The organism is Thermodesulfobium narugense DSM 14796 (assembly GCF_000212395.1).
GTDB lineage: Bacteria > Thermodesulfobiota > Thermodesulfobiia > Thermodesulfobiales > Thermodesulfobiaceae > Thermodesulfobium > Thermodesulfobium narugense.
This window is the reverse complement of sequence record NC_015499.1, coordinates 57,672-173,014: the sequence shown is the minus strand read 5'-3', so window position 1 is coordinate 173,014 and position 115,343 is coordinate 57,672. Positions and strand designations below refer to the sequence as shown.

The following is a 115,343-nucleotide window of genomic DNA, read 5'->3' as shown; positions in this document are numbered from 1 at the left end:
AGTATGAGAAAGCTCAAATATATCCGCAACAACGCTATTTCCAAGAACATCTTTGCCAAGTGCTACCAAGAGCTTTGATGGATTGTCTCTCACGCTTTTGTCTGTCAAAATTTCAGACAACCTTACAGAAGTCCTCTTGCTTTTAGGAATCTCTATTCCAAGAGTGCCCCTACCTGGAATTGGACCGTCAATTCTAACAGAGCTTGTAGCCAAACCTAATGCAACCTCATCAGCAAGGGATATTACCTTTTGAAGTTTTGTGCCAGGAGGAAGAGAAATCTCGTAAAAGAGAAGAGTTGGACCTTCATAAAAGCTTGTTACTTTAATCTCTATGCCAAAATCAAAAAAAACTTTTATTAATTTCTCTTTCACTTTTGAGTGATCAAGACTTGATTTGGTTAAAACAGGGGGTTTAAATAGAGATAAATCTGGCAAATCATAAGTCTCCTTGGTAATTTCAAAAACCTTTTTGCTATTTTTCTCTTGTTGAGAACTTAAATCATAATATTTTTTTTCTGTTCTTAACGATCTCAACGACCGATTTTTAATCTCAGTTTGAGGGACAGTATCCATTTTTGTTTCAAGAATCTCTTTGTTTAAATCTTTTTTTTTATCTATTTGATAATTTTTTTTTAAAAAACTTGGCAAAGATGGCTTTAAAGTAGGCCATCTTTTGTTATAGTAGTAAAGCTTTAGCAGAATGAAAAAGAACAAAAAGAGCACTAAAAAGGTTGTAGCTCCTTGTAGCCCAAAAAAGAATTTTAAAAATGGAACAAACTTATAAGAGATTTTTGGGATTGGAGTTGTATTTGTAGGCCACAAGGTAAATGGTATTTCATACAGACCTAATAAAAAAACAACACATAAGGATATTAGTGCAGAAAGGCTAATCTCAGAAAAAAAGGTCTTTATACTTCGGCTAAGCTTTAAATCAACTAAAAATAGCGTCAGAAATAGAAGAAAGGCAATGCCAAATTGACCTGACAAATTTTTAAGATATTTTCCAAACTGACCGCTATCGGGTAATAAGCCAAAAATAATGACAATAATGTATAAAAAGAGTACAGATATCTGAAAATATCTAACATTAAACTTAATAGTCTTGCTCATCCACCGCCTCTGAATATTTTATAAAAAAATCACTACACTCTTTAAACACCATATCCCTTTCGTTGTCAAGTGTTACCATGTGATATGAATCGTGCAATTCGACAAACTTTTTGTCTTTCGATGACAACTTATTATACAAGTCTTTAGCGTTCTTTATATTACAAAGATCGTCTTGAGTGGAGTGAATAACAAGAGTTGGGGTTTTAATCTCTTTTAGATAAAGCTTTACACTTTTTGAAAATCTTAAAAGTTCTCTAATTGCAATTGCGCTGTAACTCTCATATACGCCTGATGATTTATTTTGCATAATCCTTAAGACCTGGCGCCTAACAGATTCATTTTTTATTCCGTATGGCTCAGATTCTTTGTAAGAATAAAGCCAAATAAAGGGAGGAATGAAAGCAAGGGGAAGCAAAAATTTGTACCATGGGATATTCCATCCATCTATAGCAAGGGTAGGAGAGAGCAAGGCCTGTGCCCTAACTGGAAATCTTCTACTAATTTCAAGACAAAGTAGCGCTCCAAGACATATTCCGCTTATAAACACTTCATTGTACTTTTTTGATATCATTTTGTACTTATCTTGCGCAAAATAAGACCAATCCTGCCATACCACGCGATCGAGTGCAGAAGGTTTAGCACAATGACCGGGCAAACATGGGACAAATACATCAAACTTTAAAGAGAAAAGATACTTTGCAAACCTTGAAAGTTCAAATGGCGTCCCTGTTAAGCCATGAAACAAAATTACAGCTCTTTTATTCCCAGATTTTAATTCTATATCTTTAATCAATTTTTTAAACCGATACTTTAGAAAAAAGCTTATTTAAAAGTTCTATGGCAAGATTAATTTCTTCATCGGTAATATACAATGAAGGTGCTAGCGTAAAAACATTTTTGTAATATCCTCCAACATCCAATATAAGACCGTATTTTTTGCCCTTAATCTCTATTTCACCCTTCAAGCCTTCTTCAAGAATTGTATCCGTAAGTGCTTTATTTGGCGTGAAGGAATCCTCTTCGCAGATTTCTATTCTCAGTGCAAGACCAAGCCCCTCTACATGTCCTATTGTTTTATATTTCTTTTTTAAATACTCTAATCCATCAAGAAAGAGCCTACCCTTCCTATTTACCTCCTTTTCAAAATTTTCTTCCTTTATAAGATTCATAACTTCGAGCCCAGCCCTTGCTCCCAATATATTTGAAGCAAAAGTAGAGTGAGTAGAACCTGGCGGAAAGGCTTCAGGACTAATAAGCTCTTCTCTTGCCCATAGTCCAGAAAGAGGGTTCATCCCGTTTGTTAAGGATTTTCCAAAAGTTATTATATCAGGAGAGATTCCAAAATGCTCTGCAGCCCACATCTTGCCTGTTCTATAAAATCCCATTTGTATTTCGTCGTCAACTAATAATATCTTTCTCTCTCTCAAAATTTTGGAGAGCCTTTCAAAGTAGCCTTTTGGAGGTATAACGTATCCACCTGTCCCCTGGATCGGTTCAATGAAGAAAGCTGCATACTCGCACTCTGAAACCTTTGGGTCCCAGACACTATTGTATTCGGTTTCAAAAAGCCTTTCAAACATCTTAAGGCAATAAAAATCGCAGTTATCTAGAGTCTTCTTATAAAAACATCTAAAGCAGTAGGGATAAGGATGAAAATAGGCTCTATCAGAAAAGTGTCCAAACCTTCTTCTGTATCTATAACTAGAAGTAATAGCAGAAGCTCCCAGAGTTCTTCCATGATAACCGCCCATAAAGGCAAACATCAAGCTTTTACCAGTATAATTTCTCACAAGTTTAAGCGCATCTTCAATGGCCTGGGACCCTCCAACATTGAAGTGAACCCTCCCTTTCTTATTAAACCTTTTTTGCACAGCCAAAGATAACTCTTTTGCCAGAAGAATTTTTGGTTCACTAAGATATTGAGAAGTAAGTTGTGGAAGAGTATTCATCTGGTCTATCAAGGCATCATTAATCTTTTTGTTCTTATATCCAAAATTGCACGCACTATACCACATTTGAAGATCCAAAAAAGGGGTATTTGAAGAATCAAACATAAACGAACCCTCAGCGCTGCGAAATATTTTAGGTTCTTTTACGTAATGAACTGTATCCCCAAAGGAACAAAAATCCCTTTCTAATCTATAAAGTTCCTGATCTGTCATCAATTTTCCTCCTAAAAATTAATTGCCTAAAGCAAATTCAAAATAGACTTAAAATTTTTATAATTCTTGTAAAAAAACTTATTATCTAATATATGATAAGAAATTAAGTCCTTAATCTCTGAAAAGCTATCAAAATTATAAAAATTATAACCCTTTTCAAAAGAAAATCTAGTAAGTTCATTCTTTGAAAATATAAAATCAGCCAACTTTACAGGACAAAAATCAGATCTGCCATTGCCTATATAATATATAAATTGTTCATTCGAATATTTCTCGATAATTTTGCACTTACACATTCCAGACGAAACCTGACACAAATTGTCCCTGTAAGGAAAATCTATACTCAATCTCCCTTGTTTATAGGTTAAAGAGTTTGAAAAAAATCTTATATCTAACTCTAACCTTTTAAATATATATTCAATAAACAAATCAAATCCATCACTCAAAACAATTAGATCGATATCTTTATCTCTTATAAAATAATAAAAATCTACAAAGCTGTTATCTATTTCTACAAGATCAAGGAAATTGTATATCTCTTCCAAAGTAATATGTTCTACACAATCAATTTGTCTTTTGAGACATTCATCTGAACCAATAGCGCCTTTTTGCCAGAGAAGTTCTATTTTTTCCCACTCTGGCAACGCAAATTCCCTCAGGAATTCGTCTACAGTGTCCTTTTTAGTTATTGTTCCGTCAAAATCACAAAATATAATCTTTTTCATATTATTAGCTTATGTAAAATTGATTAAAATATAATTAAAAAACAATATCTTAGTTGTATAATTAGAATTTTAAACAAATTTAGCATTTTTTATACCTCGCTTTATTATGTTTTTATTGTAATACTTGACAGGCCACTGCAAACAATTATTTCGTTAAAGGACACTTATTATTTTTGTCTAAATTTTTTTTCAACATACACATTTCGTTATATCTCTTGCAATTTTTATTACAATCAGAACCATTTTCTACACATGCATCTAATCTAAAAACTATATCAAGATTTTCGAATCTCCTTTTCAGACAGGACACCAATTTCTCCGCGCACTTGTTTGCTTGATAAAGCGTAAAACATGCAGGGAAAACTAAGTGTAGATCAAGATATACTCCATTTCCAGACTTTCTCGTTCTTATTGCATGAACTGATAGTAATCCCGGTATATTCGTACACTGAGATTTTAAGTACGATTCTACCTCTACAACTCTTGTTTCCATTATTGAGGATATCGATCTAAAGCCCAGTGACAATGAAGTTTTAAGTATCCACAGAGCAATTAAAATAGACATGAAAGCGTCCAAAAAATGCAAAGAAAAAACTTCTTCTACCAAGAGGCCTATTAAAACTGCAAAACCAACGAATACATCTGCCATTAGATGAATAGAATCAGCTCTTAAAACGTTTGAATCAAAAATTTTTGCACCATATTTTTCAAACAAGGATCCTAATAAAACTAAAATAAGAGTAAAAGCATAAAAAGCCATTGAAATGGGATCCATCTTAAATGTTGGCTTATTAATTCGTGTAATTGCTTCAAAAAGAATAAAACCAGCAAGAGTCAGGAGAACAAGAGCCTCTAATAATACAAAAAGATCCTCTATTCTTCCATGACCATAGGGATGAGTCCTATCGGCAGGCTTTCTCGCCCCAATGCAAGCAATTGCTGCTACAAAACTTAAAACAACATCAGTAAGTGCATGAAATCCTTCCGCAGTGATAGCAAGAGATGAAGTTAAATAACCTGCATATACTCTAATTAAAGCGCTAACAAAGGTTAAAAATGCTGCTATATATGCAAAGTGTTCTTCTTTTTTTAATTTTAAAAGCAAAAAGCACTTGTCCTTCTCTATTTGGATTTTTCTTTCATCTTTTTTCTGAAATTCGTCCAATCTACTACTAGAGCCGTAGCGTTAAATATTGAAGAATAAGTTCCGCTAATAATGCCTATCAACAAGGCTACTATAAACCACTTTATGACAGGGCTACCAAATATAAGTAGAGACAGTAAAACCAGCACAACAGTAAACGAGGTATTAATTGACCTTGAAATTGTTTGTAGCGTGCTAAAGTTGGCAATTTCCTCAAAACTGTGCTTTTTTATAAATTTCATATTTTCCCTTATCCTGTCAAAAATAATTATTGAGTCATGCATAGAATAACCTATAGTGCTCAAAACGGCCGTAACAAACAAGGAATCAACTTCAGCATGGAAAAGAACGCCAAAGATTGAAAAAAGCCCAGTTATGACTAGTACGTCATGCAATAGGGCTATTACACCACATATAGCAAAAACAGGTTTATACCTAAAAGACAAATACACTATTATTAGAAATGCTGCTACAAACACCAAGATAATTGCCTGTCTAACAAGCTCAGCAGAAACTGTAGGCCCTATCATATCAATTTTGTCAAAACTAATCTTTCCTAACTTTGATTCAAGGCTTGAAACAAGAGCCTTTTGCTCCTCAATGCTTAAAGGTTTTGTCCTGATTATAAAAGAATTACCAGATTGTTGGATCATTGTGTCTTTAAGGTTGTTTGATTCTAATACAGATCTTAGAATACTTATGCTAACTGGATTTTCTGGTCTCATCTGTATCATAGTTCCGCCAGTAAAGTCAATTGATGGCTTGAGACCAAATAATATAAGAGAAACTACACCCGGTAAAATTATTAATAGAGACAAACCGTAAAACCACTTTCTAAGTCCAATTATATTCATTATTTCCTCCTCCTTTTAGCTCTTCTGTCCTTCCTGGAGGTCAAAACTTTTTCCTGTTTTTTCTCCTTTTCTCCAGAAGAAAAAACTTCAGCAGAGCCCCTTTCTCCTTCATCCTCTTTAACTTCTTGTACTAAAGAACTAGACATTTTCGCTTTTGACTTTGAAACTTCAGAAGAGAATACGCCAGGTTCATCAGGAACTTCATCAGTAATTGAAGCGTTAATACCAACTCTTGCACCGTAAAAGCCTAACTTTTTGAAAAACTCAATGTGAACCACAAGATCCATCAAAGCCCTAGATATTATAACAGCAGTAAAGAAGCTTACAATTACACCAATAGCAAGAGTAACAGCAAAACCCTTTATTATACTAGATCCCCACGTAAACAAAACTGCTGTAGTAATGAGCGTGCTGGCATTGGAATCAATAATGGCAGGCAAGGCCCTTTTAAAGCCTAAATCCATTGCCGAGATCAAGGGAATGCCCTTTCTGAGCTCTTCCTTTAGTCTCTCAAATATCAATATATTTGCATCTACTGCCATACCAATAGACAATATAAAACCTGCAATACCGGGTAAGGTCAAGGTAACCGGTATAAACTTGAATATAGCAAGCACAATAACCCCATACAAAACTAGTGCAAGATCGGCAATTAAACCAGGCAGTCTATAGTACAAAACCATAAATATGGCAACAAGTAAAAGCCCTATAAAGCCAGCCTTCCAGCCAGAATCAACTGCGTCTTTCCCGATAGTAGGGCCTACCACCCTTTGTTCAACCAGCTTCACAGGAACAGGCAAGGCACCAGCCTTTATTTGAATCGCAAGTTCCTTTGCACTTTGAAGGGTGAAGTTGCCCGATATCTGAGCCTTTCCACCTGTTATAGCTTCTTTTACTATTGGAGCGGATATTTCCTTATTGTCAAGAAAGATTGCTAGAGGTTTATCAATATTGTTTGCTGTAACTTCAGCAAACTTTTTTGCGCCTTCAGAATTAAACGTTATATCTACCACAGGTCTATTATTTGAGTCATACCCAACTTTTGCATCTTGCAGATCAGCTCCTGTCAAGACCGTCTTCCACCCTGTAATTTGACCTGTTGCCGTATCATAAATTGGTTCCTTAAACTCAAGAAAAGCAGTCTTTCCTATAACGTTCAAAGCATTTTGATAATCCTTGATACCAGGCAACTGAACTAGAACAGAGTTGTTTCCTTTTAGCTGTATAAGAGGTTCTGAGACACCAAGTCCGTTCACCCTATTTTCAATAACCGCCTTGACTCCTTGCATCACTTCTTTGTTTACAGTGATGTTTTTTGTATTCTGAGCCTCAAGGACCACTTCCATTCCGCCCTGCAAATCTAGGCCTTCCTTGAGAGGCATTAGATAATTTATAGCAATTGCAACCGCAAGCACTATAAATATGATGCCCCACCTCAATCCTTTAAATTTCAAATCCTTCCAACTCCTTTCAAACTAATTTTCACGATCAAAAAGTCACTTCAGGAATTCAAGGCCCTCACAGTCTTGTATAAGACAGTCAAATTATGAATACTAAGCAAAGTTTTGCCAAGTAATTCCCCACATACAAATAAATGCCTTAGATATGCTCTTGAGAAATTCCTACAGGTATAACAATCACAATCCTCATCTAAAGGTGATTCGTCCTCTTTAAATCTCTTATTAGATATGTTTATCCTCCCTTTATTATACAAAATAGCGCTGCCATGCCTTGCAATTCTGGTAGGAAAAACTGAATCAAACATGTCAACGCCCATTTTTATATATTCTAATATGTCCGATCCAACGCCCATTAAATATCTTGGCTTATCCGGGGGAATCACTTCAAGCGTAGCAAGAAGGACCTCCTTGGTTAGAGATGGTTCTTCGCCAACTGAAAGACCTCCAATAGCAAGGCCGTCTACACCAAGGGATAACAAAGCATGGACACATTCTTGCCTTAGTTTAAAGTTCATACCACCCTGTACTACACCAAAAAAGAGCTGCCCGGGATTTTTCTCTACTTTAATAGAACTCTGGGCAAACTTTAGTGTCCTTATTAGAGATTCTTCTTCTCTTTTTGCACTGCAAGGATATTCTGGACATTCGTCTAAAAATATTGCAATATCAGAATTTAGCTTTTTTTGGATTTCTAAGACCTTTTCGGGAGTAAGAAAGATCTCTTTGCCATCCAAAACCGATCTAAATACTACACCCTCATCAGTAACCTTTCTATAATTTGAAAGGCTAAAAACCTGATAACCACCAGAATCTGTAAGTATTAGGCCGTCCCAATTCATAAATCTGTGAAGCCCCCCTAGTTTACTTATAACCTCTTCACCAGGCCTTTCGTGAAGGTGATATGTATTAGCAAGTATCATTTCAAAACCAATCTCTTTAAGCTGAGAGGGGCTAACTCCTCTTACCGTTCCCCTTGTAGCAACTGGCATAAATAAAGGAGTTTTAGCGACCTTTCCTCTTATGTTGAATTGGCCTTGCCTTATACCTTTATTAGAAATAAGTTGAAAAAAAGAACTACAATTCTTACTTTGAGAACTAAATTTTTCCATATTTTCTTGAACAAAATTTTCTCTAATCATTATCAAGAAGTTCTCCCTCAAAAGCGGCTTCTTCTGGGTAAAAGACTCTTTCAATAGACCTTGCTCTACCACTTTCGTCTATATCAATAGAAACGGCTTGAAGTTGAGGATTTTCAACCTCAACCTCAAACTTTTTTGGTATATAAGTTAAAAATTTTTGTATTATAGGGTCTTTCTTAAAGCCTATTACCCCAGCAGTTGAACCCGTCATGCCAACATCTGTAAGGTAAGCAGTTTTGTTTGGAAGGATCTTTAGATCTGCTGTAGGCACGTGGGTATGTGTCCCAATAACAGCGCTAGCCCTTCCATCTAAATAATGTCCTAAAGCAACCTTTTCAGAGGTAGCTTCAGCATGAAAATCAACAACAATGATGTTCGTTTCTTTCTTAATCTCTGAATACAAGAGATCAAAAGTTCTAAAAGGACAGTCAACCGGCTGCATAAATATTCTTCCAAGAAGGTTCACCACAGCCACCTTTCCTGCCCTCGAATTAAAAATGCCGTAACCAGAACCCACTACGTTTGGTGGCAAATTGGCAGGTCTTATCACTTTGTTGTGCAATAAAACCTGCTCGCCTTCTTTTTTGTCAAATGTATGGTTACCCATTGTAAGACAGTCAATATCTAACTGAAGCAATTCATCCAATACCTTATTCGTAATACCAAAACCACCAGCGGCATTCTCTGCATTTGCAATTATAAAGTCATACGTCGATCTAAGATCAAGGTATTTAAAAGCATCTTTGAGTATCTGCCTTCCAGCCCTACCTACAATATCACCAATAAAGAATATCTTCATTTAGCATATTCAACCGATCTGATTTCTCTTACCACACAAACCTTAATTTCTCCAGGATAATCTAATGACTCTTCTATCCGTTTTGCTATATCCCTTGCAAGCTTTTGAGTCATAATATCATCAATTTGATCTGGTTTTACTATAACTCTTATCTCTCTACCGGCTTGTATAGCAAAACACTTATCTATTCCTTCAAATGAGAGTGCAATCTTTTCAAGATTCTCTAATCTTTTAATATAGGTCTCAAGAGACTCTCTTCTCGCACCTGGTCTTGAAGCTGAAACAGCATCGGCAGCCTGAACAAGAATAGCCTCAAGGCTCATTGGTTCCACTTCACCGTGATGTGCTGCAATCATATTTACTACTACAGGACTTTCTTTATATCTTTTTGCAAGGTCTGCGCCAATAAGGGCATGAGATCCTTCCATTTCAAAATCTACTGCCTTACCAATATCGTGAAGCAACCCACCTCTTTTTGCTAAAGCTGCATCAAGTCCAAGCTCAGATGCCATTATCCCAGCAAGATGAGCGACTTCTATAGAGTGCTGATATATGTTTTGACCATAACTGGTTCTAAACTTCAGTCTTCCTATAAGCCTTACTATTTCAGGATGAAAGTTCGCTATGCCCATCTCAAGACAAACAGCCTCACCGTATTCTTTTATCTCCTGTTCCAGTTCTTTTCTTGACTTTTCAACAGTCTCCTCAATTCTGCCAGGATGTATTCTACCGTCTAATATTAGTTTCTCTAGAGATCTTCTTGCAATCTCCCTCCTGATAGGATCGAAGCTAGAAATTGTAACTGCTTCAGGCGTATCGTCAATTATCAGTTCTACCCCTGTTTCAGCCTCAAAAGAGCGTATGTTTCTGCCCTCTCTTCCTATAATTCTGCCTTTCATATCGTCGTTTGGCAGCGTTATCACAGATACAGTCGACTCCATAGTGTGATCAACAGCACATCTCTGAATAGCAAGAGATAGTATCTCTCTTGACTTTTTTTCAGATTCCTCTTTGATTTTCATCTGGGCTTCCCTAACCTTGTTTGCTATCTCTACATCAAGCTCCTTTTCTACTTCAGCAAGTAAAATATTTCGTGCTTCTTCAGAAGTAAGTCCTGATATTCTTTCAATTTCAATCATCTTTTCTTGTATGAGGCTCTCAAGCTTTGCCTTCAGTTCATCTATCTGAAGTTTTTTTTGATTTATTTGCTCCTCTTTCTTTTCAAGGTTTTCAAGCTTTCTCTCAAGATTTTCCTCTTTTCGCAAAAGCCTTTGTTCAAGCCTATTTATTTCAATTCTTCTTTCCTTTATCTCTCTTTCCGCCTCAGACTTTAACCTTATAGCCTCGTCTTTCGCCTCAAGGAGTATTTCCCTCTTTTTGTTTTCAGCTTCCTTAATGTTATTTTGAAGAACTTCTTTAGCTTCCTTGCTAAGCTTTTCTGCTTCTAACCTTAATTCCTTAGTCTTCTTATATAAATAAAATATAACAGTAACGCCAATTATTATAAGTATCAGTAAAATAATCGTTAAAAGACCATGTTCCATTTAAGGTATCACCCCTTTCACTTTATCATCAAAGAATTTTGATAGATATTAGCCGCTAATTTTTTTCATCTGTCGCTGCTTTTGTATCAGGCTCAAAATAGGTTCTGACAGCAAGCATAAGCTCATTTCTCAGATCTGCATTTTCATCCAACAATGCTCTTGAAGCGTCCTTGCCTTGCCCGAGTCTTAGATCCTTAAAGTAGTAAAAGCTACCAGATCTAGTTATAAATCCAAGATTAAGCGCCGTCTCAAACAGATCGGTCGTTTTGTCTATACCTTGACCGTAGATTAATATCAGCTCTGTTTCCTTAAAAGGAGGGGCAAGTTTGTTCTTTACGATCTTTATTTTCATCTTAGCGCCAATAATTTCGCCTACCGAACTCTTTATGGCTTCTCCTCTTCTAACTTCTATTCTCATAGAGGCATAAAACTTTAGAGCCCTTCCGCCAGGCGTAACCTCTATTGGACCAGAAGTATATCCTGTGCTAACTTTTTCTCTTAGTTGATTTATAAAGACGCACGCAGTCTTTGATTTGTTAACCGTACCAGTTAACTTTCTCAAGGCCTGTGACATCAACCTCGCCTGCAAGGCAATTGTCACGTCTCCCATTTCTCCTTCAAGCTCAGACTTTGGTATAAGAGCTGCAACCGAATCTATCACAACAATGGCAATGGCATTGCTTCTTACAAGCGTGTCCGCTATTTCTAGGGCTTCTTCTCCCGTAGTAGGCTGTGATATAAGAAGATTTTTAAGATTTACGCCAATTCTTTCAGCGTAATAAACGTCCAAAGCGTGTTCAGCGTCTATAAATGCTGCTACTCCACCAGCTTTTTGAGCTTCCGCTATAGCGTGCAAAGCTACTGTAGTCTTACCAGAACCTTCAGGACCATAAATTTCTATAATTCTTCCTCTAGGAAGTCCGCCAATTCCAGAAATAATATCAATAGCCATAGAACCAGAACTAATAACATCTACTTTTGGTGGCTCAGCCTCACCAAGTCTCATTATTGAGCCTTTACCAAATCGACGCTCTATTTGAGATATTGCAGAATCAATGCTTCTTTCCTGATCTGTCTTATCTGACATCTTTTAATTTCCTCCTAAATAATTTTTACCTAAAAGCCACTTAACTAAAACTCCTGTTTATTGGCTGACAGTTTTAAATTCTCTTTTCCCAATCATATTACAGATGTCCGAACAGGCAAGCTCTGCCTCTTCTAAACTCTTAGACTCTACCATAACCCTTACAAGAGGTTCAGTCCCAGAAGGTCTCACTACTATCCTGCCATCAAAGTTCTTCTGGAATTCCTCTATTTCCTCGACTACTTCTTGACTAAGCGAAGAAATTCTTGACTCTAATCTTATACTCTTCATAATTTGATAATACTTTTTAAAAAGATTGAGTTTTTTAAGTCCAAGCTCATGAACACCTCTTAATAGGTATATCGCAGCCAACATTCCATCGCCACATAACTCACCATCTATAATTACATGTCCACTGGTCTCTGCTCCGAGAAGCGCACCCTTTTCTTTCATCATGCTGTGTACATTTTTGTCCCCTACTTTAGATCGGTAGAAAAGAATATTTTCTTTTTTCAAAAATTCTTCAAGCCCTCTATTCGTCATAACAGTTCCCACTACAGAAAATTTTCTCTTACCCATTACTACCTTTAGCCACAAAGAAAGCACTGCAAGAAAATCATCGCCGTCAACTACTATTCCCCTATCATCACAGGCTATAACCCTGTCGCCATCACCATCAAAAGCAAATCCAATTGTCGAAGTCTTGTTTAAACCTCTTACGAGATCGCAAATAACATCAGGATGAGTGCTCCCACAATTAAGGTTTATATTGTATCCATCAGGATAACAGCCTGCAGTATACAAAAAATCTGGGTGAAGGTGGTTGAAAATCCCAGGTGCAAAGCGAACGGTAGAACCATTGGCACAATCTAAAACAATGCCCTTTACAATAATACCTCTTGACCTCTCCTTTAAATAATTAAGATAGACTTCAGCAAACTTGCCCTCTTCATAAATTCTTGCTGGAGGCTCTTCTTTAAAATCGCTATTCATAAAACCTTCAACATAAGACTCTTCCTCAGGACTAAGTTTGAGACCACCTTTGGAAAAGAGCTTTATGCCATTATCAGATGCTAAGTTGTGAGATGCCGTTATCATTATGCCTGCGCACTCTCTATAGGAACATAAATATTGAAGTCCTGGAGTAGTTATTATACCCAATTTTATTACCTCAACTCCTTGAGAACTAAGCCCTGCAGAAATAGCTGACTCAATCATATCTGAAGAAAACCTAGTATCTTTTCCGAGCAGAACTGGTAAGCCAGGCAAGTTTTTTCTTAAATAATATCCAAACGCCCTACTAACATCAAAACAAAGCTTAGCGTTCAAATCTGAGCCAATTTTTCCTCTTATACCATCCGTACCAAAAAGAGCCAAATCAAATCCTCCTAAAAATTTTCATAAACTTCCAAAGCTATAACCTTTTGATTTCATAATAGGCAAAACTACTTCAAGAGCTTGAATAGTCTTTAAAAGACCCTGATGCCCAAGGAAAACGTTTCCATCCTTAAGTCCAGAAAGATAAGAGTTTGCAATCTGTTCTCTGCTGGTTTCTTTTATATAATCTGCCGTGTTTACATTCCACCAGGCTACTTTTAACCCTAAATCTTTCACGAGTTCTTCCTTCTGGCTGTCAAGGTCCCCACCGGGTGGCCTAAACCATTTGATTTTGGACAAATCTAAGTCTGCAGCCTTAAAGGTAGCGGTTTCAAGAGTAATTTCATCCTTTGCCATAGCATTATCTAATTTGTTGAAGTTGTAGTGATCTTCTGAGTGGTATCCAATTTCAATGCCCCAATCCTGCAAGATCTTTCCTATATAAGGCCTTACTTCAAGCATCTTGCCAACCAAGAAAAAAGTAGCATGGCCATAATGTCTTATCAAATCGGCAAGCAAAAGCGAATATAGGGGAAATGGACCATCGTCAAACGTCAAATAAACCCTTTTCTCGCCCTGTTTTAAAGAAGCAGTTTCTTTTACCTTGCCAAACGGATCCTTGCCCTTGTAATAAGGCTTACCATTATTCCATGACCAAAAGTAACCGCAATCTTCAAGAGGCTCATTGTCCTTAAATGCACTTTTAGTGGAAAGTGCAGTAAATAATTCACCGTAGCCGTATTTATGCGGAGCAGGCCTCTCTATGAAGCTTATCTCTACAAAATCAAGGCCTGAAATTGAAAACAAAGATGAAAATATATTTTTTGCTTGTAACTCAAACGATTTATCGCTTTGAGGGTTTACCTTCAGCGCAACCCATGCTCCAGTCACAAAACCATCAGATGCAGACTTAATATCAAGAACATCGCCAGTTAGTTTTGACCTTATTTGATCCGTAATGTTATCGGTATTTAGTTTGTCAACTTGGGCAAAGGATACGTGTTCAACTCTATGTGAAAAATGCCATAATAAAGCGCCTGCGATAACAAGAATCAAAATAACAGGCACAATAAACTTTATATTTAAAAATCTCATATAAGCTCCTTTCTAATTCACTAATTACACTAATAAAAGTGCTCACAAAGTCTTCGCAAGACATATTAAGCATCTCAAAATTACATATCGAGAGAGACGATGTCATCGTAAGTTTCTCTTCTCACAAGAAGAGTATCCTTTCCGTCTTCCACCATCACCATGGCAGGACGACCAAATCTATTATAATTGCTTGCCATCGAATAATTGTATGCGCCAGTTGCAAAAACTATCAGTAAGTCTCCTGTACTAATTTCAGGCAACATTATTCTTTCAATGAGCATATCCCCAGATTCGCAAAATCTGCCAACTATCTTTACTTCCTGAAACGCTTCAGTCTTTTCGTCAAGTTCTGCGTGATATTTTGCCCTGTACAAAGCATATCTTGGATTATCTGCCATACCGCCATCAACTGCCACATATGGTAAAAATCCTTCGATCTTTTTAATCGAGCCAACCCTGTAAACGGTTATCCCCGAAGGTCCTGCTATAGATCTCCCTGGCTCTACGGTAAAGGATATATCTTTCATATTATATTTTTTCATATTTTTATTTATTTCAAAGGATATATCTTTAATAAACTCTTCAATAGAGAGAGGATGGTCCTCTTTCGTATATACTATCCCAAATCCTCCACCAAAATTTATATTTTCTAAACTAAAACCCTCATCACTTAATTTATTTGCAAAATCAAACATCACGTTAACTAACTCGATGTACGGATTTGAATCAAATATTTGAGAACCAATATGAGCATGAATTCCTTTAAAGCTTACACTATCAATTAGTGATAGTTCTTTTACAGCTTTTATGGCATCTTCTCCTATGGGAAAGCCAAACTTGGAGTCTATCTTGCCAGTTTTTATAAACTCATGAGTGTGAGCTTCTATTCCAGGAGAGACTCTAATCATACAGGGAATATAACTATATTTTTTAGACAACTCTCTAATCTTTTCTATTTCAGAAAAGCCATCAACCACTATGTAACCTACATTTGACCTTATTGCAAATTCTAATTCTTCAAAGGATTTGTTGTTCCCGTGAAAATATATTCTTTTTGTATCAAAACCTGCCTTAATTGCAGTGTATAACTCTCCTCCAGAAACCACGTCAAGCCACATATCAAGTTCCTTAAGCTTTTTTAAAAAGCCAGTAACACAAAGCGATTTCCCTGCAAAGGCTATTCTTGATTCAAAAGGAAGGTACTTTTTGAAACTTTCCTTAAAGCTCTCGACTCTCGACTTTACAGTCTGAGCGCACATTATATATAAAGGGGTTGAATACTTTTCTACCAGAACCTTTATGCTAATGCCACCAATATAGCAAAGTTTTTCTCTTCTCTCAAACGTTTGAGGGTAATACTTCAAACAGCGGCCTCCCCTCTTTCCTCAGTTCTTATTCTAATAACCTCATCCACTGAGCTTATAAATATCTTGCCGTCTCCAACCTCGCCTGTTCTTGCGGAATCTATAATGGTCTGAACTACGCCTTCTACCTCGTCTTCTGGAATTACTACTTCAATCTTTATCTTTGACAAAAGGTCAACTACGTATTCAGAACCCCTATATCTTTCAGTATGACCTCTCTGGCGTCCGTAGCCCTTTACCTCTGTGATCGTCATTCCCATCACGCCCATTTCAGTAAGAGCAGCCTTTACTTCATCAAGTTTATAGGGTCTAATAATTGCTTCTATTTTTTTCATTTTATGGCCCAGCCGGGCTCACCTCCTTTAAAATAATTAGAGATCTTAACATTCTACTATATTATATAGAATACTGTGAATAATCAAAAACGAAAAACAAAAGCTACTAACAGTTACAATAAATCTATTTAATTAATCGTTAAATAATCTTATTTCTTCTTTTGGCTTTTTAGTATTTTGTATTATGATATAATTGTGTGTTTAGTATCACTGAGTTTTCAAAATTTATAGGTTCTGCAGTCCAGACGCAGGGTAAAACTGAGCACATTAATTGTAGAATAAATGTAGAATATATAAAAGTAAGTTCAGAACATCAAAAAGGATCTTAACAAGGAAGACTAAATTGTTTAAATTATTTTTGGTAAAGCAGGAGAAGAAATTTAAAATAATATCGTATGTAGCCCAGAAGTAAAATGAAGGTTGTATTAGTTGAACCTGAAATTCCACAAAATACAGGTAACATAGGAAGACTCTGTGTAGCTACCGGAGTCTCGTTAATTATAGTAGGACCTACCGGCTTTATATTAAACGACAAAAAATTAAAAAGAGCTGGGATGGACTACTGGAAACATCTTGACTTCACATTTTATCCCACTTTCGAGGAGGCAAGAGCTGTTTTTGACCAAAATGATATCTTTCTTTTTAGCCCATCTGGCAAAAATATCTATACAAAAGGACGCTATTCTAAAGAAAGCATCTTAATATTCGGAAAGGAAAGCATGGGTCTTGATAAAAACATACTTCAAGAGTTTGAAGAAAAAACATACTTTATTCCAATGAAAAAGGAGGCAAGATCTTTAAATCTTGCTAATAGCGTAGCAATAGTTTTGTACGAAGCGCTAAGACAGATAGAAAATTGGTAATTAAGAAAGATACTTTTTAGGTATATATTTTATCCATTCATGATATTGGCTTTTTGCAAATCTAACGATATCAAGGAGATTTGACGGAATTTTTGGCTTTCTTGGGAGCCTAAGAAGTTTCATGTTGGCCTCTTCCGGAGTTCTATTGCCCTTTTTCAGGTTACAAGCCTGACAGGCAGCTACTACGTTTTCCCAGGAAAGCTCTCCTCCTCTGGATTTAGGAATTATATGATCAACCGTAAGGTTCGAGGATTTTTTGCCACAGTATTGGCATGTATTTTGATCCCTTGCAATTATATTTTTCCTCGTTAGTGCAACGTCTTTGTGTGGCAAAAAGATATTTCTATCAAGCCGTATTACACAGGGAAGCCTTAAGTCATCCCTCAAAAAATGACCATTATATTCAATTACCTCTGCCTTTTTCTTCCAAACAAGCAAAACTCCCTTTCTCCAGGAACTAACTCCTAGAGGATAAAACGAAGAGTTTAATACCAACACCTTTTCATCAGAAAGCCCCTTTTTTGTAAGGAAAACTGTTCACCCCTCAAAGTTATTTGAAAGTCTAATCTAACTCTAATACAGCTTTAATGATTATAGCACAGCACAATGTTAATATTAAGTTAACGGTTGAGTTGTTTTTTCGATCCTTGAGAAGACATAATAATATATAGAAAAAAAAGAGCCAACAAGATACGAAATAGATTTGAAGCAACTTTTATGGAATTCAAAGCTTTTACCCTATAGTCTTTAAACATGGATTAATTATATCAATTAAACACTAAATTTACATTAAAATTTTAACCCAGATAAGTTGAGATAAAATTTGCAAAGTTCTTTGTAGTTTAATGCTATTATAATATTAGATTAGTTGATCAAGAATTGACAAAGGTGTATAATATCTAGCAATTGAAATGTTTTTGCCAACTTTGACAACTAAATATAGTTTTGCTTCTCCCAAAGCTTTGAAAGGCTTTTTAAAGCCTTCAAAGAGCCTTTTACAGACGATCTCAATCTGCAAAAAAAGGAGGTGAAATCCCCCGAGTGCAAGAAGTGATTCTGTAAAGAGGCTAATATACGAAACAAAAAAAATTAAACTTTCCTAAAGGGGGAAATGCAAAGATGAGAAAATTTGCTATGTTTTTTGTAGTCGCATCTCTTCTCGTCGCCCTTGCAGTTCCCGCTATGGCAGGACCATTCTCTGATGTGCCAGCTAATTCTTGGGCATACAAAGCAGTGCAAGATTTAGCAGCAAAGGGATTGGTCATTGGTTATGGCGACGGAACATTTAGAGGCGACAGACTTGCCACCCGTTATGAGATGGCAATGGTAGTTGCAAGAATGCTTGATATGTATGAAAAAGGTCAAAATGCACAGGATCAAAAGATCCAGCTTAACGCTAACGACATCGCAACTCTTATGAAACTCGCTGAAGAGTTTAAGTCAGAACTCGCATCACTAAACGTTAGAGTTGCAGCGCTTGAGAAGAAGGCAGCTCTTGACACTGTGAATTTCACAGGAGATGCAAGATTTAGACTTGGCAGCGAAAAGAAAACATTTTATGCACTACCAAGTAGTTCAACACCTAATGTTGTGTCACCAGACTTAGGTACAGGGGACACCTTAGGCTCAACAGCAGGCGGCATAGTAGGCAATCTTTCTTATCCAAATGGTGGCGCTAACCTTTCAGCAGCACCAGCAGATGCAAAGAACGATACATTTATGCGTTATAGAATCAGACTAAACGTTGCAGCGCCAGTTGCTGACAACATCAGCTTCAACGCAAGACTTACAATGGAGAAGAATGCTGGCGTAAATAGTAACGGTTCTTCTAACAGTAGCCCATTGTATGCATCACTTACCGGTTACAACGACGACAACAACACTCTTTATGTAGAGAGATCTTACATCACATGGACTTTGAATCCATATCCTGTAACATTCGTCCTTGGTAGACTTCCTACTATGGATGCAGGAGCTTATTACAGCAACCTGTTTATGGACACAGGCACAGAAGGTGGCATGGTAGTATTTGATATGTCAAACTTCCTTCCATCCACATCAGTTTCAGCTGCATGGGTAAAGCTCTTTGATGCAGGCTCGGTTACTTCTCAACAAGAAGCAAATGGTTACAAGGACAAAGATGTATTTGTATTAAACCTCAAGACAAAGCTCTTCAACACCTTTGGCTTAGAGGCAGATTACGGCTATGTAGACAAGCTAACATATTTTGCTTCGGCCTATCAACCTATGAGTTCAACAACAGCATCAAATGGAGTTTATGGCAAGTATGATTGGTGGGCAATAATAGGTAACTGGAATATCTACAACGTAGATATGTGGGCAGGCTACAATGGCACATCTACCGATATGCCATCAGCTACTTCAAACGGTCCAAATCTTAGCGCCACAAGCACTGTAAACGGCGGAGCATTCAGAGTAGGAGCTACCATTCCTCTACCAGTCGGTGCACTTACAGGCGACTTTTGGTTTGGCAACAACAAGTGGTTTAACCCATTCATACTTAACACAATGGGCACCACAGAATACAAGGACTATTACAACGTATACTACACTCTTCCAGTCGCAAAGAATGCATCTCTTACTCTTAACTACGACTACTGGAAGGGCAAAAAGCCTTATAACACCGATGGTACTTATTACTACACCTTCAACCCAGATCAGATCGATAAGGATCAAAGATACTACATCCAGATGGACGTAAAGTTCTAAAAACTTTTTTAGCCCTCCCGAGAAATCGGGAGGGCTTTTTTTGTTTTTATTTAATAAAAATTAATTTAATTAAATTTTGGAACACCAATAATATTAAAGTATTATTGATATCTTTAAAAAATAATCGCTATAGAAAAATAAAAAAAATTATATATAAATTAATTTTTTGGATCTTATTAACTTTTAATCCTCCTAAAAAACCTCAAGCATTAAATAAAAATAAATTGTATTTAATACAAAATATTTTTGACAAAGTTGTATAAACATAATATTATTTGTCTGGTGTTAGTAGTAAAGGACTTTGATAACTAAATATTCACCACTATTTAATGCTTTGAATGGCATTAGCCTTCAAAGAGCCTTTTACAGATGATCTCAATCTGCAAAAAAAGGAGGTGAAATCCCCCGAGTGCAAGAAGTGATTCTGTAAAGAGGCTAATATACGAAACAAAAAAAATTAAACTTTCCTAAAGGGGGATTTTAAAAGTTGAGAAAATTAGCTTTCTTTTTTGTAGTCGCATCTCTAATCGCCTTTCTTGCAGTTCCCGCTATGGCAGGACCATTCTCTGATGTGCCAGCTAATTCTTGGGCATACAAAGCAGTGCAAGATTTAGCAGCAAAGGGATTGGTCATTGGTTATGGGGACTCAACATTTAGAGGCGAAAGAACAGCCACCCGTTATGAGATGGCAATGGTAGTTGCAAGAATGCTTGATATGTATGAAAAAGGTCAAAATGCACAGGATCAAAAGATCCAGCTTAACGCTAACGACATCGCAACTCTTATGAAACTCGCTGAAGAGTTTAAGTCAGAACTCGCCTCTCTAAACGTCAGAGTTGCAGCGCTTGAGAAGAAGGCAGCTCTTGACACTGTAAACTTCACAGGAGATGCACAGTTTAGACTAAATACTGCAAGTCAGGACTACTATGCTCTTAGTCCTTTAAAAGCCAACACATACACAGTGACGCAAGATATTTATGACTATAATACCAGTACAAACGGAGCAATAATAGGCACGGTATCGCCAAGCATGACCAATGCAGGCAATCCAGGGCTGCAGGACACAAAGAACGATACCTACATGAAGTATAGGATCAGGCTAAACATCGCAGCGCCAGTCGCAGACAACATCAGCTTCAACGGCAGGCTTGTAGTTGAAAAGAATGCAGGCCACAATACCGCAGGAGGATCCAATAATCCCGTAATAGCAGCTACTTCTGGTTACATGGATAATTCAAACACGCTCTTCGTTGACAGATCATATATTACATGGACTCTCAATCCGTATCCCATAACGTTCGTACTCGGCAGGCTGCCAACTATGGATCAGGGTCAATATTACAACAACATGTTTTTAGACGAAGGCATTGAGGGTGGTCAAGTAATATTTGATATGTCAAACTTCTTGCCATCCACAACCGTTTCAGCTACCTGGGCAAAATTTTTTGACGACGGTTCTATTACTTCTACTCAAGAAGCAAATGGATATAAGGATAAAGACGTATACATATTAAATCTTAAGACAAAGTTATTTAATGCCTTTAACTTAGAAGCAGATTACGGCTATGTAGACAAGTTCGCCTATTATGGCAGTTTGTACTCAGGTGCTAATCAAACTGGTACACCCGGTCTTCCTGTTGCAGGTGCTACTGCTCTTACAACGGGAAACAACGGTCAATATGGAAAGTATGACTGGTGGTTGGTGCTTGGAAGTTGGAACATATATGGAGTAGACATGTATTTAGGTTATGAAGGGACATCAACTGATATGCCAGTTCTTGACGGCAGCGGAAATATTAGCGGCATAAGTAGCGTAAACGGCGGCGCATGGGGAATTGGTGGAGATATGCCATTCCTCGTCGGCACACTTGGAACTGATTTGTGGTTTGGAAACAACAAGTGGTACAATCCATTTATCAACAACACAGTAAGCACAGGATATAAAGATTATTTAGACTTCTACTATCTAATACCAGTTGCAAAGAACGCACACCTTTCTCTTGTCTACATATACCAAAAGGGTCAAAAACCTTATAACACTGACACAACAAACGGATATTACTATACCTTCAACCCATCTCAAGCAAACAATTACAACGAATTCGAATTTGAGCTAAACGTAAACTTCTAAAGAAAACTCCCACAAGCCCTCCTGAGAAATTGGGAGGGCTTTTTTATTAGCTGGAAAATGCCCATATAATAGTAGCTCAAGTGTTTTTTATTGTATAATAAATATAACTTATACATAAGGGGGTAAATATTTATGAACAGCGTAGTATTTCATATTGACACTGACGACAGCGTTAGGCTTTCTAAGGCATTTTTCAGCGCGAAAAATTTACTAGAGGCTTATAAGGATGATGGGATACAAATTGTATTTATTGCAAACGGCGATGGAGTAAAACTCTTTACAAAGGATAGAGAAAATTCTTTAAAAGATGAGATGGTTAACCTGCACAAAAAAGGAGTAAAATTTATGGTTTCACAAAACGCCCTGAGAGAAACCCACACTGCTTTAGATAACGTACTAGAGTTCGTAAAAATAGTCCCTTCGGGCATTGTAGAAATGGTAAATCTTTCTAAAGCTGGGTATCAATACATAAAAGCTTAATCAATTAGGTAAATTTGCTATATTATTTGCTATACTATATTAATAAAATCATTTAGGGAGGCATATTATGTGTTCGAATAACGAATCGTACATGACGGTAATGAAGATTGAAACCAAACACCTGATAAATAGAATTCAACTTCTTAGAGAAGAGATAGCTCGCTGGCAGATGATGGGAAGTATGCTTGGTTTCGATGGCATGGAAAAGAGTCTGGAGGAAGCAGTTGAACATCTAAAACTTACAACCGCAGCACTAGAAAGAGCCCAGGAAAGCTTGTATCAAGAAGACACCTTTACTGTAGAAAACATGCACTCTCATGAACACGTTCATAGCGATGGAAGCGTTCACACCCATCCACACACTCATCCACACGATCACGTACACGAATAAAACAATGTATAAAAAAATTCTTGCTGCAATTGACGGTTCTGTTCACACTCAAAAGGTTCTTGACACCGCAATTTCCCTTGCAAAAGCCTTTGACAGTTCAGTTGAAATCTGCCATGCCATATGTATGCCACCAATGCTACCTGATCTAATGGGAGCAGAAGTAGCTTTTATGCCGCAAATGATCGAAGACCTTGAAAAAAACGGAAAAAAAATAATTGAAGATGCCAAAAAATATTTAGAAGATAACGGAGTAAAGAACGTTTCTACGTTTATGGACATAGCAAATGCTGCAAATATGATCCTTGAAAGGGTAAAAAGTGAAAATTTCGATCTCGTGGTCTTGGGAAGCAGAGGGTTAAATGAATTTGAAGGATTTCTGATGGGGAGCGTATCGGATAAGATAAGTCATCATGCAAAGTGCTCAGTATTTATCGTTAGATAAACTGCTGGGCATTTTTTTCTTAATAATATTGATCGCATGCCCTTACCTTAACACAGGTAAAATTCCAAAAGCTTTGATATTTTGCGATCAGAAGAGAATCTGGTATTCGAGTGTAGATCAGATGCAATCCAGATGGATTGAAAACATATTAGGCGTAAAAAACATCAAAGCAGAAAGATTTAGTATAGATTCACCTTATGTAGCAAAAGATCCAGAAATGCTCTTTTATGAAGGCACAAGAGCAATGCAATTCATACCAGAGCCACTCGTCTGGAGAGCAAAGTCAGGGAAAAAAATTACGTGGTGGATTGGCTCAAACGAAGAGACACTGCTCGAAGGTTATGGAAAAAACAAAGTAGGTTTTCGATATTCTAAAAAGGAGCTCAGCTTTGATAAAGTCTTATATAAAGGTTTTAAATTTGACACACAACCATTTTACGTAACGCCCATAAATCCAGAAAAATCTGAAGTTCTGATTAAAGCAGAAAATAATCAAGGCTCAGTAGCGCCCATACTTTTAAGATCAAAAAATCTATTTTTTATGGCTTCCCATCCTTTTTTAGGGCCTGACAGAAAAAGATACATGGCGCTTTGTGACGTGTTGGCGAGATTTCTTGGAGTGTCAGAAGAGCCAAGGCCTTTAGGGCTCATCAGATTAGAAGACGTACATCCAATGTATGACATTAAAAAACTAGAAGGAGTAATAGATCTTCTTGAAAAGAGGAGGATTCATTTTTCTATTGGTGTAATACCAATATTTGTAAACCCAGCAAAAAAGGTTAAAGTAAAATTAACAGACGATCCAAAATTGATAGCAATTTTAAAGAATGCTCAATCTCACGGTGCCCAAATATTTATTCATGGCCTTACACACCAATTTTCTGGAGTAACAGCTATAGGATACGAATTTTGGGACAACAAAACCCAAGAACCGTTTCCAGGTAGAATTACTCTTGAACAACTTGAAAACAGAGTTAGGGAAGCTGAAAACATAATAAAGGAAGCTGGCCTTAAGGTTGATGGATGGGAGACTCCTCACTATATGGCTACACCTATTCTCTACAAAGCACTCAAAAATGAGGGCATAAAGACGATTTATGAAAGGGTTCTTCTGGTAGACGAAGTTCAATTCGATAACCCCTTAATAGTTCACCAAATGTTAACATATCCATCAACTTATAGGGGGCTTTACTGGATACCTGAAGATTTTGGTTATGACGGGTATAACTTCACCCAAAAAACAGTTTACAACGAACTTGAGAAACATAGAGCCTTTTCAAGAGGTGTAGTTTCATTTTTCTTTCATCCATATTTAGGAAAAAATCAATTAGAAGCCCTATTAAATAGTGCCCAAAAGGACAACGTATTGTTCGTTAACACAAACGAACTTTTGAAAATATACAAAATTAAAAATAACTAACACAGTGAGGAGAGAAAAATTGAACGAAAGAGAAATTGAAATACTAAAGTTAAGAATTCAAGAGCTAGAAGACCTGGTTACAAGACTTATAAAGAAATTGGGACTTGAAAAGGATCTATTTGAAAACTATCAAATTTCAAAGGACCATGGCAAGGTACTTGAAGTTTTAGGGTTTTCAGGATACACCATAGAAAAAGAAAGAGCCGAAATAAGTAACTTTGTAGTTGAAAATGAACTCCTTGAGATGCTTCAAACTGTAGGAAGGAGGATATGGAAGATCTTTGCTAGTAGCGTTCAAGGGATCGAAATACTAAATAACAAAGAAAACTTGATAATAGCAATAAACCTTTCCAAAAAAGATAAAGAAAGGGAAAACAAATTAGAATCTATTTGGCAAGACATTTCAAAGGAAAAATCTAATTTGGTAAAATTTGTTTATCTAATCCATTAGAGCATTTTTTTAAGACTTTTGCTACAATTTGTTATAATAATATTAATTATCACTTAGGAGGTGTAATTAATGGCCACAGAAGTATTGCAAATTTACAAGTGTGAGACATGCGGTAATATAGTAATGGTTCTGCACTCTGGTGTTGGACAGCTCGTCTGCTGTGGGAGTCCAATGAAGCTTATGGAGGAAAATACCGTAGATGCTGTAGTTGAAAAACACGTTCCTGTTATAGAGAGAAACGGAAAGGAAGTACTGGTAAAGGTAGGCTCTACTCCTCACCCAATGACCAGCACCCACTGGATTGAGTGGATAGAACTTCACGTTGATGATTCATATGTTCTGATAAAAAGACTTAACTTTAACGATAAGCCAGAAGCCACCTTCTCGCTTCCTACAGAACCCAAAAACCTTATGGCAAGAGAGTATTGCAACCTTCACGGTCTCTGGAAGAGCAAAGAATAAAAAAAGCTTTATAATACTAAAAAGCCGCGGCTTTGTGTCGCGGCTTTTTAATGTCCTCCAAGATAGGCCGCTCTCACATGTTCAGAATTCAAGAGTTCTTCAGAGGTCCCGGATATGGTAATGTTTCCTGTCTCTATCACGTATCCTCTATCTGCTAGCTTTAACGCTTTCACCGCATTTTGCTCAACAATTAAAAGACTTGTTCCTGATTCGTTAATTTCCTTTATAATCTTAAATATCTCGTCAACCAAAACTGGAGCAAGTCCTAAAGATGGCTCATCCAAAAATAGATACTTTGGCCTTGACATCATTCCTCTTGCAATTGCAAGCATTTGTTGTTCTCCTCCTGACAGAGTCCCAGCCTTTTGATTCAGTCTTTCCTTTAATCTGGGGAAAAGCGTCAAAACCTTTTCTATGTCGTCTTGAATGCCCTTTTTGTCCTTCCTAAGAAAGGCCCCCATTAAAAGGTTTTCATGAACGCTCATCCTAGTAAAAATCCTTCTGCCCTCAGGAACCAGACACAGCCCCATGCTTACTATCCTGTCAGTAGAAAGTCCTGTCAGAAGAACGTTGTCCAGATACACCTCGCCGCTTGAAACCCTTTCAACTGCCATAATAGCTTTTAAAACAGAAGTCTTCCCTGCCCCATTAGCACCTATTAGAGCCACTATCTCCCCCTTGTTTACTTCAAGAGACACCCCTTTCAAAGCTAATATGCCGCCATATCTTAAGACTATATTGTTTACTTTAAGCAATTTCTGCTTCCTCTTTCCCTAAATATGCTTCTATTACCCTTGGGTTGTTTCTAATCTCTACAGGACTTCCTTCAGCAATCTTTTGTCCGAAGTCCAATACAATTATCTTTTCTGAGAGCTTCATAACAAGAGACATATCGTGCTCTATTAAAATTATTGTTACCCCCATTTCTCTAATCTTTTTAATAAGCCTTATAAGCTCTTCAGTCTCAGATGGATTCATTCCTGCGGCAGGTTCATCAAGCAAAAGTATTTTCGGTTCAGATGCCAAAGCCCTTGCTATCTCAAGCTTTCTTTGAAGCCCGTACGGCAAATTTACCGAGATCTCCGATTCTCTATTTAACAGACCCACAAAATCTAACAGATTTCTTGCCAATCTTACGCTTTCCTTTTCCTCTTTTATAAAAGCCGGTAGGGTCAAAAGTATCTCCCATACTTTAGATTTTAATTTTGAATGTCTACCAACAAGGACGTTTTCAAGAACTGTCATATTTTTAAAAAGCCTGATGTTCTGAAAGGTCCTTGATATGCCCAGATATGCAATTTTGTGTGCAGGAACCCCTACAATGTCTCTTACTACTCCATCTTTTTTATAAAGGATCTTTCCCCTTTCAGGGGTATACACGCCTGTAACACAGTTAAAGAGCGTTGTTTTTCCTGCACCGTTAGGTCCTATAACAGAAACTATCTCCCCCTCGTTCACCTCCATAGAAACGTCATTTACAGCGATAAGCCCTCCAAATTGTTTGGTAACATTAGAAATCTCTAGTAACAAAAGAATTCTCCTCCTCTGCAACCTTTAGGATTCTCCTTGGTTTTATCCACCCCATAAAGCCCTTTGGCATTACAATCATCATAAATACCATAAGAGCGCCAAATATAAGCATCCTGTAATCAGAAAGGCTTCTTAGAGCCTCAGGCAAAAAGACAAGAATGAGAGCGCCTATTACTGGACCCTCTATAGTGCCCATCCCTCCGATCACAACCATTGCAAGAACCATAACCGATTCCATAAAGCTAAAGCTCTCAGGCGAAACAAAGGTAGCATAGCTTGCGAAAAAGACTCCTATAGAGCCACCAAGCATTGCACCTATTATAAATGAGATTAATTTGAAATTCTTAAGGTTTACTCCCATAGAAACAGCTGCAATTTCGTCCTCCCTTATAGCTTCAAGAGCCCTCCCTATTCTTGATGCTTGAAACCTGTAAGTTAAGAATATCGAAATAGTCACAAAGGAAAGCGCGAGAAAGTAATACTGAAATGGGTCCTCAAATTTGAATCCAAAGATAGTCGGTCTTGGGATACCCGCTATTCCTATGGGACCATTGGTTAAAAAGGTAAGGTTATTTGCAAGGATTCTAATTATCTCGCCATATCCCATAGTAACGATTGCAAAGTAGTCACCCCTTAATCTAAAAGCAGCAGAGCCAACCAAAAGTCCAAAAAGAGCCGTTGCAAAACAGGCAATCGGCAATATTTCCCAAAAGCTAAGGCCCAGTTTAATTGATAAAATTGCATAGGTGTAAGCTCCTACAGCATAAAAGGCTATAAATCCCAGATCTAAAAGTCCTGCCAAACCGCATACAATGTTTAACCCTAAAGATAGGACCACATAGATAAAAGCAAGGTTCATAATGTGTACGTAATATTGAGAGGAAGCAAGAAACGGATAGACAAGCGCAACTACAAAGAGTATACCCCACTTGAGGCGCATATCAAGATTGTTCCAATTTCTTGCAAGAGATCTAAGGGTTCTTCTAAATCTGAAGTTCATCATACTTTATCCGGTACCTGCTGGCCTAGTAAACCCGATGGTCTAAGCAGAAGAATAAACAAAAGCATAAGAAAAGCGAACATATCTTTGTATTCAGAAGATATGTATCCGGCACCAAAGCTTTCTATAATACCAAGACAAAAACCTCCGAGCATGGCGCCAGGAATGTTACCTATGCCTCCAAGAACAGCAGCAGTAAATGCCTTCAAACCTGCAAGATATCCCATATCAAATTTTGCCACACCATAATACATCCCATACATCACTCCTGCAGCAGCAGCAAGAGATGAACCTATCATAAAGGTGATCGTAATAATTCTATTAACCCTTATGCCCATTAAGCTTGCTGTAACGTAGTCTTGTGCCACAGCTCTCATTGAACGACCTAATTTGGTTTTGTTTACAAGAACGGTCAATCCCGCCATCATTAAAATACACGTAATAAAAATAAATACCTGAATCAGACTTATCCTTGCGTGAAATAAATCCCAACCAACATCTGGAAATATCGCAGGATATACCCTATTTGTAGAGCCAAACGTTAGCATAGCAAAGTTTTGCAAAAAAATCGATGCTCCAAGTGCGCTGATCAGTGGAATGAGTCTATTAGTCACGCTCCTTAGCGGGCGATATGCGATAAATTCCAGAAGGGCTCCCAAAAAGGCTGTGGCTACCATAGAAAATATAAACATCAGAAATATAATAAGAGGAATCGGGATAATCCTTGAGAACCCTGTCATCTCAAGAATCCACCAAAAAAGGAGCCCAAAAAAGGAGCCCATCATAAAGATCTCTCCGTGTGCAAAGTTGATAAGCTCAAGTATGCCGTAGACCATAGTATAGCCTAACGCGATCAGGGCATATACCGCCCCCAAAGTTACTCCATTTACCAATTGTTGTAAAAAAATTGTAAAATCACTCCCCTCATATTAGTTGAAACTTATCCAGTTACCGTTCTTTACTACATACACGTTAACAAGATTATTAGTAGTATTGCCTTCTTTATCAAAAGAAGTACTACCTAATATACCATCATATTTCAAATTGTGCATTGCATTTGCAAGGATACTCCTGTCCGGTTTACCCGCTAATTTAATAGCGTCTATTATAGATAAAGTTGCATCGTATGAAAAGACCGAGTAGTCAGTGGGATCTTTTTTAAAAGTTTCTTTATATCTTTGAATAAAATTAGTGCCCTTTAAAAACTTGTCCAATGGAAAGCCCACCGACGTAGCCATTGTGCCCTCTGATGCTATCCCTGCAATCTTTACAAATTCGATATCTCTTATGCCATTAGCACCAAAGAATATGGACTTTATTCCCATTTCTTTTGCCTCTTTTACGATCTGTGCGCACTCAGGATACATCCCTGCAAAATAAATTACCTCAGGATTAAGAACCTTTATCTTTTCAAGAGGAACCTTGAAGTCCTTGTCTCCCTGGACTATCTTTTCCTCTGTAAGAATTGCTCCCCCAAGTTTTAAAAATTCACTTTTAAACGAGTTTGTTAGTTCTCTTGCATAGGCGCTGCTGTCTTCTATTATTGCAACTCTCTTTAATTTCAGATTATTTATTATAAAGTTAGCAGCATATGGTCCCTCTAAAGTGTCACTGGCACAGATTCTAAAGACGCTGTAATAACCTTTAGCGGTAAGTTCTGCGGCTGTAGTAGAAGGAGTTACCATTACTACGTTGTTCTTCGCATAGATTTCAGCGGGCAAAATTGTGTCCCCTGCGTTCGCCCCTCCAACAACGCCAAGAATAGAGGAATCAGCAGAAATCTTTTGGGCAATGATAGCGGATTCTACTGGATCGCCCTTATCGTCCATCTGGACAAGCTCAAATTTCCTGCTCAGCGCTCCTCCTGCAGCATTGGCATCCTCTATTGCAAGAAGGGCTCCATTTCTCTCCTCTTCTCCAATCTGAGAAAACTCCCCCGAAAGAGGGACTACAATAGCAATTTTTAGCGCAGGGCTTGTTATGCCTATTTGGACGCATCCAGAAATAAATAGGCTTAATGCGAATATGAACAACAACGAAAAAATAAGAATTATCCTGCGATTATTCAATAAAGAGCCCCTCACTTTTAGATAAGCTTACTTATGTTATCACAAAAAGAGTAGTTTAGTGAAGGAAGAGAGACTATAAGAAAATCTTAAGATAAAAATACTTTTGCTTATCAATAAAAAAGCCCCCGATTGCTCGGGGGCTAAAAAAGTTCTTTAGAACTTTACGTCCATCTGAATGTAGTATCTTGTATCGTCTTTGATCTGATCTGGGTTGAAAGTATAGTAGTAGCCATTAACTGAATCTGTGTTATAAGGTCTCTTACCCTTCCAATAGTCGTAGTTAAGAGTCAAGGTTGCGTTCTTTGCGACTGGAAGTTGATAGTATACATTGTAGTAATCCTTATACTTTCCAGCATCCCATGTGTTAAAAAGGAATGGGTTATAGTACTTGTTGTCGCCAAAGAAGAAGTCACCAGTTAGAGCGCCGACTGGAAGAGGAATAGTTGCTCCTACTCTCCATGCTCCGCCGTTTACAGAGTGTGTTCCACTAAGATCTGGACCCGTTGCTCCCTCTCTTGGCATGTCGGTGGATGTGCCGCTATATCCTGCCCACATGTTTACGTTGTACATAGTCCAGTTACCTATTACTGCCCACCAGTCATACTTGCCATAGATGCCGTTTGCACCAGATGTTACGCCAGGAACTCCTGAAAGAGCACCAAAATACGTAAACTTGTCTATATAACCGTAGTCTGCTTCTAAACCAAAGGTGTCAAAGAGCTTTGTCTTGAGGTTTAATATATATACGTCCTTATCTTTAAGACCACTAGCTTCTTGAGCTGACGTAACGTTGCCTGCGTCAAAGAGCTTTACCCATGCAGCTGAAACTGAAGTTGATGGAAGGAAGTTTGACATGTCGAATACTACCAAACCGCCTTCTACTGAGGCATCAAGGAAGAGCGCATTGTAATATCTGCCTGTATCCATAGTAGGAAGTCTGCCAAGGACGAATGTAACAGGATATGGGTTCAGAGTCCATGTGATGTAAGATCTCTCTACGAATAGAGTATTCTGATCTAACATGTAACCTGAATTTGCAGCGGTCACAGGGTTAGCGTAATTATTTGTCCCGTTTACACCTGCGTTCTTCTGCATTGTAAGCCTTGCGTTGAAGCTGATGTTGTCAGCAACTGGTGCTGCAACGTTTAACCTGATTCTATAGCGCATAAATGAATCGTTCTTTTTATCTGGTGGTGTAGTTGTCTGTGCTGCTAGCGCTTGACCACCAATCCATCCATTTATACTACTACTTACTACTGGTGCAACTATTGTTCCTGCTGGTAGTGCATAATAAGTTAGCTTTTCGCTTGCAAGTCTAAACCTTGCATCTCCTGTGAAGTTTACAGTGTCAAGAGCTGCCTTCTTCTCAAGTGCTGCAACTCTGACGTTTAGAGAGGCGAGTTCTGACTTAAACTCTTCAGCGAGCTTCATAAGTGTTGCGATGTCGTTAGCGTTAAGCTGGATTTTTTGATCCTGTGCATTTTGACCTTTTTCATACATATCAAGCATTCTTGCAACTACCATTGCCATCTCATAACGGGTGGCAAGTCTGTCGCCTCTAAATGTTCCGTCGCCATAACCAATGACCAATCCCTTTGCTGCTAAATCTTGCACTGCTTTGTATGCCCAAGAATTAGCTGGCACATCAGAGAATGGTCCTGCCATAGCGGGAACTGCAAGGGCGACGAGAAGAGATGCGACTACAAAAAACATAGCGAATTTTCTCATCTTTGCATTTCCCCCTTTAGGAAAGTTTAATTTTTTTTGTTTCGTATATTAGCCTCTTTACAGAATCACTTCTTGCACTCGGGGGATTTCACCTCCTTTTTTTGCAGATTGAGATCATCTGTAAAAGGCTCTTTGAAGGCTTTAAAAAGCCTTTCAAAGCTTTGGGAGAAGCAAAACTATATTTAGTTGTCAAAGTTAAACTGAAATGAGCTTATATTAGTTTACTTTAGATTAGAAAATTCTGTCAAGTAGATAAAAATCCTTTTAACCTTATATTAACGTTATTTTAATTTTAATATCAAAATCCTAAAAGATCTATCGTAGCATCGACTATCTCATCAGGCGTTATCAGATTCATACACTCTCCGCCTTTGTCACATCTTTGATAAAGACACTTTCTGCAAATCTCTTTGTGCATCAACAACCTATACTTTTTGCCCCAAGGCCTATATCTTCTCTCATCAGACGGCCCAAAGAGCGCAACTGTGGGGATATTCAAAAGAGATGCTATGTGCATAGGTCCCGAGTCATTGGTAACAAGAACTGAGAGATTTTTTATGATGTAGAACAATTCAACAAGATTAGTCTTTCCGCACAGATTAAGTGAATCTACTTCCTTTGAGATCTTGTCACAAAGATCTCTCTCCTCGCTTGATCCGAGTAAAACTAGATTCAAGTCATTACTTTTCAGCATTTTTGCGACCTTGACGAATCCCTCAATGCCGTACGCCTTAGGCTGCCAAGTGGCACCTGGCACGATGCCAACTGAACCTAATATCTTGTCAAAAACGTCGCCAAACTTGATAATAGTCTTCTTGTCAATTATAATCTTATCAGAGTAGTCGAACATAAAATTTTCAGCACCTTTGTTGAAAACATTTCTGAGGTGCTCTTCGGTTGCGTGAATGCCAGGGATTTTTGGCTTAAAGGTCGTAAATATTTTTTGTCTGGAACGCACAAATATTGGCAGAATGGAGTGTCTAAGGTCTATGACAAGGTCGTATCTTTTTTTTGAAATAGCCTTTATCAAAGGGATTTTCCCCTTTATTCCCCTGTTTTCAGAGGTGTACAAGAAGACTTCACCCACGTTTGGCAGAGCTGAAAACATTTCCTTTGATCTTTCTCCCACCAGGATGTCAAATTGAGCTTTTGGGAAGAGCTTCCCGATCTCAAAAAATACGGGCAAGGTCATTATGGTGTCACCTAAAGAAGAAAGCGTTATAAAAAGGATCCTTTCAAAATCATCCCTTTCTCGAAGAGATTTCCTAAAGATACTTATGATATCACCTCTAATAAATAATATATACTTCAGTGATTTTAGCATAGCTTCACAAAGAGTTGCATGTTATGTGCCATTGGACAACAGACCGCCAAATTTTATCTACCCAAAGAGATTAGCAGATATCCTGGGAATAAAGCTGCTAGTTCCTCCGGTGGAGATACTTTCTGAGAGAAGGAAAAAGGCTGCAAGTCAGGAAATACTGGCCTTTTTAGTGGAAAGTTGGGCAGATTGTGCTATAGTTAGCGCTGACTCAATGATATTTGGAGGGCTTGTTCCTTCGAGAGAGACACAGATGTCAAAGGAAGATGCCATGTGGTACACAAAGAGACTTCTTGGTCTTAAGAGCTCACACTTATTTGACAGCGTTTATCTATTCAAATCCCTTATGAGACTCATGCCCACAGTTTTGGATGAAAAGGAGCTTTTTTATGCTACAAAAATAGAAGAGATAATGAAGTTTTCAGATGAAGACATCAAGAATCCTGTAAACTTCTATGAAAGAGAGCTTCTTTTGACATACGTTCCTCCAGACTTGCTAAGAGACTATATAGAATCAAGAAAGATCAATTATTTTGTAGATAGAACGCTAATAAAAAATTCTGATAAAGTAGATCTCTTAGTTCTTGCTCAAGACGACTCAACTGACAGGGGCGTAGCATATGAAGAGAAGAAGAGGCTTAGTATGATTGCCACAAAAAATACCAAAATAGTACAAGGCTCAGATGAAATAGGCATGATTTTGGTAACGAGATTTGGCAAAGATAAAGATATAAGCTTAAAGACTATTTTTATTCCAGAAGAAGTCGAAGAAGAAATAATGCCTCTTGAGACAGTGCCTCTTGGGAAAAATCTTTTGTCTCAGATAAACCTACTAAACCTTAAGTTGAAAAATAGTGAACCAGACTTTTATATGATAATCTTTGGCAAAGACGGATATGAGCAAGCAGCTTTTGAAAAAGTAAGATCCCTTGTTAAGGAGGGGAAAAACGTTGCCTTTGCAGACGTTTCAAACATGAACATGACAGATGAAAGGATGTTCAAGCTTTTGCTTGCAAGCGGCCTAATATTTAGGCTAATAGCATATGCAGGATGGAATACAGCTGCAAATACCACAGGGTGTGCTCTTTCTCAGGCAGTTAGTTACCTTTCTAGCAGAAACTTTAAAAAAAATTTCAGATTTCTGATAGAGAGAATAATTTATGATTACTATTATCAAAACGTTATAAGGAAACAAATAAACAATATATTGATAGAAAACAACCAATCAAATTTCAAGATGACACAAGACAGCATAAACATAGCAAAAAATATATTCTTTCAATACTTTCCTGGAATTTCAGAAGAGCTTATGATGTGTAGCCCGATAAAATTTGACATTACAGATGTAAGATTTTCTCTTCCATGGGACAGAACCTTTGAAGCAAACATAGAGATAGACATAAAGCTAAGAAGTTAAAGTTAATTTAGTAAAATTTACTTCTTAAACACGCTAAGAGAAGATACTAAACCCACAGCTAAGCCTATTATCAGAGCAACTATCAAAAACAAAGCATACGTCGTAGCCATAGAGTTCTTTTTCACTCTCAACTTTTTTGTAGAATCTTGGAGGAGGGCATCTCTTGTTAAAGGCGCGCCACAGTTCCTGCAAAAAAACGCATCAGGAGGATTTTTGGTATTGCACCTATAGCAAATTTTTTCTTCTTTCCCTTTAAAGATAGTCATATTCATGAATAATAACAAAAGGAATAATTTTGTGCAATAAAGACAACACAATTTAAAAAGGAAAAGGAAAGAATCTCCTCCCCTTTTCCCTTTTTTAAATATCTATTATTTTTTCTTTGCGCCCTTAACAGGCTTTTTCTCAGCTTTTTTTGGTTGGACCGCCTCCTTCAAAGCCTTTCCGGCCTTAAAGCCTGGAGTCTTCATGGCAGGTATAACTATCTCTTCCTTGCTTCTTGGGTTCCTGCCCTTTCGCTCCTTTCTCTCTCTAACCTCAAAGGTACCAAAACCAATTAGCTGAACCTTCTCGTTTCTTTTAAGGGCATCCTTAATAGAATCAAAAACGGCTTCCACTACAACTGTGCAATCCTTTTTGGTCATACCCTTACACTTTTCAGCAACTGCATTAATAAGATCTGTCTTTCTCAAAAAATTCACCTCCTTTCAAATTTAGTAGAATTCTTTTAGTGGCTTTCGAGAAGTAAGTGAATCAATTGCATCTCTAATAGAAGCCTTTTTATTTACGATTGCAAAGACTTGTTGAGTGATCGGCATATCAACGCCTAATTTTTTAGATAACTTAAGAGCTGCTTCAGACGTATAAATGCCCTCTATAACGCTGCCCAACTTTTTCTTTATATCCTCTAAAGAGTAGCCCTCAGCAAGAAGAGCACCAGCCCTAAAATTTCTGCTTTGAAAAGAGGTGCAACTCAACAAGAGGTCGCCTACTCCAGAAAGTCCAAAGAAGGTTTCCTGTCTTGCCCCCAATTTCAAACCAAATCTTGTAATCTCAGCTAATCCCCTCGTTATGAGAGCAGCTTTCGAATTGTCGCCGTATTTTAAACCTTTAACAACTCCCGCAGCTATAGCAATCACGTTTTTCAGTCCTCCCGAAATCTCAACTCCCACCACATCATCTGTAGTATACACTCTAAAGTATGGAAAGATCAATAGTTTTTGCCAATATTCACTCTCTTCTTCAAGCTCTGATGCAATCACAGTTGCACAATACTCCTTTAGAGCCACTTCTCTTGCGAAATTTGGGCCTGAAAGGACTGAATATCTTGAGTTAGGCAAGAGCTCTTTAAATATTTCAGACACCCTTTTTAAAGTACTTATCTCTATCCCCTTGCCAAGATTTAGGATTCTAACCGATTCTTTGAAAAAGGGCTTAAAATCTTCTATTACCTGTCTTATAGATTGAACGGGAACAGAGAAGACAACATCATCTATATCAGAAAGTAATCTCCTATCACTAGTTGCAAAGACATTTAAGGGTAGCTTGATGCCTTTTAGATACCTTACGTTTTCGTGAAGAGAGTTTATATTATTTACGACTTCCTCATCTCTTGCAAATAGCAAAACGTCACTTCTATTTGCAATCACCGTAGAAAAGGACGTTCCCCATGTTCCCGCACCTATAACAGCTATCACTTCAGCCTTAACTCCTCACCTCTTAGCAATCTTTTGATATTATCCCTGTGTCTATATAATATTATTAAAAAAGCAATTAAAGATACGACTTTTAGATATATAGAACCTATCAATATCTCATATATTAACACACTTGATGCTCCAAATATAGATGCAAGAGACATTATTTTTGTTCCCTTGAGGGTCATAAACCACACAATAAACCCAACAGTTAAGGCTCCTGGATCAAGCCCCAAAAAAGCGCCTGCACCAGTTGCTACGCCTTTTCCTCCCTTAAAGTTCATAAAGGGTGAGCTTATGTGCCCAAACATCGCAGCAAATCCAACCAAAATAGCAAATATCTCAGAATTTGGAAAAAAAATAAATCTTGCAGAGAAAACAGGCAAAAACCCCTTCATAGCATCAAGAAGCCCTGCAAACACAGCATATCTTAAACCAAGCACCCTATATACGTTGGTAGCCCCTACATTGCCGCTTCCCACTTTTCTTAAATCACATCCCTTTGAAAGCGCTATCCATTGCGAAAATGGCAAACTACCTATCAGATAAGATAGAGTTAAAAAAATTAAATAAGAAAAAAGGCTCTGAAGGCTCATATTTAATCTTTGAACTCCATTCTCAAGTTTATGCCTTTCATGTCAAGATCCTTTTTTACTGTATTTATTAGATATCTTAAATAGGATTTTGGAACAAGATCTGAACGAACGTTTGATTTGATATCAATTTCCAGAGGAAATTTTGACTCAAATCTAATATTTCTTATTATAAGAGTTTTGTTTTCTACTGTTATAGGCCTTAGTGACACCGCTTTTCTTATTGCCTCTAAAATGTCCTTCTTGTTGTAAGAAGTCATGGCCTTTTCCCAAAGGTCTTTAAGATTTTCTAATACAAGGTGAACGCTTTCTCCTGTTAAGGCAGAACCAAAAATTAGAGGAGAATCCATAAACTTTAGATCGCTTTTTACGTTATTATATACAACTCCAAGAGAAGAGTGAGGGATAAGGTCCTTTTTGTTTAGAAATATTATTGAAGCGCCAGTTCTCTCAATCATCAAACTGGCTATTCTTTTGTCTTGGTGAGTGACCAAACGACTTGCATCTATAACAAGAATCCCCATAGGAGCCTTCATAGCAGATATGCTTCTTGAGACACTCAAGCCGTCAAGCTCTTTATCATAAGACTTTCTTCTCTTTATGCCCGCGCTATCTAGTAAAAGCCAACTTTTCCCAAGTCTTCTGAAAGACTTTGCCACCACTTCTCTTGTTGTCCCAGCAAAGTCTGAAACGATAAATCTCTCTTCCTCAAGAATTGCATTGGCAAGAGATGACTTTCCTACATTCGGAGCGCCAAATATGCCAAATACAATAGGAGTTGGCTCTTCGAACTTTTGTCCTGTTATCTTGCTAAATATTAAGTCTTCAAGTTGATATACGTTTAGACCGTGATAGGCGCTTATCTCTACAATATCTCCAATTCCAAGAGAATAAAAATCTGATAAGTCAACTCTCCCCTCGCATTTGTTTACCACAAGGATCATGGGTTTGTTAAACTTTCTCAGATACAAAGCTATTTCTTCGTCTGTACTGGTAAGTCCCCTTGCCTCTACAACCTGAACGATTAGATCAGACTTTTCAATAATTTTTTTAGACTTTTCAAAAGCAAGCTCAGAAAGGTAATCTCCCTCAAGAACGCCTGGTAAGTCTACTAAAGTTATGGCTGTCGAATCGGTATATCTGAAGATTCCTTCGTGAAAATCTCTCGTAGTTCCGGGCACAGATGATACCATTGAATAACTTTGTTTGAGCAATCTGTTAAAAAGCGTAGACTTTCCAACATTTGCCCTGCCTGCAAGAACTACAATAGGGAGTTTTCTCATAAGCTTTTTAACCTACTTTCTACCTCTTCAATAATCCACTCGGGCGTAGATGCTCCTGCAGTTATCCCAATTTTTTTATATTTTGACACGTTTTCAGGCAAATCAGCAGCTCCCTCAACCTGATAGACGTCAATATCGTATGAACTCAGAGCCAAAAATAGCTTTTTTGTGTTTGAACTAGCTCTTCCACCTATTACAATCATAGCTTCAACTTCATCTGCTAGCTCCTTTGCCGCCTCCTGCCTTTTTCTGGTAGCAAAGCACACCGTATTTGCTACTACAAGCTCCTGTGATAGCTCCACCATCCTTGATGCAATTAACTTTAATTTTTCAATTGGTTGCGTTGTTTGGGATAGTAATCCTACCCTTTCTACAACCTTTTTGTCAAAGCTAAACTTCTCAAGGTTTTCGTTTACTACAGTTGCATTTGGCGCATAGCTCAAAATTGACTGCACTTCAGGATGTTCAACTTCTCCTAATATTACTACGCGAAAGCCTTCATTATAAAACTTTTGGGCGATGCTTTGTGCTTTTGCTACGTGAGGACACGTTGCGTCTATTACCTCTATACCAAGCTTTTTTACTCTTTCAAGAACGTCTCGCCTTACTCCATGGGTTCTTAACACTATTGCAGGAGCACTGACTTCGTCAAGAGAATTTATAGCAATTGCTCCGAGTTGAGAAAGTCTCTTCACTTCGCGCTCGTTGTGAATCAGCGGTCCAAGCGTGTTAACTTTTTGATATTTCTTTAGTGCATCAAGGACTTTCTGATGAGCAAGTCTAACTCCGTAACAAAAGCCTAAAGAAGATGCCCTTTTTATTGTCATAGAATTACACTATTTAGTTATCTTTTCTAAAAATAGCCTATAGCCAGCAAGTAGATCGCCCAAATCAAATCTAAATCTGTCTTTGTCAAAGGGTTCAAGGGTATCTTTGTCCCATAGCCTCATCGAATCAGGAGTAATCTCGTCAGCTAACAATATTGAATCCTTAAATTTACCAAACTCAAGTTTAAAGTCAGCTAATATAATTCCTTTTTCCAAGAGAAAACTTGAAAGAACCTCGTTGACTTTGAGAGCACTATTGTATAATACGTCAAGTTCATCAAAGGTAACAAACCCAAGCGCAACTGCCCTATCGTCGTTTAGCATAGGATCGTGAAGCTCATCGCTTTTATAAAAGAGATCTTTGATAGGAAATGGAAACTTTATACCTTTCTTAAGGCCAAGATTCTTTGCAATTGAACCAGCAGAATAGTTGCGAACTACTACTTCTATGGGTAGCATAAAGCACCTTTTGACTAACATTTCGTTGTTAGAAAGCCTCTTTACAAAGTGTGTCCTTACGCCATTTTTTTCAAGAAGATTCATTAAGATTTCTGTAATAGTTGCACACATTTCTCCTTTGCCGCCAAAAGATTCCTTTTTTACCCCGTCAAAAGCAGTAGCTTCATCCTTGAATCTAAAGACAACCAGATCGGGATCATCTGTCAAAAAGACTTGTTTTCCTTTTCCCTCATACAAAAGCTCCACGAAATCATCTCCTTTAAGAGTTTTAGTTATATTACTCTTGAAACTATTTCGTCTACATAACGGACAAAATATTTGTAGTCAAATACCTCGTTTAACTCTTCTTCACTTAGGTATGACTTTATTTCCGGATCGCTTCTAACTATTTGTTCAAAATTCATCTTTTCGTTAAAGGCCTTCATCGCAAGCGTCTGAACTATTTTATATGCTTGTTCTCTTAACATATTCTTTCTTACAAGCTCTAAAAGAAGTCTTTGAGAACATATAAGCTTGCCTCTGAAGTTAAGATTTTCCATCATATTGTCTGGATATATCTTACAATCAGTTAAGATTCTAATCATAGTCTTAATCATATAATGAGTCAATATAGCGCTTTCTGGTATGATCATCCTTTCCACAGAGGAATGGGATATATCCCTCTCATGCCAAAGCGCGGTATTTTCAAGGGATACTATAAGGTTGCCTCTAAGTATCCTTGACATCCCGTCAAGCCTCTCACAAAGTATTGGATTTCTCTTGTGCGGCATAGCAGAAGAACCCTTTTGACCTTCATAAAACGGCTCTTCCATCTCTAATACCTCAGTCTTCTGCAGATGTCTAATTTCAAGAGCAAGTCTTTCTATAAAGGATCCTATTAATGCCCATGCAGAAAATACGTTTGCAAATATATCCCTTGGTATAATCTGAGTGGATACCTCCAGAGGTTTAAGTCCCAGTTGTTCAAGGGTTAGGCGCTCTATATTTGGGTTAAGGTGCGCATAGGTTCCTACTGCACCAGAAATCTTTCCTACTGCAGCTTCTTTTGACACGTTTTGAAGCCTTTCTTTATTTCTTTTTAGCTCAAGTAAATATCCAGCAAGCTTGAACCCAAAGGTAATGGGCTCAGCGTGAACCCCATGAGTTCTGCCCACACACAAAATATCCTTAGTCCTTATAACCAGATCTTTCAAGACGGATTCGAGCTTTTCTAATTCTTGATAGATAAGGTTGTTTGCCTCCTTTATCTGCAAGCTAGTTGCAGTGTCAAGAATATCAGAGGATGTGAGTCCAAGGTGAATAAATCTGCTTCTTTCGCCAACGTTTTCTGCAAGAGCAGTAAGAAATGCAATAATTTCGTGATGGACTACGCTTTCTATCTCTTTTATTCTCTTAATATCTACTTTTGCATTTGAGCGAACAGCTTTATACGTCCCCTCAGGGACAGCCCCTTCTGTCTCCCATGCTTTTAAAACCGCCATTTCAATGTCTAGCCAAAGGTTAATCTTGTTTTCTTCAGAAAATATTGCCTTCATCTCGCTTTGGGCATACCTGTCAAGTTCCATAAAAGCCTCCTTTACCAGTCTAGCCTTACCGGTATTTTTTCTTTTTGCATAGCAATCTTTATGTCTTTAATTCTAATCTCGCCAAAGTGGAGAACGCTAGCAAGAAGCGCAGCTGTAGCTCTGGTCTTTTTAAAAACTTCTATCACGTGTTCAATTGTACCCGCTCCGCCAGAAGCTATAACAGGAATGTTTACAGCTTCAGAGATCCTTTTGGTAAGCTCAATATCATAACCAGTTTTTCTACCATCCTGATCCATGCTGGTTAGCAGTATTTCTCCAGCACCCCTATCTTCTACTTCTCTTGCCCACTCAACGGCATCAAGGTCTGTGGGTCTTGAGCCACCGTGTGTAAAAACTCTAAACGAGTCGTTCTCCCTTTTTGCATCTATTGCCACCACCATAAACTGCCTTCCAAACGTAGTAGCGCCCTTTGTAATAAGTTCAGGGTCATAGACTGCTGAAGTATTTATCGAAACCTTATCGGCACCAGCCATAAGTAGATCTTCCATATCCTTAAGAGACTTTATGCCACCACCAACGGTAAAGGGAATAAAGACTTCTTTTGCAACATCCTGAACAACCTTTAGCATTATATCCCTTTTTTCTTTTGAAGCTGTAATATCTAAGAAAACCAACTCATCAGCCCCTTCTCTATCGTAGGTTCTCGCAAGTAGCACAGGGTCACCAGCATCCCTTAGGTTTATAAAGCTTATTCCCTTTACGACTCTTCCATCCTTTACATCAAGACAGGGTATAATTCTCTTTGAGAGCATAAAGTCCTCCTCATAAACTTATTGTAAATCACAAAAGAGTTAAATAGAAGTTTAAGTTATAATTTAAGATTTGCTAATGTTTGCTACTTTAGACAGTACAGCGTTTACGAACTTATATGATTTCTCAGTTCCGTAAAGTTTTGAGAGCTCTACTGCCTCGTTAATGGCAATTGAAGGAGATAATTTTAAATAATTCATTTCAAAAACTGCAATTTCCATAATAAGTCTATCGGTAACAACCATCCTTTCAGTTGGCCAATCAATAGACAATTCGTCTAATAATTTGTCAATAGCATCTTTATTTTCAATTATGCCCTCAGCTCTTACCCTTATAAATTCAAAGTCTTCTGGCTGGATGTGTTCGGCATATCTTTGCATAAGGACATTAATCGTGCTCTGACTGTTTATCTCAAGTTCATACAAAATTTTTAAAACCATCTCTCTTAAATATCTTAAGGATTTTTTCACTTTATGCCCATTCTTCTTTGAACGAAATTCGTATAATAATCCCCTTTTCTAAAGAATGCGTTCTTTAAAACCTCTCTGTGAAAGTCTATGGTAGTTGAAATTCCATCTATTACCATCTCATACAAAGCCCTTTCCATCCTGTTTATGGCTTTTTCTCTGGTAGGAGCGTATGCGATAACCTTTGCGATAAGCGAATCATAGTAAGGAACAATATCAAATCCTGAATAAAGATGAGTATCACACCTTATACCAGGACCACCTGGAGGAATAAATTGGGTAACCTTTCCCGGAGACGGACGAAAGTTATTGCGAGAATCCTCAGCATTAATTCTACACTCTATAGCATGTCCCATAATCTTTATATCATCCTGAGAAAATGGAATTGGTCTGTCTTCAGCAATCAATAGCTGTAACTCTACCAGATCAATTCCTGTTACCATCTCTGTTACAGGATGCTCAACTTGAATTCTTGCGTTAATTTCAATAAAATAAAACATCTCTTCAGGAGTGACAAGGAATTCTGCAGTACCAACTCCCACATATCCTACTTGGTTGGCTATAGCAAGAGCTGCCTCGCTTAAATCTTTTCTCAGCTTTGGACTAATAATACAAGAAGGGCTCTCTTCAAGAAGCTTTTGGTGTTTTCTTTGGATTGAACACTCTCTCTCAAAAAGAGATATACAGTTTCCAAATTTGTCCCTTGCAAATTGAATCTCTATATGTCTTGGCTCTGAAACATATTTTTCAAGGTATAAATTACTGTTTCCAAATGCTGTTTTGGCTTCATTTGAGGCAGTTTCAAAGGAGTCTTCAAGTTCTTTGAAACTCTGTACTATTCTCATACCCTTTCCGCCGCCTCCTGCCGCAGCCTTTAATATTAACGGAAAACCTATCTCTTTTGCAAGCCTAAAAAGGTCTTCTTTTGAATTGACAAAACCCGTTGAACCAGGAACCACTGGGACTCCTGCGCTCATAGCCACAGATCTCGCTACAGATTTGTCTCCAACCTTTTCCATAGCTTCGGGTGATGGCCCTATAAAGGTAATTCCAGCATCTTTGCAAACCCTTGCAAATTGAGGAGATTCGGCAAGAAAGCCGTAACCTGGATGAACAGCGTCACATCCGGTAACCTCAACAGCAGAAATTATAGCAGGAATGTTTAAGTAGCTTCCCTTTGCGCTAGCAGGTCCTATACATATGCTTGCATCAGCTTGTTTCACTGGGAGGCTCGTTTTATCTGCCTCTGAATAAGCTAAGACAGAAAAGTACCCATATTCTCTAAGTGCTCTAATAATTCTTAGAGCAATTTCACCCCTGTTTGCAATCAATATCCTTTTCATAAGGCAAAGTAACTAAAATCAATAGATTTAACAAATAACAGTCTTAGTTCAGACATTAATTCACCTCTAAAAGTATCGTAATATAAGGATTAAGTAATATTTTGCGGTTCAACAACCATCAAAGGCTGACCAAACTCGACAGGCATAGCGTTTTCTACTAGTATTTCCTTTATAGTTCCCTCTACTTCGGACTCTATTTCGTTCATAAGTTTCATTGCTTCAATAATACATACAACTTGACCTTTTTTTACGTAGTCTCCAACCTCTACAAAGGGCGGAGAGTTAGGCGAAGGAGATCTATAAAATGTGCCAACCATCGGAGATTTTATAAAAACTCCCTCTGATTTAGACTGTGAAATACCTTCTAAACTATTCTTTTTAATTTCTTCAGAAGTAGGCAAACTAAAGCCACCAATATCAACTACACCCTTTCGGTCACTTTCTCTCTTAAGATTTAGTTTTATTCCTTCGGATTCTAAACAAAGCTCAGTAATAGAGTTTTCCTGCATAGCCCTTATTAACTCTTTTATTTCTTCAAGATCAAAATTAATCATGACTTTACCCTTTCAATATAAAGATTTGTTCGGGTATCCACTCTTACCACATCTCCCACATTTATAAATAAAGGCACACTTATAACAGCTCCAGTCTCAAGGGTAGCAGGCTTTGAGCCGCCCTGTGCAGTATCGCCTCTTACGCCAGGATCGGTCTCAACCACCTCTAGATCAACAGTAGTCGGAAGTTCAATATTTAAAAGCGTACCATTATAAACTATTGCATCAACGCTTTGCTCTTCTTTAAGATAATTTACAGCATCTCCTAAAACGTCTTTATTCAACTCCCACTGTTCGTAGTTATTTAAGTCCATAAAGTGATAGGTATCCCCTGATTTGTACAAAAATTGAAATGGCCTTCTCTCAACATCTGCCTCTATTATCTTGTCTTCAGACCTAAAGGTCTTTTCAAGGACAGCGCCAGTTTTTAGATTTTTTAGCTTTGTTCTGACATATGCAGCGCCCTGTGCTTTTCTTGCGTGTTGAAAGTAAACAACCTGATATACAGCTCCATCAATTAAAATGTTTGTAGCATTTTTTAAGTCATTCATAGAAATTTCAGCCATATCTACACTCCCTAATCAAAGTTATTAGTGATAATAATATATTAAACTATATTATTTAAAATTTAACAAAAATTTACAAAAAAGCCAATTATTTTATTTTGTTATCAAAAATTCGTTTACGCTCTTTGCAACGCCTCTTCCTTCTGCTATTGCCCAAACGACAAGGCTTTGTCCTCTTCTCATATCTCCTGCTGCAAAAACCTTTTCTACGTTTGTTTTAAAATCTCCAAACTGTGCTTTGACGTTAGATCTGTGGTCTTGCTCAATGGAAAGTTCCTTTATAACTTTATCCTCTGGTCCCAAAAATCCCATAGCGATCAATACCATATCAGCTTTTAACTTTTCTTCGCTACAGGGAACGTGCTTTGGTATAAAATTACCTCTATCGTCTCTTTCCCATTTTACCTTAATAGTATTAACCCATCCAAGACTAACGCCGTCTTCTTTAGGTTCAAAACTCGTAACAGTGGTAAGATAAATTCTCGGATCCTTTCCAAAAAGAGCTATTCTTTCTTCTTGTCCATAGTCAACCTTTAAAACCTTTGGCCACTCAGGCCATGGATTATTTTGAGATCTAACTTTTGGTGGTTCAGGAAGTATTTCTATTTGTATAACGTCTTTACATCCATGTCTGATAGCTGTAGCAACACAATCAGTACCTGTATCTCCCCCTCCTATTATAATTACGTTTTTGTTCTTTGCTGATATCAAGTTTGAATAGTCGCTGTCCAAAAGGCATTTGGTATTTGACTTCAAAAAATCTACAGCAAAATAGATCCCCTTTAACTCTCTTCCAGGAACTTTTAGATCTCTGGGCTTGGTTGCGCCACAACAAAGGACTACAGCATCAAATTCCTTTACAAGATCTTTTAAATATATATCTACTCCAATTTCTTTATTCGTAAAAAACCTTACGCCCTCTTCTTGCATCAAGTCAATTCTTCTCATTACAACTTTTTTGTCAAGTTTCATGTTTGGTATGCCATACATTAGAAGGCCACCAACTCTATCTGCTCTTTCAAAAACTGAGACCTCGTGTCCATAAGAGTTTAATGTATCAGCACAAGCTAGACCCGATGGGCCTGATCCAACGACAGCTACTCTTTTACCACTTCTCTTAACAACCCTTTTCTCAACAAAGCCTTCTGAAAAAGCCTTTTCTATAATAGCAAGTTCATTGTTCTTTATAGTTACGCTCTCCCAATTCAAGCCTTCTGTACAAGAGCCTTCACATGGAGCAGGACAAACTCTTCCTGTAAACTCTGGAAAGTTGTTGGTAAAAATTAGCCTTTTATATGCCTCTTTCCATGCTCTCCTGTAAATTAGATCATTAAACTCTGGAATAAGGTTGTGAAGGGGACACCCTGCAGTCATTCCTCCAAGAAGAACCCCTGAGTGGCAAAAGGGTATTCCACAATCCATACACCTTGATGCCTGAAGGATTATATCTTCTTCGCTCATAGGTATTTTAAACTCGTTGAAGTCTTTAATCCTTTCAAGAGGAGCTCTCTCAGAAGGAGTTATTCTTTTTTGTTCAAGAAAGGCGCCAATCTTTCCCATAAATACCTCCTAAGTTGTGTTTAGTTACCAGAAATCCTTGACATATCTTTGATATTTTCATAGAAAGCTTCCATTAAAGCTTCATCTCCACTAAAACCAGCGGCATAAGCTTTTTCGATTGCAAGAAGCATTCTCTTGTAGTCTTTTGGTATTATCTTTACAAACCTCTTTTTCTCCTCTCTCCAATCTGACAAAACTTGTCTGGCAAGTGAAGAGTCTGTATACATTAAGTGTTTTTCGATCATTGAACGGACTTTCTCTTCTTCAGAAGAATTCTCTATAGACTCTACATATACAGTATTAACGTTTATTCTTGTTTTAAAGCTTTTGTCTATGTCATACACGTAAGCTATTCCACCAGTCATTCCAGCAGCAAAGTTTCTTCCTGTTTTCCCTAAACAAACAACTATGCCGCCCGTCATATACTCACAACCGTGATCGCCTACACCTTCAACCACGACCTTTGCTCCTGAATTTCTTACACAAAACCTTTCACCTGCAACTCCTCTAATATATCCCTCTCCTGAAGTAGCTCCATAAAACGCTACGTTTCCTATAATTATATTTTCATGCGCTACAAATTTTGAATTCTTTGGCGGATACACTATTATCTTGCCGCCACTTAGGCCTTTTGCTATGTAGTCGTTTGAATCACCCTCAAGAATAAGAGTTATTCCTTTCGGCAAAAATGCGCCAAAACTTTGGCCTGCAGAACCTACAAAATTTATTTTTATAGTATCTTCAGGCAAACCTTCAAGAGCATATCTTGAAGTTATTTCGCTGCCTAAAATTGTCCCAACTACTCTATTGGTATTTCTAATAGGCAAAGAGATCTCGACAGGCTCTCTGCTTTCTATTGCACCTTTACACTTTTTTAGTAATACTCTATAGTCCAAAGACTTTTCAATTGAATGATCCTGTTTTCTAGTGCAATATCTTCCAACTGACGAGTCTACTGGCGGTTTTGCGAGAATTGAATCAAGACAAAGCGTTTTGGCTTTCCAGTGATCTGTTTCTACAATCTCAAGGCAATCAGTTCTGCCAACCATCTCGTTTACAGTCCTAAATCCCATCTGGGCCATAATCTCTCTTAATTCTGTTGCTAAGAAATACATCAAATTTATTACATATTCAGGCTTTCCCTTAAAGTACTTCCTCAACTCTGGATTTTGGGTTGCAATGCCCACAGGACAGGTATCAAGGTTACAAACTCTCATCATCACACAACCTAACGCTACAAGCGGCAAGGTAGCAAATCCAAATTCTTCAGCCCCAAGCATCGCTGCAATTGCAATATCTCTGCCAGACATAAGCTTCCCATCTACCTCAATAGTTATTCTATCCCTTAAATTATTTAAAACAAGCGTCTGATGAGTTTCAGACAACCCCAACTCCCAGGGAAGCCCTGCATGTCGTATACTGGATCGTGGAGAGGCACCCGTTCCACCATCGTATCCAGATATCAATACTACATCTGCTTTCCCCTTAGAAACCCCTGCGGCGATAGTACCAACCCCAACCTCAGAAACGAGCTTTACGTTAATCCTTGCGTTTCGATTAGCGTTCTTGAGATCGTGAATGAGCTCAGCTAAATCTTCAATAGAGTATATATCGTGGTGTGGGGGTGGCGAAATAAGCCCTACTCCAGGAGTTGAGTATCTTGTTTTCGCTACCCACGGATAAACCTTCTGGCCAGGGAGTTGCCCTCCCTCGCCAGGCTTTGCTCCCTGAGCCATTTTTATCTGAATTTCGGATGCATTTACAAGATAAAGACTGTCTACGCCAAATCTTGCTGATGCAACTTGCTTAATAGCGCTATTTCTTGAGTCGCCGTTTTCATCTGGAATATATCTGGACGGATCTTCACCGCCTTCACCCGTATTTGACTTGCCGCCTATCCTATTCATAGCAATAGCAAGGGTCTCATGCGCCTCTTTCGAGATTGAACCATAGCTCATAGCACCAGTTTTAAATCTCTTTACAATAGATTCCACGCTCTCAACTTCATCAATTGGTATTGGGTTATTCTGTTTTTTAAATCTAAAAAGTCCTCTTAAGTTCTGAAGAGCGTCACACCCTTCGTGTAAAGAAGCAGTAAACGCCTTAAATTTTTTATAATCGCCCTCCATAACAGCTCTTTGTAAAAGATATATTGTTTCTGGCCTATAAGCGTGGTATTCGCCATCATCCCTAAACTGATAAATGCCTCCTGAAGGTAGCACTTGATTGTTTGGCAAAAAAGCCCTGTTGTATCTTAATAGAGTTTCTTGTTTAATTATATCCAAATTTATTCCGCCTATTCTTGACGGCGTTCCTGTAAAATATCTATCAATCACTTCCTTGCCGATTCCTACACACTCGAATATCTGAGCGCCCATATAGCTCTGAAGAGTTGAAATGCCCATTTTGGAGGCTACTTTCATCACGCCCTTTAAAGCTGCTTTTACGTAATTTTTTACTGCCAAATCGTAGTCTATTTCTAAAAGAGATTTTTCGCACATATCCTTTAGCGTATCAAAAACAAGATAAGGATTTATTGCACTAGCTCCGTAGCCAATTAAACATGCAAAGTGATGTACTTCTCTTGGCTCTGCCGACTCCAGGACTATGCTAACCTTTGTTCTAGTACCCTTTCTGATAAGGTGATGATTTAAGCCAGAGAGCGCAAGAAGAGCAGGAATTGGAACCAGATCGAAACTTGCACTTCTATCAGAGAGTACAATTACGTTTGTTCCACTTTCAACTAACTCATCTGCCCTTTCAAAAAGTTTGTCAAGAGCTATCTTTAGATCTGAGTCTCGATTAAATAATATAGAAACTGTTTCAGACTTAAATTTTTCTTGATCAAGAGATTTTATCTTCTGTATATCTACATTTGTAAGTATTGGATTTTTTAACAAAAGACGCCTGCAATCTTCTGGTCTTGGCTCAATAAGATTTCCTTCACTTCCAAGTAGCATCTCAGAAGCTGTTATTATTTCCTCTCTAATTCCGTCCAACGGCGGATTTGTAACCTGGGCAAAGAGTTGCTTGAAATAGTTATATAGCAATTGTTCTTGGTTAGAAAGCACTGCAAGTGGTGAGTCATAACCCATTGATCCAACGGGTTCAACCCCTTGAAGCGCCATAGGTTCAATTATCTTTCTTATATCCTCATATGTATATCCAAAAGCAAGCTGCAATTGAATTAGTGACAAATTTGAATTATTCTTTGAAAGATGCTTATTTTTAACCTCCAAGTCATTAAGAGTAATCATATACTTATCAAGCCATGAAGAATATGGCTTCTCTTCGGAGATTTTCCTTTTTAGCTCTTCATCAGAGACTATCCTTCCCTCAACGGTATCAACCAAAAGCATTCTTCCGGGTCTGAGTCTATCCTTGATAACAATTTTTTCAGGATCTATATCACATACTCCAACTTCTGAAGAAAGTACTATTGTGTCGTCATCCATTACATAATATCTCGATGGTCTAAGACCATTCCTATCTAAAACAGCTCCTACAATTAGACCATCTGTAAAAACTATTGAAGCAGGGCCATCCCATGGCTCCATTAAGCAGCTGTGATATTTATAAAAAGCCTTTTTCTTCTCGTTCATGCTTTCGTGGTTTTGCCAGGGTTCCGGTATCATCATCATAACTGAATGTGGCAAACTTCTGCCCGTTAGATATAGCATCTCAAGACAATTATCAAACATCTGAGAGTCAGAGCCGTCTTCATTAATTATTGGCAAACACTTGGTAATTTCTGGAAATATTTTGGAAGCAAAAAGTTTTTCTCTTGCCTTCATCCAATTTATATTTCCTCTAAGGGTATTTATTTCGCCGTTGTGAATTATATATCTATATGGGTGGGCCCTTTCCCAGGAGGGGAAGGTATTGGTAGAAAATCTTGAATGAACTACTGAAATCGCGCTTTCAAAATCGGGGTCTCTAAGATCTTTATAATACTCTGGCACCTGTTGAGGAGTTAACATTCCCTTATAAACTATTGTTCGCGAAGAAAGGCTGCATATATAAAAAAGCAAATTGTCTTCATCAGCATACTTTATTTCCTTTTCAGCCCTTTTTCTAATAAGATAGAGCTTTCTTTCAAAATCAATGCCCTTTTTTACTGAATTTGATCTCTTGATAAAGGCCTGTTTTACTACTGGTTCTTTAAGTTTTGCAACGCTTCCAAGCGTTGAGTTATCCGTCTCAAGTCTTCTCCAAAAAATAACGTTTTGTCCTTCTTCTTCAACAATTTCTTCAAATTTTGATTCGAGTTCTCTTATCTTTTCTTCATCTTTAGGAAAGAATATCTGTGCTAGAGCGTAGTCTCCCTCTTGGGGGAGATTTGGAACAACTTTCTTAAAAAACTTGTGAGGAATCTGGGTTAAGATACCTGCGCCATCACCTGTATTCTCTTCGCATCCTCTTGCCCCTCTGTGGTCCAGATTGACCAAAATTTTTAGAGCGCTCTGAACAATCTGAAAAGATTTCTTACCTTTGATGTTGGCAATAAAACCTATTCCACATGCATCGTGTTCATAAAAGGGGTCGTACAAACCGTTTGAAAAAGTCTTTCCCATTAGCTTTCTTTCTCCTCATCTCGTCAAGTATGTAAATGGCTTTATTTTATATAAATAATTGTAAAAAGTGAATAGCTTTATTTTATTTCAAATTATTTTGATGCCTAAATTAAGCATTCAAATAAATTGCCAAATTCTACCAGCATGTGATATATGATTTTTAGTCAACATTATAGGGATAACAAATTTGGTTGATTTCTTAGAAGATGTAAGGGGTTTAAAGTGTGCACATGACAAGTTCTTTAAGATAGTTTTTTCAGATGCTAAGGATACAAAAAGCATAAGTTCTCTTATTAATTGGTACCAAAAAACAAAAATATTACTCACTTTTTAGCAGTAAATAAAAAGCTTAAATTCCTTGAATTATCAGCAATTTTTGGTTTTTTGTTTGCTCTAACTGTCAAAGGCTTCATTTTCTCCTAAAAGGACTGTTAACGGACAGTGATATTGTCACCCCTTAAGAAGACAGTAATAATGTCACTATGATGGGAGAGATATTTTTGAGTGTTAAGGAATCACGCAGAGTTTTTGTAATTGAACAAGCAATTGAAGGCAATATCACTAATAGACAGGCAGCTGAAGTTTTAGGCTTAAGTAAACGTCAAATTATTCGTTTGAAGGAGAGGGTGAAAACAGAAGGCGTTACTGGTCTGGTTCACAAAAATAGAGGCAGAGAATCAAAACAGAGAATACCTAAAGAAACTAGAGAAAGGATTGTTAAATTAGCTCAGGATAGTCTTCACAATGCCAGTTGTCAGCAAATAGCTGAAATACTTGAAGAGTTTTATAACATAGATGTTTCATCCAAGACAGTAAATCGTATCTTAAAGAAAAATAATATTCCATTAAGTCATACGCACAGGTCATCTAAGCTTAAGAGGTCACGTAAACGTTTACCTCAGGAAGGTCTACTTTCTCAAATAGACGCCAGTCCTTTTGAATGGCTTGAAGATAGAGGACCAATGCTTTCTTTGCACGGTTCTATTGATGATGCTACTAGTAAGGTTCAGGGATTACATTTTGAACTTCATGAATGTCTTTTTGGTTACTTAAAACTTATTCAACAAGTAGCACAGAACTTTGGAATACCTAAAAGCATATACAGTGATCGTCATACCATTTTCTTTTCACCTAAAGAGGATAAGTTATCAATTTCAGAAGAATTATCTGGGCAAACTGTTCCCTTAACTCAGTTTGGCAGAGCTATTTCAGAATTAGGGATTAGACATATACCCGCTCGTTCTCCACAGGCCAAAGGACGTATTGAACGTCTTTGGGGCACATTACAAAAGAGACTAACAATTGAACTGCGTATGGCAGGTATATCTACTATTGAAGCAGCAAATGAATTTCTACCAGACTTTATTAAAAGGTTTAATCAAAGGTTCGCTGTTGTTCCAGATAACCCCAAGTTAACTTATAGCCCTTGCCCTTCATTAGACAAACTAGAAGAGATTCTATCATGGCATCAAGAACGCAAGGCATCTCACGGCTCTTATATATCTTACCTGGGTCATATTTATCAATTAGTAGATTCTAATGGCAAGGTAATACCTTTAACTCCTAAAAGTACAGTAAAAGTTCTAACTCATCTAGATGGATCATTCAGCGCATTATACGCTGATAAATATTACTTACTACAAGAATTACTCATACCACCTAAAGAAAAAGTAAAGAATGGCTCTAAAAACACTTCAACCAAAAAACCTTATATACCTGCTGCAGACCACCCCTGGCGTCATATGGTTATCAACAAGTTTAAAAGACCTAATTCAAATTCTAATTCAAGTTCTAATTCAAATTCAAATAGCAATGACAATTCATCATTAGTTGATGAAAGAGGGGTGACAAAATCAGTGTCTCATTAATTTACTTTTGTAGTGACAAAATCAGTGTCCCTTGACATTTCTCCTAAAAGGACTTGCATTTTAAATTAAAATAATGTATAAATATATAAGATTTGCCGAGGTAGCTCAGTAGGTAGAGCAGAGGACTGAAAATCCTCGTGTCGCTGGTTCGATTCCGGCCCTCGGCACCACTTCATTGGGGAATCGTCTAACGGTAGGACGCATGGCTCTGGACCATGTAGTGGTGGTTCGAATCCATCTTCCCCAGCCAGTTAGTTTATGGCCCTATCGTCTAGTGGACCAGGACGCCGGGTTCTCAGCTCGGTAACTGGGGTTCGAATCCCCATAGGGCTACCATTTTTTTAGGGGGAAAGATGAGCGACTCTTTTAAAGCAATTGGCAAGGTAGTATCAAACATAAAAAGAGGCATGAGGATACCTGTAAATGGTTACAGCGGCGAAATACATATATTTAAAGATTTCGAAGATGGATTAGTAGGCATTGAAAACAATTCTTTTTTGGTGATTGCTGCTCTCTTTGGATCCCCTTCAAACAAACCTCTTATGGTTTATCCAAGAGGAGATTTCAGCCTTGAACTGACCGGCGTTTTTTCTTTAAGAAGCCCTGTCAGGCCAAATCCTATTGCGTTAGATACTGTAGAACTTATAAAAAGAGAACGAAATATACTAAAGGTTTCAGGTTTAGACTTCTATGACGATACGCCAATACTCGATATAAAATCATATTCTCCTTTTAATGAAATCATCCTTAGCGCCACACAAGAAAAGAGCTTTATTTTTGCAAAGTTAAACGTTGACGAAAGAAAAGAACTTTTAACAGGATTCGTAAAAAAATCTCTGGGCGATATCTCCCAGGACTCAATTGAAGCAATAAACTTTTTTCTTGAACTCATAAACAAAAATGTAGTAATAAGAAGCAAAAAGACAAAATATAAAGTTAGGGGCAGTTTGAAATTCCTCGAAACAGTGGTACTCATTAGTGGAGCAACAATTCATTCAGGAAGGCTTGAATATGAACTTGATAAAAATAACTCATTAGAAATCATTCCCCCACCACCTTAGTCCTTATGGTATAAGGAAATTAAAAAGATATCCTGTAAATATTATTGATAGCGTTACTATTCCAAGAAATATAGCGATAAGCGGCGGTTTTATAACCTGTCTTAAAAGTATTGTCTCAGGAAGAGATACAGCCGTTACAGACATCATAAAAGCTAGAGCTGTACCAATAGGAACACCAAGTCTAATTAACTCTGAAACAACAGGTATCATGCCAGCAGCATTAGAGTAAAGCGGAATTCCTACCAAAACGGCTACCAGAACCGCAAAAGGATTATTCGGTCCTGCAATCTGAGCCAAAAATCCTGTAGGTGCCCATCCGTGCATTCCAGATGCCATGCCTATACCTATAATCACCCAAATTCCTATTTTCTTTATAAGATTAATAGTATAGTTAAAAGATTCCTTTACCCTCTCTTTAAAAGTTATTTTGACATCCTCTACTTCTAAATCTACCTCTGTCGAGACATTCTCATAAACATATCCTTCAATATATTTTTCAAGTTTCAGAGCTCCTATTATAATGCCGCCAAAAAAAGCAATAACTTCTCCTGAAAGGATGTATATACCAGCTATTTCCCAGCCAAATAAACCATACAAAAGAACTAGCGCTACCTCATTAACTGTTGGAGCAGCTATTAGATATGTAAAAGTAACGCCTAGTGGTACTCCAGCTTCAACAAACCCGATAAACAGCGGTACTGCTGAGCAAGAGCAAAAGGGTGTTATTATACCCACAAGATCAGCTAAAAGGTGGGCAAAGTAAACGTTTTTGCCCTTTTTTACAAGAATAGATCTAACCTTTTCTGGAGTCAAATAACTTCTTATATAAGTTATTATGAATATAATAACCAGAAGCAGAAAAAATATTTTGGAAGTATCTTCGATAAAAAAGTGTATAGCGTTAGTAAGATGACGTCCCTTTTCAAGATGCAGAAGGTTATATGCTACATAATCGGCAAACCAGGTAAATATTTGCATAAATTTATTTAACCCTTATTTTTATTTAACATTTCGTTAAATAATGTTTTCAATATGTCTTCAGGTGAAGGAACTTTACCCTTAAGAATTACTTTTTCGTCCACCACAAGAACTGGAGTAGTCATAACTTTGTATTTCATTATTTCTTTTACGTCTTCAACCTTATAAATAGTTGCTGGAATCTGCCCCATTTCAATAGCCTTTTTCGTGTTGTCATATAGCTTCTTGCAATTCGGACATCCTGTGCCTAAAACCTTTATGGTCACCTTTCAACCTCCTAAACATATATTATTAATTATGTATATTATAATTATATAATAAATTTAGTCAAGTATTTTATATAATTTCTGCTTGACTTTTTCATACAAAAGATCAGGAGGTGCTGTAGAGTTGGTAGTGAGGAACAATGAAGTAAAAATAGTTACTTTAAGTTCTGACTTAGAAGGCAACTTTGGCAAAATTTTTCCGAATAAGAGGCCTGAAGAATTTAATATCATAAGATCGCTTACAGAAGAACAAATAGCTAAAGAATAGATTTGTAAGGTCTAAAAACTTTTAAGGCGAACGTTATATTTTATTATATTTTTTAATTAATTAATTAAATCCTATACACTACTCTTTAATTCTTCCAAGAAATCCTTCTCTCTATATTCGTGTTCAGCCTTAACCTTCTTCTTTTTTACTTTTTGATCATATTCTCTAAGGTCCTTTCTTATTATCTTTGCACTCACTGTTTTCGGAAATGAATCCAAGAATTCTATAAAGCGAGGCCTTTTATAAGGAGCCATATGTTTTCTGATAAATTTAAACAATTCAAGAGCCATTTCGCGAGAAGGAATGTAGTCAGGTTTTAAAACTATAAAAGCTTTTGGAACTACCATCTCCCTCTCATCTGTAGTAGGTACCACTGCAACTTCAAGAACCGCATGATGCTCCATAATTTCGCTCTCAACCTCAAAGGGGCTGATTCTATAATCAAGACTCTTAAATACATCATCAGTTCTTCCAACAAAATAAAAATATCCATCTTTATCCATATAAGCTGTATCGCCTGAAAGATAGTAACCGCCCTTAAAAACTGAGTCATTTTTGGCTGAATCATTATATGCATTTAAAATTCCAAGAGGCTTAATAGGATAGATGTTGACTCCTATCTGCCCATCTTCGCCTTCATTTTTAAGATCTAGCTGATTGCTCAAAATGCTCAAATTATATCCTGGAGCAGTTTTGCCCATTGAACCTTTTTTAGTATGCTCCCCCTTAAAGTTTCCAACCATAATAGTGCTTTCAGTTTGGCCATAGCCCTCTCTTAAATTAAGGTTTATGTTTTCTTTAACTTTTTTTATAATTTCAGGATTAAGAGGTTCGCCAGCACTAACAATCTCCCTTAAAGAAAACTTGTAACTTTTTAGATCTTCGATTAAAAAGAGTTTCCAGACGCTAAGAGGAGCACAAAGCGTAGTAATTTTATACTTTTCTATCTTAGACAAAATATTTTTTGGGTTAAATCTGCCCTTATATCTATAGATAAAAGACGTAGCCTGAGCGTTCCAGGGGACAAAAACGCTACTCCACGCATGTTTTGCCCAGCCGGGAGCACTTATATTGTAATGAATATCTCCTTTTGTACAACCTACCCAGTAAAGAGTTGTTAGATGGCCAACTGGATAGTTGTGATTGTGAATAACTAGCTTTGGCTTTGCAGTAGTTCCTGAAGTAAAGAAGGAGTACATCTCGTCAGTCGAATACGTAATAAAAGAAGGAGAGTATTCTTCTTTGAAATTGTCAACTTCAAGGTAATTTATCCAAATAGGAGATTTCCCCTTACTATTATTAAAAACTGAGTTTGAATAATTCCCTACATTGATAACAGCACTTAGATATTTGTTCGCAACGCCCTCAATTTTAGAAAGCTTTGAAAGAATTTCACTGTCTATAAAGATGAACTTTATGTTAGCAGTCTCTATCCTTTCTGCAACATCCTCAGCAGGAAGCATAGTAGCAGCAGGAATTATAACCCCTCCTGCTTTCATTATTCCAAGAAGAATCTCAAATAAAGAAACAGAATTTTCCATCATTACCATAACCCTGTCTCTTTTTTGCAGTCCAATTTCTTTCAAAAAATTTGCTACCTGGTTAGATCTCTTCCTCAAAAAGTCGTAGCTTGCAAAGATTTCTCTCCCATCGTCGTCCACAAATAATAAAGCAGTGTCGTTATTATTTGATGCAATGAAGTCAAAATAATCTAACGCCCAATTAAATTTCGTCAAATGAGGCCATTTAAATTCTTTTTTACATTTTTCATAATCTGGATAAGATAAAATAAAATCTCTAAGTTTTAGAAACTCTTCTAGTTCTCTTTTCATAAATTGTCCCTCTCCTAAAATAATTGTCAGAATATTCTGTTATTATAACATAAAAAAATAAAACCCACACTTCAGTTATTATCTAAAAAAAATCTAATAAGATTTATTTTTATAACTATTTATAAAACTCTAACCAAACTTGTACTGTACGCCAAATCCCCCTCTTGGATATCTCCAGGTAATATAGCTACAAACGATTCTACAAGTACCACATTCGACACATGCATCGTAGTTAATAGAGAGCTTTTCCTCTTCATCGTCATAGGAATAAACTCCTGCCGGGCAAACATATGTACAGGGTCTTCCCTGGCATCTCTTACATTCATTTGGATCGCTTATTCCCAGGTGGCTTTCTTCTTCATCTATATTGTAACCTATCAAATAAAGCTTATCCTCAATTCTCATCTTAAGTTCCTCCAAACACTAAATATGTCTTTTATAATGCTAAAGTATCCAATTTCTTTTTTTGCTTTATTTAAAATTAACTTTATTTTCTCTGATTTTGGAACTCTATCTACATTGTATATTTCATACATAGCATCTATCAAAAATTTCGGATACTTTGAAATAAGGTATTTTTTTTCTTCTAATAATTTTGGCAAATTTTTATACGTTTTTAAATCTTTCAATACAAAAGATTCTTCAAGCCTTTTCTGATAAGCACTCAACGCCCTTTGCGAAAAATCCCCTTTCTTTCTTGCCTCAATATATGTTTTTGCAGCAAGTTTTCCGGATTCAATTGCGAGATTTGCTCCTTCTCTGTGGATGCTGTTTACCAGCATAGCTGCATCTCCTACAACCATAAAGCCATCGTGATACAATTTCGGCATTGAATAATATCCACCTTCTGGGATCATGTGAGCCATATACTCTTTAGTTTCGCCACCACTAACTAAGGGTTTTATTGCAGGATGACTTTTTAAAGTTTCGAGCAAATCGTTAGGATTCATCTTAAGCCTTACCAAATCTTCTATAACTGCTCCTATACCTACAGACAAAGAGTTCCTATTAGTATAAACAAATCCCATTGCTCTCATTTCGTTAAAATAGGGACCAGTTATCTCTATAGTAACTCCCTCAGAAGAGTTTGAAACTCCAAATCTATCGTTTATAACTTTATCTGGTAACTCTATAACTTCTTTTACGCCAAGAGCAACGTTATTTGCATTAATCTTCTTTCTCAGACCAAGAGATTTTGGCAAAAAGGAATTCACCCCTTCGGCCGAAATCACAACATCACAATAAAGATCTCCATTTGGTCTATCAGTTCTTACACCAACTACTTTTCCCCTTTTCAAAATTAGCTCTCTTACTACCGTCTCATTTATTATCATCGCAGAGGCATCTGACACCTTTTTTGCAAACCACTTATCAAATTTTGCCCTGAACACACTAAAACAATTGTATGGCTCAACGTTATACCTCTCGCTCTTTAACCCTGCAGAAAACATTGAATCATCCGACAAAAACCAGACTTTTTGCTCAATTATATGTCTTTCTAGCGGTGCTTCTTTATAAAAATCAGGTATCAAGTCATCTAAGGAACTCCTATAAAATATACCACCCATGACGTTTTTGGAACCTGGAAAAATACCACGTTCTATAATAGCAACGTTTATTCCCTCTTTAGCTAAAACATAACCAGCAGCAAGTCCTGCAGGTCCTGCCCCTACTATTATTACGTCAAAATCATTCTTTCTCATCTTTTTGAACCTCCAGCTTTTAGCTTATTACCAAAAAATTGAGTTAGCCTTGGTAAAATCTCTATAGCGTCTCCAACAATTCCATAAGTTGCTATGTCAAATATTGGGGCTTGAGGATCTTTATTGATGGCAATAATAATTTCAGAAGATTTCATCCCAGCCAGATGTTGAATAGCACCAGATATCCCTGCAGCAATATAAATCTTTGGGTGAACAGTTTGGCCAGTTTGCCCTACCTGCCTTGAATATGGAGCCCATCCCATCTGAACTACCTTTCTTGATACAGCCCATGTACCACCCAAAGTTCTCGCTAGATCTTCTAGAAGTTTTATATTTTCCTTTTTCCCTATACCCCTGCCCCCTGCCACTATTACGTCGTAAAAGCTCAAATTAACTTTATCGGAATCGCTCTTAACTTTTTCTAAGATTTTTTTTGGTATTTTATCCTCTAAGAGTTCAAATTCTTCCCTAATCTTTTCTATATTATTTATCGGATTTTTCGTTGCCTGAAAAACCCCCGGCCTTACTGTGGACATCTGAGGCCTGTTGTCAGGACAATATATTACAGCCATAAGGTTTCCACCAAAGGTAGGACGGGTCATTAATAAATTTTTTGCATCTGATTCAAAATCTATATCTAACGCTGTAGTATCAGCAGTTAACCCTGTATCAAGTTTTGTTGCAAGCGGTGCTGCTATATCTCTGCCAAGGGTGGTAGCCCCTATTAATATTATCTCAGGCTTATATTTTTCAATCAGATAAAGAAGACTATCTCTATAGGGCTCCGTTCTATACTCTTTAAGCACAGGACTTTCAATAAAATAAAATTTCTCGGCACCATATTCAGCCAATCTTTCAGAAAAAATTTCAACGTTATCGCCTACAGTGAAGGCACAAATTTTACACCCTATATCCTTCGCCAATTGGCGACCTTTCGTTAGTAACTCTAAAGAAACGTGTTCAATTTTTCCACTATCATGTTCTATAAAAACCCATACATCTTTATATTCGCTAATATTATGAGTCATGACGCAGTCTCCTATATTCTACCCATTTGTTTTAAAACAGGTTCTAATTTCTCAAATAAAACTCTTGCCAAATCGTCAATGCTTGCTTCAATAGTTTCCCCTCTCTCCCTCTTAGAAGGGACAAAAACTCTCTTTACTTTTGTAGGAGAGCTTTTTAAACCACACTTTGTTGGATCAATTTTCACATTATTTGAGTTAAGCACGTGTATCTCTGACTTTGCAGCCCTAATTAAATCTGGGAGAGGAGAAAATCTAAGGGTATTTAACTCTTTTTCTGTAGTAATCATACACGGCATAGAAACCTGAAGAGTTTCAAAACCTCCCTCTATTAGTCTCTGAGCTATTACATAACCCTTCTCAGGATTTACTTCTATTATCTTTATAGCACATGTCACAAGCGGTATATTAAAGCGAGTTGCCAAACCAGGACCAGTTTGAGCAGTATCACCGTCAATAGCCTGCTTCCCAGCCCAGAATATATTGACTGGTCCATTTTCTTCTATAATCTTTTGTGCTCCAACCCATAAAGCGTAACTTGTAGCCCAGGTATCAGATCCTGCAAAAACCCTATCACAAAGAAGATATGCCTTATCTGCTCCCATGGAGAGGGCCTTCCTTAGAGCCTCTTCAGCCATTGGTGGGCCCATACTTAAAACCGAAACTATTCCCCCAAATTTATCTTTTACTTGAACAGCTGCCTCAATGGCGTGAGCGTCATAAGGATTGATTATTGCAGGAACACCTTCTCTAATCAAAGTGCCTGTATGATAGTCCACTCTAACTTGAGCTGCATCTGGAACTTGTTTGATAAAAACTAAAGAGTGCACATAAACCTCCTTTAGATAAAAATTACTTAAAAAACTATTAAAATTTAACAACTTAAAAAACACTAAAAAACTTTTGAATTTTATCTTAACTTTATATTTTCAATCCACTCTTCTGTATCTAAAACCTTACTAAATCTTATTGCCTGAGTAATTAAAATTGCTCTGTATTTGCGAAACTATCAGGAAAATTTTTCTCAATTATATATTTATATTTTCTCTCTCTTACTTCTTGAACGTCGATAACCAACAGAACTCTCTTCATTTTCCCTCCTAAATAAAGTCTATATTTTTACAGCTTTGACCCTTAGTCGCACATAGTCTACAACCCAATTCCCATCTATAAATAAAGTAGGCCTAAGGATTTCTTCAATAGATTTATATGCTTCTTCTTTCTCATCAAGAGATAATTTTTCAAAAAATACTCCAAAAAATATATCAAGCCAATCCCTTAAGCCTTTCTCTTTTCCTTTGAGTCTGGTTGGTCTATCAAATAGATATGCTTCTATTGTCTTAAAGCCTTGATTTTCAAGCAATGAAGCATACTCTTCAACAGAAGGATAAAACCAAGGGTTAAGTTTGGCAGCATCAATTTCATATCTCGACAACACTTTACAAATTGCTTTTATTACACTATCTACATTGCCCCTGCCCCCAAATTCGGCCACAAACCTGCCGCCTCCTTTTAAAGCAAGATAAATTGATTCAATTGCTAAAGAAGCTTTTTTTACCCAGTGAAGAACAGCATTAGAAAAGACTGCATCAACAGGATCTTTTAATCGAAAACTTTCAGCAAAATCTACGAAAAATTTTATTTCAGGATATTTTTTGCGTGCTCTTTCAATCATGGTAGTGGAACAATCTACCCCAATAGGAATAGCTCCTAACCTATATATTTCATAAGTTAAGTCACCAGTTCCACAACCAAGATCTAAGATGATCTCACCTGACATTGGGGACAATAGTTTGAGTACTTCTTTCCCAAATTCACTAACAAAGTGCACTTTATTATCATAATTTTCTGGATCCCACGTGTTCAAAAAATAATCTTGCCCCTTAGTTATTTATAATTTTATAGTAAATAATATATTTATTAATTTTGTCAATATGACTTGACATACAAAATATTATATAACATAAAATAAATTTTATTCAACGATTGTCGTTTGAAATAGAATTAAATAAAAAAAACAAAAATTTATGCTTTTTGTTCGGCAAAGAATTTGCCCCCGTTTTAAAATAGTCTGTAACGTTGCCTACAAGCACATCGTTTATATCAAGAGGTTTTATTTTTTGAGGCTTTGAGAAATCAATATCAGAAATTTTTATGAATTTTTTGGCATCCTTGGTTCTCGAATACCAATAAATTATTTTCTTTGTTAGATCGTATCCCACTGTCCACTGGGTAATCCCCTCATAAGGTAACTCAGATAAGTCATTTTGAGCAGTTGCTCTCATAATCTTGAATGCATCACAAATAGAATCTTTATGATACTTTTTCAAATCGTTATATAAAATTGCTGCCTCTACAAACCTGTTCTCGCTATTTGCTTCAGCATCTTTTGGCAAGACTAATTCTCCTCCAAAGCCTTTATATTTCTTTAAGTTATCTAAACTTAACTGATAAAAATTGTTTGTTAGGATATCAAATTCAGGATTTTTATGGATTATAACCTTGCTATCGGGCAATATATCTACTATTGCAACATTACCTGAGCTATCAGCCATAATATAGTGCAGGTTAACTGACATATCAGCATAGTTAAAGTTAATTATCTGAACATTTTTGATAGCTTTTAATGCATCATTTACATCTGCACAGTTATCAAGAAGATATTCTACCAATTTCCAATTGTTTATAGAAGCCTTTTTAAAGTCTATATTACTTGAAGTCTTTCCATCGTTATCATCAAGCCACAACGAGGAGACCCAAAAGCCCTTCTCGTTTATTCCATCTACAGGAATACTTATCTGACCGTACAAAAGACTGGTTTCAACAACGTCAAAAGTTATACTGCCATATTTTGAAACCCATTGAACGCTGTTAAAGTCATCATCATCGTTGTCCTGTAAAAAATCTGCTTCCTTTTTAACCCCTCTATCGTGTCTCACCACAAAAGCCTGGCCATTAGTCCAATCAAAATTTCTTGCTGCAATTATGTCTTTCCCATGCAAAACAACTGCTGTACAGGCAAATGTAATAGAACCTGTATATAACACCACGCAAAGAATTAGAATTATTACAAATACATTTCTTGAGTTACCAGGCAACTTTTTCTCTCCAAAATTTTAAATTAAATACGATCATAGCTAAATTTAAGTAACAAAATTTCCAATAATATGATTATATTATAATATAAATCGATAAATTTATAAAGATGTAGTTAAAAGAATTTAGCTACTCTGAAAACAAAGCCTTTTAAAGCCGAATTCATAAGCAAGAGCGGCACATGTAGTCCCAAAGAAAATAACCTCTTTGCCTGAACTATACCCAATTAGTTCATCAATAGAACCATTTACTAAGGTTGAACCCGTCATAAAAACCACATCGCTTTTCTTTATTATCTCTTTATTTAACTTATATGACTCGATTAAAATTCCATTTTTAAATTTGTCAATGTTTTCTGGGTCCATATCGGTCACTCTTATATCAAAGTGTTTCGAAAGGGTCGATACAAAAGCTGGCTGATATCCAACAACAGCAATTTTTAAATTTTTAAAGTTGTCTTTGAAATGCTCTAATGTCCTCTTAGCACAAAGCTCTGGTCCTTCATCTTTACAGTGAATAGTGTTATTTAAGAGTCCTAAAAATCTATAGGTAGCATTAATAGCTGCAACAATTAATGCTCTATTTTGTTCTTGCGACTCGTTTAATCTACTTATCTCTTCAAGATGCCCAACGTACTTAGATGGAGTTGAAGTAAACGCTTGACCAATTGACTCCTTTATTTTAGCTTGAATTAAAAATTCTTTTCCCTTTAACAAGGGAAAATCGTCTCTTTGTGGCTCTCCAATTGCCTCCTTTGGAGTAAGTCCTCTAATCTCTACGTTTATGTTCTCTCTTTGAAGATTCATATCAACTACCCTTTTCCACCACTTCTTTTTTAAAGATTTAAGAAGCACATTTTTCATCCTTTCAAATAGAAATAATTTTTTTTGTTAGAATTTAAATAAAAATTTCTTATTTGTAAGATTTATAAACATATTATAAGCTTTATCAATGTCTTAAAGCTTTAGAAGGAGTGAAAAAAATGAAAGCACATGTGAATGAAACCTTGTGTATTGGTTGTGGAACCTGTGAAGCGATTTGTCCTGATGTATTCAAACTTGAAGGCGCTGTAGCAAAAGTCATCTCCGAAACCTGTAATGATTGTTGCCAAAGCGCCAAAGAATCCTGCCCAGTTGAGGCTATATGGTTAGAGTAAGAAAGTGAGGGTTACAAGTTTTTGTGTAGCTCATGTATTTGATTAGCCAAATCGTCTATCTTTTTTAGATCTTCATCGTTTGGCATCCCCTTTATGAGAACTGGGTTTATTATGTGAGGTTTCAGGGGTGAAAGTACATTAGAAATAATATCCACTACCTTTGAACCCCAACCGTATGAGCCTATCAAACCAAAATATTTTGTTTTTGGTTTAAGAGCAGCTACTAAATAAGCAGCATAAACAGCTGCAGGATGAGGGCCAAGCAATATTGTAGGAGTAGCTAAAACAATAGTCGCAGCATCAACCATATGAGTAGCTATTTCTCCCACATCAGTTTTTGTTAAACTAAACTGCATTACTTCAATGTTAAGATCTATTAAGCACTGGACGAGTCTTTCGACCAATATTTTAGTACTTCCATGCATAGAAACGTATGGTATCAAAACAAGATTCTTTACTCTGTCAGATATCCAATCTTCGGTAGCACTTATTATAAATCTTGGATCTTGATAAACTGGACCGTGACTTGGAGCAATAATTTTTGGAGCAAGATCCTTTACAACTTCAATGTTCTTTTTGATATTGTTTCTAAATGGCATCATTACTTCTGAGTAATATCTCTTTGCAGCCAGATATACAAGTGATTCATCAGTCACATAAAGCTCGCTGGTTGCGATGTGCGAACCAAGAAAATCGCATGTAAAAAGTATCTTTTCTTCTTCCAGAAGGGTTATCATAGTCTCTGGCCAGTGCACCCATGGGGTTATCTTAAATTGCAGGGTTTTTGAGCCAAGTTCAAGCTTGTCGCCATCCTTTACCACCAAAAATCTATCGCCATCTATATGTAACAAATCAATTAGAAAGTCTTTACATCTGGAATTGGTTACAACCATGGCATCAGGATTGAGATTCAATACGTCACCAATTGAACCGCTATGATCTTGCTCAGCGTGATTCGAGATTACATAATCCACTCTCACGTTTAGTCTCTTGAGATCGTTTATTAGTTCATACGTTTTCGTAGGATCTGTGCTATCAATAAGAGCACATTTTTCGCTGCCTCTTACAAGGTATGCGTTATAGGTAGTCCCGTATGGCAAAGAAATAAGCTCATCAAAGATCCTTCTGTCCCAATCAATAGACCTCAAAGACCAAACGCCTTCTGAAATCTTCTTAATAGACATTTTTAACCTCCTGATTTATCAAAATTTTTTTACTATTATCTGAGTCTTTCTAACTAAATAAATTGGCAGAGCAAAACCACTAAATATATGTACAAGTCTACTAAATGGCAGTATAAGAAACAAAGTGAAGCCTAAAAACATATGGACTCTATAAATCACAGGAATCATATTTAAATAGTTTATTGCCTGAAATCTAAAGGTTAAGAGATTTTTTACATACTGAGATAGGTACAGCAAAAGATGTCCATCTCTCTCAAATAGAAAAGAATAAATTACGCACATCATACCTACACACAGAGTAAAAAATATCCACAATAGAACGAAGATATCCATCGAAGTTGATGTCGCTAAAACTAATTTATTAGTAAGCCTTCTAAATATTAGTAACAAAACTCCAATAATTGTTATAGCTCCAAAAACAGAACCAAAAGCTATCTCTATCATCTGATGAACGCCGCTTGATAGTCCTACAAACTGAAAAACTCTCTCAGGAGTCAAAAGGCCAAATAGGTGCCCCAAAAACAACGCCAGGATGCCAAAGTGAAATAGGTTGCTTCCTAACTTTAATATTTTGTCCTCAAAGATCTCGCTTGAAGCTGTTTTCCAATTATAGGGCCTGTAAAAAAATCTAAATATGCTCACAGATACAAATATGCTCAAAACGACATAAGGATAAAATAAAAAAATAAGATAATCAAAATAACTCATCTAACGCCTCCTTATCTAAAAATATCTCAAACAAACTGCAATATGGGCTTTTCGATTTCAAAAGGCTTGAATATAGACTCTGGAAAGCCAATTCATATTTGCTCAAAAGTTCTAAAGCAGTTCCTTTTTCTATATGGGAGAGATATTCAATGAATAGAGGAATGTAGTCAGGCAATTCATTATTTTTTAAACTAAAACCAATTTCATTGTAAAGAGATTTTATATTAATCAATTCAATACCCTTTTGAGAGTTGTTTAAGAGCATGTGATCTAACATACAAAGAGAATTTTGAGGTGTGAGGTCAAAGGTATCTACATAATATTCCTGCAAATCCAGGGTGGGTTTACCTCTATAATAAGCTATAAAGTCTTTGAGATATTTGTATAAATTTAGACTCTTTGCATTAGATTCAAATTTTTCGATCTCTAATCTATAGTTATCATCTGGATATCTCAAGAGAAAAGAAAGTACCTTCATAAATTCTGAAAAATTCATAATATTTTACTCTTTAGCCATATTCTTTAAAACAATATCGATACCGATCGAGAAAATTGCGAGCAAAAGAAAGACCAAAAACCCTTCTCTATAACCCTCGGAACCATTCCTTGCAACAAAGGCCCCGAGTAAAGGTGGTATTACAAAGCCGCCAAATGCTCCCAATCCGCCGACCCATCCAGAAGCACCTCCTACAGCGTTTGAGACCATTTTTGGAACTAATTTGAACACAGCAGCATTGTTCACCCCCATACCTATCGCCATAATGAGCATGGACAATACACAAAAATCAAAATTTCTAATAAACAATATTCCAAAAGAGCCCACCGCCATAAGAACGAGCGAAATTATAGATGTATTTATGCCACCAATCTTGTCTGCAATAACTCCGCCGAATATCCTTATAACAGAGGTAAGTATTGAATACGTTGCAGTTAATGACCCTGCTACAAAGAGGCTTACTTTAAAGTACTGGGTCCAATAAGTAGGAAACCAAGCTGTCAAGGCCATAAACCCGCCGAATGTGGTAAAATAAAGAGCTACAAGCAACCAGGTTCTTAAAGTTTTTGCAGACAACTTCAAACTGTCTATCAAACTTTTAGCAGGACAAAGCTCCTGACCACAGCTTTTTGCAAATTCCATTGCTTTTTCTCTGCTGTGTCCCATTTTTAGCATCTGAAAGTAATATGAATCTTTTCCAGTTATAAAGTAAAGTATTGTACCAATTATCAAGAATCCAAGCCATATAAAATATGAATTGATTATCCCGAGATTTACAAGGCTAATTGGCAGCAAAAATGAAAATATTCCAGGGGCAAGATTCCCTAACCCCGCATAAGTTCCAAGTGCAAAGCCTTGCCTTTTTTGTGGAAACCAATACGAGACTTGAGATATGCCTACAGAAAAAGTTGCAATTCCACAGCCGCTTAACAATCCAAAGAACAAGATCAGATAATAAAGTAAAGTCTTATTTTGACTGGCGTATAAGGGATTTTTAAAAATAAGGTAAACAAGCCCAGACAGACCGATGAGCCCAAATATTGCAATAATCATCAAGGTCAAAAAAGGCTTTCTCCCTCCAGCAGAGTCAACCCAGGCAGAAAACGGTATCCTAAGAATTGACCCTGAAAGAGCCGGCATTGCAACTAAAAAGCCAAGCATTTGAGGAGAAAGTTCAAGAATATCCTTAAACTTTATAGCCGTAGGTCCAAAGAGCGAAACAGCCGCAAATCCAAAGAAAAATCCAAGCGTCGCTCCAAATAAGCCCTGGTTGGGTGAGCCCCTAACTGACAAGTTTTCTTCTGTCATTTTTATCCTCCAAAATCATTTTTTGGAAATCCTACGATACCCTTTTTCACATAGTTATCATCGTAGTTTTCCTTATGAAGAGTCGGTATAACAAATCTATCAGAGTAATCAGCAATGGCAAGAAGCTTATACAAATACTCTGCCTGGCTAACAGTAAGATTGGATCTCTCGAGAAAACCTTCATTGCAATCCTTATAGAGAATCTTATTTCTGTTATATATCCTTATTGCCAGTAATTTATTCAATGCTTCAAGTATTGGGCCTTCATCCCCTGCGGTTAACATATTTGCTAAAAATTTTGCAGGGATTCTTAACTTCGAGACATCGGGCAAAACGTCTTCATCCGATTCTGAGATTAGTCCTGACTGTATGGGTGAAAGGGGTGGGATATAATAAACCATTGGCAGAGTCCTAAACTCTGGGTGAAGGGGGAAGGCTATTTGAAATTCCTTAATCATTTTATAAACGGGAGAAATTTTTGCAGCGTCTAAAAAGTTTTCTGGCACACCATCCTCTATAGCCTTTGAAATTACTTCTTCATCGTTTGGATCGAGTATTATCGAGAGCTGGCTTCTATAGAGTTCTTTTTCATCGCAGCTTGCAGCTTCTTTTATTCTATCCCTATCGTACAATAAAACGCCGATGTATCTAATTCGCCCCACACAACTCTCAGAACATACAGTAGGCTTTCCTACTTCCAAACGTGGAAAACATAGTATACACTTCTCAGATTTTCCGCTCTTGTAGTTATAGTAAATCTTTTTATAGGGGCAGGCGCTAACACACATTCTAAATCCCCTGCATTTATTTTGATCAATAAGCACTATGCCATCTTCATCTCTTTTATATATTGCACCAGATGGGCAGGAAGCAACGCAAGCAGGGTTAAGACAGTGTTCGCAAAGCCTTGGCAAATAAATCATAAATGTGTTCTCAAACGATGAATACAAGGACGAATCAATATCCTTAAAGTTATAGTCTTTCGATCTGCTTTCAAAGGTAGTACCAAGGTCATCTTCCCAATTAACTCCCCACTTTATTTCGATCTCTTTATGGGTAATAGCTGATATAGGCTTCAGAGTTGGGAAGATATCTTCTTCGGAATTCTTAAGATAAGAATAATCAAATGTGAAGGGCTCTGAATAATCTTCGATTGTAGGAAGGTTTGGGTTAAAGAATATATTTAACAATGTATTTAGCTTTGATCCAGATTTTAATTTAAGATTTTGCCCCGAAAGCTCCCAGCCTCCTTTGTATCTTTCTTGATTTTCCCAATTTTTTGGAAATCCAATGCCTGGCTTTGTTTCAACATTGTTAAACCATGCATATTCTAAACCAGATCTTTGTGTCCAGACGTTCTTACAAGTGACAGAACAAGCATGGCATCCAATACACTTGTCAAGGTTTAGCACCATTACAAACTGCGTCTTTACCTTCATAGAATATCACCCCCTCTTTCTTTCTGAGTCCAGATAACCTTATTTAGTTTTCTCACAATCACGAAGTCATCTCTATTAGAGCCAATCGTGCCATAGTAATTAAAGAAATAGGAGAGCTGAGCATATCCACCAATCATATGCAAAGGATTTAACAATATTTTTGTCAAGCTGTTATGCACGCCACCCCTGACTGATGTTCTCTCCGAGATAGGATTGTTTATAATCTTGTCTTGAGCGTGATACATAATTACCATTCCACTTGGTATACGCTGTGAGAGGACAGCTCTAGCTATGACAGTTCCATTTCTGTTGTACAAGGTTACCCAATCGTTATCTTCTACTCCAATTGATTTTGCATCAGCCTCGCTCAACCATACGTGAGGCCCACCCCTTGAAAGATTTTGCATTATCTGAAGATCGATAAAGGTAGTATGAATACCAAATTTTTGATGTGCAGTGCAAAACTTTAACGTTATGGTTTTCTCATCAAGTTTGAACTTGTCGGTAGAGAAAATATTTACCGGAGCTTTATATATTGCAAAATTTTCGCCAAAGTCTCTCATCCAACTGTGATCCTGGTAGATCTCTATCCTGCCAGAAAGGGTACGCCATGGAATTAACTCGTGAACGTTTAAATAGTTTGCACTATAGGGAATCTCTTTTGACTCAATCCCGCTCCAGCAAGGGGAGGTAATAGTTCTCCTTGGTTGGATCTGAAGGTCTCTAAATCTTAAAGAATAGCTCTTCGGTGGCAAAATTTTTGAGTGATCTCTCCCGGTCTTTTTCGAAATGTTTTCCCACGCCTTAAACGAAATGCTTGAATTTGTCTCAGGGCTAAGGAGCATTATTGCTTCACAAACGCTTCTTGCTGATGAGATATCAATTGAACCGTTATTTTCTGAATTAATAGATTTTAAGTCATTTAACTCTTCGTTGCAAAACCAGGACACCCCCTTTGCACCAATTCCTAACTTTTCGACAAGAGGTCCAATGGACGTATACTGTTTATAAACATTGGGATAATCTCTCTCTACCTGGGTAATAGCCGGAAATGTCTTGCCCGGCAAGATATCACATTCGCCCAATTTCCAATCTCTTACCTCAGTTGGCTGACCTAACTCAGATGGCGTATCGTGCAAAAGTGGCGAAAGAACTGTATCGATTCTTTTCCCCAAATTGTCCTTGGCGAGTTCAGAAAACTTCTTTGCGATTGCCTTGAAGATCTCATAGTCAGTTTTGGACTCCCACAAGGGGTCGACAGCCTGCGAAAATGGGTGAATAAACGGGTGCATATCAGTAGTGCTTATATCTTCTTTCTCATACCAGGTAGCTGAGGGCAACACAATATCGGAAAACAGGCAAGTAGTGCTCATTCTGAAGTCCATAGTAACCAAAAGATCCAGCTTGCCAATAACTGGTTCTCTTACTTTTACCTCTTTAAGATCGCTTAAGTCTAACTCCTCTTCTATCAGCCCAGACTTCGCACCTAAGAGATATTTTATAAAATACTCGTGCCCCTTTGAACTTGCGCCCATTATGTTCGATCTCCAAACAAACATATTTCTTGGGTAGTTTTTCTCATCTTCTGGGTCTTGATAGGAAAATAGAATATTTTCCTTTTTAATCTCATCAGTTATATATTCCGATATGTTCATTTCCTTTGCCTTTGCAAGATCCGACATATCCAGAGGATTTACGTTCAAATAAGGTGCAGCCGGAAGCCAGCCAAGTCTTATAGACTTTACATTTAAGTCTAATGGATGAGAGCTATATAGATCCTTTTTGGCGATAGGAGATAGCAAATCATCAACCTTCAAGGTTTCATATCTATACTGATCAGTGTGGACATAGAAAAAGGAGGTCGAGTTTACATGTCTTGGGGGTCTATACCAGTCAATCGCAAATGCAAAGGTTGACCAGCCTGCAAGCGGCCTGACTTTCTCTTGTCCCACATAGTGGGCCCAACCACCTCCAGATTGCCCAATGCAACCACACATTGTAAGTAGATTTATAGCTGCTCTATAGATAGTATCAGTATAGTAATAGTGGTTAACTCCTGCGCCTATTATTATCATTGACTTTCCTTTTGTGAGAAGTGCATTCTCTGCAAATTCGCGAGCAATCTTTATTACACTTTCTTTCTTTATGCCCGTTATCTTCTCCTGCCATGCTGGGGTATAGCAATTAAGATCACTATAATTCTTTGCAACGTTTTCATCGTCTAATCCCCTATCGACCCCATAGTGAGCCACAAGCAAGTCAAATACTGTTGAAACATAAAGATCTTTAGAGCCAACAGTTATCTTTTTTGCAGGAACTTTCCTTGCAATTACTTCTTTTGTCTCGCCAAAATACGGGTACAAAACTTTTGCGTCAATATCTCTAAAATCAATCAAGCTAAGTTCTGAATTTATTTCTTTGCCAGTTGCTGAATCTTTTGGTTCAAGGTTCCATTTTCCATTGTCCTGATACCTAAAGCCTATACTTCCATTTGGTGCACATATGCCAATCTCTTTGTCAAATACTACAGTTTTCCATTCATCAAATTTTTCTTCACTGCCAAGATCACTCAATCTAAGAAACCTTCCAGGTTGAAAAAAATTACCATTCTTTTCAAGTATTACCAGGCAGGGCATGTCTGAAAATTGCTTGCAATAAGACTCAAAGTAATCGCTTCTTCTGTTAATAAAAAATTCTTTTAATACAACATGCCCCATAGCCATTCCCAAAGCGGCATCGGTTCCAGGTTTTGGGTTGAGCCAAACGTCTGCAAATTTACACGCTTCATTGAAATCGGGGGATATAACTACAGTCTTTGTCCCCTTATACCTGGTTTCTGTAAAAAAGTGTGCATCAGGCCTTCTGGTCTGCGGCACGTTTGAACCCCACAAAACAAGATAGGTAGAATTATACCAATCCGCAGACTCTGGAACGTCTGTCTGATCGCCAAACATCTGAGGAGAGGATGGGGGCAGATCGCAATACCAGTCATAAAAACTTAATATTGCTCCACCTATCAAAGAAAGATATCTAGTACCCGATGCATAGCTAACCATAGACTTAGCAGGGATAGGACTAAAGCCGACAACCCTATCTGGTCCATATTTTTTTATGGTATATATGTTTGCTGCAGCAATTATCTCAGCCGCTTCATCAAAAGAAATTCTTATAAAAGAGCCGCAACCCCTCTTTTTTTTATATAGAGAAGAGCTTTTTACAACCTCTCCCCATGCATTTACAGGATCAAGATCCTTTCTCTTTTCTTTGTACAGTTCATATAGAGGCCTTCTTATCATTGGATACTTTATCCTGTGAGGGCTGTATTCATACCAGGAATAGCTGGCTCCACAGGGACATCCTCTGGGCTCGTATTCAGGGAGGCCATCCTGGGTAGATGGATAATCGTTTTTCTGAATTTCATAGGTGATGATTCCCTCTTTTACAAAAATCTGCCAGCTGCAGGAACCGGTACAGTTTACTCCATGCGTAGATCTGACTACTTTGTCATAAGAAAATCTTTTTCTGTAACCACCCTCAGATAAACACGAATCTTTTTTCTCTTCTATCCAATCATCCAATTCATACCCCACCTTTTTAAAAGATTTTTTACTAACAAAGATTTTTGTTCCATTGTAAAGGATTAAACCTTAAAAAATAATTGATTTAGATCAAGAAAGTAGTATTTGTAATATAAGTAGTAATGATATTAATTGAGACATAATAATACTGAATTATATATTTTTTTAAGGAGTTCTACAATGCAAGCAGAAAGAAGGGTTCTAATTCTTTAAGATTTGATCAGTCTTAATTTTCTTTAAAATTCTAAAAGCCTTGAAAAAGGATCTTTATAAATAAATTGTGAAATTTCACCAAATTATGGTATATTGCTTTAAACTAATCAATGAGGGTAATACAGTTTGGCTGATTTCTTAATGGTAGTAAAGTAGGAGTCAAAACTAAACAAAACAAAGATATGATACTTAATAATTCCTGTAATCTTTTATCAGGAAAAAGAGAAGTAAAGCATACCACAAAGATTTTCAGATCAATTTAAATCGCTAAAATTATATAAAGACTTATCTTACTTCTTCCTTATATGGATATATCTTATAGTAATCTTTTTTGAAGCTTTACTTCCAATTCTTTCTTTTGAGATTTGTTTCATTCTAAGAAGCTTTTTATTTTCATTTAGATTTTTTATGAACCAATTCTTTAAAAAAAAAATTTTTGTATTAGTGTATCATATTATTAAAGAGCAAGGTTTTGATTTATTAAACGAATATATTTTTGTAATAAACTACGTTTCTATAAATTATGGCCCAGAAAAACACAAGATTTGATATCAGGGATAGGAGGCGAAGAAAAGTTGATAATCTTAACTAAAAAGTGGAGGATGGAAGGCGAAAGAGAAGGCGTGCTGCTTGAAGCTCAAAATACAGTATTATAAACGCCATTGAGGCAAAATAAGGAGTTGAACAATGCAAACAGAAAAAAAGGTTTCATTTGATAGCATATCTGATCTTCTCATTCCTATCAGATTAATTTTAGGTTGGCAGTTTTTCAGCGCATTTCTAAGGAGAGTGGTAAATGCACCAGAAAAACTCGATCCAAATTCGCCTGCATATATGGGGCACGCATTCAATCACTTTTTACCGCATGCGCTGTTCATTAAACCGATGATAGAATTTTTAATCACTCACGTTCATTTGCTTTATATCTTCTTACTTACTTTTACTATTATTGAAGGCTTGGTAGGTATAGGCTTAATCTTAGGCTTGTTAACAAGGTTGTCTGCGCTCGGAGCAGCTCTATTGTCGTTTGGCATACTCCTGGGTTCTGGCTGGTTGGGCTCGACTTGTGTAGATGAGTGGCAAATAGGCATTGCAGGAATTGGCTGTGGAATAGTTGTTATGTGTTTTGGAGGCGGGCAATTTTCTATAGATTATATTCTCTTCAGAAAAAGGACTTCAAAAATTCTAAAACTACTTACGTCTGGTCCACTAGATTTAAACAGTGCTCAGATAAGAAATGTTGCCTTAATTTTTAGCTTAGTTGCAGTCTCTATAACTCTTTTTACATATCAAGCACTGCACAACGGCCTCTACGGCAAACTGTATAACCTTTCAAAAGAACCAAAAATAGAAATCTTAGGCGCAAACTTGTACGACAACGGAGAATTAAAGCTACTTATTTACAGAGTTGATGGACCAGATACATATGGGGCATTTGTCAGGCAAATTATTGTATTTAATAACTCTGGTAATATCGTTGAAACTTTCGATCCAAATGAAACAAGCGTTGACAAGTCCAAAATCAAAAATTTTTACCTTAACAAGATAAAGCCAAATAAATATAGTTTAGTAGTGCCACTTGGGGCTAAAGCTGAGATAGACCTTTTGCCAAATCAAAATATAAAACTCGAAAAAGGAAAATACAAAGTAGAATTAATAGATATAAGCGGCATAAAGTGGACAAAGGATATAAACGTAAACTGAGTTTAAAAGATTTTCTAAACTGTAAGTGTTAAGGAGAAAATTTGAATAAAATAAAGCCACTGAGGGTTCTTCATACGTCTGATTGGCATATTGGAGACACCATTTGTTCAAAGAGAAGATATGATGAGTTTGAACTTGCCCTAAATTGGCTATATAGAATAGTAGAAGAAAAAGACGTCGACATAGTGTTAATATCTGGAGATATTTTTAACACAAGTACCCCTAGTAGTCAGGCACAAGAGTTATATTACAGATTTTTGCACAATATATCCAAATCAAGATGTAAACACGTGGTGATTACTGCCGGTAATCACGACTCGCCTTCTTTTTTGTCAGCACCGAAAGAGATATTAAAGGCATTAAACGTTCACGTAATAGGATCAATTTCTGACAAATTAGAAGACGAAGTTATGGTTTTAAAAGATAATGAAAACATACCCATACTAATAGTTTGTGCAGTACCATATTTAAGAGAAAAGGACATAACATTTCCTGAAGAGGAAGAAATATATAGCGAAAGAGAAATAAAAATTATCAATGCAATTAAGAAACACTATGACCTGGTCTTTGAGATCGCAAAGAATAAAAAAACCGAGTTAGGGCTTAATATTCCAATAGTCGTAATGGGGCACTTGTTTTTAAATTCCGCAATACTAGAGGATAACGATGGAGTTAGAGATCTTTATGTAGGGTCATTATGTCAGATACCAGTAGAGTTTTTGCCACACGAAGCTGACTACATTGCCCTCGGCCACCTTCATACGCCTCAAAGTGTTAGCAAAAATGAAAAAATAAGATATTCTGGTTCTTTATTGCCAATGAATTTTAAACCATATGAACAGAAAAAAACTGTATTCCTCGCCCAATTCTATAACGGAGCTCTAAACGTGGAAAGTATAGAAATTCCCAAAAAGAAGGAACTAATATCCTTAAGCGGCTCATTTGAAGAAATAAAACAAAAAATTGAAAATTTATCATTGACTGAAAAAGAATACTACCTAGAGGTAATTTATAGCGGGGAAGAAATAGTCCCAAATTTAAAAGAAAAAATAGAAGATTTGCCAAGATCAAATAAAATAGAGATACTAAAAATTAAAAATAACAGGCTGAATAGGTCTTCAGAAGATGATTCTGAAGCTATAGATATAGACCTAAGCTTAGATTTATTTTCAATCTTCGAAAGGTGCTTAGACGAAAACTCAATATCAGAAGAACAAAAGATTGAACTGAGAAACGCTTTTAAAGAAATTCTAAAATCTATGAGCGAAAAGGACTTGCTAAGTGAAAATTCTTAAAATAAGGCTAAAAAACATAAATTCACTTTACAACGAATGGACTATAGATTTTACACACCCTGAATTCATATCAAACTCTATATTTTTAATTACAGGGCAAACGGGCGCTGGTAAATCTACCATATTGGACGCCATCTCCCTTGCTTTATATGGCAAAACTCCAAGATTAGGTAAGATTTCCAGAAATAATAACGAGTTGATGTCAAGAAATACTAATGAATGCTTTTCCGAAGTTACTTTCGAAACGCAGAAAGGTTTGTATAAAGTATTATGGTTTCAAAAAAGGACTAGAGAACTACAACCCCCACAAAGAGAGTTACACGACGTTAAAAATAACAAAATCATAGAGACAGGGATAAACAAGGTAGAAGAAAAAGTAATTGAACTTACAGGAATGACCTACGATCAATTTACAAGGTCTATCCTGTTAGCACAGGGCGACTTTGCATCCTTTTTAAAAGCCAACTATGATGAAAGATCGGCAATTCTTGAACAAATTACAGGCACCCAGATTTACAGCGAGATATCTATAATGGTTTACGAAAAAAGAAAGACAGAGAGAGAACAGTTAGGATTAATAAAAAAAGAACTTGAAGCTCTCAGAGTATTAAGTCCCGAAGAGGAAAGGGATCTAATATTTCAACAAAATTCTTATATTATGCAAGAAAAAATTTGTGATGAAGAACTCGCACAATTGAACGAAAGGTTTAACGCTAAAAAGAAAGAAAAGGATTTAGAAATAGAAATAGAGCAGTTAGAAAGGGACCTCTTAGATATCAACCAAAAGCTTTCAGATTGTGAGATAAAAAAATTAAGATTGGAGAAAGCCAAAGAAGCAAGGATTATTTATCCTGAATACAAAGAGTTAAAGAGTCTAGAGGATTCATTACAAGATATAAGCCGTTCTTTGGAAAACAAAGAAGCTAAAGAAAAAGGCTTGAGTAAAAATTTAGAAGACTTAAAGAAAAGACTAGAAAAAATAATGCAAAAAATGCAAAAATTTGCAGAAAAAAAGGAAAAAATAGGACCTCTTATAAATGAAGCAAGGACTATTGACTTAAATATACAAAGTTTAAGTAAACAAGAAGAAATATATAAAAAACTAATTAATGACGCCTCTAAGAAAAAGAGAGAAATATTAAGTCAGATAGATTTAACAAAGTATAAAATAGAAAGCACCAAGGGGAGAATAAGAGAAATTAACAAAACCCTCTTAGAGAACTCCCATCTTGAAAAATTAAAAGATTCCCTTCCAGAATTAAAGAGCTTCATCGAAATGATAAAGGATTTAGAAGAGAGATTTCTTGATATAGAAAAAAATTTGTCTTCTAAGGGTAAAGAAGAAACAAAATTAACGCTTGATGTACAAATAGAATATGAAAAATTAGCTCAAAGGACAAAAGAAAAAGAAGGCCTTGAATCAGAAATAACATCCCTTCAAAAAGATATAGAGAGTTTGCTTTCGTATAAAGACATTAACGAAATAAAAAAGGAATTTGACAGTAAAAGAACAAAGAAACCATACCTTGAAATGTGTAAGTCAGAGAAGGAAAGATTGGAAAAGATAGATCTAGATATCAAAGAAAGAGATAAAGAATTTGAATCTTTAAAATTAGAAAAAGAAAGGTTAGAAGAGGAAAGAAAACAAAAAGAACATGAAAAGAAATTAGTCGAAGAGTTTTTAGAAGCAAACAAAAAGAAGTTCGAAGAATTTAGCCTTCTAAAAAATTTTGAAAGGACAAGAGAAATTCTGGAAGAGGGTAAACCTTGTCCGGTCTGCGGCTCTACTCATCATCCTTATAAACAAAGGGAAAATATCTTAATTGACTACTCTTTTATCGAAAAATATAACAATAATTTAGAAAACATAGAGAAGCTCAAAAACGATATTCTCGAAATAAGTACAAAAATTAGTTTGCAAGAGAATAAACTTCAAAATAATTTTGCTCAAAAAGAAAGATTGTTAAGTGCAAAAAATGAATCTCTTAATAAAATTCAAGAAATTGAAAATAAAGTCAACTACCATATAGACCTTGCTGTTTTAGATATAGAAATTGAAAAAAACGATATCGAAATAAATAATTTAGCTAGCATAATCGAAAGATATGAGGTTTTAGAAAATAATATAAATAAAAAAAATAAAGAACTTGTATCCTTAAAAGAGGATATCAATTCGCTAAAAGAGGCTATCAATTCTAAAGAACAAAAGCTTAACATCATAAAGGCTGAGATCTCAAATTTGCAAGCTACTAAAGAAGAGTTAATTGATCAAAAACATTCTCAAGAAAATAATATTTCATGCATTCTACAAAAGGTTGGCATTGAAACAGCCTTATCCAAAGAACTAAATATCTTGTACTTAGATCTCAAAAAAAGATATGAAGAGTTTTTAAAAGTCAAAGAAATAAATATAAAATACCAGCTAAACCTGGGAAATGAAGAAAAAAACTTAGAGAAATTACAGTTTGACCTGAAAGATATAGAAGAAGAAATTAGAAATTATCAAGAAGAATTCAATAAAATTACTTCAGAAATAAGAAATCTAAAAGAAAAAAGATACAAAACCCTTAGAAATTATGATCCTGATCTATGTGAAAAAAGGTTAAGAGAAATAAGAGAAAATTTAGAAAAAGAGTTACAAGATAGCCAAATTGCTTTCAGTAATTTAGAAAAAGATAGATCCTTTCTAAATGGAGAAATTGAAAATATAAAGAAGAAAAAGTATGATTTAGAAGACTTGTATAAGCTTAAAAAAAGTAAATTTGAAAGTCTTTTAAGAAAACATAATTTTACAGATAGAACAAACTTTGAAGAGTCGCTTCTTTCGGATGAAGAAATTGCGCTCATATCTAAAGAGCTTGAAGCCAAAGAATTGGAAAGAGAAGTGCTTAATTCAAAAATATTTGAAAGAAAAAGAAAGATAGAGAAAATAAGAGAACTAATTGGAGAAAACAGCCAAACTTTGGAAGAGATAAATAAAGACTTGGAATTCCAAAAGGAAAAACTTAAAAATATCAGAGAAAATATTGGAATGCTGAAGCAAAAACTAACAGCAAATAACGAAACAAAGGAACAGTACAACAATTTAATACAGGAAATAGAAATGAGAGAAAAAAATTTAAAAAAATATGACATATTATATGATCTTATTGGATCATCAGATGGAAAAAAATTTAGGAGTTTTGCTCAAGAGATCACGTTTGACATATTAATAAAACACGCAAATAGACACCTAAAGAGAATTAGCGATAGATATATCCTCACAAAGGATAAAAAAGAAAAGCTTTGTTTTTCTGTAATAGACAATTACCAGGCAGGAGAAATTAGAAGCACAAAAAATTTATCTGGAGGAGAGAGCTTCATTGTAAGCCTTGCTTTAGCTCTTGGGCTATCATCTATGTCAAGTAAAAACGTCAGAGTAGATTCGCTGTTTCTTGATGAGGGATTTGGCACATTAGACGAGGAGACACTAGAAACTGCTCTTGATGCGATATCTAATTTAAATCAAGAAAACAAAACAATAGGAATAATATCTCACCTCACATATATCCAGGAAAGAGTTCCTACTCAGATAAGAGTTATACCAAAACCCGGCGGAAAAAGCATAATCGTAGGCCCTGGAGTAAGTAGATACTGATTAAAAAAGAATATATAATTAGGTCTTAATATAATTAGAGGAGCCAATTGGATTTGGAAAACATTTATTTTTCAGAAAAAAAAGATGTCACAATACCAGAGTTATTGTCCCCTGCTGGAGACTTTGAAACTTTAAAAGCTGCTATATTTGCAGGAGCTGACGCAGTGTACTTTGGAGCAAAGAATTTTTCAGCAAGAAGCAGCGCAAAAAATTTTGACAAGGAAGAGATTAAAAGTGCAATTCTATTTGCACATGAAAGAAACGTAAAATGTTACATAACAGTTAATACCCTAATAAAAGACAGCGAATTCTATGAGTGCATGAAATTAATTGAACAATTATGCGATCTCAAGGCAGATGCAATAATTGTTCAAGACCTCGGGTTAATATATAAGATTAGGGAAGAATTTCCAAATTTAGAGATTCACGCAAGCACACAAACCACCACGACCTCTTTACATGGAGCGAAATTTTTAAAGGGGTTGGGCGTCTCTAGGGTTATACTTGCAAGAGAGTTATCCCTCTTTGAAATTTCTGAAATTGCTGAAGTTATAGATACAGAAATATTTGTTCACGGAGCGCTCTGTTACTCGTACTCAGGGCAGTGTCTTATGAGTAGTTTAATAGGAGGAAGATCTGGCAATAGAGGAAGGTGCGCACAGCCGTGTAGAATGGAATATTCTCTTTTAAATGGAGAGAGCCTGATCGAGACTGGGCACCTTCTTTCTATGAAAGATCTTTGCCTTTATCCGATACTGCCAGAAATCCTAAAAACTAAGATAAAGTCTTTAAAGATAGAGGGTAGGTTAAAATCAAGAACATACGTTGCAAACGTTACTCGAATATATAGAAATGCATTAGACTCTATCCAAGAGATGTATTCATCTGGAAATCAAAAAATATTCAAACCCTCAAAGAGCGATTTGGATGACTTGGCAGAGTGTTTTAATAGAACTTTCACTACCTATAACATAAAAGCACCTATACATCAAAGAAGACACTCTCAGATGAAACTAATAAAAAACAAGGAAAATACATTTATGGATAGTTCAAGGCCTAACAACAGAGGTTTGTTTATAGGAAGAATAACTACTTCAGAGAACAAACTATACTTTGAACCTTTGAGGGAGTGTAGTAAAAACGATTGCTTTGTGATATTTTCTTCTCAGGGAAACATAACGCTTGAGTCAAATGACTTTTACATAAAAGATAAAAAAGTTTTTATATCAAATTACAAAATCAGGTCAAAAATACTCGAAGGTGACAGAGTTTTCAGGGTTAGATCTGGCATTCTCGAAGAAAGGGCCAATGAAATATTTCGACGCTCAATTAAGAGATATCGAGTAAAAGTTAACATAGAACTAGACTCAGACAAAATTATAGTAAAAGCTGACAACAAACAAAAGAGATTAGTAAAAAAAATAAATTTAGAAATTGCAAAAAAATATCCTACTACAAAAGAGATATTATCTGAAAAAATAAACACTCAAGATCATCCATTTTATTTTGAAATAAACTTGGAAAACAATAAAAACCTGATGTTGCCCTTGAGTTCTATAAAAGAAATTAAGAAATTTCTTTTGGAAAGAGAAGAAAAGCCAAACAAAGAAAATAAATTTTATCTTGAAAAACTAACTATAAAAAAGCCAGAAAGGGTAAATATTAATTCTAATTTTGTCTTTAGGGTGTCTTGTTTAAAAGATTTAGAAATAGCTTTAGAAAATGGAGCAAAAACAATCATATTTGGACCAGAAGGATATAAAGAGAAATTCCCCTATAAGCCAGAAATTTTTACAGAAGCAGGGAAGATGATAGAAGATACAAAAGGACAAATGATAATCTCAACCCCAAGAATTGTAAGAAAAGAGTTCGAAGTAATAACCGAGATTATAAAAAAGCAAGAAAACCCAATTATTCTAGTAGCAAACACGGCTATGCTTGAGTTCGTTCTCTCAGAGGGGATAAGCTTTGTAATAGATCACTCCCTAAACGTTTTTAATTCATATGCGCTACAATTAATGAGCTATCTGGGAGCATCTATGGTACACGTCTCAAATGAATTAAATCTTGATGAAATTTCAAATCTAAAAACTAATATACCCATTGAAATTACTGCGTATGGCAATCTGGAAATGATGGTTTCAGAAGGTTGTGTATTGTTTTCAAAAAGCCAGTGTTCGTCTTTGTGCAAAGATAGAGATTTTTGCCTTAAAGACAACAAAGTTAAGTATCCAGTTTTTATAGATGAAAGCTGCAGAACCCACATATTAAATGCTCATACCCAAAATTTAATTAACGAGAAAGATACCCTTTTAGATCTAAATCTAAAATTAAGAATCGATCTGAGGGCAACAAATGAGAGTCTTGTGCCAAAAGTTATCAGTGCTTTTTTAAGCAAATCTAGAGATCTTAATATTTCTGATTTTAGCTCAAACAACAAAGAGAAACTTTATTTTACAAAAGGGCATATCTTCAGGGGTGTAGAGTAAATGAGACTTCCATTGTGGCAGATCTTGCTTAGGCTTTTTTGGTCTATTTTGTTACCGCTTTTGTTTTACTTTTTGCTTGGAATAATAGTTTACTTTGTTTTCAATATTATTTTCAAACACGTTTAAAGGAGGCAGGGATGTTAGAAAAGGTCGATTTAAATAAAATTATGGACAGAGAAGATTATAAGAAAGAGTTTGACAATCTCAGCATAGAATTAGGCGCGCTTCAAAGAGAGGCAAGAGATTTGAAACTACCTATAATTATAGTTTTTGATGGTTTTGAAGCTGCCGGAAAGGGTACTTTAATAAACAAGTTAATGCTTCCACTTGATCCAAGAGGATATGACGTAATAAAAAGATTCGAGTGTCCATCTGAAACTGATAACAGACCATATTTTTACAAATTCTGGAAAACTATCCCAAAAAGGGGAGACATAAGCATTGTAAACGAGAGCTGGTACAAGGCTCTGTTATCAGATAGAGTCTTGAAAAAGACATCCCCAGAGATTGTAGAATATCTTTTTGATGAAATTTTATCTTTTGAAGGTCAACTCGTTGCAGATGGTTATCTGATAGTAAAATTTTTCCTATATATTTCGGAAGAAGAGCAAAAAGATAGATTGAAAAAATTGAAAAAAAACAAAGATGAGTCTTGGAGAGTAACCGACGATGTTCTTAAATTGCACAAAAAATACAAAAAGTTTCTTGATGCGGCAGAAACAGTTTTTGAAAAAACTGACACTGCTTTTGCACCATGGACGATAATTGAAGCAACAGATAAACGATATGCTACAATAAAAATCTTTAAAACTCTCATTGAAGCAATAAAATTTAAGATCAAAGCAATTAAAGAAAAAGAAGAATTACCCTCTTTTGAAAACTTTTACCCTGTAAACGAGTTGAGCTCTCTCTCTAAAATTGATTTGAACAAGTCCCTGACTTACGAAGAATATATTGAAAAACTCCATCCGCTTCAAAGGGAAATACATGATCTTCAGTATAGGTTGTGGAAAGAAAGGGTTCCTGTTATTGTTGCCTTTGAGGGCTGGGACGCTGCAGGAAAGGGAGGAAGCATAAAGAGACTTACAGAAGCGATGGACCCAAGGGGTTATACAGTAATCCCAATAGGCGCTCCAAATGAATACGAATTAGCGCATCATTACTTGTGGAGATTCTGGCAAAACGTTCCAGAAAAAGGAAATATCGCCATATTCGATAGAACATGGTACGGCAGAGTTCTCGTAGAAAGAGTAGAAAAGCTCTGCAAAGATTTTGACTGGCAGAGGGCGTATGGAGAAATAAAACAAATGGAGAAACAATTCACAAACTTTGGAATAGTTCTATTAAAATTCTGGCTTCATATAGACAAAAAAACCCAACTGGAAAGGTTCGAAGAAAGAGAGAAAAATCCTTTTAAACATTGGAAAATAACAGAAGACGACTGGAGAAACAGAAGCAAATGGGATGACTATCTCCCCGCTGTAGAGGAGATGCTCATTAGAACCAGCACAGCTGAAGCTCCATGGAACATAATAGAGGCAAACGACAAATACTTTGCAAGAATAAAAGTTTTAGAGACATTTGTTAACAAAATAAAAGAAAAGTTAAATTAACTTAATTAACAAAATTTTTAAAGGGCTAAATTATCTTACTTTTAGCCCTTCATCAATGTTTTTTATAAAAGGGGATAAAAATAGTTCTATTATTCTTCTTTTGCCAATATTTATTTCTGCAAGAACGTTCATTCCTGGCTTTATTTTATATACTTTCCCCTCTTTAGTTTGTAACTGAGTTGAATTCATTTTCACATAAACAGGATAGCCATCAACTTTTAATTCTTTATCCTCAATACTGTCAGGACTAACCACCGATACAAAGCCCTTAATAGTTCCATATTTCTGAAAATCATAAGTATCAATTTTTAAAACTACTTTTTGCTCTTCTTTAACAAAACCTATATCTTTATTAAGAACCATAGCCTTTACTACAAGAGGGGTGTCTTCTGGGACAATACTTATAATTGGCTGCCCAGGAGTTACTACTCCTCCTGAAGTTTTTATCGCAATTAAGTGTACATACCCGTCTACAGGAGAAGTAAGCAATCTTTTGCTTTCTTTAAACTTAGCCGTAGTTATTTCTGATTTCAAAAGGTTTTCTTGCTGGGCACCAGAGCCTGCTTCTTCAAGCAGTTTTTCTGCAAAACCGCTTCTTATCGCTTCAATTTCCTGCCTTAATTCCTCTAACCTTATAGCACTTTCTTCTATCTGACTGCTCTTTACTCCAATTTCCTTTTCTAAATTTAACCTTTCTTTAACCTTATCCCTATATCTTGCCTCTGCAACAGCCCCAGCCTCAGCAAGAGCTTTTAATCTTTTTTCTTCTTCTGAAGAAATGCTCAAGAGCCTTTCAAGACTTTTTACCTCGTCTTTAAGAGAAAGCATAGCCGAACTGGTCTCTTCCATCTGTTTCTCTTTTTGTTTTAGACTCGACTCATAAGCTTGTTTTTGAGACCTGTAGAGCTCTCTCTGCAACAAAGATTGAGGGTCATTTTCAGAAACCTCAAAAGGTTTGCCAGTAAGAAGCGCTTCAACCCTCTTTTCACTCAAATTAAGATAATTATAGTTTTTCTCTTTGCCCTGTATATCTGCTGCTTCTATTGTAGGATCAATTTCTACAAGAACCTGCCCCTTTTTTACATAATCTCCTTCTTTTACCAAAATCTTACGTACCACCCCAGTTTCAAAAGATTGAAGCACTTTTACATCTCCATCTGGAATTACCTTTCCTTTTGCGCTTACCACAACGTCAACTTTAACAAAATACAATCCAAGCATTGCTAATATCAGCAAAATCAAAATCACCCACAAAACTCGTCTTCCCAAAGGATTTACAGGTTTATCTTGAATCTCAGCTAAAATAGGTTTGAAATCATGCTCATCCATAATCTTAAAATCTCCTCTATATCATTTGTAAATATTTAAAAATTGAGCATAAATACCGTTTCTTTTTATGAGAGCGTTATGATGGCCTGCTTCAACAAGTTTTCCTTTATCTAAAACCAAAATAACATCACACTCTTTCATAAACGACAATCTATAAGAAACAAAAACAATAGACCTTGTTCCCTTCAATTTTCTAATTGTTTCCAGAACTATTCTCTCGGAATCATAATCAAGTGCGCTTGTAGCTTCATCAAGAAGTAAAATTCCTGGATCAATAAGCAATGTCCTTGCTATAGCAATTCTTTGCCTTTGTCCTCCGGAAAGAGACTCCCCCCTTTCTTCAATATAAGTGTTATAACCATCAGGCATTTCCTGTATAAATTCATGAGCGCCTGCCAGCATAGATACCTTTACTATTTCGTCCATTGACGCATCTGGTTTAGCTATAGCTATATTTTCTTTCAAAGTGCCGCTAAACAAAAAACTATCCTGAAGAACAACTCCTATTTTGCTCCTTAGCCATATAGGAGAAACCTGCTTTATATCAACCCCATCAATTAATATAGCGCCTTCTGTTGGCAAATATAGTCTCTGAATTAGTTTAACCAGGCTACTCTTGCCAGAACCACTTTTCCCAACTATCCCAACAAGCTGACCAGGAAAAATCCTAAAGCTTATATTTTTAAGAATTTCTGGCGCATCATGAGAATATTTAAAACTCACATTTTTAAAGATAATATCTCCCCTTAAATTTTGTAAACTTACATATTCACCTCTCAATTCAGGAGGAGTATTTATAATATCTCCAAGCCTTTCAAGAGAAAGTTTTGCCTGCTGAAAATCTTGCCAGATATGGATAAGCCTTAATACGGGAGCTGTCAACTGCGAAGCAAACATTTGAAATGCTACAAGCTGCCCTATAGTCATTTTATTATCAAAAACCTGATTTACCCCCAGATATATTACCCCAAGAATCATTAGCTTCTGCAAAGTTTGGGATGGCGTAAATACCTTATTAGCTAAATCCGAAAGCTTAAACGCAGATAAAATATATTCTCCCAGATAATTTTCCCAATCTCTTACCATCTTTCCTTCGATCGCAAGTGATTTGACAGTTCTGATGCCTGTTATCGACTCAATTAGAAAGGCATTCATCTGAGCGCCTTTTTGAAATTTTTCATCCAGCTGTCTTTTTATAACGGGAGTACTGAAAAAAGATATCAGAGCAATAACTCCAATAAACAAGAGCACAATCAACGTCAGTGTAACGCTATAAACAAACATTATTGCAATAAAGATTATAGAAAAAACTGTGTCAAGAAGTACAGAAAGAGAGATATTGGTCATAAACTGTCTTAAATTTTCCAGCTCCCTTATTCTTGCAACAATATTGCCTACCTTTCTAGTCTCAAAATATCTAAAAAAGAGCGAAAGCAGGTGTCTATAAACTTTTGCGCCAAGACCGGCATCTATCTTGTTCGCAGTGTGATAAAGCAAATAGTTTCTCATATAACTTAGAACCCCATCAAAAAGGAGCGCAATAAAAAATGCGCATCCCACAACATGCAGGGTTGATGTAGCAAAATGAGGTAAAACTTTGTCTATGATAATCTGGATAAATAATGGAGTAACAAGTGCAAAAATCTGGATAAAAGCAGAACACAATATTACCTGAGAAAAAATCGACCTATACTTTAAAAATTCCTTAAAAAGCCACTTTAAATTAAGAGAAAAAAATGACGCGGCAAATTTCGGATATAGAACAATTGCCTCTTTTTTCCATAAGTTATCAAAGTCCTCAATCCCGAGTTCTTTTATCTTCTTTTCTATGGCATCAAAATAAAGTACACTTTTCTCTTTAATCCCAAAAACTACATAATATTTATTATCGTTAGAAATAGCTATTATTGGCAAAGTATAATTTTGTAATTTTTCAAGATCTTTAAATTTTTTATAACTTGCTTTGAATTTATTGTCTTTAAGAATCCTTACTATCTCTTCAGGAGTTAGCTCAGATTTAACAAAATATTTCTTTTTTAAGACTTCAATATCAATATCAATCGAATAAAATTTACATACAAGTTCAATACTTAAAGCCCCCGTAGAAATTAATTGTTCTTCCTGCACGTTCACAGCCCCCCTCTTATTTCTATTTCAATTTTTCTCTTCGCTGCTTCTAAGGTATTTTCAGCAACTTCTTTATCCCTTTCAAGGGTTAAAAAGTCCTTCTCTTCTTGAAGTAAGTCAATCTTGCTTCTTTCGCCCAGATCATAAGCCTTTTTTTCTATTAACAAAACCTTTCTGTAATTACCAATAAGATTGTCATATTTTTGAATATCGTCTTGTAACTGCTTATAAGTCTGATTAAGGCGATCTATTTCAATTCCTTTTTCAGATTCAATAGTCTTCAGTTTTTCTTTTTGTTGCTCAAGCTCATATTGTGCTTTTGTTCTCTCCCATTTCGCTTTGCCTCCATCAAAAAGTGACATATTTATTGATACGCCAGCAGTTAAGGATGTTTTTCTAAGATTTTTAAACGCTTCGTCCAGATAGTTTAGACTGCTGCCATATAGGTCGTATTTTACGTAAATTGATACATCAGGCAAATAACTTAGTTTAGCGCTTTCCAGTTTTTCTTTAGCCGCCTGAATTTGCTCAAGCTGCGACCTATATTCAGATAAATCCTCTATTTTTCCCACAGGATTAGATCCTTCAATTTCCATTCCTGCAGAAATTTTTTCAAATTCATCGTCAGGAGAAAATTTTTTACCCGTCATCCACGAAAGACTGGAAAGACGAATATTTAATTCCCTCTCCAGGCTCATCTTTTCCTTAAGTTCAGATTCAAGCTGCAATTGAGCCTTTAACAACTCTTCATAGGATATTTCCCCTTTTTCATAAGCAAGTTTTTTTAAATTGTAAATTTCACTGAGGTTATCAAGAATAAGATTTTCATATTTAATCTTTATTTTTGATTCAACAACCTGTGCATAAAGGTCAGTTACATCATTAAGTAATTTTTTTGTTTCAGTCTTACAATCTTCTTTTGCTGCTTCTTCCACATAATTATAGTAAGAAATCTCATGTCGTTTCTTATACCAGTTTGAAAGATAATATTCTGCATCCAAATAAACTGATGTCCCCCATTCACTTGGCTGACCTCCTATTATCTGTCCACCAATTATTATAGGAGCTGAAGCAGATGAAAGATTATTAAATTTTTCAATATTGCCGCCAATAGAAATTTGAGGGTAAAATTCAGAAAGCGATTGATTGTATAAAGATTGAGCGATCTTAACATCATAAACCTTTTCTTTTACTCGCGGAGAATGTTGAACGCTAAATTCTAAAACATCTTTATAAGTAATAGACTCTCCAAAAGAATTTTCAGGCTCAAAAACAATAAAAATAATTAATATTGCCCACAAAGATACAAAGAAAAATCTCTTATAATCCTTCATACTATAAATCCCATATTTTGACATTTATTTTTAACCAACTATAGCACTATAGTGAGTCTGCTCGTGTGCCCAACTCTGGCTAAGTAAAGTCATATATTGTTGATTATTAATTAATTCATTGTATTTCTGAGCATAATCCACTCCTTTATCTGCATTAAAATCAATCAAAGCATTTGCAATGTTCTCAATGATATCACCTGTAATACAATTGCCATCTTTTGCTTTAATTTTCAAGTCTTTTTCATTTATAGAGTTATTTTCACTTAATTCATTTTTTACAGTTACAAAATCATTTGTAGAATACCCTACGACAAGCGAATCGTCCTGCTTAAAGATAGCAATATTTTTTTCATCTGTGTTAAAGAAAAATGTGCTCAAATTACCTTCATCAATTACAGCATCTTTTCCATCTCCGGGATTAAACACAAAGACATTGTTTAGCCCTGTGCTATAAATCGTATCGTTTCCTTTCCCCCCAATAAGAATATCGTTGCCTGTACCATAAAGAACGTCATCTCCAGAAGTCCCATTAATTCCAAATTTACTTAAAAGATCTTCTGATGTGAGTTTTGATCCGTCAGAGAATTCCATAGTTATGTCGTCTGTTAAAATATCCCCAGTCCATTTGTAGCTAAAGTTAGCTATAGCTGCGCAAACCATAACTGGATCTAATAATATGCTATCTGTCGAATTAGCTATTTTAACAAGAAGGCCATTTGGAACTTCTTCATAGCCTAGATCGTCTTTACTTATGCCCTCACCAAACTTTATAGTAACTGATCCAGAGTGAGGGAATAAATCCCATGTATCCTGACCATCTCCTTTATTGAAAATTAAAGTATCATCGCCATTGTAATCCCTAATATAATCATTGCCAGGTCCACCTATTAACAAATCGTTGGAATTTCCACCGGTTAAATAATCATTATTAGGGCTACCTAATACTATCTTATTATCACTATTTTCACTTAAATAAAAATCAGTATTCCACGCAAGGCTTGAAGCGTAGGCGTTATCTGATAAATGCATACCTGCTATCTTTGTTTCAAAGCTTGCTTCGTTAAAGCCCTGATCAAGGACGATCTTGCCAGTAGAGATGTCGTAATGAGATGGTAAAATGTTGCTTAAATTATCTGACCACAACTTTGCAATATCGTTGTATCCAATTATTTTATCCGCAAATTGAAATTGGCAACTTCTTCCTATCATACTAAAGAAGTTGACAATTTTCATAGAATCGCTAGCGTTATTTTTAAAAGTAACAATTAGGTCGGGGCCGTCCTTAGTAAGGATTAGGTCATTTTGAGAGACCTCTTTGTTAAATACAATAGTGTTTAAACCTCCGTATGATAGGTGCACAGTTTCAAGTCCGCCACCCGTTTCAAAAATGTAAAAATTGAACGCACCACAACCATAACAATCTTCATCATTAAAATAACTAGGTAGAGATATACTGTTACCAAGGTGGTAAGAGTAAGCAAAAACACTTGGATCTCCTATAGCTATATTACCCCTACCACTGTAGTACGGATTGCTCTCGTCAATTACACTATAAAACGAGAAAAACCAAGACTCTTTTGTGCCAGAATAACCTGGAAACGCACTACCTTCACTGAATAAAAACTTAAAGGTTGGATTGTTTACAAGGTTTGTGATTGAAGATATGTTGTCAGAATTTGCTAAGGCATCTGCTTCTGTAGAGGCTATCTCTGTTAGACCCTTCCCAGTTGCCTCTTTCAGGTTGAGCAAGGTAAGCATTGCAAGAGTTGAAGTATTTGCATCGCTTGATAAAAGATCGCCTGCTATCTTTGTTTCAAAGCTTGCTTCATTAAAACCCTGATCAAGGACGATCTTGCCAGTAGAGATGTCGTAATGGGCTGATAAAGTGTCGCTTAAATTGTCTGACCACAACTTTGTAATGTCGTTGTATCCAATTGTCTTATCCGCAAATTGAAATTGATAAGTTTGTTGACCAAAGAAGTTCTTAAGTCTCATAAAGTCGCTGGAATTGTTTTTAAGGGATAATATAAGGTCGGGGCCGTCCTTAGCAAGGATTAGGTCATTTTGAGAGATGTTCTTGGAAAATACAACAGTGTTTAAACTTCCGTTTGGACATACAGTGTCAAGTCCGCCGCCCCTTTCAAAAATGTAGAAATTGTTACCACTACCACCCCAATCTTTGTCGTTTCCTGGACCGCCTAAGAAGATATTGTTGCCGTTGTTACTGGCATATATGGCATATAAGTTATCATCCCCCGGACCGCCTAAGAAGATATTGTAGCCACTGGTGTCGGAGTCTAAGGTATCATTCCCTAGGCCTCCTGAGAGGATATGGGTATTGCTGTTTGAATTCCACCATCCGACTGATATCCAATCGTTTCCTGAAGTGCCTGTAAATACGTCAGTCTGACCAAACAGGAATTGAAAGGTTGGATTGTTTACAAGGTTTGTGATTGAAGATATGTTGTCAGAATTTGCTAAGGCATCTGCAACTATACTTGCTCTTAAAGAACCTACAGCAGGACATAAAAATTCAAAAAAGGGATTATTTACAAGGTTTGTAATTGAAGATGAGTTATCAGGATTTATTAGTGTATCCATTATTACCCTTGCTACACTTTGTGAACTTGTTGCTCCAGTATCACCTAATGCACACAAAGAAAGAATTGCAAGACTTGAAGTATTTGTATCATTTGATAAGAGCATAGTTTTTATCTTAGCTTCAAAGTCTTGTTCGTTAAAGCTTTTATCTAATACAATTGTGTCTGTAAAGAAGTCATAGTAAGCTGGCAAAATATTGCTTAGCTTGCCAGAATCAACCATAAACCTTGTAAATAAGTTTTGAAACATTGTATCCCATGCACTTAACAGGTCTTGACCAGATGCATGTCTTATTCCATCCTGTACTTCATTAGAGGTATATCCAGAAAACTTTTCTATTGCTCCAACCTGTTCATAGCTAAGGGTTATTCCATTATCAAAGTGAAGCAATCTGTTTTGTTTGTCATTACCGCTTAGTATAGCCCAGCTTACTCCAAGCTCTTTATCCGTAATATCCTCAACTCCTGCCCATCTGAAGATAATCTTTTCAAAGTTATCCTTTAGCTTTGTTATGTCTGTATTGGTGGTAGCATCCTTTACCATGTTAAGAAGGGTTGTATCAAGGCTCATGGCAATGGGTAGATCTGGCATAAAGCCATATCCTTTTATCCAGGGAAGTCCTAATATATCAGGGTTTAGCTGAACGTCTTTGTTGTAGTAGCTATATAGCTTGTTCAGTGTAAGGTTTACGTCTGCTGCTTGAAGAGTAGTGCCATCTTCCTTTTCTACTGAAGCTATTTGTGTTATCTGATTTCCATTTTGGGTTATATTAGTTCTCTGTGCGTTAAGGCTAATTGACTTTATTCCAAGTTCAGAGAGGCTCTTTAGTTCTCCAGGTTCAGTTATGCCATCGTTGTTTGTATCCTGCCATACTTTTAAGTCTTTAAAGATAGGATCAGATGAGTCTATCTTTCCATCTTTATTTGCATCGTAAGCAGATAAAGACTGAAAGCCAGAAGTAGAACTGTTACCAAACATCTCTGATATGTCATCTACTTTTCCATTGTTGTTTTTATCCAGGACTAAAAAGCCTTCATCATTTGTTATCCATCCTACCTTATTTGCAAATCCTGAACCTGTTAGATCAAACATAGCTTTAGAGCTATTTACATCTGTAAGTCTTATTCCTTTTCCACTAAGGTCTATTACTAATGGATCTGTATGAAGGATGCCTTGACCAAGAAGGCTTTGAACTGTTTTAGGATAGATAGAAGAAGTATTTTGGTTTGCTAATGACAGATTTGCTAATAACTGAAGAAGTTCTTTATATTTGTACCATGCCCCTTTACCAATCATTTGAGAACCTATATAACTTCCAGCTACAGATCCTGCAACAGAACCAACCCCCATACCTCCCACTCCTCCTAATGTTCCACCTACCATACCTCCTAACGCCTCACACATAGCTTCTCCTATTGCATCTTCCTGTGACATCCCAGCATCCAGGTTCTCCCTGACTTTTTCATATGTAAACAGTATTATAAAAGGGATCATACATCCTTTAAATGCATTAGTTACCAATCTTGTATCTATTATCCTCTTTGCTTCTCCAAAAGCATTCTCTAATGCTTTACTAGCTGCTGAATCAAAAGCCTGCACATAACCTTCAACAATATCCATAGGTCCAATAGGAGAGCTCTCTGGTTGACTGTTCTTTTTTTGATCTTGCTGGTCGTTCTTTTTCTGATCTTGCTCATTCTTTTTCTGATCTGACATCCTTTATCACTCCTTTATAAGTTTTTGGAGGGAATCACAAGTAAATGTAGGTTTGTATAAAAATTCCCCTTCATTTCTTCCAGAAACCTGAGCCAGGAACTTAGCAAAGCGAGCCTCATCTTTGCCTTTAAGCCTGGTCGTATATATAGAGAAACCTTTACTAAATGCAAAAATTGTTATACTCAAAAAAATACTTTTTGCTTCTGTAATAACCATTCCCATCCAGTTCATTGCATATTTAGCTCTTTTGTAATACACTGCCTTATCCCTTTGCATTGGAAATGGTATTGTTACTCTCTTAACAACTCTATCCCTATACACTTCTATTTGTTTTGTGTTTATTAGATCTATCATTAGCCAGAGAGCAAAAATTGTAAAAAGAGGACAGAAAGTTACACCAAAAAAGCGGTTTAACTTATTATCAATGTGAACATCAAAAGGAATAATTCCAAATCCCATCAAAGTTCCAAATAAGAAAAGAAGAAAACCCAGCAAGAAAAAAAGAAACAGAGAAAGAGTCCTGAAAAATGTATATCTTAGGACCATTACAGGTTCGTTTGTATCTATATCCTCTACTACACTCTTTAGGCTTTCATCTATATTCTTTTCAAATTGACCTGTTCTTAAAGAACTTAAATCCTTATTGCCTTTATTGTCTTCAAACACTCCCTCTCCTACCCTTCCTTTGTAAATTTTAATTTAATTTTAATGCAGTTTTAATTATCTTAATTAATTAATGATATTTGTTAAATGTTATGCTACTTTATTTATAAATCTTGTTCTGTATTTCTTGTTAAAGCTTGTAATCGAAATAGTTTTTATCTTTGTTTCAAAGTCTTGGATATATCCAGAAAACTTTTCTATTGCTCCAACCTGTTCATAGCTAAGGGTTATTCCATTATCAAAGTGAAGCAATCTGTTTTGTTTGTCATTACCGCTTAGTATAGCCCAGCTTACTCCAAGCTCTTTATCCGTAATATCCTCAACTCCTGCCCATCTGAAGATAATCTTTTCAAAGTTATCCTTTAGCTTTGTTATGTCTGTATTGGTGGTAGCATCCTTTACCATGTGTCAAGTGCAATCCTAAAATGCACCATTACGCGGCTCAAAACTGCACCACTTTTAGCTGTTAATTTCCTGTGAACTAAAGTCAATTAATCCTGCCTTTCTCTTCTGTCTTAGTCTATAACTATCTCCCTTGATGTTTATGATATAACTGTGATGAATAAGTCTATCTAGTATAGCTGTAGTTAAGCCTTCATCATTGTTGAAAATCTCTTTCCATCTGATAAAAGAAAGATTTGTGGTTATTAATATAGAGCCCGTCTCATATTTCTTGTTAACTATCTGAAACAGTAGGTTTGATTGTTTCTCATTGAGCTTAAAGTATCCAAACTCATCAATAATAAGCAGCCCTGTAAAATTTATAGACTTCTTTATGTATTGCTCCAGTCTATTTTGAGATAGTGCAGTATCTATTTGTATAATCAAATCAGCCATTGTTACGAACTTTGTCTTTATCCTCTTCTGTGTAGCAGCATAACCTATAGCTACAGCAAGATGAGTTTTTCCTACACCAGGAGGCCCAATAAGGAGAATGTTTTTTGTCTCATCAATAAACCTCATTGATAGAACTTCATTTATCAGTGTTTTATCAACTGATGAAGATGAAAAATCAAAGGTGTCTATAGTTTTTATCTTTGGAAAACCTGCAAACTTCAGCATAGTCTGTTTTGCTCTTTGATTTCTTGCTTCATATTCAGCTTCAAGCAGAAGACAAAGGAATTCAGCAAAGGATAAACTCTCTTTAGCTGCTTTATCTGCAAGAAAACTATAGTTTTCTAATATGCCCTTTAATTTTAGATTTATGCAGTATTCTTCTATCCTTGAATTAAGCATAGTTGTCTTCTCCTATTAAGAGCTTTTCATACTCAGAAAGGTTTGTGTAGTAAGGATGAAAGCTTTTGTCCATGTAAACTTCTTTCTTACTGTTTTTATTACTATCTTTAATATTATTTTTATTACTATCTTTTTCACTTACAAATAGATTATTTGGTACTTTACTTAAATAACTTAGTTCCTCTTTTAACATATCAAAGGGTTTTTTGTTTGTTGTTGCATGAATCCTGTTATTTGCACTGGTAAGCCAGGAAAATATATAGGCATTTAAGAGATCTGGTGTTATATCTATTGGCGTATTCTTTAGCTTTGCCTTCAATGGTTTATAAAAGTTATTTTTTAGATATAGATTGAATCTTTCAACCTTTCCCTTGGTTTTAGCTCTGTAGGGCTTACATAGTTTTGGTATAAATAGACCTTTGGAAAAATCAAGAAATTTGTTGTTAAAGCCATGTTCATTTTGCCCATATTTATCTCTTTGAATTACTACAGATTTTAGGTTATCATAGAGTATAGTCTTTGGTATCCCGCCAAAGTAGTCAAACGCTTTTATGTGGCAGGATTGGAATGTGTCCTGCCACATGTTGTCTGTAAAGTAAACAAAAGCTGCTCTTGAATAGGATAAAACCATAACAAAAGCATAGATTGGCTTCTTTCCACTTCTAACAGTTGTCCAGTCAACTTGAGCTTGAAAGCCTCTATCTGTTTCGAACCTGATAATTTCCTCATTTTCTTTTTTATTTAGCTTTAGTTTGTCATAAACTGATTTTGTGTATTCCTGAAGTATTCTTAGACTTCCTTCATATCCTATATCCTTAATTTCATTCAAAAGCACTGTAGATGGAATTTTGTCTGGATGAGCCTGACTTATCCTTTTGTTTATGTAGTCTTTGAATTTATCAAGTTTTGAAGGATAAGTCCTTTTGCTGTAGGGTTCTAAATCCTTCTCCTTTAATCTCTTTGAGACAGTCCGTCTATTAATGCCCAACATATGGGCAATCTTTCTTATGGAAACTCCCTGTGCATACAGTGTGTGAATCAAAACAAACTCCTCTGTTAATTATCATGAAAACTGACCCTTTTTTATCACGAATTTTAACCCACCCTTGTTGCTCATAAAATTAATCTTTTTTATCCCTTTCTATTTTTTTGAAGAGTTCTTTCATTCTATAACTCTTTCCAGTTATCAAAAAGGGATAACTGTGATGTAACAACCTGTCTAATATTGCTGATGCTACTACATTATCTCCAAATATTTCACCCCATTCTTCAAATGGCTTATTAGTGGTCAATATTATAGATTTCTTTTCATATCTCTTTGACACAAGTTTAAAAAACAGAGATGAAGCAGACTTGTTGACTTCAAGGTAGCCAAGCTCATCAATTATTATTAAGTCTATTCTTGACAGTAATTCTACATACTCAGCTATCTTAGCGCTAATATTAGCTCTTATTAGTTCTGTCATCAATTCCTCTGCTGTAAAGAATAATACTCTCTTTCTCTGAAGAGCTGCCCTTACTCCTATCCCTACTGCAAGGTGTGTTTTACCTACTCCTGGAGGTCCTACAAATATGATATTTTTTGCATCATCCATAAAATTTAGATTACACAGCTCTCTTATTAGTTTTTCATCTACTTCAGGCTGAAAACTAAAGTCATACTCTTCTATAGTCTTTATAAATGGGAACTTTGCCTTTTTTAACTTTGCCTTGACAGAATTATCTACCCTTGAATCCGCTTGAATTTTTAATACGTTGTACAAAAACTGCTGATAGCTTATTTTGCTCTTTGCTGCATCTTCTGCTTCTTTTATGAATATATCCTTTATTAAAGGCAAAGATAATATTTTGCAGTAATACGTTATTGCCTCTGTAAGATTGTTAGTCTTTTGCATAAGCATACTCCTGTAGTGACCTTTTTACATTTTTAGAAGGTATTTGAGTTGTTTTTATTGTTAGGGATAAAGAATCTTCTTTAAGACTATATTTTTGCAGTTCACCTTTAACAAAATGGTAGTTAAAGATATCATATTTTATGCATTCCTGCATGACTGAAATACAGGATAAGGTATCATAGTGTCCAAAAAGAGATAAAATATGTCTTAAATGATATTTTGGATTTAAGCCTTTCTTGTTTTTAATGCGATCTAGAAACAGATCTTTGTCATTAAACATAGAAAAGTGCTCCAGAAACCTGTGACTTAAACTATCAAAGGAACTCTCTTCTACCATGTTGTTATAGTTTTTATAATGGCTCTTGTTTATTACAATATTTCCTTTGTTTTTTGGTATTGTATGCTCAGCTATTAATTTCTTAGTCTGTGAGTATATATAAAGCTTTATTCCTTTATAGGTTGTAACCCAAGCATCTTTACCTGAAAAATAATGCGGTACAGAATATCTGTTACCATTGTAGCTTATTAGACAATCTGAAGTTACCTTTCTTGATTCAAGAAATGATGATAAAAATAGCTCTTTTTCAGGCAAAGAAATTAAGAGTTCTCTCTCTCTTTCAAAGAACTGATTAGGGACTCCCTTTGTCCTTCTACATATACCACCAGCTTCCTTAAAAGATTCTTGTAAAATAGTGAATATTGTACCCTGAGTAATATTAAGGCTCACGTCAAGAAACTTTTTTCTGCTATAACCAAATATCAATGAATGTAAATAAACCTTTATTTTTTCTAAACCAAAACTTACAGTATATTCAGACCAATCATATTGCATTTGTTCACCAGGAGATGTTTCATATGGTTCGTATGTTTTTGTAGAAATATCCTTTTTTAACTCTTTGAAATGTTCATTAATGTAACGGTAAACAGCTATGCTAGAGCCATTGTAACCTTTAGATTTCAGGTTAGATATAATTACAGATACTCGTTGTCTTTTAAAGATAAAGGCCTCTTTGATAAACTCATGAAATGGTTCAAGCTCCTTGTAAACCATCTTTCCCCGCTCATAGGAAGGATAGGTTTCACTCTTAAGAGCCCTTTTTACAGTATTGCGAGATACTCCCAGAATCTTTGCAATCTTTCTTGTTCCCATACTTGGATTACGTTTCTTCAGATTAATTATTGTTACCCAATCTTCCATCCTTAACACCTCTTATCCTCCCTACAAAAAATTTTGTAGGGTATTTTATATTAAGGTGGGTCATTTTTCATGAAAAAACTGGGTCTATTTTACATGAAAATTTACACTTATATGAATTTGAGAGAGCATAACACACAAATTCTACTGGTGCACTTTTACTGTGCGTTGGTGGTGCAGTTTAGCACGGCGGATGACACCATGTTAAGAAGGGTTGTATCAAGGCTCATGGCAATGGGTAGATCTGGCATAAAGCCATATCCTTTTATCCAGGGAAGTCCTAATATATCAGGGTTTAGCTGGACGTCTTTGTTGTAGTAGCTATATAGCTTGTTCAGTGTAAGGTTTACGTCTGCTGCTTGAAGAGTAGTGCCATCTTCCTTTTCTACTGAAGCTATTTGTGTTATCTGATTTCCATTTTGGGTTATATTAGTTCTCTGTGCATTAAGGCTAATTGACTTTATTCCAAGTTCAGAAAGGCTCTTTAGTTCTCCAGGTTCAGTTATGCCATCGTTGTTTGTATCCTGCCATACTTTTAAGTCTTTAAAGATAGGATTAGATGAGTCTATCTTTCCATCTTTATTTGCATCGTAAGCAGATAAAGACTGAAAGCCAGAAGTAGAGCTGTTACCAAACATCTCTGATATGTCATCTACTTTACCATTGTTGTTTTTATCCAGGACTAAAAAGCCTTCATCATTTGTTATCCATCCTACCTTATTTGCAAATCCTGAACCTGTTAGATCAAACATAGCTTTAGAGCTATTTATATCTGTAAGTCTTATTCCTTTTCCACTAAGGTCTATTACTAATGGATCTGTATGAAGGATGCCTTGACCAAGAAGGCTTTGAACTGTTTTAGGATATGCGTATCCTGGATTTTGGTTTGCTAATGCCCATTCATCCAATATCTTTAAAATCGATCCATCTTCAAATCTGTCCCAGAGAAATCCACCAAGCTGAGAAAAAGCCTCACTTAGAATCAGTGATCCTATTGGTCCACCTAACATTCCACCTATAATTGCGCCCAACAGTTCAGCAGTACTTTTACCTATTGCACTATTTGGGTCCATGCCATCTGAAATTCTATTTGCACTTTTTCCAGCTGTCAGCGCTCCATCGTCAAGCAAAAATTCACCTTTTAATAAATTAGTTAGCACTCTCGTATCTATTATTCCAGTTGATTCCATCCCTGCCTCTTTCAGAGCGTTCTTAAGTAGTGTATAAGACCCTGTCTTAGAAATTTTATAAAGCCACAACAAAGCTAACAGTCCCATAACTCATCACTCCTTTATAAATTTTTGGAGAAATAAATCGCAATACCCCACAGGCCTACAAAATGTCCCCTCATTTCTTCCAGATATCTGAGCTAAAAATTTAATAAAGCGGGCTTCATCTTTGCTTTTAAACCTGGATGTATACACAATGAAACCTTTGTTATATCCTAAAAATCCTATGAGATACATTATATCCAAGAGAATACCTTTTGCTTCTGTGATAAGCATACCCATCCAGTTCATTGCATATTTGGCTCTTCTGTAATATACTGCCTTATCCTTTTGCGTTAGAAATTGTATTTTTACTCTCTTAACAACTCTATCTCTATACACTTCTATTTGTTTTGTGTTTACTAGATCTATCATTACCCAGAGAGCGTAAAATGTAGCAAGAGGACCGACAGTTGCAAACATGAAGCGTTGAAACCCACTCTTAAGATGAACATCAAAAATTCCAATTAAAGCCATCAATACGGAAAGAAGAAAAGCCAGCAAGAAAAGAAGAAACAGAGAAAGAGTCCTGAAAAATGTATATCTTAGGACCATTACAGGTTCGTTTGTATCTATATCCTCTACTACACTCTTTAGGCTTTCATCTATATTCTTTTCAAATTGACCTGTTCTTAAAGAACTTAAATCCTTATTGCCTTTATTGTCTTCAAACACTCCCTCTCCTACCCTTCCTTTGTAAATTTTAATTTAATTTTAATGCAGTTTTAATTATCTTAATTAATTAATGATATTTGTTAAATGTTATGCTACTTTATTTATAAATCTTGTTCTGTATTTCTTGTTAAAGCTTGTAATCGAAATAGTTTTTATCTTTGTTTCAAAGCTTGCTTCGTTAAAGTCTTGATCAAGGACGATCTTGCCAGTAGAGATGTCGTAATGGACCGGTAAAGTGTTGCTTAAATTGTCTGACCACAACTTTGTAATGTCGTTGTATCCAATTGTCTTATCCGCAAATTGAAATTGATAAGTTTGTTGACCAAAGAAGTTCTTAAGTTTCATAATGCTGTCGCTGGGGTTGTTTTTAAGGGATAATATAAGGTCGGGGCCGTCCTTAGCAAGGATTAGGTCATTTTGAGAGATATTCTTGCTAAATACAATAGTGTTTAAACTTCCGTTTGGATATACAGTGTCAAGTCCGCCGCCCCTTTCAAAAATGTAGAAATTGTTGCCACTGCCACCTGTATCTGTGTCGTTTCCTGGACCGCCTAAAAAGATATTGTTGCCGTTGTTGCTGGCGGTTAGGTTATCATCCCCTGGGCCTCCTGAAAGAATGCTATTACCCGAATACCACCAATAAGATGATATCCCATCGTTTCCTGAAGTGCCTGTAAATACGTCAGTCTGACCAAACAGGAATTTAAAGGTTGGATTGTTTACAAGGTTTGTGATTGAAGATATGTTGTCAGAATTTGCTAAGGCATCTGCAACTATACTTGCTCTTAAAGAACCTACAGCAGGACATAAAAATTCAAAAAAGGGATTATTTACAAGGTTTGTAATTGAAGATGAGTTATCAGGATTTATTAGTGTATCCATTATTACCCTTGCTACACTTTGTGAACTTGTTGCTCCAGTATCACCTAATGCACACAAAGAAAGAATTGCAAGACTTGAAGTATTTGTATCATTTGATAAGAGCATAGTTTTTATCTTAGCTTCAAAGTCTTGTTCGTTAAAGCTTTTATCTAATACAATTGTGTCTGTAAAGAAGTCATAGTAAGCTGGCAAAATATTGCTTAGCTTGCCAGAATCAACCATAAACCTTGTAAATAAGTTTTGAAACATTGTATCCCATGCACTTAACAGGTCTTGACCAGATGCATGTCTTATTCCATCCTGTACTTCATTAGAGGTATATCCAGAAAACTTTTCTATTGCTCCAACCTGTTCATAGCTAAGGGTTATTCCATTATCAAAGTGAAGCAATCTGTTTTGTTTGTCATTACCGCTTAGTATAGCCCAGCTTACTCCAAGCTCTTTATCCGTAATATCCTCAACTCCTGCCCATCTGAAGATATCTTTTCAAAGTTATCCTTTAGCTTTGTTATGTCTGTATTGGTGGTAGCATCCTTTACCATGTAAGAAGGGTTGTATCAAGGCTCATGGCAATGGGTAGATCTGGCATAAAGCCATATCCTTTTATCCAGGGAAGTCCTAATATATCAGGGTTTAGCTGAACGTCTTTGTTGTAGTAGCTATATAGCTTGTTCAGTGTAAGGTTTACGTCTGCTGCTTGAAGAGTAGTGCCATCTTCCTTTTCTACTGAAGCTATTTGTGTTATCTGATTTCCATTTTGGGTTATATTAGTTCTCTGTGCGTTAAGGCTAATTGACTTTATTCCAAGTTCAGAGAGGCTCTTTAGTTCTCCAGGTTCAGTTATGCCATCGTTGTTTGTATCCTGCCATACTTTTAAGTCTTTAAAGATAGGATCAGATGAGTCTATCTTTCCATCTTTATTTGCATCGTAAGCAGATAAAGACTGAAAGCCAGAAGTAGAACTGTTACCAAACATCTCTGATATGTCATCTACTTTTCCATTGTTGTTTTTATCCAGGACTAAAAAGCCTTCATCATTTGTTATCCATCCTACCTTATTTGCAAATCCTGAACCTGTTAGATCAAACATAGCTTTAGAGCTATTTACATCTGTAAGTCTTATTCCTTTTCCACTAAGGTCTATTACTAATGGATCTGTATGAAGGATGCCTTGACCAAGAAGGCTTTGAACTGTTTTAGGATAGATAGAAGAAGTATTTTGGTTTGCTAATGCCCATTCATCCAATATCTTTAAAATCGATCCATCTTCGAATCTGTCCCAGAATTCTCCAAATTTCTGAGAGCCAATCTCACTTAGAATAAAATTTGCTATCACGCTTATCGCTATGCCTGCTGGCCCACCTGGTAATCCAGGCATTACTTTAGTTATAATATCAGCAGCTAATCCACCTGCAATTAAACCTGATATTTCAGCTGCAGTTTTACCTTCAGCATGGGTTGTATTGTCACTTTCGTTTAGATTTTTTCCATAATCTAAAAAGCCACTCTGCAATAAAAAATTCCCTCTTAATAAGTTAGTTTCTGCTCTTGTATCTACCGGGCCAGATGCTTTTATTCCTGCATCTTCCAAAGATTTTTTAAGTGCTGCAGAATCTGCAGTCTTAATTACTTTGTATAAAAATGGTAAAACTGCCTTTGTTATCATACATCATCACTCCTTTATAAGTTTTTGACTGGTTCCATCTGTTTCGAAAGGTCTTAAAAATTCATTTTCATTTCTTCCAGATATCTGAGCTAAGAATTTAATAAAGCGGGCTTCATCTTCCTTTTTAAATCTGGATGTTTCTATGATTAAATTCTTATTAGGCCAGCAAAAAAAAGTTTTTGCCTCTGAAAAGGATATGCCCATTGACGCAAGCAAAAATGAAGCTCTTTTATAATATATTACTTTGTCTCTTTGCATTGGAAATGGTATTTTTACTCTCTTAACAACTCTATCTCTATACACTTCTATTTGTTTTGTATTTAGTAGATCTATGATTGCCCCGAACACAAAAATTGTAGCAAGAAAGCAGATGATTGCAAAACTAAAGTGTTTGAATCCATTTTCAAAATGGCCAGCAGAAATAATTCCAAATTCGTCTAAAGTTCCAAATAAGAAAAGAAGAAAAACCAGCAAATAAACAATAAACAGAGAAAGAGTCCTGAAAAATGTATATCTTAGGACCATTACAGGTTCGTTTGTATCTATATCCTCTACTACACTCTTTAGGCTTTCAGAGGTTTTGTTGAAGTCAAAGGCATCAAGTTTTTTCTGGGAATATATAAATGTTCTAATCCTCTTTCATCTTTGTAGGAGTAGTGTAAAACGCTATCATAAGAATGGTATAAAGGGCTAAAAGGAGAATACTTAATGCTTCCATAGCAACCTCTTCAGATAATAAGAAAAAAAGGGGAGAAAGTACCACTGCAATTGGATTAGCAAAAGCAAATATTCTGTAAAACACCACCTTTGTATATCTATACATTAAATTGAAAGAAGAACTCGTATACAAAACACCAACAATCCCAAGAACAGTAGTAAAGTGTATTAAACCTTTTAAAAAAGGCAGTTGAAGATAGGTATAGCCAAATGCAATAATTCCTCCTACTATTTGAAAAGTCATTCCAATAAGAGCTTGATTAAAAATCTTAGAATTATTAAAGACTTTAGAAAACTTATAAAGAGATACGAGGATGAAGATATATCCCATTATCTGTGCCGTTAGAGTACTAAAAAGGAGAATAATATTTTTAAAATTGAAAGTACTTATAGCCAGTAGTATAATTCCAACCCCCCCTATTTCTTTAGGAGAAGACAGATCTCTATACATAGTACTTTCTCTTCCCCTTTCAAATTGACCTGTTCTTAAAGAACTTAAATCCTTATTGCCTTTATTGTCTTCAAACACTCCCTCTCCTACCACCCTTCATTAGTAAATTTTAATTTAATTTTAATGTAATTTTAATTATTTTAATTAATTAATGGTATTTGTCAAATGTTATGTTAGATTATGTGTGTATTACCAAACAGTCTTATTGTCGTCCTCGCAGAAAATAAAAATTGCCCTAACTATAGTGACCTTATATCTTTAATATTCAAAGATATAAGGTCACTAATGGTGTCTCTTATTTATTATTAATAAGCCACAATCTAGTTATTCCTTCTTTTTATCTTCCTCCACCCCAACCTTTGCAAACTCCTCCAACCTTTTTTCCACACAAGAATATACGCTATTTTTTATAAAATTTCCTTTATCATCCTTAGAATCAACGTCTAAACCGGTAAGGATTTTTAGACCTTCTTCGACCCTTGAAATTGCAAATATCTTAAATTTTCCCTCTTTTACTGCTTCAATAACCTCGTCTCTGAGAATTAGATTGTTTACATTTCTTTCTGGTATTATTACCATTGCGTCATTTACATTCCTTGCTTTGCAGACCTCGAAAAATCCCTCTATCTTTTCGTTTACACCGCCAATTGGCTGAACCTCACCCCATTGATCCATTGAACCAGTTATAGCAACATTTTGTTTCAAAGGGATATTAGAAAGAGCGCTAATCAAAGCATAAAATTCGGCACAGGTTGCAGAGTCACCCTCGATTCCTGAATACAACTGTTCAAAAGTAATTGATGCAGAAAATGAAAGAGGTCTTTTCTGCCCAAAAAGATGTCCAAGATAGCCTGACAAAATAAATACAGCTTTGTCATGAATTTGACCGCTCATCTTAACTTCTCTTTCTATGTTCAAAACTCCTCTCTTGCCAGCATATACCTGAGCAGTAATTCTAGCAGGCTTGCCAAACAGATGCCCTCCCAAAGACATCACAGCTAATCCGTTTACTTGCCCGACCATTTCACCAGAAGTTCTGACAATAATGGTGTCTTCAAGAATAGCTTCTTGAATTCTTTCTTCAATTCTTCCATTTCTAAAAATTTTATTTTTGATCGCGTCTTTTACGTGCGAATCATTAATCTCAGAACTGCCAGATTTAGTAGCAAAATAATTTGCTTCTGTAAGAAGGTTTCTGATCATGCTGGTTCTCAAAGAGAGCTTATTCTTTTGTCCTGCAATCCTTGCCGATTCTTTAATTATATAGTTTATGCCAGTCTCGCTTAATGGCAAAAGGCTATCTTTTGAGGATATATCCTTTATTAGCGAAATATACTTATCTAAACCTGAATCAGCATTTAAGATATCGTCAAAATCCACTTTTACGTTGAAAAGTTCTCTAAACTCATCGTCATACTGGCTAAGGATCTCATAAAGAAAACTTGAACCTATAAGAATTACTTTAAGATCAAGATCTATGGCTTCAGGTCTAAGAGCCCCCGAACTAACAACCCTATACGGTTCCCATGGATCTTCAATTCTTACCTTGCCCTCCTTAAGGGCTCTCTTAAGGGCATCGTAACTAAAGATATTTTTTAACAAATCTTGTGCGTCTAAAACAAGAAAACCATGGTTTGCTCTATTTATAGCCCCAGATTTAATTTGTGTAAAATCAGTAACTGCAGCACCATAAACAAACTTGTACTCAATTTTGCCAAATAGGTTACCATAACTAGAATTGGACAAGTAAACGACTGGAGCACCTTCAACTTCAGAATTATCAACAAAAAGGTTTATCAGATATTTATCAAAAGAAGGCTCTGGAGGTCTCATTAAGAAAGGTACGCTAGCGTTCTGCTCTACACTAGCCTTTAATTCTTGAACTCTGTCTAAAAGATCTGATCTTACTTCGTCCAAATAAAGGAGAAGATCCTCTCTGTCATAAAATTCATCTCTAACTTGTTTTAAAATGTTATCTACAAAAGATGCTGCAAAATCTTTATCTAGTGATATGGTTTTTTCTCTTAAGTTCTTTTCTTCCTCTCTTATCTGGCGAAGTGCCTCGTTCATCTTCTCGTTAAGCATTTCTCCAGTTGTTTGTATCCTTTCCTTATCTTCATCAGAAAGAGCTCTATATTCCTCTTCCGTAAACGGAGCTTTAGTAGAAGGAGAAACTGCAAAAAGCTCTATTACCCCGTTTTCAAGAGTTCTAATTGCAAAATTATACTTTGTTACTTCCTCCTCAAATTCAGAAAAGATCCTTGCTCTTTTTCTTTGAAACTCTTCTATCAACTTTCTTCTTGCAACTTCATATTCTTTGGATTCAAATTTTTTCGGAAAATCAGACTTCAAGCTCACTACAAAATCATTCATATACTTTTTGAAAACTCTGCCTTTGCCAGCTGGCAAGTATAAAACTTTAGGCATATCAGGATTCTTGAAGTTAAATACATACACTACATCATCTGGTTTCTTAAGATCTTTAGCTCTACTTCTGAGTATAGACAAAACTGCATCTTTCTTGTTCATTCCTTCGTGTCCAACTACAAATATATTATATCTAAAATCCTTTATAGCTAGACCAAAATCAAGAGCTTTAAGAGCTCTCTCCTGACCTAAAAATTTTACATCCTCTTCTTTGCTCTCGCTTATTAAGCCTAATTTAATTTCTGGAACTGTTAAATCCGATACTGAAAGTTCTCTCATTTTTATGCCCCTTCGTCAGAAATAGTTCCCATCTTCCAATAATGATAAACGCTTCCCACAAGATCTGCACCCGGTATTAAAGCCTTCTCTCCTGGTTTCCAGCTTGCTGGGCAAACTTCATTATTTTCACGAGCAAATTGCAAAGCTTGAATTTGCCTGATTATCTCGGAAATGCTCCTACCTACTGAGGATGCTAATATGGTCATTGCTTGAATAACGTCATCTGGATCTATAATAAAAGCACCTCTTAGATTAACTTTAGTTTTTTCGTCATAAACTCCAAACCTTTTGCCTATACTACCATCCTGATCGCTTAACATTGGATAAGGGAATCTTGTATTTATCATCTTACTTAATTCAGAATCATCCCATGCCTTGTGAACATATGGACTATCTACGCTTATAACAAAAACGACAACCTTATGCTCATCAAAATCACACTTTTTTGAAGCCAACTCAGCCAATTCCGTAGGGCAAACAAATGTAAAATCTCCTGGATAAAAATAAATTAATTTCCAGAATTTTTTAAAATTGCTTAGATCTATTGTTTCTATTTTGCCATCAAAATAGGCCATTGCAGAAATTTCTGGGCAACTTGACCCTACAAGTGACATTTTTAAACCTCCACCTTAGTTTTTAAAAGCCTTAGTAAAGAAGAAAACATATATGATGATTTTAACAAAAAAAGAACAATTTGTAACAAATATAAGCTAAGTTTATGATAGAATACTTTTTAGGTTTTCTAAAATTTTGTAATTTAGTAATCTGACTATCGGGAGGTTAATTTGAAGAGCTTTAAATTATTGAAATTTGTATTTCTATTATCTGTCTTTTTTGCTATGTTCTCAAGCAACGCACTGGCAAAAAAACTTTTCCCAATTCCACCTATAAGAGTCGCGGTATTACCCATAATAAACAAAACAGATGAACAACCATTTTTCTTGGAATTGGTAAACGAAAGGTTTAATGATTTTCTTAAAAATTCAAACATTGAACTGATACCAGAAAAAGAAGTTATGGAATATCTAAAGAAGAGCGGTTATGATCCGGAAAAAAAGGAATTCCCAAGCAAAGATACGCTAAAATATTTAGCAATAATGACAAATGCTGATGACGTAATTGGTCTCTCACTAGAAAACGTTACCAGACAACCCCCTATACCGCTGGACGTAACTTATAAGTTGTCAGCACAAGTAAGCATTAAGACTATCGAATATGAGAGATATAAAGACGATATACTCACTTATGATTTTAGTGAAAAGGGCGAAAGCTCAAATATACCCTATGAAGGGGTGTCAATGAAGAAGGCAATAATAAATGCCACAAACAAAGTAATGGATGAAGCTCTAAAATCATATGTATTTTCAGGTTTCTCAAATCTTTAGAATATATTAAGATTTAAATTTTGGGAAAATTTAAGGGGGTTACCGGGTGCAAAGTTTTTTCTGAAATTATACTAAAATTAACTTTAGCTATTTTAGTAGGTGGTATATTTGGGATTGAAAGAGAACTAAGAGGCAGATCTGCGGGTATTAGAACGAATATCCTTGTCTGTCTCTCAGGGACTTTGGTTATGCTCTTGTCATCAGGTTACTTTACCAATACAAGTGACTTAGCAGTTAGAATTCAGCTAGATCCTGGTAGAATTGCCGCTGGAGCGGTAACAGGTATAGGATTTTTGGGAGCTGGTGTCATACTTAAAACAAAAGGCGAGGTTCAGGGGCTTACAACGGCTGCATTAATCTTCCTTAATATGATTTTAGGTCTTTGTATCGGTTCAGGATTATATCTATTGGCGATTTCTGGCACAGTATTTTCACTTATACCCTTAACCATACTCAGAAGGTTAAGCAGCCTAATAAAAAAGGAGATGAGAATACTAAACATTTCAATCAAGTCGTGTGACAAGGAAGAGGCACAAACAAAACTTTCTAGAATTCTTGCCAAAAATAAAGTTGTTGTACTCTCGCACGATATATCCTGTAATTTTGAAAAAGAAGAGCTTAAAGTTTCTCTTCTGATTGAAGCAGTTTCAGAAAAACCGTTTTTAAAGCTTTTTGAAGAACTTAGAGAAATAAAATTTATAAAAAGTCTTAGCATATCAGCTAAGGAGTGAAAAAGATTTTTAGCACAAAGTCAAAGATATATTTTGCAGCAAGAAACAATATTGAAACAGACAAAATTATTTTAATTATTGTTGATGGAAGATATTTTTGACATCTTGCGCCAAGATAAGTCCCCACTATCCCCCCTACTCCAAACAATATTCCTAAAAGGACATCAGGCTCAGATCCTGAGGTACCAAGAGGGTTAATTGCATAATAAAAAACTCCCAAAATTGAAGTTATCCAAGTAGCCAAAAGCGCTGGTCCAGCTACTATATAAACAGGCAATTTAAAAACAGCAACACAAAATGGAGCTATAATTGATCCCCCACCAATGCCGTATGCACCGCCAATAATTCCAACAAAAAAGGCCAGCAAAAAAACCCAAAAATTTGAAAAGCTATATCTTTTTTCTTGAAACTCAAAGTGTGATTCAAATATGTTTGAGTTTAGAATTTTAAGCTTGAAGTCCTTTAAGTACTCACCCCTTTTTGGTTTGGCTAAATCAAACAATAAACGAACCCCAATATAAAGTAATACTACTCCTACAAAAGCCTTGAAGAAAACAGGATTGTATAGATATTTTACTCTTATATAATATCCAATAAAAACACCCGGCAGCGTCCCAATTGTAAGAACTACAGCTAAAGGATAAAACATCCTACCTTCTTTAAAGTATCTATAAACTCCCCCAGGAATGGCAACTATATTATATATAAAATTAGTTCCCGATACTCCTGGAGAATTGTAGTTTAAAAAGCTGACTTGAAATGGCAAAATTAAAAATGCGCCTGAAATTCCGCCCATAGAGGTAAAAAACGAAATGACAAAGGCAATCACAGGAGGTACAAAGACATTCACATTAACTCCAGATACAGGAAAATAAACGTTCACGTTAGCTCCTTTATTAATTATTATATTTTGTTAATATTATAATAAAAAAAGAGGTATAATAATATTAAGGAATTCAGCTCACATTTTAGGAGGCCACCTATGAAAAAGGAGCTCTTAGATGTTTTTTTAAAAAAATTACAGGGGGGAATAAGGGTTGTATATTGGGACAATGAAGAAAGGATATATAACAATAACCCTAAAATAACTATAAGATTCTTAAAAGAGCCCCCTCTAGTTTCTTTAGACGACCCACTTTTGGCACTTGGCGATTTATATATCGAAGAGTATTTTGATATAGAAGGAACTATTGAGGACCTAATGGAACTAATGGAAACAAATAAAAATATACTCAGACCCCAGAAAAAAAATACATTTATGACCACACTTGGCGCAACCTTAGGAATGGGCAAATCAAAAGAGAGAGATATGAAAAATATTCAAAGCCACTACGATCTTGGAAATGACTTCTTTTCCCTGTGGCTTGATCCGTCCATGTGTTACTCATGTGCATATTTTAAAACTCCTACAGATTCTTTAGAACAAGCACAAAGAAATAAGATATCTCATTCGCTTAAAAAACTAAACCTGCAAAAGGGCGAAAAACTCCTAGATATAGGCTGCGGGTGGGGCGAACTCCTTTTTGAAGCAGCAACAAAATACAACGTTTATGCTACTGGCATAACTTTAAGTCAAGAACAATTTTATCATATAAAGGAACAAATAAAGCTAAGAGACCTTTCTGAGAATGTAGAAGTAAGACTAGAAAGCTATGAGGAGTTAAATCCCAGAAAAGACTCATTTGACAAGATTGTAAGCATAGGAATGTTTGAACATGTGGGGCAAAAGAGAATACCAGAATTTATGAAAAAGACTTCAAGCGTGTTAAAAAGATCAGGAATTTTTATGCTCCACACTATTACAGGATTAGAAGAAGGCGGCCAGCATTCATGGATGAACAAGCACATATTCCCAGGCGGCTACATACCAACAGTCAGAGAGATTGTAAACATCTTGCCCGATTATGACTTTAGAATTCTGCACGTAGAGAGCTTGAGAAGACATTACGCAAGGACTCTTGAATATTGGTCAAAAAATTACGATGCTCACAAAGATGAAATAGAAAAAAAGTTTGGTAGGACCTTTCTAAGGATGTGGGACATATACCTTAAAGGTTGTGCTGCATCGTTCAAGCTGGGTTTTATAGACATTCACCAGTTTACGCTTTCTTTAGGAATAAACAATGAGTACCCTGAAACTTTTGAATTTCTATACAAAGATTAGAGATTTTTAGATTTAAAATTATTTTAGGCTTCTAATTACCGCATCCTGTGCAACTAGTTTTTTGTTTGCAAAATCAATACTTGCACTTTTTGAACTCATTTGTTCATCCTTGCCCTTTAGACTAAAATCCACACAATTTAGCGTATCGTTATTCGTATCAAAATTTCCTGATCTAAAGTACATCTTATAGCCGTTAAAAGAAATAGTTCCCGATAAGATATTAATTATTTTTGTTCTTTTATCATAAACAGCCTTTTCTCCAGTAATAAAATATGACCCTTTCTTGTTATAGGTCATTTCAAAATCTTCGCCAACAATCTCATTTGGGGTGTCATAAACGTTTTTGGCCGTTATTTTAAAAGGCAATTGGATATCTTGGAAACTATTCATTGAATTTTCGATACTGTTTTTTGTTAGAATGCTACCCCTGTGTAAGATTAAAAAATTAGTAAATAGGGCTAAAGAGGCAAAAACTGCAAACGTTAACATTGTTATTAACAAAAGTTTTTTATACACTTTTAATAATCTTTAAAATAAAGTTTGATTCCTTGATCTAACTTATTTTGAACTCTAAGTATTTTCTCTATAAAGGACCTGGCTGCACCTTTGCCGCCAAAATCTTCAATAACCATGTCCACTCGCTCTTTTACGGCTTCAAGTGCATCGCCTGGACACGCGCTAACACCGCAAATTTCTAACACAGGAAGATCGTTATAGTCATCGCCCATATATGCAAGGTTCTCATAACTCATATTAAGTTCTCTTAAAATCTTATCAAATTCTAATATCTTGTCTTCACAACCCATTATCAGATAATCTACCTTTAACTCTCTTACCCTCTTTTCAAGAGACAAAGATTTTCTACCACTAATAAAGATAATTATGAATCCTAATTTTCTTGCCATTGTTATGCCAAGACCATCTTTGACGTTAAAAATCTTTATTTCGTCATCCGGCGTCAGCAATATGCTACCATCAGTTAGAACGCCGTCTACGTCAAAGCCAATTAGTTTTATATTCCTGATCCTATCGTCCAGGTTCACTCGTATAGCTCCTTTTTATTTATTTAAATATCAATTAATTAATAATTTTATCAAAAGTATAAATAACTACACTATTCCAGCTTTTAATATATCGTGCAAATGAATCATTCCCACTACTTTTAGTTTCTCGTCAACTACTGGCAACAGATTTATTTTTCTATCCTGTAAAATCTTTAGTGCCTCAGTAGCTAAGCGATTTTCGTAAATATAAATTGGATTTTTTGTCATTACTTCTTCTGCTCGTCTTTTCAAAAACATATCGTCAATTTCTATCTTCCTTCTAATGTCACCATCGGTTATAATACCCTTTAATATACCGTTTTTATCTACCACAGAAACTGCCCCAAGACCTTTTTTACTAATCTCAAAAAGAGCTTCTCTAACAATAGTTTCAAGAGAAACTACAGGATTTTCTTCGCCCTTGTGCATCAGGTCACACACCCTGGTTATCAAGCTCCTACCAAGCGCTCCTCCAGGATGAAATAGTGCAAAATCTTGAGGTCTGAAATTCCTTAATTTCAAAAGACAAATTGCAATAGCATCACCTAAAACAAGGGTTACCGTGGTAGAAGAAGTGGGAACAATATTATAAGGACATGCTTCCTTCTTTACGCCTATATCAAGAACAATATCTGCAAATGTAGACAAAGTCGAGGATAGATTTCCTGTCATAGCAATTACTTTAACTCCGATCCTTTTTAAAACGGGCAATATGGTAATAAGTTCTGTATTCTCCCCGCTATAAGATATTGCAATTACAAGGTCTTTACCTGTAACCATGCCCAGATCACCGTGAATGCCCTCAGCAGGGTGCAAAAATAATGATGGAGTACCTGTGCTTGAGAGAGTCGCTGCAATTTTTCTTCCAATGAGCCCAGATTTGCCCATTCCTGTAATTATTACTCTTCCCTCACAACCAAGAATAAGGTCAATAGCATCTAAAAAGGGTTTATCAATCTTATTACACAATTGCTCTACGCTTTCTCTCTCAATAAAACAAACTTCTTTAGCAAGGGATAAAATATCTTCTTTGTTCATAAGTGCCTCCAAAAGATTTAAAGGGTCAAACTATCTTATATAAGAATTTATAGCACTTTTAATAGCAATAAGACTCTTCAATAAGTCTTCAACCTCATTAACTGGCATTGAATTTGGCCCGTCACAAAGAGCACATTCAGGGCAGTCATGACATTCCATAAACACACCATCAGCACCAGCAGCTACAGCAGACCGAGCAAGAGTAGGAACAAATTGTTTTTCTCCTCCAGAAGAATCCCCTAAACCGCCAGGCAATTGAACGCTATGAGTTGCATCAAATATAACTGGTATATTAAATGACTTCATTATTTGAATTGACCTCATATCTACAACTAGATTATTATATCCAAAGGTGTATCCTCTTTCTGTGATACAAACTCTTTCTTCACCAGTAGATTTTACCTTTTCAATCATGGGACCAATAGAGTGAGGCGCAACAAATTGCCCCTTTTTAATATTTACAGGCCTTTTTGCCTTGCCAGCAGATACGAGAAGATCTGTTTGCCTGCATAAAAAAGCAGGCAATTGAATTAAATCGATAACTTTTGAGGCAAGAGTCACTTCTTCTACGCTGTGCACGTCGGTAGTTATCGGCAAACCTACTTCTTTTTTTACTCTCTCTAGAATTCTTAATCCCTCTTTAATTCCAGGACCTCTATAAGAAGATAAAGATGTTCTATTTGCCTTATCATAAGAGCTCTTAAATATTACCTGTATATTAAGTGATTTTGAAATTTCTTTAATAATGTTTGCCATTTTTATTACGTGTTCTTCGCTTTCAATAACACACGGACCCAATATAAAAAATAAATCTTTACCTCCAATTTCCACGTCATTTATCTTGAACACGCCTAAAACCCCTTTTACTTTTCATAATAAAATCAACAAAATCTTTATGTTCCTCATATTTTGAAAAGTCTCGCTTCAAAATGTCTATCAACTCTTCCTTTGAATGAACTTCTTCAACTATAATCTTATATATCTTTTTTATTGCGCTTATTTTTTCTTGAGAAAAATTATTTCTTCTTAAAGCTACCAGGTTTAATCCCTTTGGTCTTGCAGGATTCCCGTCATACATCACAAATGGAGGAATATCTTGCACAACCTTTGCAAGCCCTCCTACCATACACATCCTCCCAACCCTTACAAACTGATGAAAAGCCGAAGCGCCACCTAAAAATGCCTCCCTTTCCACAACTACATGACCTCCCAAAACCACATACGCAGCTAACGTGCAATTCTCATAAACCTTTGCATTATGACCAAGGTGGGTAAAACACATTAAATAAGAGTTTTCGCCAACGTACGTCTCTTCTCCTTCGCCCGTTGCCTTGTGTATAACTACATATTCTCTTATGGTAACGTTATCTGCAATCCTTACAAAACTTTTTTCCCCTTTAAAGTGAAAGTCCTGTGGATCTTGCCCTAGGCAAGATCCAGTAGATATATAGCAGTTTTTACCAATTCTAGTACCATTTTTAAGCAAGACGTTATTAGCTAAACGAGTGTTTTCTCCGATTACAACGTCATCATCAACAACACAAAAGGGGCCAATCTCAACGCCTTCGCCTACTATAGCTTTAGGTGATACTATTGAAGTAGGATGGACTTTAATCATATTATTTTGGAAGATAAAACATAAGATCTGCTTCGCAAACTAATTTATCGTCAACTTTAGCTGTGCAACTCATCTTACAAAATGGCAACTTTACCTTCGTTACCTTTGCTTCCATAATAAGCGTATCGCCTGGCCTTACTACCTTTCTGAATTTTGCCCTCTCGACAGAACTAAAAAACGCAATTGTTCCTTCCTTTTTCAAGGATACAAGGGACAAAAAGCCTGCAACCTGAGCCATTGCTTCAACCATAAGAACTCCTGGAAAAATAGGATCATTTGGGAAATGTCCTATTAAGTATGGATCGTTATTCGAAACGTTTTTTAATCCAACTGCTCTAACGTTTGGTTCTAATTCAAGAATTTTTTCAACCAAGAGCATTGGATATCTGTGTGGCAAAACCCTCATAATGTCATTTATATCGTACAAAAAAATACCTCCTTCATTACATCCGGTTAATTTATTTTATACAAATAAATTTATCATCTTGCTTACTTTTGCGTTTATTTTATGGCCAGGTTTAACGGCCACTATCTGTGCACGCGGCAAAAATCCGTTAAGATAAAGATCTCCAATAAAATCAAGTATTTTGTGTCTTTGCGCTTCCTTCAAACTTCTTATTTTCTTTAATGGTTTTCCTTTATTGTCAAATACAAGCACATTTTCAAAGTTTGCCCCAAGCGCTTTCCCTTTTGATTTCAACAATTCATAATCCGAGAGAAACCCAAAAGTTCTTGCGTTTAGAATAGATTCTCTCTTATCTCTTCCTAAAATAAATTCTTCACTAAGAAGGCCAAGACCTTTAGAGGTATAATCCAGATAAACTCTAATCTCAAACCTTTTGTGCGGAAACAAATAAACAAAAGATTCGTCTTCCATATAAAATATTGGCTTTTTAATTGATTTTAGGATATTTTTCTTATGCTTTTTCGAAAAAACATCAGATAGTACTTTATAAAATTTTATAGCGCTTCCGTCTAAAATGGGGACTTCTTCTCCCTCCACAATCTCAATTACTGCATCATTGACGCTTAACATTGCAAGCGCACACAAAAGGTGTTCTACAGTTGAGAGTCTTAGATAGTCATTTTCTAGAAGGGTT

Annotated in this window: 105 protein-coding genes and 3 tRNA genes (2 of these 108 cut by a window edge); 27 read left to right on the top strand and 81 right to left on the bottom strand. The window is 36.1% G+C overall.

Features of this window, described 5'->3' with window-relative positions:
* The 15 genes from THENA_RS00820 to THENA_RS00750 all read right to left on the bottom strand — a co-directional run.
* Positions 1–1,110, bottom strand: the 5' portion of a protein-coding gene (locus THENA_RS00820) for a DNA translocase FtsK (protein ID WP_013755541.1). Its footprint begins 927 nt before the window's first position; 1,110 of the gene's 2,037 nt are visible here — the first part of the coding sequence; its start codon is at positions 1,108–1,110; its stop codon lies beyond the left edge, outside the window.
* A complete protein-coding gene (locus tag THENA_RS00815; RefSeq protein ID WP_013755540.1) occupies positions 1,094–1,903 on the bottom strand; it encodes an alpha/beta hydrolase in 810 nt (269 codons plus the stop codon). The genes THENA_RS00820 and THENA_RS00815 overlap by 17 nt, the downstream gene beginning before the upstream one ends.
* A gap of 4 nt (positions 1,904–1,907) precedes the next feature.
* Positions 1,908–3,272, bottom strand: a complete 1,365-nt coding sequence (locus tag THENA_RS00810; protein WP_013755539.1) for an aspartate aminotransferase family protein — start codon at positions 3,270–3,272, stop codon at positions 1,908–1,910.
* Between the two features lie 26 nt (positions 3,273–3,298).
* Positions 3,299–3,997, bottom strand: coding sequence for an MtnX-like HAD-IB family phosphatase (locus THENA_RS00805; protein WP_013755538.1), 699 nt, complete (start codon positions 3,995–3,997; stop codon positions 3,299–3,301).
* 145 nt (positions 3,998–4,142) lie between these two features.
* Positions 4,143–5,162 (bottom strand): cation diffusion facilitator family transporter, encoded by a 1,020-nt coding sequence (locus tag THENA_RS00800; protein WP_041437879.1) that lies wholly within the window; start codon positions 5,160–5,162, stop codon positions 4,143–4,145.
* Positions 5,120–5,995: a protein translocase subunit SecF gene (gene secF / locus THENA_RS00795; RefSeq protein ID WP_013755536.1), complete on the bottom strand. Its 876-nt coding sequence runs from the start codon at positions 5,993–5,995 to the stop codon at positions 5,120–5,122. Before secF ends, THENA_RS00800 begins: the two co-directional genes overlap by 43 nt.
* Positions 5,995–7,449 carry a protein translocase subunit SecD gene (gene secD / locus THENA_RS00790; RefSeq protein ID WP_013755535.1) on the bottom strand — a complete coding sequence of 485 codons (1,455 nt, stop codon included), beginning with the start codon at positions 7,447–7,449 and terminating at the stop codon, positions 5,995–5,997. The genes secF and secD overlap by 1 nt, the downstream gene beginning before the upstream one ends.
* Positions 7,450–7,496: 47 nt before the next feature.
* Positions 7,497–8,594 carry a tRNA guanosine(34) transglycosylase Tgt gene (tgt, locus tag THENA_RS00785; protein WP_154645289.1) on the bottom strand — a complete coding sequence of 366 codons (1,098 nt, stop codon included), beginning with the start codon at positions 8,592–8,594 and terminating at the stop codon, positions 7,497–7,499.
* Entirely contained in the window at positions 8,587–9,393 is an 807-nt protein-coding gene (locus tag THENA_RS00780; RefSeq protein ID WP_013755533.1) for a TIGR00282 family metallophosphoesterase, read from the bottom strand. The genes tgt and THENA_RS00780 overlap by 8 nt, the downstream gene beginning before the upstream one ends.
* Complete coding sequence (rny, locus tag THENA_RS00775) at positions 9,390–10,937, bottom strand: ribonuclease Y (protein WP_013755532.1); 1,548 nt, start codon at positions 10,935–10,937, stop codon at positions 9,390–9,392. The genes THENA_RS00780 and rny overlap by 4 nt, the downstream gene beginning before the upstream one ends.
* A 55-nt stretch (positions 10,938–10,992) precedes the next feature.
* Positions 10,993–12,024: a recombinase RecA gene (gene recA / locus THENA_RS00770; protein WP_013755531.1), complete on the bottom strand. Its 1,032-nt coding sequence runs from the start codon at positions 12,022–12,024 to the stop codon at positions 10,993–10,995.
* A gap of 57 nt (positions 12,025–12,081) precedes the next feature.
* Positions 12,082–13,398 (bottom strand): phosphohexomutase domain-containing protein, encoded by a 1,317-nt coding sequence (locus THENA_RS00765; protein WP_013755530.1) that lies wholly within the window; start codon positions 13,396–13,398, stop codon positions 12,082–12,084.
* Positions 13,399–13,419: 21 nt separating this feature from the next.
* Positions 13,420–14,493: a polysaccharide deacetylase family protein gene (locus tag THENA_RS09490; protein WP_013755529.1), complete on the bottom strand. Its 1,074-nt coding sequence runs from the start codon at positions 14,491–14,493 to the stop codon at positions 13,420–13,422.
* Positions 14,494–14,573: 80 nt separating this feature from the next.
* On the bottom strand, positions 14,574–15,857 hold the full coding sequence (lysA, locus tag THENA_RS00755; RefSeq protein ID WP_013755528.1) for a diaminopimelate decarboxylase: 1,284 nt from the start codon (positions 15,855–15,857) through the stop codon (positions 14,574–14,576).
* The gene (locus THENA_RS00750; RefSeq protein WP_013755527.1) at positions 15,854–16,192 is read right to left on the bottom strand and encodes a P-II family nitrogen regulator; all 339 of its coding nucleotides are present in this window, start codon (positions 16,190–16,192) and stop codon (positions 15,854–15,856) included. The genes lysA and THENA_RS00750 overlap by 4 nt, the downstream gene beginning before the upstream one ends.
* 413 nt (positions 16,193–16,605) lie before the next feature.
* Between THENA_RS00750 and THENA_RS00745 the strand changes: the two genes are divergently transcribed.
* Complete coding sequence (locus THENA_RS00745; RefSeq protein ID WP_013755526.1) at positions 16,606–17,055, top strand: tRNA (cytidine(34)-2'-O)-methyltransferase; 450 nt, start codon at positions 16,606–16,608, stop codon at positions 17,053–17,055.
* Here the strand turns inward: THENA_RS00745 and THENA_RS00740 are convergent, their stop codons facing one another.
* Both THENA_RS00740 and THENA_RS09870 read right to left on the bottom strand, forming a co-directional pair.
* Complete coding sequence (locus tag THENA_RS00740) at positions 17,056–17,553, bottom strand: HNH endonuclease (RefSeq protein WP_013755525.1); 498 nt, start codon at positions 17,551–17,553, stop codon at positions 17,056–17,058. It abuts the gene before it with no gap.
* A 361-nt stretch (positions 17,554–17,914) separates the two neighbouring features.
* Positions 17,915–18,073 carry a hypothetical protein gene (locus THENA_RS09870; RefSeq protein WP_154645288.1) on the bottom strand — a complete coding sequence of 53 codons (159 nt, stop codon included), beginning with the start codon at positions 18,071–18,073 and terminating at the stop codon, positions 17,915–17,917.
* 101 nt (positions 18,074–18,174) lie between these two features.
* On the opposite strand from THENA_RS09870, the gene THENA_RS00735 reads away from it, so the two are divergent.
* The 8 genes from THENA_RS00735 (at position 18,175) to THENA_RS00700 (ending at position 25,562) form a co-directional block, all read left to right on the top strand.
* A complete protein-coding gene (locus tag THENA_RS00735; protein WP_013755524.1) occupies positions 18,175–19,785 on the top strand; it encodes a DUF3373 family protein in 1,611 nt (536 codons plus the stop codon).
* A gap of 487 nt (positions 19,786–20,272) precedes the next feature.
* The gene (locus THENA_RS00730) at positions 20,273–21,916 is read left to right on the top strand and encodes a DUF3373 family protein (RefSeq protein WP_013755523.1); all 1,644 of its coding nucleotides are present in this window, start codon (positions 20,273–20,275) and stop codon (positions 21,914–21,916) included.
* A 132-nt stretch (positions 21,917–22,048) separates the two neighbouring features.
* Positions 22,049–22,396 (top strand): DsrE family protein, encoded by a 348-nt coding sequence (locus THENA_RS00725; RefSeq protein WP_013755522.1) that lies wholly within the window; start codon positions 22,049–22,051, stop codon positions 22,394–22,396.
* 67 nt (positions 22,397–22,463) lie between these two features.
* Positions 22,464–22,787 (top strand): hypothetical protein, encoded by a 324-nt coding sequence (locus THENA_RS09865; protein ID WP_013755521.1) that lies wholly within the window; start codon positions 22,464–22,466, stop codon positions 22,785–22,787.
* A gap of 4 nt (positions 22,788–22,791) precedes the next feature.
* Entirely contained in the window at positions 22,792–23,229 is a 438-nt protein-coding gene (locus tag THENA_RS00715) for a universal stress protein (RefSeq protein WP_013755520.1), read from the top strand.
* Positions 23,198–24,649, top strand: a complete 1,452-nt coding sequence (locus tag THENA_RS00710) for a polysaccharide deacetylase family protein (protein WP_013755519.1) — start codon at positions 23,198–23,200, stop codon at positions 24,647–24,649. The genes THENA_RS00715 and THENA_RS00710 overlap by 32 nt, the downstream gene beginning before the upstream one ends.
* Positions 24,650–24,668: 19 nt before the next feature.
* Positions 24,669–25,100, top strand: coding sequence for a hypothetical protein (locus THENA_RS00705; protein ID WP_013755518.1), 432 nt, complete (start codon positions 24,669–24,671; stop codon positions 25,098–25,100).
* Between the two features lie 69 nt (positions 25,101–25,169).
* Positions 25,170–25,562 carry a desulfoferrodoxin gene (locus tag THENA_RS00700; protein WP_013755517.1) on the top strand — a complete coding sequence of 131 codons (393 nt, stop codon included), beginning with the start codon at positions 25,170–25,172 and terminating at the stop codon, positions 25,560–25,562.
* A gap of 47 nt (positions 25,563–25,609) precedes the next feature.
* Here THENA_RS00700 and THENA_RS00695 read toward each other — a convergent pair whose 3' ends face one another.
* The 7 genes from THENA_RS00695 to THENA_RS00665 all read right to left on the bottom strand — a co-directional run bounded on the left by THENA_RS00695 (position 25,610) and on the right by THENA_RS00665 (position 33,213).
* Positions 25,610–26,317 (bottom strand): ABC transporter ATP-binding protein, encoded by a 708-nt coding sequence (locus THENA_RS00695; protein ID WP_013755516.1) that lies wholly within the window; start codon positions 26,315–26,317, stop codon positions 25,610–25,612.
* A complete protein-coding gene (locus THENA_RS00690; protein WP_013755515.1) occupies positions 26,310–27,092 on the bottom strand; it encodes an ABC transporter ATP-binding protein in 783 nt (260 codons plus the stop codon). Before THENA_RS00690 ends, THENA_RS00695 begins: the two co-directional genes overlap by 8 nt.
* The gene (locus THENA_RS00685; protein WP_013755514.1) at positions 27,073–28,095 is read right to left on the bottom strand and encodes an ABC transporter permease subunit; all 1,023 of its coding nucleotides are present in this window, start codon (positions 28,093–28,095) and stop codon (positions 27,073–27,075) included. Before THENA_RS00685 ends, THENA_RS00690 begins: the two co-directional genes overlap by 20 nt.
* Positions 28,092–29,000 carry a branched-chain amino acid ABC transporter permease gene (locus THENA_RS00680; RefSeq protein WP_013755513.1) on the bottom strand — a complete coding sequence of 303 codons (909 nt, stop codon included), beginning with the start codon at positions 28,998–29,000 and terminating at the stop codon, positions 28,092–28,094. Before THENA_RS00680 ends, THENA_RS00685 begins: the two co-directional genes overlap by 4 nt.
* 21 nt (positions 29,001–29,021) lie before the next feature.
* Positions 29,022–30,161, bottom strand: coding sequence for a branched-chain amino acid ABC transporter substrate-binding protein (locus THENA_RS00675; protein WP_013755512.1), 1,140 nt, complete (start codon positions 30,159–30,161; stop codon positions 29,022–29,024).
* 153 nt (positions 30,162–30,314) lie between these two features.
* A complete protein-coding gene (locus THENA_RS09485; protein ID WP_013755511.1) occupies positions 30,315–31,889 on the bottom strand; it encodes a DUF3373 family protein in 1,575 nt (524 codons plus the stop codon).
* A 298-nt stretch (positions 31,890–32,187) separates the two neighbouring features.
* Positions 32,188–33,213, bottom strand: coding sequence for a glycosyltransferase family 9 protein (locus tag THENA_RS00665; RefSeq protein ID WP_083816082.1), 1,026 nt, complete (start codon positions 33,211–33,213; stop codon positions 32,188–32,190).
* A gap of 25 nt (positions 33,214–33,238) precedes the next feature.
* Here THENA_RS00665 and THENA_RS00660 point away from each other — a divergent pair, with 25 nt between their 5' ends.
* Entirely contained in the window at positions 33,239–34,627 is a 1,389-nt protein-coding gene (locus tag THENA_RS00660) for a DUF4127 family protein (RefSeq protein WP_169309402.1), read from the top strand.
* Between the two features lie 17 nt (positions 34,628–34,644).
* Here the strand turns inward: THENA_RS00660 and THENA_RS00655 are convergent, their stop codons facing one another.
* The 15 genes from THENA_RS00655 to gltB form a co-directional block, all read right to left on the bottom strand.
* Complete coding sequence (locus THENA_RS00655) at positions 34,645–34,893, bottom strand: zinc ribbon domain-containing protein (protein ID WP_154645287.1); 249 nt, start codon at positions 34,891–34,893, stop codon at positions 34,645–34,647.
* Positions 34,894–34,998: 105 nt separating this feature from the next.
* Entirely contained in the window at positions 34,999–35,319 is a 321-nt protein-coding gene (locus THENA_RS00650) for an HU family DNA-binding protein (protein WP_013755508.1), read from the bottom strand.
* Positions 35,320–35,340: 21 nt separating this feature from the next.
* Positions 35,341–36,324 carry an NAD(P)H-dependent glycerol-3-phosphate dehydrogenase gene (locus THENA_RS00645; RefSeq protein ID WP_013755507.1) on the bottom strand — a complete coding sequence of 328 codons (984 nt, stop codon included), beginning with the start codon at positions 36,322–36,324 and terminating at the stop codon, positions 35,341–35,343.
* Positions 36,321–36,920: a glycerol-3-phosphate 1-O-acyltransferase PlsY gene (gene plsY, locus THENA_RS00640; RefSeq protein WP_013755506.1), complete on the bottom strand. Its 600-nt coding sequence runs from the start codon at positions 36,918–36,920 to the stop codon at positions 36,321–36,323. Before plsY ends, THENA_RS00645 begins: the two co-directional genes overlap by 4 nt.
* A 2-nt stretch (positions 36,921–36,922) precedes the next feature.
* Complete coding sequence (gene der, locus THENA_RS00635; RefSeq protein ID WP_013755505.1) at positions 36,923–38,200, bottom strand: ribosome biogenesis GTPase Der; 1,278 nt, start codon at positions 38,198–38,200, stop codon at positions 36,923–36,925.
* Positions 38,197–39,027: a 4-hydroxy-3-methylbut-2-enyl diphosphate reductase gene (gene ispH, locus THENA_RS00630; protein WP_013755504.1), complete on the bottom strand. Its 831-nt coding sequence runs from the start codon at positions 39,025–39,027 to the stop codon at positions 38,197–38,199. The genes der and ispH overlap by 4 nt, the downstream gene beginning before the upstream one ends.
* Before the next feature lie 9 nt (positions 39,028–39,036).
* Positions 39,037–39,732, bottom strand: a complete 696-nt coding sequence (gene purC / locus THENA_RS00625) for a phosphoribosylaminoimidazolesuccinocarboxamide synthase (protein ID WP_013755503.1) — start codon at positions 39,730–39,732, stop codon at positions 39,037–39,039.
* 26 nt (positions 39,733–39,758) lie between these two features.
* The gene (gene purB, locus THENA_RS00620; protein ID WP_013755502.1) at positions 39,759–41,051 is read right to left on the bottom strand and encodes an adenylosuccinate lyase; all 1,293 of its coding nucleotides are present in this window, start codon (positions 41,049–41,051) and stop codon (positions 39,759–39,761) included.
* Positions 41,052–41,062: 11 nt separating this feature from the next.
* The gene (gene hisF / locus THENA_RS00615; protein WP_013755501.1) at positions 41,063–41,824 is read right to left on the bottom strand and encodes an imidazole glycerol phosphate synthase subunit HisF; all 762 of its coding nucleotides are present in this window, start codon (positions 41,822–41,824) and stop codon (positions 41,063–41,065) included.
* A gap of 63 nt (positions 41,825–41,887) precedes the next feature.
* Positions 41,888–42,292 carry a transcription antitermination factor NusB gene (gene nusB / locus THENA_RS00610; RefSeq protein ID WP_013755500.1) on the bottom strand — a complete coding sequence of 135 codons (405 nt, stop codon included), beginning with the start codon at positions 42,290–42,292 and terminating at the stop codon, positions 41,888–41,890.
* A complete protein-coding gene (gene accC / locus THENA_RS00605) occupies positions 42,289–43,632 on the bottom strand; it encodes an acetyl-CoA carboxylase biotin carboxylase subunit (RefSeq protein ID WP_013755499.1) in 1,344 nt (447 codons plus the stop codon). The genes nusB and accC overlap by 4 nt, the downstream gene beginning before the upstream one ends.
* Before the next feature lie 89 nt (positions 43,633–43,721).
* Positions 43,722–44,186 (bottom strand): acetyl-CoA carboxylase biotin carboxyl carrier protein, encoded by a 465-nt coding sequence (gene accB / locus THENA_RS00600; protein WP_013755498.1) that lies wholly within the window; start codon positions 44,184–44,186, stop codon positions 43,722–43,724.
* Entirely contained in the window at positions 44,183–44,752 is a 570-nt protein-coding gene (efp, locus tag THENA_RS00595) for an elongation factor P (protein ID WP_013755497.1), read from the bottom strand. The genes accB and efp overlap by 4 nt, the downstream gene beginning before the upstream one ends.
* Positions 44,753–44,845: 93 nt before the next feature.
* Entirely contained in the window at positions 44,846–46,312 is a 1,467-nt protein-coding gene (locus THENA_RS00590) for a glutamate synthase subunit beta (protein WP_013755496.1), read from the bottom strand.
* A gap of 20 nt (positions 46,313–46,332) precedes the next feature.
* Positions 46,333–50,886: a glutamate synthase large subunit gene (gltB, locus tag THENA_RS00585; protein WP_013755495.1), complete on the bottom strand. Its 4,554-nt coding sequence runs from the start codon at positions 50,884–50,886 to the stop codon at positions 46,333–46,335.
* Between the two features lie 187 nt (positions 50,887–51,073).
* Here gltB and THENA_RS09860 point away from each other — a divergent pair, with 187 nt between their 5' ends.
* From THENA_RS09860 to tsaA, 6 genes are all read left to right on the top strand, one after another.
* Complete coding sequence (locus tag THENA_RS09860; RefSeq protein WP_154645286.1) at positions 51,074–51,220, top strand: hypothetical protein; 147 nt, start codon at positions 51,074–51,076, stop codon at positions 51,218–51,220.
* Between the two features lie 148 nt (positions 51,221–51,368).
* A complete protein-coding gene (locus THENA_RS00580; RefSeq protein ID WP_154645285.1) occupies positions 51,369–52,754 on the top strand; it encodes an ISNCY family transposase in 1,386 nt (461 codons plus the stop codon).
* A gap of 94 nt (positions 52,755–52,848) precedes the next feature.
* Positions 52,849–52,924, top strand: a tRNA-Phe gene (locus THENA_RS00575).
* 6 nt (positions 52,925–52,930) lie between these two features.
* Positions 52,931–53,004, top strand: a tRNA-Gln gene (locus tag THENA_RS00570).
* 10 nt (positions 53,005–53,014) lie between these two features.
* Positions 53,015–53,090: transfer RNA gene (locus THENA_RS00565), tRNA-Glu, on the top strand.
* A gap of 17 nt (positions 53,091–53,107) precedes the next feature.
* The gene (gene tsaA / locus THENA_RS09780) at positions 53,108–53,815 is read left to right on the top strand and encodes a tRNA (N6-threonylcarbamoyladenosine(37)-N6)-methyltransferase TrmO (protein ID WP_013755493.1); all 708 of its coding nucleotides are present in this window, start codon (positions 53,108–53,110) and stop codon (positions 53,813–53,815) included.
* A gap of 3 nt (positions 53,816–53,818) precedes the next feature.
* Here the strand turns inward: tsaA and THENA_RS00555 are convergent, their stop codons facing one another.
* Together THENA_RS00555 and THENA_RS00550 are read right to left on the bottom strand one after the other, a co-directional pair.
* Positions 53,819–54,793, bottom strand: a complete 975-nt coding sequence (locus tag THENA_RS00555) for a permease (RefSeq protein ID WP_013755492.1) — start codon at positions 54,791–54,793, stop codon at positions 53,819–53,821.
* A gap of 8 nt (positions 54,794–54,801) precedes the next feature.
* Positions 54,802–55,059 carry a thioredoxin family protein gene (locus THENA_RS00550; protein ID WP_013755491.1) on the bottom strand — a complete coding sequence of 86 codons (258 nt, stop codon included), beginning with the start codon at positions 55,057–55,059 and terminating at the stop codon, positions 54,802–54,804.
* An 85-nt stretch (positions 55,060–55,144) separates the two neighbouring features.
* Here THENA_RS00550 and THENA_RS09855 point away from each other — a divergent pair, with 85 nt between their 5' ends.
* Positions 55,145–55,327, top strand: a complete 183-nt coding sequence (locus THENA_RS09855; RefSeq protein ID WP_154645284.1) for a hypothetical protein — start codon at positions 55,145–55,147, stop codon at positions 55,325–55,327.
* A 71-nt stretch (positions 55,328–55,398) separates the two neighbouring features.
* Here THENA_RS09855 and THENA_RS00540 read toward each other — a convergent pair whose 3' ends face one another.
* The 8 genes from THENA_RS00540 to THENA_RS00505 all read right to left on the bottom strand — a co-directional run bounded on the left by THENA_RS00540 (position 55,399) and on the right by THENA_RS00505 (position 63,837).
* Positions 55,399–57,159 carry an AMP-binding protein gene (locus tag THENA_RS00540; RefSeq protein ID WP_013755489.1) on the bottom strand — a complete coding sequence of 587 codons (1,761 nt, stop codon included), beginning with the start codon at positions 57,157–57,159 and terminating at the stop codon, positions 55,399–55,401.
* Between the two features lie 129 nt (positions 57,160–57,288).
* The gene (locus THENA_RS00535; RefSeq protein ID WP_013755488.1) at positions 57,289–57,564 is read right to left on the bottom strand and encodes a ferredoxin family protein; all 276 of its coding nucleotides are present in this window, start codon (positions 57,562–57,564) and stop codon (positions 57,289–57,291) included.
* On the bottom strand, positions 57,561–58,862 hold the full coding sequence (locus tag THENA_RS00530) for an FAD-dependent oxidoreductase (RefSeq protein ID WP_013755487.1): 1,302 nt from the start codon (positions 58,860–58,862) through the stop codon (positions 57,561–57,563). Before THENA_RS00530 ends, THENA_RS00535 begins: the two co-directional genes overlap by 4 nt.
* The gene (locus tag THENA_RS00525; protein ID WP_013755486.1) at positions 58,859–59,890 is read right to left on the bottom strand and encodes an electron transfer flavoprotein subunit alpha/FixB family protein; all 1,032 of its coding nucleotides are present in this window, start codon (positions 59,888–59,890) and stop codon (positions 58,859–58,861) included. The genes THENA_RS00530 and THENA_RS00525 overlap by 4 nt, the downstream gene beginning before the upstream one ends.
* Before the next feature lie 11 nt (positions 59,891–59,901).
* On the bottom strand, positions 59,902–60,717 hold the full coding sequence (locus THENA_RS00520) for an electron transfer flavoprotein subunit beta/FixA family protein (RefSeq protein WP_013755485.1): 816 nt from the start codon (positions 60,715–60,717) through the stop codon (positions 59,902–59,904).
* A gap of 281 nt (positions 60,718–60,998) precedes the next feature.
* On the bottom strand, positions 60,999–61,754 hold the full coding sequence (locus THENA_RS00515) for a class I SAM-dependent methyltransferase (RefSeq protein ID WP_013755483.1): 756 nt from the start codon (positions 61,752–61,754) through the stop codon (positions 60,999–61,001).
* 112 nt (positions 61,755–61,866) lie between these two features.
* The gene (locus tag THENA_RS00510; protein WP_013755482.1) at positions 61,867–62,985 is read right to left on the bottom strand and encodes a linear amide C-N hydrolase; all 1,119 of its coding nucleotides are present in this window, start codon (positions 62,983–62,985) and stop codon (positions 61,867–61,869) included.
* Positions 62,986–63,108: 123 nt separating this feature from the next.
* Complete coding sequence (locus THENA_RS00505; RefSeq protein WP_013755481.1) at positions 63,109–63,837, bottom strand: Rossmann-like domain-containing protein; 729 nt, start codon at positions 63,835–63,837, stop codon at positions 63,109–63,111.
* 128 nt (positions 63,838–63,965) lie between these two features.
* Here THENA_RS00505 and THENA_RS10220 point away from each other — a divergent pair, with 128 nt between their 5' ends.
* Positions 63,966–64,139 (top strand): ferredoxin, encoded by a 174-nt coding sequence (locus THENA_RS10220; protein WP_013755480.1) that lies wholly within the window; start codon positions 63,966–63,968, stop codon positions 64,137–64,139.
* Between the two features lie 11 nt (positions 64,140–64,150).
* Here THENA_RS10220 and THENA_RS00495 read toward each other — a convergent pair whose 3' ends face one another.
* The 6 genes from THENA_RS00495 to THENA_RS00470 are packed head-to-tail and all read right to left on the bottom strand — an operon-like array spanning position 64,151 to position 72,852.
* Positions 64,151–65,323, bottom strand: a complete 1,173-nt coding sequence (locus tag THENA_RS00495) for an FprA family A-type flavoprotein (RefSeq protein ID WP_013755479.1) — start codon at positions 65,321–65,323, stop codon at positions 64,151–64,153.
* An 18-nt stretch (positions 65,324–65,341) separates the two neighbouring features.
* The gene (gene narI / locus THENA_RS00490; protein WP_013755478.1) at positions 65,342–66,031 is read right to left on the bottom strand and encodes a respiratory nitrate reductase subunit gamma; all 690 of its coding nucleotides are present in this window, start codon (positions 66,029–66,031) and stop codon (positions 65,342–65,344) included.
* Complete coding sequence (gene narJ / locus THENA_RS00485; RefSeq protein ID WP_013755477.1) at positions 66,018–66,527, bottom strand: nitrate reductase molybdenum cofactor assembly chaperone; 510 nt, start codon at positions 66,525–66,527, stop codon at positions 66,018–66,020. Before narJ ends, narI begins: the two co-directional genes overlap by 14 nt.
* A gap of 6 nt (positions 66,528–66,533) precedes the next feature.
* Entirely contained in the window at positions 66,534–67,835 is a 1,302-nt protein-coding gene (locus THENA_RS00480) for an MFS transporter (RefSeq protein WP_013755476.1), read from the bottom strand.
* Positions 67,836–67,837: 2 nt separating this feature from the next.
* Positions 67,838–69,274, bottom strand: coding sequence for a nitrate reductase subunit beta (gene narH / locus THENA_RS00475; protein ID WP_013755475.1), 1,437 nt, complete (start codon positions 69,272–69,274; stop codon positions 67,838–67,840).
* The gene (locus THENA_RS00470) at positions 69,271–72,852 is read right to left on the bottom strand and encodes a nitrate reductase subunit alpha (protein ID WP_013755474.1); all 3,582 of its coding nucleotides are present in this window, start codon (positions 72,850–72,852) and stop codon (positions 69,271–69,273) included. The genes narH and THENA_RS00470 overlap by 4 nt, the downstream gene beginning before the upstream one ends.
* Positions 72,853–73,752: 900 nt before the next feature.
* Here THENA_RS00470 and THENA_RS00465 point away from each other — a divergent pair.
* From THENA_RS00465 to pap, 6 genes are read left to right on the top strand one after another with little or no spacing between them, the layout of a single operon-like run.
* Positions 73,753–74,769 (top strand): TQO small subunit DoxD, encoded by a 1,017-nt coding sequence (locus tag THENA_RS00465; RefSeq protein WP_013755473.1) that lies wholly within the window; start codon positions 73,753–73,755, stop codon positions 74,767–74,769.
* 41 nt (positions 74,770–74,810) lie between these two features.
* Positions 74,811–76,064, top strand: coding sequence for an exonuclease SbcCD subunit D C-terminal domain-containing protein (locus THENA_RS00460; protein ID WP_013755472.1), 1,254 nt, complete (start codon positions 74,811–74,813; stop codon positions 76,062–76,064).
* Entirely contained in the window at positions 76,051–79,701 is a 3,651-nt protein-coding gene (locus THENA_RS00455) for an AAA family ATPase (protein WP_013755471.1), read from the top strand. The genes THENA_RS00460 and THENA_RS00455 overlap by 14 nt, the downstream gene beginning before the upstream one ends.
* Before the next feature lie 53 nt (positions 79,702–79,754).
* A complete protein-coding gene (locus THENA_RS00450) occupies positions 79,755–82,190 on the top strand; it encodes a DUF3656 domain-containing U32 family peptidase (RefSeq protein ID WP_013755470.1) in 2,436 nt (811 codons plus the stop codon).
* Positions 82,191–82,316 carry a hypothetical protein gene (locus tag THENA_RS10170; protein ID WP_281054579.1) on the top strand — a complete coding sequence of 42 codons (126 nt, stop codon included), beginning with the start codon at positions 82,191–82,193 and terminating at the stop codon, positions 82,314–82,316.
* 11 nt (positions 82,317–82,327) lie between these two features.
* Entirely contained in the window at positions 82,328–83,803 is a 1,476-nt protein-coding gene (gene pap / locus THENA_RS00445; RefSeq protein WP_013755469.1) for a polyphosphate:AMP phosphotransferase, read from the top strand.
* A gap of 30 nt (positions 83,804–83,833) precedes the next feature.
* Here pap and THENA_RS00440 read toward each other — a convergent pair whose 3' ends face one another.
* The 18 genes from THENA_RS00440 to THENA_RS00355 all read right to left on the bottom strand — a co-directional run bounded on the left by THENA_RS00440 (position 83,834) and on the right by THENA_RS00355 (position 106,878).
* Positions 83,834–85,132 carry an HlyD family type I secretion periplasmic adaptor subunit gene (locus THENA_RS00440; RefSeq protein ID WP_013755468.1) on the bottom strand — a complete coding sequence of 433 codons (1,299 nt, stop codon included), beginning with the start codon at positions 85,130–85,132 and terminating at the stop codon, positions 83,834–83,836.
* A gap of 21 nt (positions 85,133–85,153) precedes the next feature.
* Positions 85,154–87,265 carry a peptidase domain-containing ABC transporter gene (locus THENA_RS00435; RefSeq protein ID WP_083816081.1) on the bottom strand — a complete coding sequence of 704 codons (2,112 nt, stop codon included), beginning with the start codon at positions 87,263–87,265 and terminating at the stop codon, positions 85,154–85,156.
* Complete coding sequence (locus THENA_RS00430) at positions 87,262–88,593, bottom strand: TolC family protein (RefSeq protein WP_013755466.1); 1,332 nt, start codon at positions 88,591–88,593, stop codon at positions 87,262–87,264. Before THENA_RS00430 ends, THENA_RS00435 begins: the two co-directional genes overlap by 4 nt.
* A 30-nt stretch (positions 88,594–88,623) precedes the next feature.
* The gene (locus THENA_RS09850; RefSeq protein WP_013755465.1) at positions 88,624–92,910 is read right to left on the bottom strand and encodes a calcium-binding protein; all 4,287 of its coding nucleotides are present in this window, start codon (positions 92,908–92,910) and stop codon (positions 88,624–88,626) included.
* 6 nt (positions 92,911–92,916) lie between these two features.
* Complete coding sequence (locus THENA_RS00420) at positions 92,917–93,576, bottom strand: hypothetical protein (RefSeq protein WP_013755464.1); 660 nt, start codon at positions 93,574–93,576, stop codon at positions 92,917–92,919.
* Positions 93,577–93,663: 87 nt separating this feature from the next.
* Positions 93,664–93,978, bottom strand: a complete 315-nt coding sequence (locus THENA_RS00415) for a hypothetical protein (protein ID WP_041437874.1) — start codon at positions 93,976–93,978, stop codon at positions 93,664–93,666.
* 54 nt (positions 93,979–94,032) lie between these two features.
* Positions 94,033–94,809: an IS21-like element helper ATPase IstB gene (istB, locus tag THENA_RS00410; protein ID WP_013755463.1), complete on the bottom strand. Its 777-nt coding sequence runs from the start codon at positions 94,807–94,809 to the stop codon at positions 94,033–94,035.
* A complete protein-coding gene (gene istA, locus THENA_RS00405) occupies positions 94,802–95,851 on the bottom strand; it encodes an IS21 family transposase (protein WP_013755462.1) in 1,050 nt (349 codons plus the stop codon). Before istA ends, istB (THENA_RS00410) begins: the two co-directional genes overlap by 8 nt.
* 79 nt (positions 95,852–95,930) lie before the next feature.
* Positions 95,931–96,704 (bottom strand): IS21-like element helper ATPase IstB, encoded by a 774-nt coding sequence (gene istB, locus THENA_RS00400; protein WP_013755461.1) that lies wholly within the window; start codon positions 96,702–96,704, stop codon positions 95,931–95,933.
* Positions 96,691–97,902 carry a Mu transposase domain-containing protein gene (locus THENA_RS00395; RefSeq protein WP_041437873.1) on the bottom strand — a complete coding sequence of 404 codons (1,212 nt, stop codon included), beginning with the start codon at positions 97,900–97,902 and terminating at the stop codon, positions 96,691–96,693. Before THENA_RS00395 ends, istB (THENA_RS00400) begins: the two co-directional genes overlap by 14 nt.
* 155 nt (positions 97,903–98,057) lie before the next feature.
* The gene (locus THENA_RS09480) at positions 98,058–99,176 is read right to left on the bottom strand and encodes a hypothetical protein (RefSeq protein ID WP_013755459.1); all 1,119 of its coding nucleotides are present in this window, start codon (positions 99,174–99,176) and stop codon (positions 98,058–98,060) included.
* Positions 99,177–99,182: 6 nt separating this feature from the next.
* Entirely contained in the window at positions 99,183–99,842 is a 660-nt protein-coding gene (locus tag THENA_RS00385; RefSeq protein ID WP_013755458.1) for a hypothetical protein, read from the bottom strand.
* 87 nt (positions 99,843–99,929) lie between these two features.
* Positions 99,930–101,114 (bottom strand): hypothetical protein, encoded by a 1,185-nt coding sequence (locus THENA_RS00380; RefSeq protein WP_013755457.1) that lies wholly within the window; start codon positions 101,112–101,114, stop codon positions 99,930–99,932.
* Positions 101,115–101,259: 145 nt separating this feature from the next.
* Positions 101,260–102,390 carry a hypothetical protein gene (locus THENA_RS09475; protein ID WP_013755456.1) on the bottom strand — a complete coding sequence of 377 codons (1,131 nt, stop codon included), beginning with the start codon at positions 102,388–102,390 and terminating at the stop codon, positions 101,260–101,262.
* 6 nt (positions 102,391–102,396) lie between these two features.
* On the bottom strand, positions 102,397–102,915 hold the full coding sequence (locus THENA_RS00370) for a hypothetical protein (RefSeq protein ID WP_013755455.1): 519 nt from the start codon (positions 102,913–102,915) through the stop codon (positions 102,397–102,399).
* Positions 102,916–103,018: 103 nt separating this feature from the next.
* The gene (locus tag THENA_RS00365; RefSeq protein WP_013755454.1) at positions 103,019–103,636 is read right to left on the bottom strand and encodes a DUF996 domain-containing protein; all 618 of its coding nucleotides are present in this window, start codon (positions 103,634–103,636) and stop codon (positions 103,019–103,021) included.
* 246 nt (positions 103,637–103,882) lie between these two features.
* The gene (locus THENA_RS00360) at positions 103,883–106,264 is read right to left on the bottom strand and encodes a Lon protease family protein (RefSeq protein WP_013755453.1); all 2,382 of its coding nucleotides are present in this window, start codon (positions 106,262–106,264) and stop codon (positions 103,883–103,885) included.
* 2 nt (positions 106,265–106,266) lie between these two features.
* Positions 106,267–106,878 carry a peroxiredoxin gene (locus THENA_RS00355; RefSeq protein ID WP_013755452.1) on the bottom strand — a complete coding sequence of 204 codons (612 nt, stop codon included), beginning with the start codon at positions 106,876–106,878 and terminating at the stop codon, positions 106,267–106,269.
* Positions 106,879–107,049: 171 nt separating this feature from the next.
* Between THENA_RS00355 and THENA_RS00350 the strand changes: the two genes are divergently transcribed.
* Positions 107,050–107,649, top strand: a complete 600-nt coding sequence (locus tag THENA_RS00350; RefSeq protein WP_013755451.1) for a hypothetical protein — start codon at positions 107,050–107,052, stop codon at positions 107,647–107,649.
* A gap of 20 nt (positions 107,650–107,669) precedes the next feature.
* Positions 107,670–108,380 (top strand): MgtC/SapB family protein, encoded by a 711-nt coding sequence (locus tag THENA_RS09470; RefSeq protein WP_013755450.1) that lies wholly within the window; start codon positions 107,670–107,672, stop codon positions 108,378–108,380.
* Here the strand turns inward: THENA_RS09470 and THENA_RS00340 are convergent.
* Positions 108,370–109,263, bottom strand: a complete 894-nt coding sequence (locus THENA_RS00340; RefSeq protein WP_013755449.1) for a sulfite exporter TauE/SafE family protein — start codon at positions 109,261–109,263, stop codon at positions 108,370–108,372. The genes THENA_RS09470 and THENA_RS00340 overlap by 11 nt on opposite strands.
* Before the next feature lie 99 nt (positions 109,264–109,362).
* Here THENA_RS00340 and THENA_RS00335 point away from each other — a divergent pair, with 99 nt between their 5' ends.
* Entirely contained in the window at positions 109,363–110,544 is a 1,182-nt protein-coding gene (locus THENA_RS00335; protein ID WP_013755448.1) for an SAM-dependent methyltransferase, read from the top strand.
* Between the two features lie 18 nt (positions 110,545–110,562).
* Here the strand turns inward: THENA_RS00335 and THENA_RS00330 are convergent, their stop codons facing one another.
* The 7 genes from THENA_RS00330 to THENA_RS00300 all read right to left on the bottom strand — a co-directional run.
* Complete coding sequence (locus tag THENA_RS00330; protein WP_154645282.1) at positions 110,563–110,934, bottom strand: hypothetical protein; 372 nt, start codon at positions 110,932–110,934, stop codon at positions 110,563–110,565.
* A gap of 128 nt (positions 110,935–111,062) precedes the next feature.
* Positions 111,063–111,587: a KdsC family phosphatase gene (locus THENA_RS00325; protein WP_013755446.1), complete on the bottom strand. Its 525-nt coding sequence runs from the start codon at positions 111,585–111,587 to the stop codon at positions 111,063–111,065.
* A gap of 66 nt (positions 111,588–111,653) precedes the next feature.
* Complete coding sequence (locus THENA_RS00320) at positions 111,654–112,625, bottom strand: KpsF/GutQ family sugar-phosphate isomerase (RefSeq protein WP_013755445.1); 972 nt, start codon at positions 112,623–112,625, stop codon at positions 111,654–111,656.
* A gap of 30 nt (positions 112,626–112,655) precedes the next feature.
* Positions 112,656–113,474 (bottom strand): 3-deoxy-8-phosphooctulonate synthase, encoded by an 819-nt coding sequence (gene kdsA / locus THENA_RS00315; RefSeq protein WP_013755444.1) that lies wholly within the window; start codon positions 113,472–113,474, stop codon positions 112,656–112,658.
* The gene (lpxA, locus tag THENA_RS00310; protein WP_013755443.1) at positions 113,458–114,243 is read right to left on the bottom strand and encodes an acyl-ACP--UDP-N-acetylglucosamine O-acyltransferase; all 786 of its coding nucleotides are present in this window, start codon (positions 114,241–114,243) and stop codon (positions 113,458–113,460) included. Before lpxA ends, kdsA begins: the two co-directional genes overlap by 17 nt.
* Before the next feature lies 1 nt (position 114,244).
* The gene (fabZ, locus tag THENA_RS00305; protein WP_013755442.1) at positions 114,245–114,670 is read right to left on the bottom strand and encodes a 3-hydroxyacyl-ACP dehydratase FabZ; all 426 of its coding nucleotides are present in this window, start codon (positions 114,668–114,670) and stop codon (positions 114,245–114,247) included.
* 36 nt (positions 114,671–114,706) lie between these two features.
* Positions 114,707–115,343: the 3' portion of a UDP-3-O-acyl-N-acetylglucosamine deacetylase gene (locus THENA_RS00300; RefSeq protein WP_083816078.1), read on the bottom strand. The gene runs 158 nt beyond the window's last position; the window shows 637 of its 795 coding nt (coding positions 159–795); its start codon lies off the right edge, out of view; it ends in the stop codon at positions 114,707–114,709.

Coding starts and splice junctions, on each gene's coding strand:
- THENA_RS00810 (WP_013755539.1), bottom strand. CDS start 3,272: ATGACAGATCAGGAACTTTATAGATTAGAAAGGGATTTTTGTTCCTTT.
- THENA_RS00805 (WP_013755538.1), bottom strand. CDS start 3,997: ATGAAAAAGATTATATTTTGTGATTTTGACGGAACAATAACTAAAAAG.
- secF (WP_013755536.1), bottom strand. CDS start 5,995: ATGAATATAATTGGACTTAGAAAGTGGTTTTACGGTTTGTCTCTATTA.
- tgt (WP_154645289.1), bottom strand. CDS start 8,594: ATGATTAGAGAAAATTTTGTTCAAGAAAATATGGAAAAATTTAGTTCT.
- THENA_RS00780 (WP_013755533.1), bottom strand. CDS start 9,393: ATGAAGATATTCTTTATTGGTGATATTGTAGGTAGGGCTGGAAGGCAG.
- rny (WP_013755532.1), bottom strand. CDS start 10,937: ATGGAACATGGTCTTTTAACGATTATTTTACTGATACTTATAATAATT.
- recA (WP_013755531.1), bottom strand. CDS start 12,024: ATGTCAGATAAGACAGATCAGGAAAGAAGCATTGATTCTGCAATATCT.
- THENA_RS09490 (WP_013755529.1), bottom strand. CDS start 14,493: ATGAGATTTTTAAATATAAAGTTTATTGTGCCTGTTATTTTGATTCTT.
- THENA_RS00750 (WP_013755527.1), bottom strand. CDS start 16,192: ATGAAAAAAATAGAAGCAATTATTAGACCCTATAAACTTGATGAAGTA.
- THENA_RS00745 (WP_013755526.1), top strand. CDS start 16,606: ATGAAGGTTGTATTAGTTGAACCTGAAATTCCACAAAATACAGGTAAC.
- THENA_RS00735 (WP_013755524.1), top strand. CDS start 18,175: ATGAGAAAATTTGCTATGTTTTTTGTAGTCGCATCTCTTCTCGTCGCC.
- THENA_RS00725 (WP_013755522.1), top strand. CDS start 22,049: ATGAACAGCGTAGTATTTCATATTGACACTGACGACAGCGTTAGGCTT.
- THENA_RS09865 (WP_013755521.1), top strand. CDS start 22,464: ATGTGTTCGAATAACGAATCGTACATGACGGTAATGAAGATTGAAACC.
- THENA_RS00715 (WP_013755520.1), top strand. CDS start 22,792: ATGTATAAAAAAATTCTTGCTGCAATTGACGGTTCTGTTCACACTCAA.
- THENA_RS00710 (WP_013755519.1), top strand. CDS start 23,198: ATGCAAAGTGCTCAGTATTTATCGTTAGATAAACTGCTGGGCATTTTT.
- THENA_RS00700 (WP_013755517.1), top strand. CDS start 25,170: ATGGCCACAGAAGTATTGCAAATTTACAAGTGTGAGACATGCGGTAAT.
- THENA_RS00685 (WP_013755514.1), bottom strand. CDS start 28,095: ATGATGAACTTCAGATTTAGAAGAACCCTTAGATCTCTTGCAAGAAAT.
- THENA_RS09485 (WP_013755511.1), bottom strand. CDS start 31,889: ATGAGAAAATTCGCTATGTTTTTTGTAGTCGCATCTCTTCTCGTCGCC.
- THENA_RS00665 (WP_083816082.1), bottom strand. CDS start 33,213: ATGCTAAAATCACTGAAGTATATATTATTTATTAGAGGTGATATCATA.
- THENA_RS00655 (WP_154645287.1), bottom strand. CDS start 34,893: ATGACTATCTTTAAAGGGAAAGAAGAAAAAATTTGCTATAGGTGCAAT.
- plsY (WP_013755506.1), bottom strand. CDS start 36,920: ATGAGCCTTCAGAGCCTTTTTTCTTATTTAATTTTTTTAACTCTATCT.
- der (WP_013755505.1), bottom strand. CDS start 38,200: ATGAGAAAACTCCCTATTGTAGTTCTTGCAGGCAGGGCAAATGTTGGA.
- ispH (WP_013755504.1), bottom strand. CDS start 39,027: ATGACAATAAAAAGGGCATCTTCTTTAGGCTTTTGTTACGGAGTTAGA.
- purB (WP_013755502.1), bottom strand. CDS start 41,051: ATGGAACTTGACAGGTATGCCCAAAGCGAGATGAAGGCAATATTTTCT.
- hisF (WP_013755501.1), bottom strand. CDS start 41,824: ATGCTCTCAAAGAGAATTATACCCTGTCTTGATGTAAAGGATGGAAGA.
- accC (WP_013755499.1), bottom strand. CDS start 43,632: ATGAAAAGGATATTGATTGCAAACAGGGGTGAAATTGCTCTAAGAATT.
- accB (WP_013755498.1), bottom strand. CDS start 44,186: ATGATTAATTTTGATCTTGAAGAAATAAAAGAGTTAATAAGGGCTATG.
- efp (WP_013755497.1), bottom strand. CDS start 44,752: ATGGCTGAAATTTCTATGAATGACTTAAAAAATGCTACAAACATTTTA.
- THENA_RS00590 (WP_013755496.1), bottom strand. CDS start 46,312: ATGGGAAAGATTGGCGCCTTTCTTGAACAAAAAAGAATAACTCCTTCT.
- gltB (WP_013755495.1), bottom strand. CDS start 50,886: ATGGGAAAGACTTTTTCAAACGGTTTGTACGACCCCTTTTATGAACAC.
- THENA_RS00580 (WP_154645285.1), top strand. CDS start 51,369: ATGATGGGAGAGATATTTTTGAGTGTTAAGGAATCACGCAGAGTTTTT.
- tsaA (WP_013755493.1), top strand. CDS start 53,108: ATGAGCGACTCTTTTAAAGCAATTGGCAAGGTAGTATCAAACATAAAA.
- THENA_RS00555 (WP_013755492.1), bottom strand. CDS start 54,793: ATGCAAATATTTACCTGGTTTGCCGATTATGTAGCATATAACCTTCTG.
- THENA_RS00540 (WP_013755489.1), bottom strand. CDS start 57,159: ATGAAAAGAGAACTAGAAGAGTTTCTAAAACTTAGAGATTTTATTTTA.
- THENA_RS00535 (WP_013755488.1), bottom strand. CDS start 57,564: ATGAGAATTGAGGATAAGCTTTATTTGATAGGTTACAATATAGATGAA.
- THENA_RS00530 (WP_013755487.1), bottom strand. CDS start 58,862: ATGAGAAAGAATGATTTTGACGTAATAATAGTAGGGGCAGGACCTGCA.
- THENA_RS00525 (WP_013755486.1), bottom strand. CDS start 59,890: ATGACTCATAATATTAGCGAATATAAAGATGTATGGGTTTTTATAGAA.
- THENA_RS10220 (WP_013755480.1), top strand. CDS start 63,966: ATGAAAGCACATGTGAATGAAACCTTGTGTATTGGTTGTGGAACCTGT.
- THENA_RS00495 (WP_013755479.1), bottom strand. CDS start 65,323: ATGTCTATTAAGAAGATTTCAGAAGGCGTTTGGTCTTTGAGGTCTATT.
- narI (WP_013755478.1), bottom strand. CDS start 66,031: ATGAGTTATTTTGATTATCTTATTTTTTTATTTTATCCTTATGTCGTT.
- narJ (WP_013755477.1), bottom strand. CDS start 66,527: ATGAATTTTTCAGAATTTATGAAGGTACTTTCTTTTCTCTTGAGATAT.
- THENA_RS00480 (WP_013755476.1), bottom strand. CDS start 67,835: ATGACAGAAGAAAACTTGTCAGTTAGGGGCTCACCCAACCAGGGCTTA.
- narH (WP_013755475.1), bottom strand. CDS start 69,274: ATGAAGGTAAAGACGCAGTTTGTAATGGTGCTAAACCTTGACAAGTGT.
- THENA_RS00465 (WP_013755473.1), top strand. CDS start 73,753: ATGCAAACAGAAAAAAAGGTTTCATTTGATAGCATATCTGATCTTCTC.
- THENA_RS10170 (WP_281054579.1), top strand. CDS start 82,191: ATGAGACTTCCATTGTGGCAGATCTTGCTTAGGCTTTTTTGGTCTATT.
- pap (WP_013755469.1), top strand. CDS start 82,328: ATGTTAGAAAAGGTCGATTTAAATAAAATTATGGACAGAGAAGATTAT.
- THENA_RS00440 (WP_013755468.1), bottom strand. CDS start 85,132: ATGGATGAGCATGATTTCAAACCTATTTTAGCTGAGATTCAAGATAAA.
- THENA_RS00430 (WP_013755466.1), bottom strand. CDS start 88,593: ATGAAGGATTATAAGAGATTTTTCTTTGTATCTTTGTGGGCAATATTA.
- THENA_RS09850 (WP_013755465.1), bottom strand. CDS start 92,910: ATGTCAGATCAGAAAAAGAATGAGCAAGATCAGAAAAAGAACGACCAG.
- THENA_RS00415 (WP_041437874.1), bottom strand. CDS start 93,978: ATGGTAAAGGATGCTACCACCAATACAGACATAACAAAGCTAAAGGAT.
- istB (WP_013755463.1), bottom strand. CDS start 94,809: ATGCTTAATTCAAGGATAGAAGAATACTGCATAAATCTAAAATTAAAG.
- istB (WP_013755461.1), bottom strand. CDS start 96,704: ATGCAAAAGACTAACAATCTTACAGAGGCAATAACGTATTACTGCAAA.
- THENA_RS00395 (WP_041437873.1), bottom strand. CDS start 97,902: ATGGAAGATTGGGTAACAATAATTAATCTGAAGAAACGTAATCCAAGT.
- THENA_RS09480 (WP_013755459.1), bottom strand. CDS start 99,176: ATGGGACTGTTAGCTTTGTTGTGGCTTTATAAAATTTCTAAGACAGGG.
- THENA_RS09475 (WP_013755456.1), bottom strand. CDS start 102,390: ATGATAACAAAGGCAGTTTTACCATTTTTATACAAAGTAATTAAGACT.
- THENA_RS00370 (WP_013755455.1), bottom strand. CDS start 102,915: ATGGTCCTAAGATATACATTTTTCAGGACTCTTTCTCTGTTTATTGTT.
- THENA_RS00360 (WP_013755453.1), bottom strand. CDS start 106,264: ATGAGAGAACTTTCAGTATCGGATTTAACAGTTCCAGAAATTAAATTA.
- THENA_RS00355 (WP_013755452.1), bottom strand. CDS start 106,878: ATGTCACTTGTAGGGTCAAGTTGCCCAGAAATTTCTGCAATGGCCTAT.
- THENA_RS00335 (WP_013755448.1), top strand. CDS start 109,363: ATGAAAAAGGAGCTCTTAGATGTTTTTTTAAAAAAATTACAGGGGGGA.
- THENA_RS00330 (WP_154645282.1), bottom strand. CDS start 110,934: ATGAATAGTTTCCAAGATATCCAATTGCCTTTTAAAATAACGGCCAAA.
- THENA_RS00320 (WP_013755445.1), bottom strand. CDS start 112,625: ATGAACAAAGAAGATATTTTATCCCTTGCTAAAGAAGTTTGTTTTATT.
- lpxA (WP_013755443.1), bottom strand. CDS start 114,243: ATGATTAAAGTCCATCCTACTTCAATAGTATCACCTAAAGCTATAGTA.